Source organism: Halopelagius fulvigenes (assembly GCF_055398025.1).
Genome location: NZ_AP043845.1, coordinates 57,672 through 172,490, shown reverse-complemented (window position 1 = coordinate 172,490; position 114,819 = coordinate 57,672). Strand labels below are relative to the sequence as shown.

Annotated in this window: 103 protein-coding genes and 2 pseudogenes (1 of these 105 cut by a window edge); 56 read left to right on the top strand and 49 right to left on the bottom strand. The window is 66.3% G+C overall.

From position 1 onward, the window contains the following. Positions 1-86: 86 nt before the first annotated feature. Genes ACZ522_RS03855 through ACZ522_RS03840 form a run of 4 tightly spaced genes read right to left on the bottom strand, consistent with a single transcriptional unit; the run spans position 87 to position 6,100 of the window. Positions 87-2,126, bottom strand: coding sequence for an FAD-dependent oxidoreductase (locus ACZ522_RS03855; protein ID WP_379692124.1), 2,040 nt, complete (start codon positions 2,124-2,126; stop codon positions 87-89). Positions 2,127-2,141: 15 nt separating this feature from the next. After that, positions 2,142-2,657 carry an ImmA/IrrE family metallo-endopeptidase gene (locus ACZ522_RS03850; RefSeq protein WP_379692125.1) on the bottom strand — a complete coding sequence of 172 codons (516 nt, stop codon included), beginning with the start codon at positions 2,655-2,657 and terminating at the stop codon, positions 2,142-2,144. Next, positions 2,654-4,798 carry a hydantoinase/oxoprolinase family protein gene (locus ACZ522_RS03845; protein WP_379692126.1) on the bottom strand — a complete coding sequence of 715 codons (2,145 nt, stop codon included), beginning with the start codon at positions 4,796-4,798 and terminating at the stop codon, positions 2,654-2,656. The genes ACZ522_RS03850 and ACZ522_RS03845 overlap by 4 nt, the downstream gene beginning before the upstream one ends. A 6-nt stretch (positions 4,799-4,804) precedes the next feature. Further along, complete coding sequence (locus ACZ522_RS03840; protein ID WP_379692127.1) at positions 4,805-6,100, bottom strand: citrate transporter; 1,296 nt, start codon at positions 6,098-6,100, stop codon at positions 4,805-4,807. 414 nt (positions 6,101-6,514) lie between these two features. On the opposite strand from ACZ522_RS03840, the gene ACZ522_RS03835 reads away from it, so the two are divergent. Further along, positions 6,515-7,282: an IclR family transcriptional regulator gene (locus ACZ522_RS03835; RefSeq protein ID WP_379692128.1), complete on the top strand. Its 768-nt coding sequence runs from the start codon at positions 6,515-6,517 to the stop codon at positions 7,280-7,282. Between the two features lie 63 nt (positions 7,283-7,345). Here ACZ522_RS03835 and ACZ522_RS03830 read toward each other — a convergent pair whose 3' ends face one another. The 4 genes from ACZ522_RS03830 to ACZ522_RS03815 all read right to left on the bottom strand — a co-directional run bounded on the left by ACZ522_RS03830 (position 7,346) and on the right by ACZ522_RS03815 (position 11,485). Next, the gene (locus ACZ522_RS03830) at positions 7,346-8,575 is read right to left on the bottom strand and encodes an MFS transporter (protein WP_379692129.1); all 1,230 of its coding nucleotides are present in this window, start codon (positions 8,573-8,575) and stop codon (positions 7,346-7,348) included. Positions 8,576-8,665: 90 nt separating this feature from the next. Then, complete coding sequence (locus ACZ522_RS03825; protein WP_379692130.1) at positions 8,666-9,001, bottom strand: IclR family transcriptional regulator domain-containing protein; 336 nt, start codon at positions 8,999-9,001, stop codon at positions 8,666-8,668. A gap of 368 nt (positions 9,002-9,369) precedes the next feature. Beyond that, positions 9,370-10,137, bottom strand: a complete 768-nt coding sequence (locus tag ACZ522_RS03820) for an IclR family transcriptional regulator (RefSeq protein ID WP_379692131.1) — start codon at positions 10,135-10,137, stop codon at positions 9,370-9,372. Between the two features lie 316 nt (positions 10,138-10,453). Beyond that, positions 10,454-11,485 carry a zinc-dependent alcohol dehydrogenase family protein gene (locus ACZ522_RS03815; RefSeq protein WP_379692208.1) on the bottom strand — a complete coding sequence of 344 codons (1,032 nt, stop codon included), beginning with the start codon at positions 11,483-11,485 and terminating at the stop codon, positions 10,454-10,456. A gap of 351 nt (positions 11,486-11,836) precedes the next feature. Between ACZ522_RS03815 and ACZ522_RS03810 the strand changes: the two genes are divergently transcribed. From ACZ522_RS03810 to ACZ522_RS03785, 6 genes are all read left to right on the top strand, one after another. Beyond that, positions 11,837-13,240, top strand: coding sequence for an extracellular solute-binding protein (locus ACZ522_RS03810; protein WP_379692132.1), 1,404 nt, complete (start codon positions 11,837-11,839; stop codon positions 13,238-13,240). A 42-nt stretch (positions 13,241-13,282) separates the two neighbouring features. After that, a complete protein-coding gene (locus tag ACZ522_RS03805) occupies positions 13,283-14,221 on the top strand; it encodes a carbohydrate ABC transporter permease (protein ID WP_379692133.1) in 939 nt (312 codons plus the stop codon). After that, the gene (locus tag ACZ522_RS03800) at positions 14,221-15,105 is read left to right on the top strand and encodes a carbohydrate ABC transporter permease (protein ID WP_379692135.1); all 885 of its coding nucleotides are present in this window, start codon (positions 14,221-14,223) and stop codon (positions 15,103-15,105) included. The genes ACZ522_RS03805 and ACZ522_RS03800 overlap by 1 nt, the downstream gene beginning before the upstream one ends. Positions 15,106-15,190: 85 nt before the next feature. After that, entirely contained in the window at positions 15,191-16,363 is a 1,173-nt protein-coding gene (locus ACZ522_RS03795) for an ABC transporter ATP-binding protein (protein WP_379692136.1), read from the top strand. Positions 16,364-16,442: 79 nt separating this feature from the next. Further along, on the top strand, positions 16,443-17,096 hold the full coding sequence (locus tag ACZ522_RS03790; protein ID WP_379692137.1) for a class II aldolase/adducin family protein: 654 nt from the start codon (positions 16,443-16,445) through the stop codon (positions 17,094-17,096). Between the two features lie 7 nt (positions 17,097-17,103). After that, complete coding sequence (locus ACZ522_RS03785) at positions 17,104-18,564, top strand: rhamnulokinase (RefSeq protein WP_379692138.1); 1,461 nt, start codon at positions 17,104-17,106, stop codon at positions 18,562-18,564. Between the two features lie 5 nt (positions 18,565-18,569). Here ACZ522_RS03785 and ACZ522_RS03780 read toward each other — a convergent pair whose 3' ends face one another. Further along, complete coding sequence (locus ACZ522_RS03780) at positions 18,570-19,343, bottom strand: SDR family NAD(P)-dependent oxidoreductase (protein ID WP_379692139.1); 774 nt, start codon at positions 19,341-19,343, stop codon at positions 18,570-18,572. A 145-nt stretch (positions 19,344-19,488) separates the two neighbouring features. Here ACZ522_RS03780 and dgoD point away from each other — a divergent pair, with 145 nt between their 5' ends. The 3 genes from dgoD (at position 19,489) to ACZ522_RS03765 (ending at position 22,604) form a co-directional block, all read left to right on the top strand. Beyond that, positions 19,489-20,640 carry a galactonate dehydratase gene (dgoD, locus tag ACZ522_RS03775; protein ID WP_379692140.1) on the top strand — a complete coding sequence of 384 codons (1,152 nt, stop codon included), beginning with the start codon at positions 19,489-19,491 and terminating at the stop codon, positions 20,638-20,640. A 52-nt stretch (positions 20,641-20,692) separates the two neighbouring features. After that, a complete protein-coding gene (locus tag ACZ522_RS03770) occupies positions 20,693-21,724 on the top strand; it encodes an NAD(P)-dependent alcohol dehydrogenase (protein WP_379692141.1) in 1,032 nt (343 codons plus the stop codon). A gap of 100 nt (positions 21,725-21,824) precedes the next feature. Next, positions 21,825-22,604, top strand: coding sequence for an SDR family NAD(P)-dependent oxidoreductase (locus ACZ522_RS03765; RefSeq protein WP_379692142.1), 780 nt, complete (start codon positions 21,825-21,827; stop codon positions 22,602-22,604). Between the two features lie 541 nt (positions 22,605-23,145). Here the strand turns inward: ACZ522_RS03765 and ACZ522_RS03760 are convergent. Further along, on the bottom strand, positions 23,146-24,015 hold the full coding sequence (locus ACZ522_RS03760) for a fumarylacetoacetate hydrolase family protein (RefSeq protein WP_379692143.1): 870 nt from the start codon (positions 24,013-24,015) through the stop codon (positions 23,146-23,148). A gap of 178 nt (positions 24,016-24,193) precedes the next feature. Between ACZ522_RS03760 and xacF the strand changes: the two genes are divergently transcribed. Continuing rightward, positions 24,194-25,636, top strand: coding sequence for a 2,5-dioxovalerate dehydrogenase (gene xacF / locus ACZ522_RS03755; protein ID WP_379692145.1), 1,443 nt, complete (start codon positions 24,194-24,196; stop codon positions 25,634-25,636). A gap of 244 nt (positions 25,637-25,880) precedes the next feature. Here the strand turns inward: xacF and ACZ522_RS03750 are convergent, their stop codons facing one another. Further along, on the bottom strand, positions 25,881-26,612 hold the full coding sequence (locus ACZ522_RS03750; RefSeq protein ID WP_379692146.1) for a fumarylacetoacetate hydrolase family protein: 732 nt from the start codon (positions 26,610-26,612) through the stop codon (positions 25,881-25,883). Between the two features lie 227 nt (positions 26,613-26,839). Here ACZ522_RS03750 and ACZ522_RS03745 point away from each other — a divergent pair, with 227 nt between their 5' ends. Both ACZ522_RS03745 and ACZ522_RS03740 read left to right on the top strand, forming a co-directional pair. After that, a complete protein-coding gene (locus ACZ522_RS03745; RefSeq protein WP_379692147.1) occupies positions 26,840-27,604 on the top strand; it encodes an IclR family transcriptional regulator in 765 nt (254 codons plus the stop codon). Positions 27,605-27,725: 121 nt separating this feature from the next. Further along, positions 27,726-28,517 (top strand): SDR family NAD(P)-dependent oxidoreductase, encoded by a 792-nt coding sequence (locus tag ACZ522_RS03740; protein ID WP_379692148.1) that lies wholly within the window; start codon positions 27,726-27,728, stop codon positions 28,515-28,517. Positions 28,518-28,547: 30 nt separating this feature from the next. Here the strand turns inward: ACZ522_RS03740 and ACZ522_RS03735 are convergent, their stop codons facing one another. Genes ACZ522_RS03735 through ACZ522_RS03725 form a run of 3 tightly spaced genes read right to left on the bottom strand, consistent with a single transcriptional unit; the run spans position 28,548 to position 31,155 of the window. Next, on the bottom strand, positions 28,548-29,660 hold the full coding sequence (locus tag ACZ522_RS03735) for a UxaA family hydrolase (protein ID WP_379692150.1): 1,113 nt from the start codon (positions 29,658-29,660) through the stop codon (positions 28,548-28,550). After that, positions 29,657-29,971: a UxaA family hydrolase gene (locus tag ACZ522_RS03730; protein ID WP_379692151.1), complete on the bottom strand. Its 315-nt coding sequence runs from the start codon at positions 29,969-29,971 to the stop codon at positions 29,657-29,659. The genes ACZ522_RS03735 and ACZ522_RS03730 overlap by 4 nt, the downstream gene beginning before the upstream one ends. Continuing rightward, entirely contained in the window at positions 29,968-31,155 is a 1,188-nt protein-coding gene (locus tag ACZ522_RS03725; RefSeq protein ID WP_379692152.1) for a UxaA family hydrolase, read from the bottom strand. Before ACZ522_RS03725 ends, ACZ522_RS03730 begins: the two co-directional genes overlap by 4 nt. Before the next feature lie 114 nt (positions 31,156-31,269). Between ACZ522_RS03725 and ACZ522_RS03720 the strand changes: the two genes are divergently transcribed. Further along, positions 31,270-31,935 (top strand): cyclase family protein, encoded by a 666-nt coding sequence (locus ACZ522_RS03720; RefSeq protein WP_379692153.1) that lies wholly within the window; start codon positions 31,270-31,272, stop codon positions 31,933-31,935. A 37-nt stretch (positions 31,936-31,972) separates the two neighbouring features. Here ACZ522_RS03720 and ACZ522_RS03715 read toward each other — a convergent pair whose 3' ends face one another. The 3 genes from ACZ522_RS03715 to ACZ522_RS03705 all read right to left on the bottom strand — a co-directional run bounded on the left by ACZ522_RS03715 (position 31,973) and on the right by ACZ522_RS03705 (position 35,858). Then, positions 31,973-32,869: an ABC transporter permease gene (locus tag ACZ522_RS03715; protein WP_379692209.1), complete on the bottom strand. Its 897-nt coding sequence runs from the start codon at positions 32,867-32,869 to the stop codon at positions 31,973-31,975. Between the two features lie 101 nt (positions 32,870-32,970). Beyond that, positions 32,971-34,569 carry a sugar ABC transporter ATP-binding protein gene (locus tag ACZ522_RS03710; RefSeq protein WP_379692155.1) on the bottom strand — a complete coding sequence of 533 codons (1,599 nt, stop codon included), beginning with the start codon at positions 34,567-34,569 and terminating at the stop codon, positions 32,971-32,973. Positions 34,570-34,604: 35 nt separating this feature from the next. After that, positions 34,605-35,858, bottom strand: coding sequence for a sugar ABC transporter substrate-binding protein (locus tag ACZ522_RS03705; RefSeq protein WP_379692156.1), 1,254 nt, complete (start codon positions 35,856-35,858; stop codon positions 34,605-34,607). Positions 35,859-36,060: 202 nt separating this feature from the next. Between ACZ522_RS03705 and ACZ522_RS03700 the strand changes: the two genes are divergently transcribed. The 8 genes from ACZ522_RS03700 to ACZ522_RS03665 all read left to right on the top strand — a co-directional run bounded on the left by ACZ522_RS03700 (position 36,061) and on the right by ACZ522_RS03665 (position 45,225). Further along, complete coding sequence (locus tag ACZ522_RS03700) at positions 36,061-37,365, top strand: four-carbon acid sugar kinase family protein (protein WP_379692157.1); 1,305 nt, start codon at positions 36,061-36,063, stop codon at positions 37,363-37,365. Further along, entirely contained in the window at positions 37,349-38,368 is a 1,020-nt protein-coding gene (gene pdxA / locus ACZ522_RS03695) for a 4-hydroxythreonine-4-phosphate dehydrogenase PdxA (protein ID WP_379692158.1), read from the top strand. Before ACZ522_RS03700 ends, pdxA begins: the two co-directional genes overlap by 17 nt. 73 nt (positions 38,369-38,441) lie before the next feature. Further along, entirely contained in the window at positions 38,442-38,948 is a 507-nt protein-coding gene (locus ACZ522_RS03690) for an LUD domain-containing protein (RefSeq protein WP_379692159.1), read from the top strand. Then, a complete protein-coding gene (locus ACZ522_RS03685; RefSeq protein ID WP_379692160.1) occupies positions 38,945-41,149 on the top strand; it encodes an LUD domain-containing protein in 2,205 nt (734 codons plus the stop codon). The genes ACZ522_RS03690 and ACZ522_RS03685 overlap by 4 nt, the downstream gene beginning before the upstream one ends. Before the next feature lie 71 nt (positions 41,150-41,220). Further along, the gene (locus ACZ522_RS03680; protein WP_379692161.1) at positions 41,221-42,564 is read left to right on the top strand and encodes a nickel pincer cofactor-dependent isomerase, group 22; all 1,344 of its coding nucleotides are present in this window, start codon (positions 41,221-41,223) and stop codon (positions 42,562-42,564) included. A gap of 65 nt (positions 42,565-42,629) precedes the next feature. Then, complete coding sequence (locus ACZ522_RS03675) at positions 42,630-43,583, top strand: mannonate dehydratase (protein ID WP_379692162.1); 954 nt, start codon at positions 42,630-42,632, stop codon at positions 43,581-43,583. A gap of 86 nt (positions 43,584-43,669) precedes the next feature. Continuing rightward, entirely contained in the window at positions 43,670-44,452 is a 783-nt protein-coding gene (locus ACZ522_RS03670) for an SDR family NAD(P)-dependent oxidoreductase (protein ID WP_379692163.1), read from the top strand. Between the two features lie 74 nt (positions 44,453-44,526). Further along, positions 44,527-45,225, top strand: a complete 699-nt coding sequence (locus tag ACZ522_RS03665) for a cyclase family protein (RefSeq protein WP_379692164.1) — start codon at positions 44,527-44,529, stop codon at positions 45,223-45,225. A gap of 46 nt (positions 45,226-45,271) precedes the next feature. On the opposite strand, the gene ACZ522_RS03660 is transcribed toward ACZ522_RS03665, so the two are convergent. Beyond that, positions 45,272-46,369, bottom strand: a complete 1,098-nt coding sequence (locus ACZ522_RS03660; RefSeq protein WP_379692166.1) for a Gfo/Idh/MocA family protein — start codon at positions 46,367-46,369, stop codon at positions 45,272-45,274. After that, positions 46,369-47,544 (bottom strand): enolase C-terminal domain-like protein, encoded by a 1,176-nt coding sequence (locus tag ACZ522_RS03655; RefSeq protein WP_379692167.1) that lies wholly within the window; start codon positions 47,542-47,544, stop codon positions 46,369-46,371. Before ACZ522_RS03655 ends, ACZ522_RS03660 begins: the two co-directional genes overlap by 1 nt. 716 nt (positions 47,545-48,260) lie before the next feature. On the opposite strand from ACZ522_RS03655, the gene ACZ522_RS03650 reads away from it, so the two are divergent. After that, positions 48,261-49,946 (top strand): TCP-1/cpn60 chaperonin family protein, encoded by a 1,686-nt coding sequence (locus ACZ522_RS03650; RefSeq protein WP_379692168.1) that lies wholly within the window; start codon positions 48,261-48,263, stop codon positions 49,944-49,946. A 57-nt stretch (positions 49,947-50,003) separates the two neighbouring features. On the opposite strand, the gene ACZ522_RS03645 is transcribed toward ACZ522_RS03650, so the two are convergent. Next, complete coding sequence (locus tag ACZ522_RS03645; protein ID WP_379692170.1) at positions 50,004-51,560, bottom strand: TCP-1/cpn60 chaperonin family protein; 1,557 nt, start codon at positions 51,558-51,560, stop codon at positions 50,004-50,006. Positions 51,561-51,698: 138 nt separating this feature from the next. On the opposite strand from ACZ522_RS03645, the gene ACZ522_RS03640 reads away from it, so the two are divergent. The 10 genes from ACZ522_RS03640 (at position 51,699) to ACZ522_RS03595 (ending at position 61,943) form a co-directional block, all read left to right on the top strand. Beyond that, complete coding sequence (locus ACZ522_RS03640) at positions 51,699-53,273, top strand: ABC transporter substrate-binding protein (protein WP_379692171.1); 1,575 nt, start codon at positions 51,699-51,701, stop codon at positions 53,271-53,273. A gap of 128 nt (positions 53,274-53,401) precedes the next feature. After that, positions 53,402-54,343, top strand: coding sequence for a carbohydrate ABC transporter permease (locus ACZ522_RS03635; protein WP_379692172.1), 942 nt, complete (start codon positions 53,402-53,404; stop codon positions 54,341-54,343). A 2-nt stretch (positions 54,344-54,345) separates the two neighbouring features. Next, the gene (locus ACZ522_RS03630) at positions 54,346-55,179 is read left to right on the top strand and encodes a carbohydrate ABC transporter permease (protein WP_379692173.1); all 834 of its coding nucleotides are present in this window, start codon (positions 54,346-54,348) and stop codon (positions 55,177-55,179) included. A 91-nt stretch (positions 55,180-55,270) separates the two neighbouring features. Then, a complete protein-coding gene (locus tag ACZ522_RS03625; RefSeq protein WP_379692174.1) occupies positions 55,271-56,425 on the top strand; it encodes an ABC transporter ATP-binding protein in 1,155 nt (384 codons plus the stop codon). A 150-nt stretch (positions 56,426-56,575) separates the two neighbouring features. Continuing rightward, positions 56,576-57,631 carry a 3-isopropylmalate dehydrogenase gene (locus tag ACZ522_RS03620; protein WP_379692176.1) on the top strand — a complete coding sequence of 352 codons (1,056 nt, stop codon included), beginning with the start codon at positions 56,576-56,578 and terminating at the stop codon, positions 57,629-57,631. A 6-nt stretch (positions 57,632-57,637) separates the two neighbouring features. Continuing rightward, positions 57,638-58,849 (top strand): hypothetical protein, encoded by a 1,212-nt coding sequence (locus ACZ522_RS03615; RefSeq protein ID WP_379692177.1) that lies wholly within the window; start codon positions 57,638-57,640, stop codon positions 58,847-58,849. 34 nt (positions 58,850-58,883) lie between these two features. Continuing rightward, positions 58,884-59,168, top strand: a complete 285-nt coding sequence (locus ACZ522_RS03610) for a hypothetical protein (RefSeq protein WP_379692178.1) — start codon at positions 58,884-58,886, stop codon at positions 59,166-59,168. Positions 59,169-59,172: 4 nt separating this feature from the next. Continuing rightward, entirely contained in the window at positions 59,173-60,240 is a 1,068-nt protein-coding gene (locus ACZ522_RS03605; protein ID WP_379692180.1) for a hypothetical protein, read from the top strand. Positions 60,241-60,341: 101 nt separating this feature from the next. After that, positions 60,342-61,085 (top strand): SDR family oxidoreductase, encoded by a 744-nt coding sequence (locus tag ACZ522_RS03600; RefSeq protein WP_379692181.1) that lies wholly within the window; start codon positions 60,342-60,344, stop codon positions 61,083-61,085. A 72-nt stretch (positions 61,086-61,157) separates the two neighbouring features. Continuing rightward, positions 61,158-61,943: an HpcH/HpaI aldolase family protein gene (locus ACZ522_RS03595; protein WP_379692182.1), complete on the top strand. Its 786-nt coding sequence runs from the start codon at positions 61,158-61,160 to the stop codon at positions 61,941-61,943. Positions 61,944-62,131: 188 nt separating this feature from the next. On the opposite strand, the gene ACZ522_RS03590 is transcribed toward ACZ522_RS03595, so the two are convergent. Further along, positions 62,132-63,037 carry a dihydrodipicolinate synthase family protein gene (locus ACZ522_RS03590; RefSeq protein WP_379692183.1) on the bottom strand — a complete coding sequence of 302 codons (906 nt, stop codon included), beginning with the start codon at positions 63,035-63,037 and terminating at the stop codon, positions 62,132-62,134. A gap of 92 nt (positions 63,038-63,129) precedes the next feature. Between ACZ522_RS03590 and ACZ522_RS03585 the strand changes: the two genes are divergently transcribed. Continuing rightward, a complete protein-coding gene (locus tag ACZ522_RS03585; protein WP_379692185.1) occupies positions 63,130-63,558 on the top strand; it encodes a universal stress protein in 429 nt (142 codons plus the stop codon). A gap of 58 nt (positions 63,559-63,616) precedes the next feature. Further along, positions 63,617-64,942, top strand: coding sequence for a nickel pincer cofactor-dependent isomerase, group 22 (locus ACZ522_RS03580; protein ID WP_379692187.1), 1,326 nt, complete (start codon positions 63,617-63,619; stop codon positions 64,940-64,942). Between the two features lie 5 nt (positions 64,943-64,947). Here ACZ522_RS03580 and ACZ522_RS03575 read toward each other — a convergent pair whose 3' ends face one another. Further along, a complete protein-coding gene (locus tag ACZ522_RS03575; protein ID WP_379692188.1) occupies positions 64,948-66,498 on the bottom strand; it encodes an amidase in 1,551 nt (516 codons plus the stop codon). A gap of 442 nt (positions 66,499-66,940) precedes the next feature. On the opposite strand from ACZ522_RS03575, the gene ACZ522_RS03570 reads away from it, so the two are divergent. Beyond that, entirely contained in the window at positions 66,941-67,909 is a 969-nt protein-coding gene (locus tag ACZ522_RS03570; RefSeq protein WP_379692189.1) for an alpha/beta hydrolase, read from the top strand. Positions 67,910-68,032: 123 nt separating this feature from the next. Here ACZ522_RS03570 and ACZ522_RS03565 read toward each other — a convergent pair whose 3' ends face one another. Continuing rightward, positions 68,033-68,689: a hypothetical protein gene (locus tag ACZ522_RS03565; RefSeq protein ID WP_379692190.1), complete on the bottom strand. Its 657-nt coding sequence runs from the start codon at positions 68,687-68,689 to the stop codon at positions 68,033-68,035. 477 nt (positions 68,690-69,166) lie between these two features. Between ACZ522_RS03565 and ACZ522_RS03560 the strand changes: the two genes are divergently transcribed. The 3 genes from ACZ522_RS03560 to ACZ522_RS03550 all read left to right on the top strand — a co-directional run bounded on the left by ACZ522_RS03560 (position 69,167) and on the right by ACZ522_RS03550 (position 73,082). After that, positions 69,167-70,279 (top strand): S1C family serine protease, encoded by a 1,113-nt coding sequence (locus ACZ522_RS03560; protein ID WP_379692192.1) that lies wholly within the window; start codon positions 69,167-69,169, stop codon positions 70,277-70,279. Between the two features lie 501 nt (positions 70,280-70,780). After that, positions 70,781-70,963 (top strand): hypothetical protein, encoded by a 183-nt coding sequence (locus ACZ522_RS03555; protein ID WP_379692210.1) that lies wholly within the window; start codon positions 70,781-70,783, stop codon positions 70,961-70,963. 775 nt (positions 70,964-71,738) lie between these two features. After that, positions 71,739-73,082 (top strand): class-III pyridoxal-phosphate-dependent aminotransferase, encoded by a 1,344-nt coding sequence (locus tag ACZ522_RS03550; protein ID WP_379692194.1) that lies wholly within the window; start codon positions 71,739-71,741, stop codon positions 73,080-73,082. Positions 73,083-73,103: 21 nt separating this feature from the next. Here the strand turns inward: ACZ522_RS03550 and ilvA are convergent, their stop codons facing one another. Next, positions 73,104-74,360 (bottom strand): threonine ammonia-lyase, encoded by a 1,257-nt coding sequence (gene ilvA, locus ACZ522_RS03545; RefSeq protein WP_379692195.1) that lies wholly within the window; start codon positions 74,358-74,360, stop codon positions 73,104-73,106. Then, positions 74,357-75,634, bottom strand: coding sequence for an amidohydrolase (locus ACZ522_RS03540; protein WP_379692197.1), 1,278 nt, complete (start codon positions 75,632-75,634; stop codon positions 74,357-74,359). The genes ilvA and ACZ522_RS03540 overlap by 4 nt, the downstream gene beginning before the upstream one ends. A gap of 132 nt (positions 75,635-75,766) precedes the next feature. On the opposite strand from ACZ522_RS03540, the gene ACZ522_RS03535 reads away from it, so the two are divergent. Then, positions 75,767-76,738 (top strand): D-2-hydroxyacid dehydrogenase, encoded by a 972-nt coding sequence (locus tag ACZ522_RS03535; RefSeq protein WP_379692199.1) that lies wholly within the window; start codon positions 75,767-75,769, stop codon positions 76,736-76,738. 55 nt (positions 76,739-76,793) lie between these two features. On the opposite strand, the gene gdhB is transcribed toward ACZ522_RS03535, so the two are convergent. The 3 genes from gdhB to ACZ522_RS03520 form a co-directional block, all read right to left on the bottom strand. Then, on the bottom strand, positions 76,794-78,083 hold the full coding sequence (gene gdhB / locus ACZ522_RS03530; protein ID WP_464391772.1) for a glutamate dehydrogenase GdhB: 1,290 nt from the start codon (positions 78,081-78,083) through the stop codon (positions 76,794-76,796). 6 nt (positions 78,084-78,089) lie between these two features. Next, entirely contained in the window at positions 78,090-79,268 is a 1,179-nt protein-coding gene (locus tag ACZ522_RS03525) for a M24 family metallopeptidase (protein ID WP_379691930.1), read from the bottom strand. 104 nt (positions 79,269-79,372) lie between these two features. Next, on the bottom strand, positions 79,373-81,034 hold the full coding sequence (locus ACZ522_RS03520; protein WP_379691931.1) for an aldehyde ferredoxin oxidoreductase family protein: 1,662 nt from the start codon (positions 81,032-81,034) through the stop codon (positions 79,373-79,375). Positions 81,035-81,187: 153 nt separating this feature from the next. On the opposite strand from ACZ522_RS03520, the gene ACZ522_RS03515 reads away from it, so the two are divergent. Further along, the gene (locus ACZ522_RS03515) at positions 81,188-82,567 is read left to right on the top strand and encodes an aspartate aminotransferase family protein (protein WP_379691932.1); all 1,380 of its coding nucleotides are present in this window, start codon (positions 81,188-81,190) and stop codon (positions 82,565-82,567) included. Positions 82,568-82,681: 114 nt separating this feature from the next. On the opposite strand, the gene ACZ522_RS03510 is transcribed toward ACZ522_RS03515, so the two are convergent. Next, positions 82,682-83,068, bottom strand: a complete 387-nt coding sequence (locus ACZ522_RS03510; RefSeq protein WP_379691933.1) for a Rid family detoxifying hydrolase — start codon at positions 83,066-83,068, stop codon at positions 82,682-82,684. Positions 83,069-83,208: 140 nt separating this feature from the next. Continuing rightward, complete coding sequence (locus ACZ522_RS03505; protein ID WP_379691935.1) at positions 83,209-83,868, bottom strand: hypothetical protein; 660 nt, start codon at positions 83,866-83,868, stop codon at positions 83,209-83,211. Positions 83,869-84,290: 422 nt separating this feature from the next. Here ACZ522_RS03505 and ACZ522_RS03500 point away from each other — a divergent pair, with 422 nt between their 5' ends. After that, positions 84,291-85,928, top strand: a complete 1,638-nt coding sequence (locus ACZ522_RS03500) for a BCCT family transporter (RefSeq protein WP_379691936.1) — start codon at positions 84,291-84,293, stop codon at positions 85,926-85,928. 227 nt (positions 85,929-86,155) lie between these two features. Here the strand turns inward: ACZ522_RS03500 and ACZ522_RS03495 are convergent, their stop codons facing one another. Further along, entirely contained in the window at positions 86,156-86,395 is a 240-nt protein-coding gene (locus ACZ522_RS03495) for a hypothetical protein (protein ID WP_379691937.1), read from the bottom strand. A 113-nt stretch (positions 86,396-86,508) separates the two neighbouring features. Here ACZ522_RS03495 and ACZ522_RS03490 point away from each other — a divergent pair, with 113 nt between their 5' ends. Further along, complete coding sequence (locus ACZ522_RS03490) at positions 86,509-87,279, top strand: IclR family transcriptional regulator (RefSeq protein ID WP_379691938.1); 771 nt, start codon at positions 86,509-86,511, stop codon at positions 87,277-87,279. A 130-nt stretch (positions 87,280-87,409) separates the two neighbouring features. Here ACZ522_RS03490 and ACZ522_RS03485 read toward each other — a convergent pair whose 3' ends face one another. Next, positions 87,410-87,802: a DUF2267 domain-containing protein gene (locus ACZ522_RS03485; RefSeq protein ID WP_379691939.1), complete on the bottom strand. Its 393-nt coding sequence runs from the start codon at positions 87,800-87,802 to the stop codon at positions 87,410-87,412. Between the two features lie 149 nt (positions 87,803-87,951). Here ACZ522_RS03485 and ACZ522_RS03480 point away from each other — a divergent pair, with 149 nt between their 5' ends. Next, entirely contained in the window at positions 87,952-88,413 is a 462-nt protein-coding gene (locus tag ACZ522_RS03480) for a phosphopantetheine adenylyltransferase (protein WP_379691940.1), read from the top strand. Positions 88,414-88,813: 400 nt separating this feature from the next. Here the strand turns inward: ACZ522_RS03480 and ACZ522_RS03475 are convergent, their stop codons facing one another. The 3 genes from ACZ522_RS03475 to ACZ522_RS03465 are packed head-to-tail and all read right to left on the bottom strand — an operon-like array spanning position 88,814 to position 90,017. Then, positions 88,814-89,212: a DUF1801 domain-containing protein gene (locus ACZ522_RS03475; RefSeq protein ID WP_379691941.1), complete on the bottom strand. Its 399-nt coding sequence runs from the start codon at positions 89,210-89,212 to the stop codon at positions 88,814-88,816. Between the two features lie 2 nt (positions 89,213-89,214). Further along, positions 89,215-89,691, bottom strand: a complete 477-nt coding sequence (locus ACZ522_RS03470; protein WP_379691942.1) for an SRPBCC family protein — start codon at positions 89,689-89,691, stop codon at positions 89,215-89,217. Beyond that, positions 89,688-90,017: an ArsR/SmtB family transcription factor gene (locus ACZ522_RS03465; protein ID WP_379691944.1), complete on the bottom strand. Its 330-nt coding sequence runs from the start codon at positions 90,015-90,017 to the stop codon at positions 89,688-89,690. The genes ACZ522_RS03470 and ACZ522_RS03465 overlap by 4 nt, the downstream gene beginning before the upstream one ends. 384 nt (positions 90,018-90,401) lie before the next feature. Between ACZ522_RS03465 and ACZ522_RS03460 the strand changes: the two genes are divergently transcribed. Further along, positions 90,402-92,678, top strand: coding sequence for a dienelactone hydrolase family protein (locus tag ACZ522_RS03460; protein WP_379691945.1), 2,277 nt, complete (start codon positions 90,402-90,404; stop codon positions 92,676-92,678). Between the two features lie 114 nt (positions 92,679-92,792). Continuing rightward, a complete protein-coding gene (locus ACZ522_RS03455; protein ID WP_379691946.1) occupies positions 92,793-93,422 on the top strand; it encodes a phosphoribosyltransferase in 630 nt (209 codons plus the stop codon). Between the two features lie 8 nt (positions 93,423-93,430). On the opposite strand, the gene ACZ522_RS03450 is transcribed toward ACZ522_RS03455, so the two are convergent. Both ACZ522_RS03450 and ACZ522_RS03445 read right to left on the bottom strand, forming a co-directional pair. Then, entirely contained in the window at positions 93,431-94,192 is a 762-nt protein-coding gene (locus ACZ522_RS03450; protein WP_379691947.1) for a class I SAM-dependent DNA methyltransferase, read from the bottom strand. Positions 94,193-94,288: 96 nt separating this feature from the next. Further along, positions 94,289-95,323, bottom strand: a complete 1,035-nt coding sequence (locus ACZ522_RS03445) for an AI-2E family transporter (protein ID WP_379691948.1) — start codon at positions 95,321-95,323, stop codon at positions 94,289-94,291. A gap of 538 nt (positions 95,324-95,861) precedes the next feature. On the opposite strand from ACZ522_RS03445, the gene ACZ522_RS03440 reads away from it, so the two are divergent. The 3 genes from ACZ522_RS03440 (at position 95,862) to bioB (ending at position 99,922) form a co-directional block, all read left to right on the top strand. After that, positions 95,862-96,314 carry a VOC family protein gene (locus tag ACZ522_RS03440; protein WP_379691950.1) on the top strand — a complete coding sequence of 151 codons (453 nt, stop codon included), beginning with the start codon at positions 95,862-95,864 and terminating at the stop codon, positions 96,312-96,314. A gap of 857 nt (positions 96,315-97,171) precedes the next feature. Continuing rightward, complete coding sequence (locus tag ACZ522_RS03435) at positions 97,172-98,398, top strand: orc1/cdc6 family replication initiation protein (protein ID WP_379691952.1); 1,227 nt, start codon at positions 97,172-97,174, stop codon at positions 98,396-98,398. Positions 98,399-98,878: 480 nt separating this feature from the next. After that, on the top strand, positions 98,879-99,922 hold the full coding sequence (bioB, locus tag ACZ522_RS03430; RefSeq protein ID WP_379691953.1) for a biotin synthase BioB: 1,044 nt from the start codon (positions 98,879-98,881) through the stop codon (positions 99,920-99,922). A 174-nt stretch (positions 99,923-100,096) separates the two neighbouring features. On the opposite strand, the gene ACZ522_RS03425 is transcribed toward bioB, so the two are convergent. Further along, positions 100,097-100,804 carry a hypothetical protein gene (locus tag ACZ522_RS03425; protein ID WP_379691955.1) on the bottom strand — a complete coding sequence of 236 codons (708 nt, stop codon included), beginning with the start codon at positions 100,802-100,804 and terminating at the stop codon, positions 100,097-100,099. Beyond that, the gene (locus tag ACZ522_RS03420) at positions 100,801-101,595 is read right to left on the bottom strand and encodes a ParA family protein (RefSeq protein WP_379691957.1); all 795 of its coding nucleotides are present in this window, start codon (positions 101,593-101,595) and stop codon (positions 100,801-100,803) included. Before ACZ522_RS03420 ends, ACZ522_RS03425 begins: the two co-directional genes overlap by 4 nt. Positions 101,596-101,632: 37 nt before the next feature. Here ACZ522_RS03420 and ACZ522_RS03415 point away from each other — a divergent pair, with 37 nt between their 5' ends. The 6 genes and pseudogenes from ACZ522_RS03415 (at position 101,633) to ACZ522_RS03390 (ending at position 106,608) form a co-directional block, all read left to right on the top strand. Continuing rightward, entirely contained in the window at positions 101,633-101,824 is a 192-nt protein-coding gene (locus ACZ522_RS03415; RefSeq protein WP_379691959.1) for a hypothetical protein, read from the top strand. A 198-nt stretch (positions 101,825-102,022) separates the two neighbouring features. Next, a pseudogene (locus ACZ522_RS03410) lies at positions 102,023-102,232 on the top strand (universal stress protein); the annotation flags it as partial. A gap of 141 nt (positions 102,233-102,373) precedes the next feature. After that, complete coding sequence (locus ACZ522_RS03405; protein ID WP_379691960.1) at positions 102,374-102,982, top strand: rhomboid family intramembrane serine protease; 609 nt, start codon at positions 102,374-102,376, stop codon at positions 102,980-102,982. A 282-nt stretch (positions 102,983-103,264) separates the two neighbouring features. After that, positions 103,265-103,858 carry a potassium channel family protein gene (locus ACZ522_RS03400; RefSeq protein WP_379691962.1) on the top strand — a complete coding sequence of 198 codons (594 nt, stop codon included), beginning with the start codon at positions 103,265-103,267 and terminating at the stop codon, positions 103,856-103,858. Then, complete coding sequence (locus ACZ522_RS03395) at positions 103,858-106,059, top strand: amino acid permease (protein WP_379691964.1); 2,202 nt, start codon at positions 103,858-103,860, stop codon at positions 106,057-106,059. Before ACZ522_RS03400 ends, ACZ522_RS03395 begins: the two co-directional genes overlap by 1 nt. Positions 106,060-106,128: 69 nt before the next feature. Beyond that, on the top strand, positions 106,129-106,608 hold the full coding sequence (locus ACZ522_RS03390) for an Lrp/AsnC family transcriptional regulator (RefSeq protein WP_379691966.1): 480 nt from the start codon (positions 106,129-106,131) through the stop codon (positions 106,606-106,608). Positions 106,609-106,621: 13 nt separating this feature from the next. Here the strand turns inward: ACZ522_RS03390 and ACZ522_RS03385 are convergent, their stop codons facing one another. The 3 genes from ACZ522_RS03385 to ACZ522_RS03375 all read right to left on the bottom strand — a co-directional run bounded on the left by ACZ522_RS03385 (position 106,622) and on the right by ACZ522_RS03375 (position 109,844). Next, positions 106,622-107,077, bottom strand: coding sequence for a response regulator (locus ACZ522_RS03385; RefSeq protein WP_379691968.1), 456 nt, complete (start codon positions 107,075-107,077; stop codon positions 106,622-106,624). Continuing rightward, positions 107,070-109,139, bottom strand: a complete 2,070-nt coding sequence (locus ACZ522_RS03380) for a PAS domain S-box protein (protein WP_379691969.1) — start codon at positions 109,137-109,139, stop codon at positions 107,070-107,072. Before ACZ522_RS03380 ends, ACZ522_RS03385 begins: the two co-directional genes overlap by 8 nt. A gap of 348 nt (positions 109,140-109,487) precedes the next feature. Continuing rightward, a complete protein-coding gene (locus tag ACZ522_RS03375) occupies positions 109,488-109,844 on the bottom strand; it encodes a DUF7344 domain-containing protein (RefSeq protein ID WP_379691970.1) in 357 nt (118 codons plus the stop codon). Between the two features lie 195 nt (positions 109,845-110,039). On the opposite strand from ACZ522_RS03375, the gene ACZ522_RS03370 reads away from it, so the two are divergent. Continuing rightward, entirely contained in the window at positions 110,040-110,588 is a 549-nt protein-coding gene (locus ACZ522_RS03370) for a halocyanin domain-containing protein (protein ID WP_379691971.1), read from the top strand. On the opposite strand, the gene ACZ522_RS03365 is transcribed toward ACZ522_RS03370, so the two are convergent. The 7 genes and pseudogenes from ACZ522_RS03365 to ACZ522_RS03335 form a co-directional block, all read right to left on the bottom strand. Continuing rightward, on the bottom strand, positions 110,578-110,874 hold the full coding sequence (locus ACZ522_RS03365; protein WP_379691972.1) for a DUF7521 family protein: 297 nt from the start codon (positions 110,872-110,874) through the stop codon (positions 110,578-110,580). The two genes, ACZ522_RS03370 and ACZ522_RS03365, sit on opposite strands and share 11 nt — an antisense overlap. Then, a complete protein-coding gene (locus ACZ522_RS03360) occupies positions 110,871-111,239 on the bottom strand; it encodes a helix-turn-helix domain-containing protein (protein WP_379691973.1) in 369 nt (122 codons plus the stop codon). Before ACZ522_RS03360 ends, ACZ522_RS03365 begins: the two co-directional genes overlap by 4 nt. A gap of 89 nt (positions 111,240-111,328) precedes the next feature. Continuing rightward, positions 111,329-111,667, bottom strand: coding sequence for a CGCGG family putative rSAM-modified RiPP protein (locus ACZ522_RS03355; RefSeq protein WP_379692200.1), 339 nt, complete (start codon positions 111,665-111,667; stop codon positions 111,329-111,331). Positions 111,668-111,720: 53 nt separating this feature from the next. Then, positions 111,721-112,350, bottom strand: a complete 630-nt coding sequence (locus ACZ522_RS03350; RefSeq protein WP_379691974.1) for a helix-turn-helix domain-containing protein — start codon at positions 112,348-112,350, stop codon at positions 111,721-111,723. 12 nt (positions 112,351-112,362) lie between these two features. Then, positions 112,363-112,620, bottom strand: a complete 258-nt coding sequence (locus tag ACZ522_RS03345) for a hypothetical protein (RefSeq protein ID WP_379691975.1) — start codon at positions 112,618-112,620, stop codon at positions 112,363-112,365. Between the two features lie 7 nt (positions 112,621-112,627). Next, a pseudogene (locus ACZ522_RS03340) lies at positions 112,628-113,770 on the bottom strand (TIGR04053 family radical SAM/SPASM domain-containing protein); the annotation flags it as partial. A gap of 144 nt (positions 113,771-113,914) precedes the next feature. Further along, positions 113,915-114,819, bottom strand: the 3' portion of a protein-coding gene (locus ACZ522_RS03335; RefSeq protein ID WP_379691977.1) for a halocyanin domain-containing protein. It continues 118 nt past the right edge of the window; the window shows 905 of its 1,023 coding nt (coding positions 119-1,023); its start codon lies beyond the right edge, outside the window; the stop codon is at positions 113,915-113,917.

Here is a 114,819-nt window from a genome sequence, read left to right as displayed (position 1 = left end):
GACAGGCACGGCAAGGGCGTTCCGGCGAGTCGATCGCTGAACCGAATGTGGACGTACTCGTCAGCCGGAGGCTATCAGAGAGGGGTTCACGTCGGACCTGAAGCCTCCGAGTCAACCAGTCTCGAACGTAGGCGTTCGGCGTCCTCGGGCGAGTCCTGCACCTCGGAAACGAGGGCGTCCCAAAGGAGTTGACACGCCTCGCCGCGAGTCAGTTCGTCGTCGCTCTCGCCACTCTCCAGTCCGCCGACATCGTCGAACGCCGACCGAAGCATCTCGACGAACTCTCCCCGCCGTACTGGAGTGGAAGACGCTTCGCTATCCACCGCGGACGCACGCTCGGTCGCATCGTACGCTCCGCCCTCTGCGAGCGCTGCGGCTGCATCGACCCACGTTCTCGCCACCGACGATTCGAGCACGTCGTCGGGACGAGCGTCGTAGGACTCGAAGAACCCCTTCGTCGAGAAGTACTGGACCGCCGGCGCCCACGGTTCGTCCGTCTCCGCGTCGACATCGTTGAAGAACGACAGCGAGTGGTCCGCGACGGCGAGGCGTCGCTGGAGCGCATCCACGTCGAGCGAGGCGGGAGCGACATCGTGTTCGTGTGCGAGCGATGCGGCGAACCCGGCGGCCTCGCCGATGTGCATCCACGTCGGTTCGAGTCTGATGGTCCCGTATGCGACGTGGGTCGACGAGAGCGGAACGGGAACGAGCAGGTTGTCCACGTCCTTCGGGAGGAGCGCACGGTACGGAATCTGGGACGGCCGGGTCACCTGCGACGCGTAGAAGAACCCTTCGGGCTCACCGCCCGCCCGGCGGACGTCGCGGCACGCGTGGGAATCGAGCGGATACTCGGCGTACGCGATGGCGTCGGCGTGCACGGGCGTCCGACTGAGAGCCGGTGCCAATCGAGCGTCTCCTTCGGAGAACGTGTACCGACCGTCGAGACGGCGCGCCTCGCGGACGTAGAACTGCCACGGGAAGTTGTCGTTATCCTCGAACTCGTCGGCGGCGAGTCCCCACTCTCGGGCGTCCGACCGGATTTCGTCCGGAACCTCCTCGTCGTTCTGGAGGAAGTACAGAAGCCCGAGGGCGTGTTCGCGGTGTCTCTCTGCTATCTCGTCGCGCCTCTCCCACGACCCCTCCGGGTAGTCGTAGTTCTCCCCGGGAAGGTCGGCCGCGTTCATGTCGGCTTTGTCGTTCGGGAGGTACCGGAGCGTCAGGTACGACCGGAGGCCCGACTCGCGGACGTGCGGAAGTTCTTCGATGAACTCCTCGCGATCGTAGCTTTCCGGTCGCTCCGGGAGGCGTCGGTTCTCGGGGTCGCGCGCGAGACAGAGCCGATAGTTGTACGCTTGGATGGCGTTATCGCCGCGTCCGTCGCTTCCGGGGAATATCTCCGTCAGCCCTGCCGGATGCGGAACTAAATCGAGGCTCCCGCGGCGCTTCTCCTCCGGAACGTGGAGCGGCCCTCGCCGGTCCATCGGCGCGCTATCGTCCGCGTGTCCGACCGCCTCCCGGGGATAGTACCGGTCACTGCGGATACCGGTGAATATTCGACCGGCGAACTGTTCGTCGTACGCCGACCGCGGTTCGCGGCCCACTCGGTAGGAGACGCCCACTGCAGCCAAGAGGTCACCTTCGTACGTGGCGTCGACGAACACCGACCCCTCGGTGGTGAACGACCGGTCGCCGTCGAACGACTCGAACGTGACCGCGTTCACCGTGTCGTTCGACCGGTCCGCCGAAACGGGGTGATACCCGCGAACGACGGTCAGGTCGTCTTCGTCGTCGACGAACGTCTCGAACGTCTCCTCCGCGACGCGGGGTTCGAAGATGTACCCGTCTTCGCAGTACTCGTACTGTTGGGAGTCTCTCCCGTAGGTCGTCGCGTAGTGTTCTCGAACGGCCTCGAAGAACTCGTCGAGAATCGGCGAGCGAGGTTTCATCACCAGCGTGTCGGTGTAACTCAAGCCTCCCGCCATCATCCCGCCGAGGTGTTGGTTGTACGTTATCAACAGCGTCGGCGCGCCTTCTCGTGCGGCTCGCACCGCAGTCGCGATTCCTCCCGCCGACCCGCCGACGACGACGGTGGCGTACGTTTCTCCCTCTACTGTGTGAGTGTCCATGTTGTACGTCATGTATTATTCGATGTCTCCGACTCCGCGACGCAGTTTCCGACGGGCCGTATCCGGAAGCCGGTCTCCGAGGAGTTCTACGGCGAACCACTGTGCCGCCCGTTCTTCCAGTTCTCGTTCGTCGGCAGAGCCTCCGAACCACGACGAGAGGGCCTCGCGCAACGGTGACCGTGGAGTCCGCTCCACCGCTGAGACGTCGAGCACGTGGTGGCCTAGTTCGTGCGCCAGCACGAGTTCGGTTGCGAGCGACTCCGAAACGCCGAGGCGTTCCGCGAGAACCGGGATCTGGGCGTCGTAAAGCGTGATGACGCCGTCGGCGTACGTCCCGAAGAGGCGCAGTCGGTCGACGCCGCTCCACTCGCTGCGTCTTATCGTGACGCCTTCGTTCGCGGCCAGTTCCCACACGTTATCCGTGCCGTGCGCCGTGCGGAGTTCGCCGGCCTTCGCCTCGCCGAACCGTCGTGCTTCACGGTCGGTCGATTGCTCCCCCCGACGGGACCGAAGCGTCTCTCCGAAGCTCATGGCTTCTCCGCGAGGATGACTAGCTCCTCGTCCGGTTCGACGTCTTCGAGTTCGATGTCCACTAACGAGAGAACCTGCTCACGCGTCGACATCCCGCTGATATCGACGAGGCGGTTCCCGCGCGCGATGTAGATGTTGGGGAGCTTCGTCGACGAGTTACTGAACACGGACTCTCTGTTCAGCACGCGTTCGACCGTTCGCTCGAGCGATTCCCCGCGTGTTTCGTACACGGCCGCGTCTTCGAGTTTCATCTTGACGACGCCGGCGTTGTCGACTATCGTCGTCTTCGACTTCGTCTTCGAGAGCAGGCCGAAGAGCCGTTTCGTCGTCTCGTCGGCGACGTACACGTGGAGACCGGCGGTGGACGCACCGCCGTCTATCTGGTCGGGGTCTGCGTCTAAGGCGGCGGCGGCCGCTTCCAGACGCTCGTCGGGACTGACCGCCCCTTGCGAGAGGTCACGGGTCTGGAGCTCTGTCGACCCCTCGGCTTCCGCACGAAGGAGGTTCCGAGACGCGTCGTACTCGACTTTCGCCTCGACGGTCTCTTGATTCGCGCCCATTCCGATAACGGAGTCGACCGCTTCGCGCCGGAGGTGTTCGATTTCCTCCTCCGAGGGGTTCATCACGTTCCGCTCGACCACGTCTCGGACCATAGCGAGGGCGACGCCGATAGTGCTGATGGTCTCGTGGTTCACGGCCAAGTGGACGTCGTAGTCCGTCGTCTCCGCGAGGTACGGAAGGAGCGCTGCGCTCCCGCCGCCGCCGCCGACGAGTTCGAGCAGGTTCGGGTTCAGGTCGTACTCGTCGATGATGTTCTCGATGACCGGCTTGATCTTCTGCGCGCTCACCTCGAGGACGCGCTCTGCGGCCGACTCGACGTCCGTTCCGAGTTCGGCCGCGACCGGCTCGAACGCGCGTCTCGCAGCCTCCGGGTTCCCCGACGCGTACATGTCCTCGTCGACCAATCCGAGCAGGTTCGCCGCACCGCTCGGAGTGACGGCGTACCGGTCGCCGTCGGCCGTCTCGACGGCGACGTACTCGGGGTCGCCGTCCTTCGGACGGACGCGGACGAGTTTCGGGTCCGTGATATCTTCGGGGTCCGCGTACACCGCGTACGGGAGGTCCGCGATGTGTGCGCTCCGGGGGCCCGACGCGACGACGTCGCCGTCTTCGATTCGTATCATCGACCCGCCGGCGACCCCTTCCGTACGGATGTCGAGCGTCTCGAGGAACGTCGTGTGGTTACCGATCTCTGCGGGCTTCCACTTCGGCTGTCCCTTCTCGATGACGCTGATGTCGCTCGACGTTCCGCCGACCTCGATGAAGATGCCGTCGGTGACGTTCTCGTACATCAGCGCACCGGCGACCCCGGCGGCCGGACCGGACAGGATGGTCTGTATCGGTCGCCGGCGCATCTCGTCTATCTCCATCACGCCGCCGTCCGAACGCATGATCATCAAGGGGGAGGTGACGCCCATTCCCTCGATGCCCGCCGCGGTGGACCGCGACGTCTCCATCATCCGAGGTAGGATGCTCGCGTTCACGACGGCCGTCCGCGTCCGGACCTTCAGTCCGTACCGCTTCGAGACGACGTTCGCCCCGATAGCTGCGAACCCCTCGTCGCGGGCGAGTTCGCAGACTCGTTCTTCCATGCGGGGGTCGTCGACGCCGAACACTTGGCTCGCGACGACCGCTTCCACATCTTCCTCCTCGAACCGAGCGAGCGTTTCTCTGACCTCTGCTTCCGGGAACCCGTCGCTGAGCGAGACGAAGGCGTGCGTCGTCTCGATGACCTGGTCGTTCTTCAGGTCGATGTCGTCGACGTTCGTCTCCGTCCTTCCGCGGCGTCCCTTCAGTCCTTTCCCCATGCCGATGACGCCGACTTTCGCCACGTCGCCCTCGAGGAGGGCGTTCGTCGCCTGCGTCGTTCCGTGAGCGAGGAACACGACGTCCTCGGGCGTCGCGTTGATGTTTTCGAGGATCTGTGAGGCCGCTTGGACGATCCCTGCGGCGACCCCCTCGTCCGCATCGTGCGTCGTGGGGACTTTGACTTGCTCCAGGAGTTCGAGCGATTCGCTGTCGACGGCGACAGCGTCAGTGAACGTCCCGCCAACGTCGATTCCGACTCGTATCTTGGTCATCGTTCGTTAGGCTCCGAAGAGGTAGACGGAGGCGATAATTCCTGCGGCTGCGGTTATCCACGCGAACGGCAGGACGCTCTTCGTGATGGTGTTGACGTTGACGCCCATCTCGTCGGCGGTCCACGCGTTGTGCGTGTTCGTCGGATCCGCGGGGGCTTGGACGCGAAGCGCACTCACCGCAGTCGTGGTTATCAACGCGGGGTTGACGCCGATAGCGGCGAGAACCCCGATGATACCGCTCCCCAGGCCCCACAGGTTGAGCGGGCCCCGGTAGAGCGCCAGCGGTGCGAGGAGGATGAACATCGCCGCGTACAGGACCATACTATCGGGAATAATCGCCGAGAGGAGGGGTTCCATCGTCGTCGCGACGGATTCGGCGAAGACAGCTTTGAGGAGCCACCCGATGGCGACCATCAGCGCGATGGCCGGCGCAGCGTTGGAGATTCCCTCGTGGAACGCGTGGGTCACCTGATTGAGCGTCTGTCCGGGGTTCTTGAGACCTTCGAGACCCGGTTTGCTCGCGACGGCGGCGAAGAGGATGCCGACGACGAACGCCGGGAGGACCGGGAGACCGACGACGACGAGGCCGACCGGAATCACCGGTGACAGGAGCGCGTACGTCGGAACGTTCGATTTGAACTGAGAGGTGGTCTCCTCCGACTCAACTCCCGCCTCCATCGCCCAGGTGGCTTGGAGGGAGGACGTCCGCGTCTGGAACGTGATGTACCCGAGGCCGGCGAGAAGCGCGGCCCCGCCCGTCGGAAGCGCCCAGACCATCACGCTCTGGAGGTTGATCCCCGTCACGTCGGCGTAGAAAACCCAGTTCGCGGGGTTGAACATCACACCGTTCGCGTACCCGAGTAAGACGATTCCGGCGGCGGCTTTCCGGGGGAAACCGATGCTCACCATGATCGGGAACACGATGGTCGCGATCATGATGAACGCTCCGAGGCCGGAGATGCTCGTAGAGATGACTGCCACCGCGAGGTATAGCAGTATCGCGACCATGAACGGACTGTCGCCGCCGAGTTCGGCAGCCGATTTCACCAGGTCTTCCGCGATGCCGGTTTGCTCGACGATCGCCCCGAGGGCAGCACCGAAGAAGACCGCAACGAAGGCTGCACTCAATCGTGTCGACCCATCCACGATGACGTCGTTCAGTATCTGTTCGTAGCCTAAACCACCGACCGCCGCGATCCCGAGAGCCATTGCAGCGAGTGCGACGAACGTCGGCACTAACTCGGTCATCATGAGGATGCCGAATATCGCAAACACTACTAGGATCCCGATTGCACCTATCATACTCATTGGCGTGTCACACCAGGACAAACTCTAGACTATCACTATAAATAACTATCGAAGATATAGACGAACGCTAGAGTATGTTTTCCGACAGTTCCTGAAGTGTCTTCGGAGTCACCCTGGACGGTTCTGCGGGAAATATCTACGAAGAGACCGTCTAGGCGAATTCTGTCTCATTCGGTCGGCGCTTCCAACGTCCAAAGTGCTGTCAATATAATCACCATACAGAACGGAATAGTTGGCAGAATTCCACATCGTGGAACGTTCGTTCCACCCGTCCCTCGAAAGGGGAGAACGTACTACATCAATTATTATGGTTTCTGTAAGCGGCGAGTCTTTTCCATATCATGGAACGAGAATCCCGAGTCGTAGAACAATCTTTTTGAAGAATGCCTGCAATAGAGCAGACAATCAATGAGCACCGATACCAATGCACCGATGAAGTCGGTCGTTACAGCGCTAGAGATACTGGAGGCGCTACAGGACGAGGGAACGGCGGGTATCTCGGAGATTGCGGAGGCGAGCGGTCACCCGAAGAGTACCGTCCACCGCCACCTCGACACGTTCCGTGAGTGCGGCTACGTCGTAAAGGCGGACCGCTCGTACAGCGTCAGCCTGAAAACGCTCCGCCTCGCGTCGAGCGCTCTCAGCAGGCAACTCGTCTACCCCGTGACGAAGTCCGTGGTGAACGAACTGGCGGAGGAAACCGGAGAGTCCGCGGCGGTCGCCGTCGAAGAGAACGGACAGGCGGTCTACCTCTACTACGACCGTACCGATCAGGCCGTCCGAACGGACGCACGTCTCGGAATCCGCCTGTACCTCCACTGTACGGGCGCAGGAAAGGCGATACTCGCACACCTCCCCGAGGAACGGAGAAAGGCGGTCATCGACGAGTACGGACTCCCGGCGAAGACGGAGCAGACGATTACTGATCCCGACAAACTGGAGCGGGAACTGGCCGAAATACGCGAGACCGGTATCGCGTTCGACGACGAAGAGCGAGTCGACGGCATGAGAGGCGTTGGGACCCCGATCCAGAACCGAGAGACCGGTGAGTTACTCGGCGCGTTGACCGTGGCGGGACCTACTCGTCGGCTCAACGGCGAACGGTTCAGAGAGGAACTTCCGAATTTGCTCCAGCGCGCGTCCAAGATGGTCGAGGTGAACATCACGTACTCGTAGGAAGACGGCATCTGTTACAGTTATAGGCGTGTAATGGAGTTGCCTGCTACGCGCTGATTTTGACTAGTGAGCATCAAGGAGGAGCAGACCGATTGCGACGACCGCTGCGCCGACCAACGACGCCGAGAGGAGGGCGAACGCGGTGCGGAAGCCGAACCCGTCCGCGACGAATCCCACGACGGTCGGCGACGCCGCGCCGGCACCCATCAGAAGCGTCCGGACGATGCCGAACCCGCCGGCGGCGATTCGGTCGGGGAGTATCTCGACGAGGTAGACGCCCCGAACCGGACGAAAGCCGTGACTCCCGAGGGCGAAGGTGACGACGACGGCCCCGAGAACGACCGCGCCCGCGTCCGCGAAGACGATAACTCCGAGAAGCGCGGTCGCCGCCATGGAGATGGTGACGACGACGATGGGAAGCCGACCCGTCCGGTCGCTCACGTCGCCAGTGAGCACTTGGACGATGCTCACCGCGAACAGCGCCGAGTACAGGAGGTTCACCGTCGTCGTCTCCAACTCGGCCACCTCCGAGAGGTACAACGGGAAGAACGCCACCGCGCCGTTGTACGAAAACGAGAAGAGGACCGTCACGAGGATGAACGCGGTGAAGGCGGGGTTGGAGAACTGGCGGACGTACTCAGAGGCGGCGGGCGTCTCCTCGGAGTCCGACTTCACCACGGACGACGCCGACAACTGCCGGGGGACGTACCGCGCGAACGCTCCCGCGAGGGCGACGCCGACGACGCCGGACAGGAGGAAGACCCCGCGCCACGTCGCACCGGGTAACCGCGAGAACAGGACGTCCAGCGTCGGCGGAGCGACCAGAAACAGCGTGACCACCACGGACGCGCCGACGCCGCCGTACGCCCCGAACGTGTCGTACGTGCCCAGCACGCGCCCGGTTCGGTCGGGGTACACCCGAGAGAGAATCCCCACGGCGACGGTCTTGTGCGCGCCGGTCCCCGCGCCGATGAGGACGGCCGCCGCCGCGAGTACCGCGGCGGGCGAGTTGAACGCGAGGACGAACGACCCGAGGGAGGCCAACAGAGCGCCGCCGACGACGACGCGGACGGATCCGAACCGGTCCGAGAGCATCCCCGACGGGAACTGCAACGACGCGTACACGACCATGAGACCGGTGTATATCGTCCCCACCTCCGCGTTCGAGATGCCGTAACTCGCCTGCATCGTCTCGAAGAGGGGCGGAAACGCGTACCGGAGGAACTTACTCAGAAACCAGATTCCCGCGGCTAACACCAGCGTGGCGTACCTAGCCGCGTTCCGAGCGTGCATCGGTTCCCGGTGCACCCTCCGGGGCATAAGCCGTGTGGCAAGGGGCAGAATCTTCGCCTTGTTGCGCGCGGTTCCCCGACTATCGACCGTTCAACCGGGCGGCCGGTCCGCAGACGCCGACTGCGGCCACTCGGTCGCCGCCCGCGTTCGGAACACGCCGCGGCGACTCCGACGATGCCCCTCGAACTGTTCACCTCTGCAGAACGAGAAGCCGTTGTCGCGGATTCGACGGAGTTCCGCTTCGAGTTCGTCCCGGTCGGTGAGAGTCGCCTCCGTCCGGGCGGTCAGGTCGCTTTCGCCGAGTATCTCCGTCAGCCGGTCGTCGGGGAGGGAAGCCAGGAGGGACTTCCCGGGCGCGTTGAGGTGAAGCGGCATCCGTTCGCCCTCTCGGTACGCCGGCGCCCACCCGTCCGCGATGAATCCCACGACGGTCGGCGTCGCTACTGGACGCGGCGGTCGTCGCAGGTGGACTGCTTCTGTCGGGCAGTGAGGTCGCACGAGGGTGACGATTCGACGGGGATCCAATGACGCCAACCGAGCGTTTCTCACCGTGAGAACCCCAACGAGACGGGAGTCGACAGTCCCTCGAGAGGGCCGGTAAGCGTAGCGACGGTGAACGTGGTAAAAGTAAATCGCATTACAGTCATAGAGGTGTAACGGACGATGACGTCACTAACACCGCTGCGCTGTCGGAGTGTCGCTCGAATACCGACGAATCCTTTCTCACCGTCATACGTTACCCCAGTTGCCGAGGACACGGAACACGCGAGAGGCGCCGCGCCGTACTCCCGCCTTCACAGATTCGTGAGCGTTACGCGGACGGACTTCGCGGTGCTGAGTATCTGACCGGTGAGGTCTTCCTCCAGATATCGACCCTGTAAGCGGTCTGCCGGGCCGTACACGCCCAGCGCGGCGTTCGAACGGTCGTTCCTCGTTTCGATCGGTGCGGCCGCGCTCACCACTCCTTCCGCTTGTTCTTCTCTGCAGAACGATATGCCGCTGTCCCGGATCTGTCTGACCCGTTCGCGGAGTTCTTCGGGGTCCGTGAGCGTCGAATCGGTGCGCGCGACGAGTTCCGCGTCGTCGAGGATTTCGTCGATACGTTCGTCGGAGAGGGTGGAGAGAATCGCTCGGCCGGGGGCGTTCTCCGGGAGAGGCAACCGCTCACCCTCTCGGAGATTTGAAATGCTCTCGTCGGACGGCTCGACGACGTAGACGGGGACGCCCCCCTCTTCCTCTCGGACGAATAGGGTCGCCGTCTCGCCCGTCGCCGCCGCGAGGTTGTCGAGGAGCGGTTTCGCGATACGGAAGACGGGGAGTTGTTCGCGGGTCCGGACGCCGAGGTTCAGCGTCCGTAGCGACGGCCGGTATTGAGTCCCGTCTTTGAGGACGTACCCCGACGCCTCTAACGTGGAGAGGTGGTTGTGTACGACGCTTTTCGAACTCCCGACTCGCTCCGCGAGCGCCGTGACGCCCGTCGGTCCGTCCTGGTCCACGAGAGCCTCGAGGATAGTCAACGAGGTCTCGGTCGCCTCGATCGTGTATTTCGTGGGGTCGGCCATTATGATCCGTCGTACACGCCGACGGGACAAAAACCCCGTTCATCAGAGAAGAACAACGGGCCGCTTCGCGGAGCGGTTTCGGGGCGTTTTGGATGAAGAATCATGTCGGATGCGGTTGATTCCACCCGACAACAGCTCGAATTTACCTCGTTCATTTCTGAAGAACGGGAGGGGGTCGCTACGGGGGCGTCACGAACGCGCTTCGGCGGCGTGGACGAACCTGGGACGTGCCGCTCCGAAAAGTCGTCTTCGACCGGACGTCTCCTCGTCGCTTTCAGCGGAAGATGGGGTACGCGTCAGGAGAAAAAGGGGGCGGTCACTCGGAATGGGGAACGACGACGTTCTTCAGCCCTTCCGTGTTCTCCATCCGTTCGAAGGCGGAGGGCAAGTCGTCGAGACCGATTCGGGACGTGACCAGTCGGTCGGCGTCGATTCGGTCATACCGGAGCATCGTCACCGCGCGCTCGAAGTCCTCGGCGGTCAGCGAGAACGACCCTCGGTAGCCGACTTCGTTGAAGAAGATGTCGAAGGGGTTGACCTCCATCGTCGCCTCTTGGTCGGGGACGCCGAAGATGAGCGTCGAACCGCCGTTCGCGGTCACCTCGTTCGCCTGTTCGATGGTCGGGACGAGGCCGATGGCCTCCGCGGCGACGTCGACGGGACCGCCCGCCGCATCGGGGATGGCCGCGAGGGGGTCGGATTCGGCCGGGTCGATGACCGCGTCGGCGCCTAGTTCCGCGGCGAGTTCACGCCGTTCGGGATCGAGTTCGGAGACGACTATCGGACTGGCTCCGGCGTTGCGGAACACCTGCATCAACAGGAGACCGATGGGGCCGGCACCGATTATCGCGACGCTGTCGCCCAGTTCGACGTCGACTTGGTCGACGCCGTGGATGCAACAGGCCAAGGGTTCCGCCAGCGCGGCGTTCTCGAACGAGAGGTCGCCGATGTCCTCGACGCTTATCGCCGGGACTCGGACGTACTCGGCGAACGCGCCGTCGAGAATCGTCTCGCCGGCCCCGCCGATGCTCGTGTTGTTCTCACAGAGGTGGGTCTCCCCGCGCTTGCAGTACGAGCAGTTGGTGCACGGCACGGTGGGGTTGATAGCGACTCGGTCCCCGACGTCGAGGCCGGTGACGTCCTCGCCGACGTCTACGACGGTGCCGGCGCTCTCGTGTCCGAGTACGAGCGGAGTGTCGACGGCGAACGTGCCGTGGTACATGTGGTAGTCGGTCATGCACACCCCGCAAGCGCCGATTTCGACGATTACGTCGCTCTCCGTCGGTTCCGGTCGCTCCCGCTCCTGTACTTCGATTTCACCAACGTCGGTCAGCGTCGCCGTACGCATCATCCGTCGAACTCTCCGTATCGAGCTTCGGCGTTTATCGGCTGCTCCACTGGACGCTGGTCGTGTGAGTCTGTCTCGGTTCGCATCATCTGTTGCCTGTGGTGTTTCGGTGGCTGCGATGGCTCGCAGTCGTCTTCACGCGGGGGTTTCCGTCGGATGTACTCCCGCGTTCAACTACTCGGTTCTTCACGGTCCATAATAAATCCCCTCCACGAACGCCGTTCACGCGGTGACGCATTCCGTTCGGCGGGGACGAGTCGTCGAGCGAGCCGAATCGGAGGGGCCGATAGCGCCAACGAGGAGTAAGCTTATTAATCATGCTCGATTTGTGCTACGGTGAGGTCAATAGGTATGGCAAGCCAACGCAGCCGCAGAAACGTACTGAAAGCGCTAGGCGTCGGAGCGGTCGGCGGTCTCGCGGGTTGTACCCGCGGCGGAAGTTCCGGAACGTCGACGGGAACCGGCGAGAGCGGTAGTTCGGGCGAACTCGCCATCCCGTTGAGCGAGTACCAGGGCGCCGACATCGAATGGAAACAGTTCGAGGGGTCGAAGATAAACATCGGAGCGGTCCAGCACCCGTGGGTCGACGCGATAAAGCCCGCGGTGCCGGTGTTCGAGGAACTGACTGGTATCGACGTGGTGTGGAACGTCCTCCCGGAACAGCAGTTCCGGACGAAGCGGCAGACGGACGTGAGCACCGGGGCCGGTCAGTTCGACGTCTTCTTCATGGACCAGGTCATCAACCAGTTCCGTAGCGAGGGATGGCTCCAGACGCTGGACAAGTACTTCAACGACAGTAGCCTCTACGACGAGAACTGGTGGAAGCCAAACGACCTCTTCGAGTCGTCCCGATGGCAGGCCCACGGTGGCGGATACACGGACAAGTGGACGGGCATCCCGATCACCACCGAGGTCCAGACCCAGTTCTACCGGAAGGACCTCTACGAGAAACACGGTCTCGAAGTGGCCGAGACGCTCGAACAACACCGGCAGAACGCGAAGACCATCCACGAGAACGAGTCCGACGTCGCCGGTACCGCCGGGCGCGGACAGAAGGGATACGGGATGAACATCTACATCCTGAACACGTTCATCCGCGAGAACGGTGCGAAACTCTGGACCAAGTTCCCGAAGGACTCCGGACTCGACACCCAGGGCGTCATCGACGCCGCCACGTGGTACACGAACCTCCTGCGGGACTACGGCCCCGAAGGGGCGTCCACGCAGACGTGGTCCGACGTGCTCACGACGATGCAGGAGGGCCGCGCGGGTCACATCGTCGCCGACGCCAACCTGTTCTGGCCCGGTCTGACGGGTGAGGACTCTCAGGTGGCCGACTCCGTCGGCATCGCGAAGGCGCCGAAACCGGCCGACGGCACGTTCGGACCGAACGCCTACAACTGGCAGATTTCCACCTCGAAGAACGCCAAGAACTCCAAGCAGGGGTTCCTCTTCATGCTGTGGGCCTCCTCGCAACCGACGAACACGTGGATGCATTTGGAGAACGACGCCGCGTTCTCGGTGCGCCAGTCCGTCTGGGAGAACGATGAGTTCCGGTCGCGCGTCGGCGAGAACTTCGCCCAGGTCACGCTCGAATCCCTGAAGGAGGCGCAGCCCGACCCGTTCGACCGGAAGTACCCCCAGTGGGGACAGCGCTACTCCGAGGAACTCCAACGGGCCATCGCCGGGGAGAAATCACCCGAGGCGGCGATGAAGAAGGCGGCGAAGATTGCGGAGGACATCTACAGTGAGTAACGCGGACGGTTCGACCCGCATCCACCCGACCCAACACTGACAATGAGTACACAGACGAAAGCAGAAACGGCCGCAGACGAGAAGGGAGGGTTCCCCAGCCTGCGCGATATCTGGAACGACTACCTCCCGTACTGGTTCGTCGCGCCGATGGTGCTCGTGATGGTGATGATCACCTTCTTCCCCGGTGCGTACGACCTGTACCTCAGTCTCATCGAGGAACCCACGTTCAACGTGCTCGAAGCCGAGTTCGTCGGACTGAGCAACTACGTGACGGCGTTCACCCGCGGCGGTGCGCTCCACTCGTTCGTCGTCACCATCACCGTCGTCGCCAGCGCGTTGGTCTTAGAGAGCGTCCTCGGGTTCTTCCTCGCCGCACTCGTCGCCGGCGTGAAATCCGAGCGGGCGAAGTCGTTCTACCGGGTGCTTTTCATCGTCCCGATGGCGGTGGCCCCGGTTTCGATGGCGACTATCGGTCGCATCATGCTGAACAGCGAGGTCGGAATCATCCCGTACATGATCAACACGTGGACGCCGTTCGCGGCGCCGGCGTTCCTCTCGGAGATTCCGCTGTTGACGGTGATACTCCTCGACACGTGGAACTGGACGCCGTTCATGTTCATCATCTTCTACGCGGGCCTCTCGTCGGTCCCCGACACCCTCGTCGAGGCGTCGCGGGTCGACGGTGCCCCGCTGTGGCGGCGGTACGTCCACGTCATCATCCCGTACATGAAACCCGTCGTGTTCGTCGCCACGCTCATCCGGATGATAGACCTGTTCCGGACGTTCGGCGTGGTGTACGGCCTCACTCAGGGCGGTCCGGGGACGGCGACGCAACTGGTGAGTATCAACATCTACGAGCAGATGTTCATCAACAACCAGCCCGGCGTGGCGGCCGCGATAGCGGTCGTCTACCTCGTCCTCGTCATCGCGGTGTGTAACGTCGTCATCGCAAAGGTCGGCTTCGAGGGGGTGTGGGACTGATGGCGACCCGAGACGGCAACGTCGACCCCACGACCGGCTCGCAGCGGCTCGACAAGGACACGCGCGAGACCGTCGTTCGAGCGGCCAGACACGGCATCCTGCTGCTGTGGTCGCTCGTCGTCCTCTTCCCCCTGTACTGGCTCGCGTCCATGTCGCTGAAACCCCCGGGAGAGGCGAACCAGCTCCCGCCGGACTGGATATTCCTGCCGACAGTCTACAACTACATCCAGCTCGCCCAGAGCGGGGAGTTCCTCACGGCGTTCGCCAACAGCGTCCTCATGGTGTCGGCGTCGGTGATACTCGTCCTGCTCATCGGCGTCCCGGCGGCGTACGTCCTCTCGCGGTACGACATCCCCATGGAACGGGACGTCCTCGTGTGGATTCTCTCCTCGCGGATGCTCCCGCCCATCGCCGTCGTCATCCCGTTCTTCGTCATCTTCCAGTCGTTCAACCTGTTCGACACGCGAATCGGGATGGTGCTCATGTACGTCAGCATCAACCTCTCGCTGGTGGTGTGGGTGATGAAGGCGTTCTTCGACGGCATCCCCGAGACCCTGGAGGAGGCGGCGCGCGTCGACGGCGCGACCCGATTCCAGGGGTTCCGCAAGGTCGTCCTCCCGGCGGCCAAGCCCGGCATCTTCTCGGTCGCGATTATCAGCTTCATCTTCGCGTGGATCGAACTCCTGTTCGGACTCGTGCTGACGAGTTTCAAGGCGGTGCCGGTGACGCTGTTCGTCTACTCGTTCATCGGCTCCCGCTCCATCGAGTGGGGCATGCTCGCGGCCGCCTCGATGGCGATGATCCTCCCCGTCGTTATCTTCCTGATAGCGGTGAACAAGTACCTCGCCGCGGGGCTCAGCTTCGGCGTGGTGATCAAAGAATGAACGCGACCACAACCGAACGACGCGCACAGTTCGCAAAACGCATTCGCGCGGCGGGACTCCCCGCTCGCGCTACGGAGGGCACATAATGGCCAGTATCACGTTAGACGACGTAACGAAACGGTTCGGCGAGAGCGGCGACGCCGTCGTCGCGGTGGACGACGTCTCGTTAGACATCGAAGACGGCGAGTTCGTCGTCTTCGTCGGTCCGTCAGGTAGCGGTAAGTCGACGCTCATGCGAATCGTCGCGGGGCTCGAAACGCAGAGCGAGGGCGACGTCTTCATCGGCGACGCCCTCGTCAACCAACTTGGACCGCGCGCGCGGGACGTCGCGATGGTGTTCCAGAACTACGCGCTGTACCCGAACATGACCGTCGAGGAGAACATGTCGTTCGGGTTGAAGATGTCGACGGACCTCTCGGAGGCGGAGATTGAGGCGCAGGTGACCGAAGCCGCCGAGATGATGGGTATCGGGAATCTGTTGGACAACACGCCGGGGGAACTCTCCGGCGGACAGCAACAGCGCGTCGCCCTTGGACGGGCCATCGTCCGCGACCCGAACGTGTTCCTGATGGACGAACCGCTCTCGAATCTGGACGCGAAGCTCCGGACGACGATGCGGACCGAGATAAACCGGCTCCAGAACGACCTCGGGGTGACGACACTGTACGTCACCCACGACCAGACGGAGGCGATGACGATGGGCGACCGCCTCGTCGTGCTCAACTACGGCGAACTCCAACAGGTCGGGACGCCGCTGGAGTGCTTCTACCGGCCGGCCAACCGGTTCGTCGCCGGCTTCATCGGGTCGCCGTCGATGAACTTCTTCGAGGGCGATGTCGACGGCGACAGGCTCGCCTGCGACGGGTTCGAGTACGAACTCTCCGAGCGCATGCGGTCGAACGTCGGCGACCGCTCGGCGGTGACGCTGGGCGCGCGCCCGGAGGACTTCGACCTCTCGGAAACTCCGGTGAAAGGCAACAGCGTCGAAGTGACCGTCGACGTCGTCGAGCCGATGGGGAGCATCTCCTACGTCTACCTCCGCCCGGTGGACCAGTCGCACGAGGACACGTTCGTCGTCGAGATAGACGGGAAACGCCCCATCTCCGAGGGAGAACAGGTGTACGCGTACGTCGAGCCGACCGACGTCCACCTCTTCGACGCGAACACCGGCGAGACGATTCACCAGCGGAAGCTGGACTTGGACGCGGAGATAACGCCGAAGGAGGAGTCACAGTCCGTCAGTCGCTCCGCCGAGTGAACGCCGACACCCGCGGACGGGAGGCGCTCTCGTTCGCACGCACCATCCGCCGACCATCAACACCTATCCACGACAGTTCATGACATCACGAGACATTCCGCACTACGAGACGCGCACCGCCATCTGCGAATACGGCCGCAGCCTGCTCGACGACGACCTGACGACCGGGACGGGCGGGAACCTCAGCGCTCGTCTCGACGAGGACCGAATCGCCATCAGCCCGTCCGGAATCCCGTACGCGGACATCAAGCCGGCGGACGTGCCCGTCGTCCGCACCGACGGAACCGTCGTCGAGGGGGAGACCGAACCGTCGACGGAACTGCCGATGCACCTCGCCGTCTACGAACGGCGCTCGGACGTCGGCGGCGTCGTCCACACCCACTCGCCGTACGCCACCACGTTCGCCTCGCTCGGCGAGGCGATTCCGGCCTCGCACTACCTCCTCGCGTTCACGGGGTCGGAAGTCCCCGTCACCGGGTACGAGACCCACGCGACGGAGGCTCTCGGCGACGCGGCCGTCGACGCCCTGGGCGAGTCGTACAACGCGACCCTCCTCCGGAACCACGGCGTCTTGACGGCCGACGGGTCGCTCGACGACGCGTACACGGTCGCGCAGATGGTCGAGTACTGCGCGCGCATCCACTACCAGGCCCGCGCAATCGGCGAACCGGAGATCCTCCCCGACGAGGAGATAGACCGTCTCCGCGGGAAACTGGACAGCTACGGGCAGTGACCGGACGATGGAACACGTAGCCATCGACATCGGTGCCAGCGGGGGAACGGTGTACCTCGGAACCGTGACGCCCGAGTCGTTCGAAGTCCGGGAAGTCCACCAGTTCGATAATCGACCGGTCGAGCGAGGCGGTCGCTACGTCTGGGACCTCGACGCCCTCCGAGACCGGATGGTCGCCGGCATCCGCGCCGCGGCCGAGCGAGGGGACGACGTCGACACCGTCGGTATCGACGCGTGGGGGCTCGACTTCGGGCTCCTGTCCGACGGCGAAGTCCTGCGGGACCCCATCTCGTACCGCGATCCGGCCGCGACGGCGACGCGCGAGTCGCTGTTCGAGGCGGTCGACGAACGACGGGTCTTCGAGGCGACGGGCGTCACCAACTGGAACACGCCGAACACGCTGTGGCAACTCCACACGCTCGCGCACGAGGAACCCGAACTCCTCGACCGGGCCGACGGACTCCTCATGATGCCCCAGTTGCTGACGGCGTTGCTGGGGGGGCGACCGTGCGGCGAAGTGACCGTCGCGTCGACGACGCAGATGGTCGACCCGCGGGAGCGTGAATGGGCGACGGACCTGCTGGAGGAGTTGTCGCTTCCGACGGATATCCTCCCGACGCTCGACGAACCCGGGCGACGGTTGGGTTCGCTCGCCGACGACGTGTCCCGGGAACTCCCCTGCGACCCCGAACTCGTCGCGCCCGCGAGCCACGACACGGCGTCCGCCGTCGCCGGTCTGCCGCTCACCGACGACGCCGCGTTCCTGAGTACCGGGTCGTGGTTCATCCTCGGCGTCGAACGGGAGGAACCGGTGCGGACGGACGCCGCCTTCGAGCGCGCCCTCTCGAACGAACTGGGCGCCGACGGAACCGTCCGTCTGCTCACGAACGTCAACGGGTTCTTCCTCCTCGAAGAGTGCCGCGAGGCGTGGCGCGACGCCGGCGTACCCGCCGACTACGAGACGCTCCTCTCGGCGGCGCGAGAGGCCCCGGCGCGGGCGTCGTTCGTCGACCCCGACGCCGACAGCTTCGGCATCGACGAACCGATGCCCGACCAGATACGCGCCTTCTGCGAGCGAACGGACCAACCGGTCCCGGCCGGTCGGGGGGAAGTCGTCCGCTGTCTCTTGGACAGTCTCGTGACGAAGACGGCGCTGGCGCTGGACGAACTTGCGTCGGTCGCGGATGGGCCGATACCACAGATCAACCTCGGCGGCGGCGGCGTGCGGAACGAACTGTTCTGTCAGTTACTCGCCGACGCGACCGGTCGCCCGGTGGTGGCCGGGCCGACGGAGGCGACGGCGGTCGGAAACCTCCTGACCCAGGCCGTCGGAGTCGGTACGCTCCCGGACGTCGAGACTGGACGGCGACTGGTGGCGGAGGAGTTCGAGACGACGACGTACGAACCCGCGACGACCGACGGATGGGACCGAGCGAAGAGTCGGATAACCGAGTTCGAGACGGGGTGACACCGCTACCGGGCGGTGTACCCTCCGTCCATGACGACCGTCGACCCGGTCATGTACGAGGACGCGTCCGAAGCGAGGTAGACGACCAGTTCGCGGAGCTCTTCGGGCCGACCGAGTCGTCCGATGGGCGTGTTCTCCAACCACGTCTCCTCCATCTCGGGGTTCGCTTCCAGCACTTCGTCGACGAGGTCGGTTCGCATGTAGCCCGGCGCGATGGCGTTCACTCTGACGCCGCGGTCCGCCCACTCGACGGCCAGCGACTTGGTCAGCATGGAGACGCCGGCCTTCGTGGTGTTGTAGCTGGCCTGTTTCTGCGGGACGTTGACGTCGAAGCCCGACATCGACGCGATGTTGACGATCCGCCCTCCGCCGCGTTCTAACATCCGCTGACCGACGTGCTTGGCGCAGAGGAACACCCCGTCGAGGTTGACGGCGAGGACGCGCCGCCACGAGTCGAGCGACGTCTCTTCGGCGGGCGAGTTCTCCACGATGCCGGCGTTGTTGACCAGCACGTCTACGGGCCCGAGGCGGTCGGTGACGTCCTCGACCATCGCTTCGACCGACGCCTCGTCGGTGACGTCGACTTCCGTCGCGACGACGTCCGTCTCGCCGTCCAACTCCGCGGCCGTCCGCTCGGCCTTCTCGACGTCCACGTCGGCGATGGCGACGTCGGCTCCCATCTCCGCGAGACCGGTCGCCATCTGCTTACCGAGTCCTTGCGCCGCGCCCGTAACGATAGCTGTCTCTCCCTCTAGGGAGAAGCTTTCGAGTACGCTCATGCGAACGAGTCGATAGTCGGTTTCTATCATGTTAAATGTACGTGTCCGTTCACTATCGCGCCGTCGATGGATGCGGACGGGTGAAATCCGTTCCGTGTACGTCCGGACCTGCTAACTAAAGTAGTCGGCAGGACACAGCCCACGCATGGAAATCGTCGACTACGAACTGTTCGCCGTTCCCCCGCGGTGGTTACTCCTCAAACTGGAGACCGACGAGGGGATAACCGGCTGGGGTGAACCGATAGTGCAGGGGCGATTGGAGACGGTCCGGACCGCCGTCTCCGAACTCGTCGAAGAGCACCTCCTGACGAGCGATCCGCTTCGGACGGAGTACCACTGGCGGAAGCTCTACCAGAGCGCCTACTTCCGCGGCGGCCCCGTGCTGATGAGTGCGCTGGCCGGCATCGACCACGCGCTGTGGGACATCAAGGGGCGCCACTACGACGCGCCGATTCACCAACTCCTCGGCGGACACGTCCGCGACCGCATGCTCGTCCACGAGTGGTTGGGCGGCAACAGCGCCGAAGAACTCGCGGACGCGGCGAGTCGAGCACGGGAGAACGGGTACCGGGCGTTCAAGCTCAACTCCCCGCACGAGTTCCGCCCGCTGGAAACGCCCGCGGCCGTCGACCGCCTCGTGGAACAGGTCGCGGCGGTCCGAGACGCCGTCGGCGACGACGCCTTCCTCGGTCTCGACTTCCACGGCCGCGTCTCGAAGCCGATGGCTCGGGAACTCCTCGGGCGGGTGGAACCGTACGACATGATGTTCGTCGACCAGCCGGTGCTCTCGGAGTACGGAGACGCCTTCCGGTCGCTCGCACAGCAGACGACCGTCCCCATCTCAACGGGGGAGCGTCTGTACTCCAGACACGAGTTCAAACCGCTGTTCGTCGACAACTCGGTGTCGGTCGTCCAGCCGGACGTCACCCACGTCGGCGGTATCACCGAGATGCGAAAACTCGCCTCGATGGCGGAGGTGTTCGACGTGGCCGTCGTCCCCCACTGCCCGCTGGGTCCCGTCGCGTTGGCCGCCAGCCTTCAAGTCGGCTTCGCCTCCCAGAACGTCGTCATGCAGGAACAGGACCTCGAACTGCACGACGCCGATTCGAGCCACGGACTCGAACTGCTCGAAGACCCGCGCGCGTTCGAGTTCGAGGACGGCTACATCAACCGACTCACCGGCCCGGGACTCGGTATCGAAGTCGACGAGGACGCGGTTCGCGAGAAGGCCCAGACGCAGGTCAACTGGCACAGCCCCATCTGGCACCACGAGGACGGGAGCATCGCGGAGTGGTGATTCGATAGGCCGACCCGCACCTATTTGTGTCCACCTCGCCAATTGATCGGGTATGAAAACCGCGGTGTTGACCGAACCTCACGAGTTCGAAATCGAGGACCGTCCCAGGCCGTCTCCGGGTCCGGACGACGTCCTCGTGGCCGTCAGGGACGTCGGTATCTGCGGGTCGGACGTCCACTACTACGAGCACGGCCGCATCGGAGACTACGTCGTCGAAAATCCGCTCGTCCTCGGACACGAGAGCGCCGGCGAGGTGGTCGACGTCGGCGAGAACGTGAGCAGGCTCGAACCCGGCGACCGCGTCGCCCTGGAACCGGGCGTCCCCTGTCGGCGGTGCGCACACTGCAAGCGCGGCGACTACCACCTCTGCGAGGATGTCGAGTTCATGGCGACGCCGCCGCACGACGGCGCCTTCACCGAGTACGTCTCGTGGCCGGCGGACTACGTGTACGAGTTGCCCGAGAACGTCTCGACGACGGAAGGGGCGCTCTGTGAACCGCTCTCCGTCGGCATCCACGCCTGTCGTCGCGGTGACGTCGGGACGGGCGATACGGTGCTCGTGACCGGCGCCGGCCCCATCGGTCTGATGGTGATGGAGGCCGCTCGGGCGGCCGGTGCGACGGACGTCATCGTCACCGACGTCGTCGAGGAGAAACTCTCGTTCGCGGGAGAACGCGGGGCGGACCGGGTAGTCAACGTCGCGGAGGAGTCTCTCGAAGCGGCCGTCGACGAGTACACCGACGGTGTCGGGGCCGACGTAGTCGTCGAAGCGTCGGGCGCGGAGCCGTCCATCCGATCGACCATCGACGCGGTTCGGCGAGGCGGAACCGTCGTCCTCGTCGGACTCGCCGACGAGGCGAACGTCCCCTTCGACGTCCTCGACATCATCGACAACGAACTCGACGTCCACGGCTCGTTCCGCTACAAGAACACGTACGACGCGGCTATCGGCCTCCTCGAAGACGACGCCGTGGACGTGGAAGGCATCGTGGACTTCGAGTCGTCGCTCGACGATATCGACGGGGCGTTCCGGCGCGCGATGGACCCCTCCGTCGTCAAGGGGATGATATCGTTCGGCGAGTGATCCGTCGGCGGTCGTACCACCCCCCGGTGGTACCGTCTCAGTCGCGCCAACGGGGAAGCGGGGACGAAGGTTTTTGTGAGACTCGGTCGGTAGTACGTCCGTGACTGTACTCGACGCGTTCGACCTTGACGGAGAGACGGCAATCGTGACCGGCGGGAATCGCGGCATCGGCCGCGCTATCGCGAACGCCCTCGCGGAGGCGGGCGCGAGCGTCGTCGTCGCCAACCGCGACGCGGCGTCGGGAGAGGAGGCGGCGGAGGAGATTAGCGACTCCACCGGAGCCGACGCGTTCGCGGTTGAGTGCGACGTGACCGACGAGGACGCCGTGGAGGCGATGGTCGAGGCGACCGTCGAACGATTCGGCGGAGTGGACGTGCTCGTGAACAACGCCGGCATCGTCGTCCACGAGGCCATCGAGACGATGTCGCTCGAAGAGTGGTCCGCGGTCCTCACGACGAATCTCACGGGCGCGTTCCTCTGTTCGCGCGCCGCCGGGCGCGAGATGATGGAGAACGGGGGCGGCGTCGTCCTGAACGTCTCCTCGATGTCCGCGTTCATCGCGAACTACCCCCAGAGACAGGTCGCCTACAACGCCTCGAAGGCCGGGTTAGAGGGGTTCAAGAACCAACTCGCCTCGGAGTGGGCCGAGCACGGAATCCGCGTGAACAACCTCGCGCCGGGGTACGTCGCGACCGACAACGCGGACCAGGGCGCGCAGGTCGCAGAGAACGCCGTCGAGACGTGGGAGGGCGAGATGTTGATGGACGAGATGGCGTCGCCCGAGATGCTCGGCCCGACGGCGGTGTACCTCGCGAGCGACGCCTCTGCGTACATGACTGGGGAGACGATCGTTCTCGACGGTGGGTACACCGTCCGCTAGCCGAATCGGCGACTCGACTACCCGATTGCGTCCGCCCCGAGGAGACGACTCGCTCCGCCGGGCAGACGGTTCTGTCGGGGGAAACGCGCCGCGCGGGCGAGACGACGATACGAAACGGCGGAGGCCCCCGTCCGACGAGAGCGACCCCCGGAACGGATCCGAACGAGGGGGCGGACGGAGCGTCTCTCCCGGCCCGACGGCGAACTCGACTGCCACGCGGGGCGGAAAACCGGACGACGGCGACGCCCCTTCGATACGGGTAGCCGGCCGGCCCGACGAACCGGTCGTCGAACGGACCGTTCCCTCGGCCGACGTTACAGTCTTACTGTTGTCACAGCCTCCGACGGGGGCGGACGGCTGTGCGATTTGGTCGCACGGATGGAGATTCGACCGGCGCGGACGTTCTCGTCCGTTCACCGCGGATACGGTCGCCGTCAGGGGTGATATCCGCAGTTCGAGGCGTTCCGTTTCCGTGTCGCCATAGTATCGCCCCGTGCGACGATAGGAAACGGAGGTGCCGCCTCCGAATCGAAAGAGGGAGTCAGACGACCGTGACGGTGTTTTCGAGAATGCCGATGTCGTCTATCTCGATGCGGACGCTGTCGCCTTCCCGGAGGGTGAAGTCGTCGCTCGGGACGAGTCCCGTTCCCGTCAGGAGAACCGCCGTCTCGGGGACGGTGTTGTGGCGGGCGTAGTAGGAGACGAGTTCCTCGCACGATTTGATCATCTCGGAGGTGGAGGTGGACTCCTCGTACAGAATCTCGCCGTCGCGTTCGATGGTCATCGTCATGCCGAGGTTCTGCGCGTCGTCGACGGCGTCGGCGGAGGTGATGCAAGGACCGATGGAACAGCAGCGGTCGTACACTTTCGCCTGCGGGAGGTAGAGGGGGTTCTCCCCCTCGATGGACCGACTACTCATGTCGTTGCCGACGGTGTAGCCGACGATGTCGCCGCGGTAGAGGACGACGCCCAGTTCCGGTTCCGGAACGTCCCACGAGGAGTCCTCGCGGATTCCGACCGCATCGTTCGGGCCGACGGTTCGACTCTCCGTCGCCTTGAAGAATATCTCGGGTCGTTCCCCCTCGTAAACGTCCAGATAGACGTCGGGCATCCCGCTTTCGGCCTCTCGGGCCTGTTCACTGATGTGGTACGTCACGCCCGCCGCCCACACCTCGTCCGGAACGGCGGGGCGACGGGCCCGGTCGGACAACTCGTCCGCCGGGACCGAGTCGGCGTCGTCGAGTAGTCCCCGCGCGACGTCGTCGACGCCCTGATTCGTGATGTTCGCGGCCCGCGCGAGGTCGGAGAACGTCTCCACCTTCGGATTCGCGCTCGTCAGGTCGAAGGCGTCGTCCCCGTCTCGTGCGACGAGTGCTGATCGCTCCGCACCCGATAATGCGTAGTATTGCATGCGTTCAGGTACCGGGCACTGCCACATAATTGTTAGCGCCGACGGGGAATCGGTCGGGCGAATCGGGCTGTCCCGGTGAGAGAGGGTGGTTCGGGACGGTCGTTCGTGAGGGACACCGCTCGGAGCGCCGCACTCACCGAAAAACCCCTAAGGCACGCGGGCGTACGCTTCGGTGCCCATGGCAGCCACGAACTACGTAGACGGAGAGTGGACGGAGGCAGAGTCGGGAGAGACGTTCGAGGTGACCAATCCGGCGAACGCGGAGGAGGTAGTCGCGGAGTACGCGATGGGGTCCACCGAGGACGCCGAACGGGCCATCGAGGCCGCCGCCGCGGCGTCCGAGGAGTGGGCGGCCACGCCCGGTCCGGAACGCGGCGCGATTCTCACGCAGACCGCGCGGTTGCTCGAAGACCGCAAGGAGGAACTGACGGAGACGCTCACCCGCGAGGAGGGGAAGACGCCCGCGGAGGCCGAACCGGAGGTCCAACGCGCCGTCGACATCTTCTACTACTACGCGCAGAAGGCCGGAGACCACGGCGGCACCGTGAAGGCCGCCAGCGGACGGGGGAAGAACCTCTACACGAAGAACGAACCGTTGGGGGTGGCCGGCCTCATCACGCCGTGGAACTACCCCATCGCCATCCCCGCGTGGAAGCTCGCACCCGCCCTCGCGACCGGTAACACGGTCGTCATCAAACCGGCGCGACTCGCGCCCGGCGTCGCGAAGGGTATCATCGAGTGTCTCGACGAGGCGGGGATCCCCGACGGCGTCGTGAACCTCGTAATCGGGTCCGGGAGCGACGTCGGCGGCGCCATCACGGACCACGACGCCGTGGACGCCGTCTCCTTCACCGGGAGTTCCGCGGTCGGACACCACGTGTACGACGCCGCGACGGACGACCAAAAGCGCGTCCAGTGCGAGATGGGCGGGAAGAACCCGACTATCGTCTCCGACACGGCGGACGTGGAGGAGGCCGTCGATATCGTCGCCTCGGGGGCGTTCGGCGTCACCGGACAGGCGTGTACCGCCACCTCCCGCGCCATCGTCTACGACGACGTGTACGACGAGTTCGTGGACGGGGTCGTCGCCGCCGCCGAGGACATCGACGTCGGCCCGGGCCTCGACGGCCACGACATGGGGCCGCAGGTGAGCGAGAGCGAACTCGAATCGACGCTGGAGTACGTCGGAGTCGGGCAGGACGAGGGCGCGACCCTCGAAACGGGCGGCGAGGAGGTCGACGTCGACGGCGCGGACGGCTACTTCGTCTCGCCCGCCGTCTTCTCCGACGTGGACGAGAACATGCGGATAGCGCAGGACGAGATATTCGGCCCCGTGCTCTCGGTCATCCGCGTCGAGAACTACGAGGAGGCGGTCGAAGTGGCCAACGGCGTCGATTACGGCCTCGCCGCCAGCATCGTCACCGACGACCACACCGAGGCGAATCGCTTCGTCGAAGATATCGAAGCGGGCGTCGTGAAGATAAACGAGAAGACGACGGGCCTCGAACTCCACGTCCCCTTCGGCGGGATGAAAGACTCCTCCAGTAACACCTACCGCGAACAGGGCGAGGCCGCCCTCGAGTTCTTCACCACGACGAAGACGGTCTACGACAACTACTGAGCCCGCCCCTCGGCTCCGAATTATTTTTACGCCGAACGCGAACGGTCGCTCCGCCGGCAGAACGCACGCGGACGGAGGGGGGCGACGGCAGTGGGCTGGTTGAACTGATAGTGGCACGCGGCTGTTGGACTACGCGCAACGTTCCCCTCCGACCGCAGCGTGTATTGTGTCACCTATGGACATGAATCTTCGGGCCCCGTCCGCTCCGGTCGTCAGGGCCGCCGGGGCGGGGCGTCCCGCCGTCTTACGGGACGCGCACGTCGTGTTCGAGGACGCCGACGCCCTCGACTTCGACTTCGACAGTGTCGCCGTCCGAGAGTGGACCGACGCCCTCGGGCGTCCCCGTCGAGATGACGTCGCCCGGTTCCAGCGTCATGTACGTCGTAATCTCCGCGACGAGTTCGGGTATCGAGAAGATGAAGTCCGCCCGCGAGGAGTCCTGTTTCGTCTCGCCGTTCATCCGGAGTTCAATGCTCGCGTCGTCGGGCACCTCGTCGGGCGTGGCGAGAACCGGGCCGAGGGGTGCGCTGTTGTCGAACGCCTTCCCGCGAATCCAGTTCTGTTCTTTATCTTGGTCGTCGCGGTTCGAGATGTCGTTCATGCAGGTGAAGCCCGCCACGTACTCCATCGCCTCCTCCTCGGAGACGTTGCGACACTGCTCGCCGACGACGACGGCCAACTCCGCCTCGTAATCCACCCGTTCCTTTCCCGCGGGGAGGGTCACGGTGTCGCCGTGGGACGAAAGCGCGTTCGGCGGCTTGAGGAACAACAGCGGTCGGTCCGGAATCTCCATCCCGGATTCCTCGGCGTGTTTCTCGTAGTTGAGGCCGATGCAGACTATCTTCGTCGGGTCGCAGGGCGGCAGGACGTCCACGTCCTCGGGGTCGTACGTCTCGTCGCCGAAGACGAGTCCGTCGTCCGTTCGCCGTCCGGTTCTGACGCTCCCCGCGGGGTCGCGGAATCGTACGCGGTGCATGCCCGCAGCGTCTCTCCCCCGCGACAAAACAGTTCGGAAAGCCGCAGTCCGGCGGCGGGGAAACGTTGAAGCGGACGCGCACCGACGCACCGCGGGGCGGGAACGCGTCGCCGAACCGTCACGTCCGGCGCGCACGACGATGTCGGGTCGTCCACCACCATGGCCGGAAACACGTTCTGCGAACGTGAACAAACGTTATGTATACCGGACGGCAACCGGTGTGTGCCATGGGAACGAACACCGCGAACACGATCGGGGCGCTGGGAACCTCGCTTCGAATCCTCGAAGCGTTGAAGGAGAAGGGTAACGCCGGTGTGACGGAGTTAGCGAACGAACTCGACCTTCCCAAGAGCACCGTCTACAGCCACCTGCGGACGCTCCGGGAACACGAGTACGTCGATTGGCACGACGAGACGTACTGCATCGGCCTGAAGTTCCTCGACTTCGGCGAACACACGCGCGACCGGATGCGCATCTACGACGTCGCCAAACCGGAGGTGGAGGCGCTGGCCGAGGAGACCGGGGAGTTGGCGAACCTGCTGGTCGAGGAGCACGGAGAGGGCGTCTACCTCCTCCGCTCGAAGGGGGACCAAGCGGTCAACCTCGACACGCACGCCGGGATGCGCGTCGGCCTCCACTGCACCTCGCTGGGGAAGGCGATTCTCGCGCACCTCCCCGAGGAACGCGTCGACGAGATAGTCGACCGCTGGGGCCTCCCGGCGCAGACGGCCAACACCGTCTCCACGCGGGAGGAACTCGACGAGGAACTCGCGGCCATCCGCGAACGCGGGTACGCCACCGACAACGGGGAACGGCTCTCCGGTCTCCGGTGCGTCGCAGCGCCCGTCACGGACCCCGACGGGCGCGCCATCGGCGCGGTGAGCGTCTCGGGGCCGACGAGTCGGATGAAGGACGAGGCGTTCGAATCGGAGATACCCGAACGCGTCCGGAGCGCGGCGAACGTCATCGAACTCAACCTCACGTACTCGTGACTGACCGCGCGCCCGCCGGGCGGGCGTTCTCAGTTTCTGCGACTCCAAGTTCGTCCGTCTGACAGTTCCGAACCTGTGTGCGACACGAACGTATATCACGGTCGGCGACGCATCGAGACCCATGTCCGACGAGAGTAGCGAACCCGCGTCGTTCACGTACGAACCGGTCACGGTCGACGGGAAGACGGCCGTCGTCGTCGGCGGAACGAGCGGTATCGGTCGCGCGGTGGCCCTCGCGTTCGCCGAAGAGGGGGCGAACGTCGTCCCGACGAGTCGAACCGAATCGCGCGTCGCCGCGACCGCAGACGAGGTGCGCGAACGGGGGAGCGAGGCGTTGGAGGCCACCTGCGACGTGACCGACCGCGACTCGCTGGAATCGCTCGCCGACGCCGCGACCGACCGCTTCGGCGGCGTCGACATCCTCGTCAACTCCTCCAGCGCCATCGCCCGGTCGTCCGTCTCGGAGGTGACCGACGAGGAGTGGGACCACGTCCTCGACGTGCAACTGACGGGCGTCCACCGCACGGTGCAGACGTTCGCCAACCGTACCGGGGTAGAGAGCGTCGTCAACGTCGCGTCGCTGTCCTCCGTCCTCGGAATCGAGAACCTGGCGGCGTACTCCTCCGCGAAGGGCGGTATCGACGGCTACACCCGCGCGGCGGCGAAGGACCTCGGGCCGGACGTGCGCGTCAACGCCGTCCGCCCCGGGTTCATCGCCACGGCGCAGACGGCCGACGCCTACGAGGAGGGGAGCCACCGGTACGAACGCGTCACGTCCCGCGCGCCCGCCGGGCGAATCGGTCGCCCCGAGGACGTGGCCGGCGCGGCGGTCTACCTCGCCAGCGACGCCGCGTCGTACGTCACCGGCGAGACGATAACGATAGACGGCGGGTTCACCCCGAGCGCGTTCTGAGACCGAGAAAAGGCGGATGACGCGGCGGACTCACATCGAGGGTCCGACGCGCGTGATGGCGAACTCCGTGAGGCCGTGTCGCTCCGCGCAGCAGGGGTCGCCGTTCGCCACGGCGACCAGTGTCTCCAGTAGGTCGTCGGCGTCGGCGTTCGTCGCCTCCACGTCGATGTCGTCCGGAAGCGCCGCCGCCGTGCCCGGGTCGCCGGTCACCTTCACCACCGGGACGAGGGGGTGGCCGGCGAGGATGCCGTCGCCGGTGACGTGGACGACGACGTTCGCGCCGGCGGCGGCGAGGGCCGTCGTCGCCTCCGCGAACCGCGACGGCGCGTCCACGAGGGCGAGACCCTCCGAGATGCTCGCGCGTTCGCCGTACGAGAGCACCTCCGAGACGTCGCGTTCTCCCCACGAGCGAGTCACCTCGTCGAACGACCGCTTGCGGGCGAACCGACCGACTCGCGTCGCGCGCGGCGGAATGCCCTCGTGTCGGGCGAGGAGTTCGTCCACCGAGTCGCGGGCCGACTCCTCGGTCATCTCGCGCGCGTCGTCCGGGTGGGCGAGGACGCGTTCGTTGCCGGCGACGACGACTCGACCCCCGGCGGCGACGACGGCGCGGGCCACGTCGCCCACGAGGGGGTCCGCCACGTCCACCGTCGAGGTGTCGAGGTCGGTGGAGACGACGCCGAGCGTCAGGTCCCCGATGGTGGCGTCGGAGCGGTCCACGGAGCGCGATTCGACGAGTTCGGACGCCGCCTCGACGCCCCGTTCGACGCACTCGTCGGTGCCGCCGACGCCCTGTATCGACAGTTCTCGCACCGGGACGTCCCGCGACCGGAGCGCACCCGCCACGTCGTCGCTCTGGACCTCCTCGCACCCGAGTCCGACGACGAGGGTGCCCGCAACGTTCGGGTTCTGCGCCAGAGAGAGGAACGTCCGCCGCGTCTGTTCGTTGTCGGCCCCGAGTTGGGCGCAGCCGTGATCGTGCGGCGTCGAGACGGCGTGGTCAACGCGCGCGGCGATGCGGTCGGCGACGATGTGCGAGCAGATGACCGACGGGAGGACGAGGACGTTGTCGCGGACGCCGACGCCGCCGTCCCGCCGAGGGACGCCCTCGAACGTCCGCCCGGTGACGGAGGGGACGCTCACGCCGCCTCACCCCCGGCGGCCGCGCGGTCGCCGCGGCCGCGGGTGCTCTCGCAGTTGTGCGTGTGGACCCACTCGCCCGGCCCGACGGCGCGCGTCGCCGCGCCGATGACTTCGCCGTACTTCCGCACCTCGTCGCCGACGGCGAACGACTCCAACGCCACCTTGTGACCGAAGGGAACGTCCTCCGGGAGGGTGACGGTCCGACCGTCGCACTCGATTTCGGTTCCAGCCGAGAGGTCGTCCACCGCCGTTCCGACGTTGTCGGCGTCGCTTAGAAGGAGGAGGGCGTCGTCGAGAACGCGGCCCTTCATGCGCCCGCCTCCGCGTCGAGTTCCTGCGGTTGAATCTCGTTGATGGCGAACTCCTCTAAGCGCCGGTGCTCGGACTCGGTGCGCCGGCCGTCCGCGACGTCCACGAGCGTCTCGAAGACGCGTTCGCCGACCGACTCGACGGACTCGCCGTCGAACACCGTCCCGGCGTTGACGTCGACGTTGTTCGACATCTTCTCCCACGTCTTCGGGTTGCCGGTCACCTTGATGACCGGCGCGATGGGGTTGCCGGTGGTGCTGCCGCGCCCGGTGGTGAACGCTATCACCTGCGCGCCGCCGGCCACCTTGCCGACGACGCTCTCCACGTCGTATCCGGGCGTGTCCATGAGGACGAGTCCGCCGCCGACGGGCAGGTCCTCGGCGTAGTCCACGATGCCGCGGACGGGCGTCGTCCCGCCCTTCGAGATGGCGCCGAGGCTCTTCTCTTCGATGGTGGTGAGGCCGCCCTCCTGGTTGCCGGGCGTCGGTTGCGCGCCGCGGAGGTCCACGCCCATCAGTTCGGCCATCCCCTCGCGGGCCTCGACCCGTTCGAGGAGACGTTCCCGCGTCTCCTCGTCTACGCACCGGTCCGCGAGGATGTGTTCCGCGCCGATGAACTCCGGCGTCTCGCTGAAGCAGGCGGTGCCGCCCGCCTCGACGAGGCGGTCGCAGGCCGCGCCGACAGCCGGGTTGGCCGCGATTCCGCTGGTCGCGTCGCTCCCGCCGCACTCGACGCCGAAGACGAGTTCGGAGACGTCGGCCTCCTCGCGCCTGGCCCGTTGCGCCTCTCCGTTGAGGCGTTCGAGGCGGTCCGCGCCCTCCGAGAGGGCGGCCTCGGTGCCACCGGCCTCGCGTATCGTGAGCGTCTCGACGGCCCTCCCGCCGGCGGCGATTCCGTCGGCGATATCGTCGGCGTCGATGTCCTCGGTGCCGAGTTCGACGACGAGGGCCGCACCCACGTTCGGGTTCCGCCCGACGCCGGTCAACACTCGCTCGGTCTGTCGCCTCGCCGGGTCCGGTTGGCTGGTTCCGAGTTGGTGGGGCGTCGCCCGCGCCCACGCGCCGGCCTCCTCGGCGACCGCCGACGCGACGGCGGAGGCGGCGACCGATGTGGGGACGACGGCGACGTGGTTGCGGACGCCCACCTGGCCGTCCGGCCTGCGGTAGCCGCTAAACGTATGACCCATGGGAACGAGTGTCGATGACGAGCGTGTTAGTCTTTTCGCCGGTGCGACACGCACTACCGCACGGCTTCGGTGGCGAGCGCCAACCTATTAGTTCGCGACGCGAAAACGGGAGACATGGCCGATTGGGTAGACTTGACACAGTCGCTCGGTCCGGACTGTCCGACCCGCCCGCCGAACCGTCCGGCGCCGGAGTTCGAATCGTACGCCGACGTCGAGGCGGACGGGTACAACGGGACGAGACTCCACCTCGACGCGCACTGCGGGACGCACATGGACGCGCCGACGCACTTCCTCCCGGCCGACGAGGCACGGACCATCGACGAGGTGACGCCCGAGGAGATGGTGACCGAGGGCATCGTGTTGGACTTCACCGACCTGCCGCCCGGCGCCGAACTCGGGCGGGAAGCGCTGGAATCCGAGGCCGACCGGCGCGGCGTGCGGGCGGGCGACTTCGTAATCCTCGACTTCGGCAACCCGCCGCGGCCGACGGACGAGTACGTCCGCGAGTACCCGTATCCGTCGCGCGACGCCGCCGAGTTCCTCGTCGAACGCGAGGTGGCCTGCGTGGCGACGGACGCCCTCGGCGTGGACGCGCCCGGCGCGACGATAGCGGAACACGTCGTCCACCGGACCCTCTTACCGGCGGGCGTCCGCATCGTCGAGGGCGTGGCGAACCTCGAAGCGGTCGAACCCGGGCAGTACGACGTCATCTGCACGCCGATACCGTACGCGGGCCGAGACGGGTCGCAGGTTCGCCTCCTCGTTCGACCGAAAGCGTAGTTCGTCGTGGCGAGGAGAGGGAGCGTAGCGCCGTCCGTCACTTCACCACGTCTATCTTGTCGCGGTCAAGCGACATCCACACCGCGCCGATGACGACGAAGCCGAGGATTATCTCCTGGACGAACGACCCGATTCCGTTGAGGTCGAGTCCGTTCTGGAGGACCTGGATGACCATCACGCCGATGATGGTGCGGTGGGGGCCGCCGACGCCGCCGGTCAACGCGGTGCCGCCCATCACGATGGCGGCGATGCTGGGGAGGAGGAAGCCGTCGCCCATCGTCGCCTGCCCGGAGGAGATGCGGGCGGCGAGCAACGCCCCGGCGATGCCGCAGAGCAGTCCCGAGAGGACGAACACGCCGATCTTGTAGCGGTCCACCTTCACCCCCGAGAGGTCTGCGACTTTCTCGGATTCCCCCAGCGCGTATGTGTAGCGGCCGAACGACGTCTTCCACGCGATGAAGGAGGTCACCGCGTAGATGAGCAGTCCCCAGAGGACGAGGTTCGGAACCGTCGGGATCAGTTCGCCGGTCGCTATCCACTGGGCCTGTTCGTTCCGGAACGGGATGGACGACCCGTCGGTCAGAAGCAGCGCCGACCCCTGCGCGATGGAGAGCGTTCCGAGCGTCACGAGGAACGAGGGCAGTTTCAGTTTGGCGAAGATGACGCCGTTGGCCGTCCCCGCCGCCACGCCGACGAGGATGCCGACCGGAATCGCCAGGATGCCGATCTGATTGACCAGCATGGCGGTGACGACGCCGGTGAGACCGACCAACGCGGCCACCGAGAGGTCGATGCTCTGTTGGAGAATCGGGAACGTCCCCGCGAGGGCGACGAGCAGCAGGATCATGCTGTTCTTCAGGATGCCCATGAAGTTGCCGTACGTCGCGAACACGTCGCTGGTGAACGAGAACAACGCGACGAGGATGAACAACATCGCGAAGGGGCCGAGGTCCACCAACCAATCGCGGAGGTCCCGTCTCTCGCGTAACTGTTCGAACTTCTCCCGTGCGCCGTCGCCGATGGATGTTGACATCGTTAGATCATCTCCTGTATGACTTCCTCTTCGGTCGGTTTGTCGCCGGGCGGAGCCTCGACGACGTCAGCGATGCGTCCGTCTTTCATCACGAGGATGCGGTTGGCCATCCCGATGACCTCCGGCAGTTCGTCGCCGATGAACAGCATGGAGACGCCCTCGTCGGCCAACTCCCGGCAGAGGCGGTACACCTCCTCCTTCGCGCCGACGTCGATGCCGCGGGTCACGTTGTCGAGGACGAGGACCGACGCGTCGCGCATCAACCACTTCGCGAGGACGACCTTCTGCTGGTTGCCGCCGCTCAGCCGTTCGACCAACTCGCCGGTGCCGGGCGTCTTGATGTTCAGCCTCTCGACCGCCCGGTCGGCCAGTTCCTCCTCGCGTTCGAAGTCGACGAGGGGGAGCGACCGGCCGACCACCGGGACGTCGTCGCGCATCGACGGCAGGCCGATGCTCGGGAGCGACACGTTGAACCGGAGCGGTTGGTACAGGAGCAACCCCTCCGATTTCCGCTCCTTCGGGACGTAGCCGACGCCCGACTCGACCATCTCCGAGACGGTGGGGTTCTCGATTCGGTCGCCGTCGACGGCGACGGACCCCGAGTCGGGGGTGCTCGCGCCGCCGAGAATCCGGCCGAGTCGGGCCTTCCCCGACCCGTCCACGCCGACCACGCCGAGGATTTCCCCCCGCCGCAACTCGAAGGAGACGCCGTCGAGACCGTCGTCCGTCGCGAGTTCGTCAGCCGAGAGGGTCACGTCCTCCCCCGCGACCGTCCGTTGGGCGGAGACGTGGTAGTACTCCTCGGAGACGTCGCGGCCGACCATCGCTCGCTGGAGTTCGTCCTCGGTGGTCCCCTCCGCGGGGAGTTCGTCCACGACGACGCCGTCTTTGAGGACGTACACGCGGTCGCAGACGTCGAGCACTTCGTCGAGTTCGTGGGAGACGAACACGAACGAGGCCGTCTCGCGGAGGCGCGCTATCTGGTCGAACAGCAGGTCGCGACCCTCCTCTTCGAGTCCGGCGGTCGGTTCGTCGAGGAGGATTATCGGTCGCTCGACGTCGCCGAGGTAACTGAACGCCTTGGCTATCTCCAGCATCTGACGCTCGTTGAAGTCGTAGTGGGCGACGGTGTCGGTCAGGTCGAGGTCGATGCCGAGATCGTCGATGACGCCTCGGCCGGCCTCGCGCATCGCCCGCCTGTCGAGGACGCCGCCGGTGGTGAACCGGTCGAACATCCCGAGGTACATGTTCTCGTAGCCGGTGAGGTTCTCGATGACGTCCTGTTCCTGATGGACGAGCGAGATGCCCTTGCCGGCGGCGTCGCTCGGGTCCGAAACCGTCGTCTCCTCGCCGTCGAGGTAGAGTCGCCCCTCGTCGGGGCGGTGGATGCCGGTGAGAATCTTCAACAGCGTGCTCTTTCCCGCGCCGTTCTCGCCGACGAGGCCGACCACCTCGCCGGTGCCGACGGTCAGGGAGACGTCGTCTAGCGCGTCCACGTGACGGAACGACTTGGAGACGCCGTCGATGCGGAACAACTCCTCGCCGCGCGCGTCCGTCGCGGCGGTCGAGGGGGGTTCGTTTCGTTGTTTGTTGGAGGACATCTATGGTGTGATAGTGGGAGTTCCCGCGGGGAGTCTCACGCGTACGGGTCCGACCACCGGTCGGCGTACGTCTGCTCTACCTCGTCGAAGGGCTTCGACTGGTTGTACTCCTCGGGCAGGGAGTACCCGCTCGGTTTGTTGTCCTCCGTCCAGAGCAACTGGTAGAAGTCGCTCTTGCGGATGGGGACGAGCTTGTTCTGTGGGTCGAACGCGTCCTCGCCGGACTCGACGACGGACATCTTCTTCCAGTCGTAGGGCGGGTCCTCGGACCCGAACACGGCGTCGAGGTACGGTTGCGGTTTCAGGAAGCGGTCGTGGTCTATCTTGTCTTTCCACTTTGAGGGCTCTTTGACGACGAGCGATCCGCCGGAGAACATCATCCGTTCGGGCGTCTTCGGCCGCCACCCGTTGTGCCAGTCGTACGTCTTCGCCAGCGCCCACCCCGCCTGCCACGGCGGGTGCGAGGTGAACGTGGCGACGATGCGGGGACCGTTCTCCGGCGGGTTCTGAATCGCCTCCACCGTCTCTTGGATGCCGTCGTACCCCACGATGGGGACGTTCAGGTTGTTCTCCTGGCAGACGGTCAACACCCCCTGCGCTTCGGTGTCGTTCTGCGCGTAGACGCCGTCTATCTTGTCGCCGAACCGGGAGACGAAGCTCTGCATCGACTCACGCGACTTCTGGCGGTTCCAGTCGCCGGGGAGGGGGTCGCCGAGGCGCTTGATGTTCGGGTAGTCCTTCATCGCCTCCTCGACGCCCATGTTGCGGCCGTTCGCGCCGACGGTGCCCTTCAGGCCCGTCACGTGGACGAAGTTGCCCTTCCCCCCCATGGCCTCGAAGAGGATGCGGGCGGTCAACGCTCCCGTCCGCACGGGTTCGGGGATGTTGTACTGGACGAAGTGTTCGCCCGCGTCGAGGGGCGTGTACCACTTCCCCATCGCCCACATCTCCACGAACGGAACGCCCGCCTGGCCGGCGGCGTCGGCCAACGACGGGACGCCGGAGTCCTTGCTCGCGGTGCCGACGACGGCGTCCGCGCCGCCCGTCACCGCCGAGTCGAACTGCGAGAGCATGTCCGACGTACTCGCGCCGTTGGCCTGGATGTCGTGGTTGAGGCTCCACGCGTTCGCCGCCGTCTTGTACCCCTCGGCGAACGCCCCCCAGTAGTCGTTCTCCAGCGTCGGGGCCGTCGCGAACACTTGGTCGTACGAGGAACCGTCGCCGCCCCCGGTGCCGGTACCGTCGCCCCCGGAACTCCCGTCACCGCCGCCGCCGGCGCACCCGGCCAACCCTCCGAGTGCGGCTACCGACGCCCCTTTTATATACGCTCTTCTCCCCATAGTTGATATATTACTGTCATGGTCTACCATGCCAAACCACTGGAAACGCGGATTTGTAAATCTACCGGAGAAATGGACCGGCTTTCGGCCGAACACCGCTCCGTTTCGTTTCCGGGGTAGGTTTTTACGACTGCTCTCGGAACGCCGTCGCATGCAGCCTTCGGGACTCGTCGTCGCGGACGACCTGACCGGGGCGACCGACACCGGCCACGAGTTCGCCGCCCGCGGCCGCCGAACGCTCGTCTCCGCGCGAGGGGCATCGACCGACGCGGGCGCCCGGCCGGACGTTCGCGTCGTGGACACGGACTCCCGGTACGCCGACCCGTCGGACGCCGCCGCGAGGGTCGAACGCGCGGTGGGCGACGGCGGACACGCGTTCGTCTACAAGAAGGTCGATTCGACGCTCAGGGGGAACCTCGTCGCCGAGGTGGACGCCGCCCTCGGAGCGACCGGCGCGGACGTCGCCCTCGTCGCCCCGGCGTCGCCGCGGAACGGTCGCACGACCGTCGAGGGGTACCACCTCGTCGACGGCGTCCCCGTCGCGGAGACGGACGCGGGGAACGACCCGGAGAAACCCGTCGAGACGTCGCACCTCCCCGCGCGGTTCGCGTCGTCCACCTTCCCCGTCGTCCGACTGCCGGTGAACCGCGTCGCCGCGGGGGCGGCGGCCGTTGCCGACGAACTCGACGCGGCGGCGCGGGAGGGCCGAACGGTCGTCGTCGCCGACGCGTCGCACGAACGCCACCTCGAAGCGATAGCGGCGGGGGCGGCGCGGGCGGACTGCGCCGTCCTCTACGTCGGAAGTGCGGGCCTCGCCCGGTACGTCGAGACGCCGCCGCCCGCCGGCGACGGCCCGCCGCCGGTTCCGAGGCGGGAGCGGAGCGTCCTCTGCGTCGTCGGAAGCACGAACCCGGCGACGCTGGAACAGGTCCGCGCGCTGCCCGACTCGGCGGTCGTCCCCCTCGATTTGGAGGCGGCGGTGGAGTCCCCCGAAGCTGCGAGCGAGAACGCCGCGGCGGCGTGTGCCGACCGCCTGTCGCGTTCGGGCCTCGCCGCACTCGTCTCCGCCCCGGACGCCGACGCACCGGCCCGCGCCGTCGAGGCGGGGCGACGACTCGGCACCGACGAAGCCGCGGTGCGCGCCCGCGTCAGCGAGTCGTTGGCCGGGGCGGTGGCGCGACTGTGGGACGGTCGGGGTGAGAGCGGCCGCGGCGGCGACCCGCCGGAGTCGCTGTTCGTCACGGGCGGCGCAGTCGCCGCCGACGCGTTCGACGCGTTGGACGCGGCGGGCGTCCTCCTCGCCGGGGAGTCCGTCGAGGAAGGGATACCGCTCGGCCGCGTCGCCGGCGGGGGAGCCGACGGGACGCCCGTAGTGACGAAGGCGGGCGCGTTCGGCACGCCCGGGGCAATACGTAAGTGCGCCGCCCGTCTCGGGGGACGTGATGACTTCGAGTAAACCGCTCGTCGCCGTGACGATGGGCGACCCGGCGGGCGTCGGCGCGGAAGTCGCCGCGAAGGCGTACCCCGCCGCGACGGAGTTCGCGCGTCTCGTCGTCGTCGGCGACGCGGACGCGGTGCGGGCGGCCGTCGAGGCGTGCGGCGGCTCGCTCGACGTGCGCACGGTCGATTCCGCGGCAGAGGCGAGCGACGACCCCTCGACGCTGTCCGTCTTGGACGTGGACAACGTGGACGAACTCGCCTACGGCGAGTTGCGCGCGGAGTACGGCGAGGCGAGTCTGGCGTACGTCGAACGCGCCATCGAACTCGCCGTCGCTGGCGAGGTGGACGCCATCGCCACCGCCCCCATCAACAAGCAGGCGACGCGGATGGCCGGGAGCGACCACGCGGGACACACGGGCCTCCTCGCGGAGCGAACCGACACGGAGAACTACTCGATGATGCTCATCGAGGAGGACCTGCGCGTGACGCACGTGAGCACGCACGTCCCCCTCAGGGAGGCCTGCGACCTCGTGACGACGGAGAACGTCCTCGACACGATACGGGTGACCGACGACGCCCTCCGCGAACTCGGCGTCGAGTCGCCGCGGGTCGCCGTCGCGGGGTTGAACCCCCACGCCGGAGACGGCGGACTCCTCGGCGACGAGGACGACGCGGAGATAGCCCCGGCGGTCGAACGCGCCCGCGAGGAGGGCATCGACGCCGACGGCCCCCTCTCGCCCGATACGGTCTACGTCCGCGCGGCGCGGGGCGACTTCGACTGCGTCGTCTCGATGTACCACGACCAAGGGCACATCCCGCTGAAGATGCTCGGCTTCGACGGGTCCGGCGGCGTCAGCGGCGTCAACATGACCGTCGGACTCCCCATCGTCCGCACGAGCGTGGACCACGGAACCGCGTTCGACATCGCGGGCGAGGGCGTCGCGAGCGAAGAGAGCATGGTGGACGCCGTCCGCGTGGCGGCGACGGCGGTGGAGAACCGCCGGGCGAACGGCCGGTGAGGGCGCGCGACGTCGCAGTTGGCTCACACGTACCGTAGTAAGTGTTAACACGGTAGTGGCGGAAGAGCGTACTATGTCTATCGACGCGGTATCGACGTTCGAGTCGTCGCTCGCGGAGTTGGATGTGACGCTCACCCGCACCGACCCTGACGGGGTCGCGGACGCTCTCGCTGACGCGGTGGACGAACCCGCCGTCGGGACGCCCCTCGGGTTCGACGGCGTCTCCTTGGCCGAGACGCCGGTCGAGACGGACCTCACGCCCCGGCGAATCCGGGAGGCGGAGACGGGCGTCACGCCCGTCGGGCGCGCCGTCGCGGAGTACGGAACGCTGGTCGTGGAGTCGAACGCCGCCGGGAACGAACTCGTGTCGCTCTACCCGCCGACGCACGTCGGCGTCGTCCGCGAGAGTGACGTGGAGGCGGACGTCGAATCGACCGTCCCCTACCTCGCCGACCGGTTCGACGGCGGAGGGTCGGCGGTGTTCGCCACGGGCGTCAGTTCCACCGGCGACATGGGCGCGTTGGTCGAGGGCGTCCACGGGCCGCGCACCGTCCGCGTGATTCTCGTGGAGGGGCTATGAGCGCGCGGCGAGAGCGTCGGCGGAAGGCCGAGCAGATTCGCCACTTGCTGGAGACGGAGGGCGACGCCATCCAGGCGAACACCACCGTGTTCAACGAGGACCGCTACGCGGTGACCGCCGAGTTCGACGAGTACGAGGACCTGCGGACGGAGGCGCGAGAAATCAAGGAGGACGCCATCGAACGCCTGCCGGAACTGGTCGAGCAAGTCCGCGAGAGCGTCGAGGCGAACGGCGGGACGGTGTACGTCGCCGAGGACGCCGCGGACGCGAACGAGTACATCGCGAACGTCGTCGAGGAGGAGGGCGCCGAGACGGTGGTCAAGAGCAAGTCGATGACCACCGAGGAGTTGGACGTGAACGAACACCTCCGGGCGCGCGGGACGGACGTCTGGGAGACCGACCTCGGCGAGTTCGTCCTGCAGGTGGCCGAGGAAGCGCCCTCTCACCTGGTCGGCCCCTCGCTCCACAAGTCGAAGGCGGACGTGGCCCGCCTGTTCAACGAGGCGTTCGACCCCGAGGAACCGTTCGAGACGGCCCAGGAACTCACCGAGTTCGCCCGCGACTACCTCGGGGAGCGAATCCGCGACGCCGACGTGGGGATGACCGGCGCGAACTTCGTCCTCGCCGAGTCCGGCACCATCGCTCTCGTGACGAACGAGGGCAACGCCCGCAAGTCGGCTGTCACCCCCGACACCCACGTCGCCGTCGCGGGCGTCGAGAAACTGATTCCGGGCGCAGAGGAGTTACAGCCCTTTATCGAACTCATCGCGAAGGCGGCGACGGGCCAGCCCATCGCGCAGTACGTCACGATGCTGACGCCGCCCGTGGCGTCGCCGACGATCGACTTCGACGCCCCGGACGAACCCCTCGGAAGCGCCGACGAACGCGACTTCCACCTCGTCCTCGTGGACAACGGGCGCACGGAGATGCGCGAGGACGAACACCTCAGGGAGACGCTCTACTGCATCCGGTGCGGTGCCTGCGCGAACTCCTGCGCGAACTTCCAGCACGTCGGCGGCCACGCCTTCGGCGGGGAGACGTACACCGGCGGCATCGCCACCGGGTGGGAGACGGGCGTCCACGGCATCGACAGCGCCGACGACTTCAACGACCTCTGCACCGGATGCACCCGGTGCGTGGACGCCTGCCCGGTGAAGATAGACGTGCCGTGGATAAACACCGTCGTCCGCGACAGGCGAAATCAGGGGGCCGACCCCTCCCAGTTCGACTTTCTCGTCGAGGGCCTCACGCCCGACGAGGAACCCGGCGGGATGAGCCTCCAGAAGCGCTTCTTCGGCAACTTCGGGACGCTGGCGAAACTCGGATCCGCGACGGCACCGCTCTCGAACGCGGTTGCGAGCCTCAGCCCGGTCCGCACTGCGATGGACCGCTTCATCGGCGTGGACGCCCGACGCGACTTGCCGGAGTTCCAACGGGAGACGCTGGTCGATTGGTTTAATTCGCGGACGCCGCGCGCGCCGAACGCCACCGCCGACCGGAAGGTCGTCCTCTACGCCGACACGTACACGAACCACGTCCGCGTCGAGAGGGGGAAGGCCGCCGTCCGAACGCTGGAGGCCCTCGGCGCACACGTCGAACTCTCGGCGTCGATGGAGAGCGGGCGCGCCCCCCTCTCGCAGGGGATGATAGCGACGGCAACGGAGAACGCCCGCGCCGTCGCCGACGAGTTGGACCCGTACCTCGACGCCGGGTTCGACGTGGTCGTAATCGAACCGTCCGACCTCGCCGCGTTCCGCCGCGAGTACGAGAAACTGCTGGACGAGGCCGCTCACGAACGACTCGCCGAGAACGCATACGACGTGATGGAGTACGTCTACGGACTCCTCCGAAACGGCGCGGACGAAGACGTCCTCTCGGGGCCGACGAATCCCGTCGCCTACCACAGCCACTGCCAACAGCGAACGCTCGGCGTCGAGGCGTACACCGAGGCGATCCTCACCGAACTGGGTTACGACGTACTCACCTCCGACGCGGAGTGCTGCGGCATGGCGGGAAGTTTCGGCTACAAGAGCGAGTACTACGAACTGGCGATGGACGTGGGCGAGGACTTGCGCGAAGAGTTCGCCGACACCGACGACAGAACGCTCGTCGCCAGCGGAACCTCCTGCGCCGAACAGATGAGCGACCTGTTCGCCCGCGACGCCGTCCACCCCGTGGAACTCGTCGCGCCGGACGAGTAGAACCGCGTCGGCGTCGGTGTGACGCCGGAGTCGGCGTCAATTTTTTGCTCGCCGGAGCGGTTTGGTATGGCATGCCACAAAGTGACGGCTCTCGGGTGGGGCCGACGCCCGTTCCGGAGGAACCCGTTCTCGCCGCCTGCGGCGACACGTCGATTCCGGAGATGGGCGTCGTCGAACAGGTGTGGGAGACGGACCCGATACCGACCGACGAGATTCGGGGGCGCGCCGCCGACGCCGCGGGCGCGTTGGCGTTCGAGGGGGTGCCCGACGGCGGCGAGGTGGCCGTCGGCGCGGGCAGTCGCGGCGTCGCCAACATCCCCGACGTCGTCGGCGGCGTCGTGGACGGCCTGCGCGAACGGGGGTACGACCCGTTCGTCTTCCCGGCGATGGGGAGTCACGGCGGGGCCACCGCCGAGGGGCAACGGGGGATGCTCGAAGCCCTCGGGATGACCGAAGACGCCCTCGGGTGCGAGATACGCGCGACGATGGACACCGTCGTCGTCGGGGAGACGGCGGACCGGGGGGTGGAGGTGCACGCCGACGCGAACGCCGCCGCCGCCGACGCCATCGTCCCCGTCAACCGCGTGAAGCCCCACACGGACTTCGAGGGCGCGGTGGAATCCGGCCTCGCGAAGATGCTCGTCATCGGCATGGGGAAACAACGCGGCGCGAAGACGGCCCACCAGTGGGCCGCCGACTGGAGTTTCCGCCACATGCTCCCCGAAATCGCCTCGCTGTTGGTCGAGGAGTTACCCGTCGCGGGCGGCGTCGCCGTCGTGGAGGACGAACACGACGACACCGCCGTAATCGAGGGCGTCCCGCCCTCGGAACTCCTCGACAGGGAGGCGGAACTCCTCGAACTCGCGTACGACTACCTGCCGACGATACCGTTCGACGAGGTGGACGTCCTCGTGGTGGACCGGATGGGGAAGGACATCTCCGGGGCGGGGTTGGACACGAACGTCATCGGCCGGCGGGTGTACGGGAACGAACCCGAACCGGAGCGTCCGGACGTAAAGCACATCTACGTCCGCGGCCTCACCCCGGCCTCCCACGGCAACGCCACCGGCGCGGGGTCCGCCGACCTGATACACGCCGACCTGTTCGAGGAAGCCGACCTCCACGACATGCTGATGAACACGGTCACCGCGGGTACGTTGCGGAGTGCGCACCTCCCGCCGGCCGTCGAGACGGACCGCGCCGGACTCCTCGCTTGCCTCTCGACCATCGGCGTCGAGAGCCTCGAGGACCCGCGCGTCGTCCGCATCCGCGACACGATGCGGCTCGAACGCGTCGAGGCGTCGCCCGCCCTCCTCGCGGAGGCGCGCGAACGCGACGACCTGCGGGTGGTCTCGGACGCCGAACCCGTTGAGTTCGAGGACGGCCAGTTCGCGGAGGACGTTCTCGACGCCTGAGGCGCGTCTTCTCCGCCCGTTCGCCGGGGATGTAGTTTTTTGGCGGCTCGGCGGGAGAGAGGGGTATGGAACCGGCACTCATCCTGCCCGCAGAGCGTGACGAGCGATGGGACCTGGCGAAGCAGACGGGCGTCGAAACCGCGGTGTATCACTCCTTGGAGATAGGCGACGGGTCGCGCCCGTGGCGGTACGACGAACTCCTCGAACTCGTGCAGGAGTTCCGCGACTACGGCCTCGAACTCGGCGTCATCGAGGGGTGCGTCCCCATCTCCGACGACACCCGCCTCGGACGCGAGGGCCGCGACGAGGAGATAGCGCGGTTCAAACGGTACCTCCGGAACCTCGGCGAACTCGGCGTGCCCGTCGTCGCCTACGACTGGATGGCGGGCAAGCGGTGGGCGCGCACCTCCACCGCCCTCCCCATCCGCGGCGACTCTCTCACCACCGGGTACGACGACGAACTGATGGCGGGCGCGCCCGACCAAGAAATCGCGCCCGTGGACGCCGACCGGTTGTGGGACGCCCTCGAACACTTCCTGAACGAGGTGGTCCCCGTCGCCGAGGAGGCGGGCGTGAAACTCGCGCTTCACCCCGACGACCCACCCATCGACAGCATCCGCGGCGTGGACCGCATCGTCACCTCGCCGGAGAACTACGACCGGGTGATGGAGACGTACGACAGCGAGTACAACGGCATCACGTTCTGTCAGGGCAACTTCGCGGCGATGGGCGTCGACGTCCCCGAGACCGTCCGGCACTTCGGCGACCGAATCAACTTCGTCCACTTCCGCGACGTGGAGGGCGACGCCCGGAAGTTCGTCGAGACGTGGCACGACGACGGCCCGACGGACATGCGCGCCTGCATCGAAGCGTACCGCGACATCGGCTTCGAGGGGCCGGTCCGTCCGGACCACGTGCCGACGATGGCGGGCGAGGAGAACTCCAACCCCGGCTACATGACGCTCGGCCGCCTCTACGCGATCGGCTACCTGAAGGGACTGTTGGAGGCGACGGAGTAACGGCGAGAGCGAACGTTCGGACGCGCGAACGTCGGAGCGACCGGGCAAACGTATAACCGTCAACTCCGTGAATACCGGCGTGAACCATGGGACGGATTCGACCCGACTTCGCAGACGAGACGGTAATCGTGACCGGCGGCGCGTCCGGCATCGGCCGCGAGGTGTCCCTGCGCTTCGGCGACGCGGGCGCGACCGTGATCGTCGCCGACTTGGACGACGAACCGAAGGACGCCGACGTGCCGACGCACGAGGCCATCGAAGAGAACGGCGGCACCGCGGCGTTCGTCGAGACGGACGTGACCGACCGCGAGCAACTCCGTTCGCTGGTCGAGGCGGCCCGTGAGTTCGGCGGCGTGGACGTGATGGTGAACAACGCCGGCCTCATCGTGAACGGATCCATTCTCGAACTCGACCCCGAGGACTTCGACGCGATACACGCCGTCAACGCGAAGGGCGTCTACTTCGGGACGCAAGTCGCCGCCAACGACATGCTCGACAGAGAGGACCCCGGCGTCATCGTCAACACGGCGTCTATCAGTTCCAACACCGCGCAGTTCGAACAAGTGCAGTACGACTCCTCGAAGGGCGCGGTGCGGATGATAACCCGCGGGGCGGCCTTGGAGTTGGCCGAACACGGCATCCGCGTCAACGCCGTCGCGCCCGGCCAGATCGCCACCGAGTTCACCGAGGGGTGGTCCGAGGAGGCCCACGAGAGGGCCCAGAGCGGCGACCTGATCAAGCCGGTTCCGCTTGGGCGCGCCGGGACGCCCGAGGACGTGGCGAGCGCGTACCTCTACCTCGCGAGCGACGACGCCGACTACGTGACGGGCGAACTCCTCCACGTGGACGGCGGGTGGCAGATATTCTGAGCCGTCCGGTCGGGGATGGTTCTTTCCCGCCTCGTGCTAACAATTAACTCTTCGGAGGGAGACGTACCTCGCGTATGTTCCCGCCGGAGGAGATTATCGACCTGAGCAACCCGATAGCGGACGGGATGCCCGTCTGGCCGACGTTCCCGCCGTTCGACCTCGAACGGACCGACTGGGCGGCCCGCGACGGGTTCACGATGGAACGGACGGAGATGCGGACCCACACCGGAACGCACGTCGATTCGCCGCTTCACTTCATCCCCGAAGGGCGGTCGCTCGACGACTTCCCCCTCTCGAAGTTCATGGGCGAGGGCGTCGCTATCGACCTGACGCCGAAGGAACCGGAGGAGGCCATCACGGTGGACGACATCGAGGCGTTCGAGGACGAAATCGAGGCGGACGACGTGCTGATGCTGCACACGGGGTGGGACGAGTACCACGGACTCACCGAGGAGTACCTGTTCGAGTTCCCCTACCTGACGGCCGAGGCGGCGCAGTACTGCGCCGAGTTGGACCTGAAGGCGGTCGGAACCGAGGGCGCGAGCGTCGGCGGGTGGGTGGACGAGGTTCCCGCCCACGGCCCGAGCACCGACGTGGGCGCGGACGAGTCTCACCTGCCCCTCTTGGAGAACGGTGTGATACCGATCGAGGAGGTGCGTAACCTCGACCGGGTGCTGAAGGGCGCGGAGAGTCGCCGCGCGTACTTCTTCTTCCCGCCGTTGAACTTCCGCGGGACGAGCGGGTCGCCCGTCCGGGCGTTCGCCTTCCTCTGACCGCGTCGGGCCTCGAAAAACCGCGCGCTGCGCCGCGGTCAGACCCTCACCACGACGTGATCTCCACGTCCCGCAACGGTCGGTCGAGGGGGATATCCACCTGTCCGCCGGTGTAGTGAGAGACGTAGAAGGCGACGATTATCTCCAAGGACCGGGTCGCCTCCTCGCCCGTCGAGGGGTTCTCCGCCTCGCCGCGGAGCATCGCCTCGATATGTTGCGCGGCGTTCGGGAAGGCGTTCCGGTAGTCCTCGTCCCACGTCCACGCGCCGTCGATGCCCGGAAGCGGACGCTCGACGTGGTCGCCGTCCTCCAACGCCCAGTAGCGCCACTCGCCGTCGTCGTTGTTCAGGTAGAGTTTCCCCTCGGTCCCGACGAACGAGAGACTCATCGAGGAGATGTCGCGGGGGACGGTGCAGTCGACGGTGACGAACGTGCCGTCGTCCGTGACGACGTGGCCGCCGCCGCCGGAGTCGTCCACCTCCGCCGCCGCGCCCAGCGAATCGACCGCCTCGTTCTCGCCGGTGACGTACCCCGACACGCGGTCCGCGCGGGCGTCCAGCAGATAAACGAGAGTGTCCAACACGTGCGTCGAGTTGCGCATCAACTCCATCCGGTACTGCGTGCTGACGGAGCGAACGTCGCCGAGGATGTCCTCCTCGACGACCAACTCGCGGAGTCGCCGGAGTTTGTCGGTGAAGCGGAACGAGTGGTTGACGACGAGTTCCGTGTCCGTCTCCGCGCAGGCCGACACCATCTCCTCCGCGTCCGAGACGGAGGAGGCGATGGGCTTCTCGCACCAGATCACGTCGGGGTTCGCGTCCGAGCGGGCCGCGTCCACGACGTGGTCGCGGTGGAGGAACGACGGCGTGCAGACGGACACAACGTCGAGGTCCTCGGCTTCGAGTATCGCCTCGTGGCCGACGTACCGCCGTTCGTCGGGGATGTCCCACGCGTCGCCGAACTGCGCGAGTTTCCCCTCGTCCACGTCGGCGACGGCGACGAGTTCTATCTCCTCCGCCTCGCCGTACCCGCCGGCGTGACTCGCCCGGACTTTCTCTCGGCCTATCTGTTCCTCGTCGTGCATGCCGAGGATACCCATCCCCGCGATTCCGCCCGTGCCGATGATTCCCGCCTCGAAGGTCATCACTCGTAGACGTGGACGCTTCCGGTCTTGTTCTCCTCGACGTAGTCCCAGTCGTACTCGACGCCGAGTCCGGGGCCGTCCGGCACCGGCACCGTCCCGTCGTCGTCGATGGTGTCGAACATGTCGGAGTAGTCGCCCTCGTACACCGGCGGTTGGGTGTTCTGCGCCTCCGGGTGGACGAGAGCGAGTTCGTAGTAGTTCGCGTTGCGCGTCGCCGCGATGCAGTGCCTCTGCGCCGGGCCGGGCGCGTGGTACTCCACGTCGAGGCCGAACCCCTCCGCGACGCGGGAAATTTTCATCGCGCCCGTGATGCCGCCGTCGTACTCGGGGTCCGCGCGGACGAAGTCCGTCGCGCCGTTGGCGATGAAGTCCGTGTGCGGTTCGAGTCCGCGGACGTGTTCGGTCTGCAGGATGGGCGTCTCTATCATCTCGCCGAGTTTCTTGTGGGAGTGCTGGGAGATGCCGCCGTCGCGGTAGGGGTCCTCGTACCAGAGGTAGTCGTACTCGTCGCAGGCCCGTCCCACCTTCAACGCGTCCGCGAACGTCTCCAGTTCGCAGGCGGGGTCGCACATCAGGTCCATCTCGTCGCCGACGCGTTCGCCGACGGCGCGCACCGTCTCCACCTCCCGGTTCACGTCGCGGGCCTCGTCGCTTCCGCCCCACCCGTGAATCTTGAATCCGGGATAGCCCGCCTCCAGACACTCCTCGGCGAAGTCGGCGTACGCCTCCGGCGAGTCTAACCCGCCGTTGTCGTCGGCGTGGTAGGTGGAGGCGTAGGCCGGGAGTCGCGTGCGGTAGGTGCCGAGGAGTTCGTGGATGGGCGCGTCGTAGTACTTCCCGGCGAAGTCCCACAGGGCGATGTCGATGGGGCCGATGCCCATGCGGTCGTACTTCCGCAACGCTCGCTTCACTTCGCTCCAGTGGCGTTCGCGTTTGAGGGGGTTCTTCCCGACGAGGTAGTCCGCGAACGTGTGTATCTGCGCCGCACCCGGGGAGTTCCCCCCGACGTACTCGCCCGTGATGCCCTCGTCGGTGTGGACCTGTATCGCGAACAGTTTCCGCTCCGTCGTCGTTCCCGGTTCGTACGAGAGGTTGAACCCGTTCCCGTCGGTGCCCACGTCCTCCAGTGGGTACCGGAACTCCGTGCTTTCTATTCGCGTGATGGTCGGCGCCATAAGTCGCCCGACACGGGGGACCGTAATAAATGCTGGTTCGCGCCGCGGGATCGAAGGCGGCCGCGTCGGACGGTCGGACCCGAACGACGCCGAGTCCGGGAGTTCGTTCACCATCGTCGCACGCGTCTCGCAGACCGCCGGACCACGCGGTGTTCGCCGCCGACAGTCTCGAAATCCGACGCGCCGTTACACGACTACACCTGTAATACGGATGCAAGTTAGCAAGAACTAAACCGCTCGTTCGGCGGCCGACGAGGGACGGCGCGAACCGACACGAAGGTGATGAATCGCCTTCTCGAAGCGTATCGAATACCGCATCGGCGACGAACGAGCGACGAAAATCAGTGTCCGGAAAGTGTCCACGCCTCGAAACTATCGCGTGTCGAGTACGTTTACCGATGATGAACGACAGCATCGAGAACCAGACAGTCTCTCGACGGAGAGCGTCGAACCGGAACGCAGAAACGCCGCTACGCCGTTCCTCGGGGAGTATCGGTGCGAACGGACCGTCCGAAACCCCCACGGAGCGGCGACCGGTCGTGGTAGCTATTCGCACACATGTGCGATATCGTCGCACGTCCGGGCGGTCCTCGGGCGCGGCGGGCGTCGTCGGGCGGTGCCCTCGGGTGAGCGACGACCACCCGTCCGTCGTCTTCGGCTCGCACGTCCGCTCACCGTCACGTAAATTTATATCCCGTGATGTGCTTCGCCAAGGCATGGCACGCGACGACGGGGAACGGACGGGCGCATGGCTCACCCGCGACGAGGCGGCGCGGGAGTACGTCGTCGAAGCGGCGCGGGCGGTCGAATCGCTCGTCGCCTCGACGTACGGCCCCGCCGGGGGGACGACCCTCGTCGAGACGGTGGACCCGCAGGACGTCCCCGAAACCGTCGTGACGAGAGACGCCGGGCACCTCCTCGAAGCCATCGAACGCGGGGGCGGGTTCGGCCACCCCGTGGCCGCCCTGTTCGTGGACGGACTCGACTCGGTGCGGCGGAGCCTCCGCGACGGGACGACGGCGGCGGCGCTTCTCGCGGCGAGACTCCTCGATTCGGGCGCGGAGTTGGCCGGAGACGGCCTCCATCCCGGCAGCATCGCCGTCGGGTACGCGATGGCGGCCAACCGCGCCGGGGCCGTCTTGGACGACTTGGCGCGTCCGGTCGAGGCGACGGACCGGGAACTGCTCTCGCGGGTGGCCGCGACGGCGATGACCGCGGACCTCTCGGACCGGCGGCGGCGCGAGTACGCCGACGCCGTCTCCGCGGCCGTCTCCGGCCTCGCCCGCGAGAGCGACGACGGGTGGTTCGACACGGACGACATCACGGTGCGGACGCGGGTAGACGCCGAGTGTACCCTCTCTCGGGGCCACGTCGTGCGTCGCCGTCCCGGCGCGCACGAGACGAGCGAGCGGAGTCGCCTCTCGTTCGACTGGTCGCCGTCCGTCGAGGGCGTCCTCGCGGACGCTCGGGTCGCCGTCCTCGAACGCGACATCGACGTGGAGGAGTCGGCGACGAGTTTCGGACGGGAGGGTCGGTCCGGCGTGACGCTCGACTCCGCGGGGTCCGTCGCGGCGTACGTCGAGGGCCGCGACGCCGCCGTCGAGTCCGTCGCCGCGGGGGTGGCCGACACGGGCGCGGACGTGCTGGTCGTCCGGGCGGAACTCGACGACGAGGTGAAGGCCGCCCTCGAAGCGCACGGCGTCGCGGTCATCGACCGGGCGCAGTACCCGAAATCCGATATCCACCGCGTCGCCCGCGCGACGGGGGCCACCGTCGTCGGCCACGTCTCCGACCTCGACGAGTCGAAACTGGGTCGGGCGGGGCGGGTGTCCGAACGGCGCGTCGGCGACGAGAAGTGGGCGCACTTCGACGAGTGCGACGGCCCGGTGTTCACCCTCCTCGTCGGCGCGCCGACGGAGAAGGGCCGGACGACGCACGAACGGCTCGTCTCCGACGCAGTGGAGACGACGGCTATCGCCGCGATGGATGGACAGGTGCTCCCGGGGGCCGGCGCCGCGCCGGTCGCAGTCGCGCGCGACCTGCGGGAGTTCGCCCGCGGCGTCGAGGGGAGAGAGCAGTTGGCCGTGGAGGCGTTCGCGGACGCCTGCGAGTCGCTGATGACGACGCTCGCCCGGAACGCCGGGTACGACCCCCTCGACGTGCGGGCGAACCTCCGGAACGCGCACGCCGAGGCGGCCGAACGCCCCGCGCCCCTCGGCCTCGACATCGCCACCGGCGAAGCGGCCGACGCGTGGGAGATGGGCGTCGTCGAACCGCGGCGCGTCTTCTCGCAGGCCGTGGATACGGCCGTCGCGACGGCCGAGCAGTTGGGAACGGTCGACGCCGTCGTCGCACCGGGCGTCAAACCCGGGCCGTTCACGCCGCAGACGGAGCACGACTGACGGCGGGCGAAGGAGGGAGAAGCCGAGCGAAGGCGAAAGGAGGAGCGGAGAGCCGACTCATCTGGCCGCCGCGGTCGAATCCCCGTCAGAGAGGTCGTTCGCCGGAATCTGTCTGTCGATGCGGAGCAGTTGCGTCGCCAGTTCCGTCGCCGAAGCCACGGCGTCGCGCTTGAGGCCGAGCGGGTCTGCGACGGGTTCGCCGTCCAGAACGTCTCGAATCTCGCCCGCGAGGGCGTCCACGCCGACCGAGGACCGACCCTCGTCGTGCGCGACGCGGAGGCGGATGACGCCGGACCACCCGTCGATGCCCGCGCTCTCGGCGAGTCGCCGCGGCACCGTCGCGAGCGCTCTGCCGAACGCCTCCACGGCGAGTTGCTCCCGTCCGGCCGTCCCCCGCGCCGCCGCCCTGACCGCGCGTTCGAGGCCGATTTCGGTCGCGCCGCCGCCGGGCACGACGCGTTCGTCTTCGAGTGCCCGGAGCGTCGCGGCGACGGCACTCTCGGCGCTTCTTTCGAACGCGGCGACTGACCGCGGGTCGGGGGCGCGACAGACCAGCGTGAACGTCGGCGCGTCGTCGCCCTCGACGTAGACGAACTCCCGACCGGCGAGGCGTTCGACGCGCACGTCCGCCCGCCCCATCGTCTCGGGCGTCGCCTCCGCCAGGGAGGGGACCACCCGCCCGCCGGTGTGCCGGACGAGACGCGCCATCGTCTCGTCGTCCACGCGGTCGATTGCGGCCACGCCCGCGTCGGCGAGCCGCGTCTTCACGCGGTCGTTGACGCCCCCCTTCGTCGCGACGAACCGACACCCGGACGCGACGGCCGACGAGAGAACGCGGCGGAACTCCTCGCGTTCATACTCGCCGATGGCGGCCCGGTCCTCGAAGGAGTCCGCGTCGAGCGAGAGGTCGTAGTCGACCGACTCGGTCGCGCCGCCGAGTTTCGGAACGTCCACCGTCGAGGAGAGGAGGGCGACGCCCGCGTCCGGCAGGCGGCGCGGCATGGCGTCGGAGACGAGTGGCGTCTCAACGACGACGCCCGAGACGAGACCGGTGTCGCCGACGCCGCCGAGGCGCGCGAGGACGGCCACGTCTCCGCGTCCGCCGGTCGGCGAGTCCGACGCCGTCACCGTCTCGGCGGCGTCGGCCACCGCTTCGCTCACGCGCCGCCTCGTCATCGGGTTCCGCGTCCCGGTGAGCGCCGTCCGCGCGACGGCCTCCGGGCCGACGGCCGAGAGGGGGCGCGCGCGGGATTCGAGGTGGTCCTCGGCGACCGAGAGCGCCTCTCCGTACCCGCGGGCGACCGTCGTCGGATGGAGGCCCCGGTCGAGTAACTCGTCGGCCTCACGGAGCAACGCGCCCGTCAGAAGCGTGAGCGTCGTCGCGCCGTCGCCGTGTCTCTCGCGGAACTCCTCGGCCGCCCGTTCGAGGAGCGTCGTCGCCGGGTCGTCCAGTTCGAGGCGGTCCAAGAGCAGCGACCCTGAGGAGGTGGCCGTCACCCGTCCGCCCGACTCCACAACGAGTTTGTTCGTCCCGAACGGACCGAGCGTCGTCCCGACGAGTTCGCAGACGCGGTTCGCGTCATCGAGTAGCGCGTGCCGTGCGTCGGAGTCCATGGTCGCGCAGTCTTCCTCCCCGCTCATAAGTCTGCGGGACGAAACGGTCGGATTCGTCCGGTATCGGCGGACAAACGGCGAGAAATTGGTGCCCGCGTGAGAAACATTTATTATCACCGTCTATCATGTGAATACACGATGTCAAAGAGTAGCACGAGTAGCAGGGAGAGCGCGGACCGCGCCGAGGGGCGGGCCGGCACCGAACCGTCGCGGCGGGACTTCGTACGGGCGACTGCCGCCACGGCGACGGTCGGCGCACTCGGTGCACTCGCGGGGTGTAGCGGCGAACAGGGCGGAGGCACGCCGGAACCGAAAGGAGGGGGCGGTGGAAGCGGATCGGGCGGCGACACGGGTTCGGACTCGGGCGGGTCCGAGAGCGTCACCGTCGACTACCTGAGCGCGCAGGCCGTCGAGAACGCCGCGATGAAGTCGCACTTCCAGGAGTCGATGAAGACGTTCGAGGAGAAGAACGGGAACGTCAATGTGAGCCTCCAGACGGCATCCTACGGGGACATCCGGTCGAAGCTCTCCTCGACGGTGTCGTCGGGTAACCCGCCGACGTTCGCCGAGGCCGGCGGCGGCGGCTTACAGTTCTACCTCAACGACAAGGTTCCGGACCACAAGCCGTTCATCGAGTCCACCGACTCGCTTCCGGACGACTTCACGGCGGCGAACAAGGAGTCCGCACAGTACCGCGGCGAGTACTGGTCGGGCGGCGGAATGCGCAATACGAACAGCAACCTCGGGATCAGCCCGAAACTGTTCAGTCAGGCGGGCGTCAGCAACCCGGAGAAGGAACTCTCGACGTGGAGCGGGTTCCTCGACGCGGTCAAGCGCGTGGACAAACAGACCGACGCCATCGCCTACGAGGAGACCGGCGTGCCCGGCGACCTCGAATCCTACTGGGGGTACGCCCGGACGGCGTACACCGAGGGGACCGACCCGTGGATGCGCCCGGGCGACAATCCGGACAACCCAACCATCGTCGTCGCCAACCAAGACCACGAGGACCGCGGGAAGACGGACGGGATGATAAAGACCTGCGTCAAGATGGCGAACCAGTTCAGTAGCCAGGAGGCGGCCCAACGCGGCGACGAGGACATTCCGTCGCTCATGCTGACCGGGAAGGTCGCCTCGTTCAACTACGCGGTACCGACCGCCAGTCGGTGGACCGCCACCAAAGACGACGTCAAGTTCGGCTGGCAGGGCGGCAACGGCGACTTCATGCTCCTCCCACACCCGAAGGTCGATCCCCAGTTCGGGCAGAACTTCGGAATCAGCGACCTCGAAGGCGTCGAGGGGCAACACGGCGGCCACATGTGGGCGCTCGAACAACAGCAGTGCATCTTCCAGGCCAGCGACGCGAAGCAGCAGGCCGCGTGGGACCTCAACATGTTCCTCTTGAGCGACAACGAGTTCGTCCTGCCCGCCTGGGGCGAACACTACGAGGCGATTCCGGGTCTCAAGACGAAACTGCAAGCCGTCCTCGACGAGTACGACCTCGCACAGAGCACGGAGCAGGCGTACAAGAACGCCGACAAGTACGGCGTCCAGTACTCCACGACGGGCGCGTCGTGGGACGTGCGCGACGTGGACCCGATTCGGTGGACTGACATCAACGAGACGATCAGTCAGGCCATCGCGGGGCAGCACTCCGCCGAGAAGACGCCGAAACTCATCCGACAGCGCATGAAGAAACGACTCGGGCAGTAAGCGCGTCTCGGAACCCCGCGACCGCCTCGCCTCGGCGCAAATAGCGGCGATTAGCCGGTCGTACGCCGTCGTATCGCCGCAATTCACCCCCAACGTTTTTACCGGTCGCAGGGCATCGGAGAAGTACCTTGGCACAAGAAACCACACAACACATCAGGCAGAAGTACGGCATGGAAGAGACCACGCTGAGGGACCGTGCTCGGGAGAACTGGATAGGCTACCTGTTCATTCTCCCCACGTTCCTGATGTTCACGCTCCTGTTTTACTTCCCCATCGTGCGGGGCGTCTACATGACGTTCACCAACACGCGGTTGGGGGGAGTGGGGACGTTCGTCGGTCTCGACAACTACGTGTGGCTGTTGACGAACGACCTGTTCCACTTCGCGTTCGGGTGGACGCTCGTGTTCGTGTTCGGAACGACGTTCCTGCAGTTGTTCATCGGGCTCATCGCGGCGCTCCTGTTGGCCGAACTCCGAAGCGGGTTGCGCGAGTGGACCAGCGCCATCGTCATGTCCCCCTACTTCTCCGCACCGCTCGCAGGGGGTGTCATCTGGCTGTGGTTCCTCAACAGCGACTTCGGGATGGTTCCGAGACTCATCACGGACGTCTTCGGCGTGACGACGCCGGCGTTCCTCGCGGAGGACCTGTGGCCGTACGTGTCGCTCATCGTCGCGCAGTCGTGGCACGACTACGGGTACGCCGGCATCATCTACGCGGCGGCCATCGTCGGCATCCCGCGCGAACAGTACGAGGCGGCGGCGTTGGCCGGGGCGGGTCGCCTCCGGCGGTTCCGCGACGTGACCCTCCCGCACCTTGTGACGCCCACCATCGTCATCCTCGCGCTTCGGACGGCGTGGAACGTCGCGGAGTTCGCGCAACCGTTCGAGCTGACCGGCGGCGGTCCCGGGACGCGGACGATGCTGATGAGCATCCTCACGTACGAGACGGCCTACGTGAACCTCCAGTTCTCGCGGGCATACACGCTCGGGATGGCCATGATCGTCATATCGATGACGGCGGCCATCTTCTACGTGACCGTCATCCAAGACGAGGAGGAGATGTACGTCTGACCATGATAAACGAAACTCGCCGCTCCCGACTGATACTGTACGTCGTGCTCGGACTGTTCGCGCTGTTCGCCTTAGCGCCGTACTACTGGGTGATTCGGACGTCGTTCCTGACGGACTTCGCCGCCATCAACCCGGAGACGAACTACCTCCCGGCGCTGAAGAACCTGACCATCACGGCGTACGAGCAGATATGGGAACGGTACAACTTCGTCACGTTCTTCAGCAACAGCATCATCGTCTCCGTCACGGCGACTGTCATCTCGCTTTTCTTCTCCATCCCCGGCGCGTACGCGTTCGCGCGACTGGACTTCCCGGGGCGGAAGGCGCTGTTCTACACCGCCGTCTTCACCATCATGTTCCCGTGGATAGTCATCACCATCCCCGTCTACGAGGTGTTCTTCATCCTCGGCCTCATCAACACCCTCACGGGCGTCATCATCGCCCTGTCCATCTTCGTCCTCCCGCAGACCATCTGGCTGCTGCAGGGCTTCTTCAGGCAGGGCATCCCCGAGAACATCGAGGAGGCGGCGCTCATCGACGGGCACAGCGAACTCGGGGCGTTCCTGCGGATCGTCCTGCCCCTCTCCGCGCCCGCCGTGGGCGCGGCGGCCCTGTTCGCGTTCCTGACCGCGTGGAACAACTTCCTGTGGGTGTTCGTCCTCACGAGCGACGAGGAAGTGCGCACGGCCACGGTGGCCCTGCACTACATCCTCGGGAGCGACGTGCTCCGGCAGTGGAACATCCTCATGGCCTCCGTGGTGCTTCTCGTCGCGCCGCCGGTGGTCTTCTACGGTCTCTCGCAACGCTACGTCGGCGAGGGACTGGGAGGGATGTGAGGCGCATCGGCGTCCCGAGGAGGGTTTCGACCCTCCTATCGGGGATACTACTAAATAACTGAGATGCAAACCCAAACTGGAGTAAGTTAACATGGCACGTGTACAATTCGACGACGTAACGAAAGTGTTCGAGGACACGTCCGGTCCGATAGTCGCCGTCGAGGAGTTGTCGCTCGAAATCCCGGACGGCGAGTTCGTGGTGTTCGTCGGTCCGTCGGGGTGCGGGAAGTCCACGACGCTGCGAATGTTGGCAGGGTTGGAGACGATCACGGACGGCGAGATTCGGTTGGACGGACAGCCCGTCAACGATATGTCGCCGAAGGAACGCGACATCGCGATGGTGTTCCAGTCGTACGCGCTGTACCCTCACAAGACCGTCCGTGAGAACATGGCCTACGGGCTGAAGTTGAGCACCGACCTCAGCGACGAGGAGGTGAACCGCCGCGTCGTCGAGGCGGCCGAGATGATGGGCATCGAGGACTTGCTCGACAAGAAACCCGGAAGCCTCTCCGGAGGGCAACAGCAACGCGTGGCGACCGGTCGCGCCATCGTCCGCGAACCGGCGGTGTTCCTGTTCGACGAACCCCTCTCGAATCTGGACGCGAAGCTCCGCAAGCACATGCGGACGGAGTTGTCGCGCATCCACTCGGAACTCGGCATCACGACCATCTACGTGACGCACGACCAGGAGGAGGCGATGACGATGGCCGACCGCATCGTCATCCTCGACAACGGCCAACTCCAACAGGTCGGCTCGCCGAAGGAGGTGTACTACCGACCGGCCAACGCGTTCGTCGCCGACTTCATCGGCTCTCCGAGCATGAACTTCTTCGACGTGGACCTCCACGTCGAGAGCGACGGAACCGGAACCTTGGTCGGCGAGGGCATCTCGTACGGCGTCTCCGAGGAGATAGTCGACGCCGTCGGCGGCGAGGGCGAGTACACGCTCAGCATCCGCCCGGAGAACCTCCGCGTGGACGACACCGTGCCGCCCGCGAAGAGGTTCGAGGCGGAGGTGGACGTCGTGGAGATCGTCGGATCGGACAACTTCCTCTACCTGCGGGTCGGCGGCAAGGAGTGCCGCCTCCGCGCGCCCGTCGAAGTCGAACCGGCGGAGGGCGAGATAGTGGACGTGACGTTCGACGAGTCGGACCTCCACCTGTTCGACCGCAACACCGAGGAGGCACTCGTTCACGGGCACGAACGGGCCGAGACGGCGCGTCGGACGGTGGAACAGGAGGCCTGATGCGGCGAGTGGCGACCGTTCGGTGATCGAGTCGGATCGAAGTCGAAACGGACGAGGCCGGACCGAGGACCCGGCGACGAGTCGGACACGTGCCGCGATGACCGTCGCCGCCGGGGGAACGCTTTTGACCGCTCTCGGCGACTCTCGGGTGTGACGTACGATATCGCGCTACTGCCGGGAGACGGTATCGGAGTCGAAGTCGTCGACGCGACGCTCCCGATACTCGAAGACGCCGCGGAGCGAGGCGGATTCACCGTCGAGACGACGCGGTACGACTGGGGGAGCGAACGCTACTTAGAGGAGGGGTCGATGATGCCCGACGACGCCATCGAGACCCTCGACGGCCACGACGCCATCCTGTTGGGCGCGGTGGGGCACCCGGACATCCCCGACCACGTGACGCTCCGGGGGATGATGCTCCCCATCAGGAAGGCGTTCGACCAGCAGGTGTGCAAGCGCCCGTCCGTGCTGTTCGACGGCGTGGAGAGTCCCCTCCGGGGGTACGAGGGCGGCGATATCGACTTCGTCGTCTTCCGGGAGAACACCGAGGGCGAGTACTCCGACGCCGGCGGCCGCGAACACCGGGGGCACCCGCACGAGGTGGCGGTCCAGACGGCCATCTACACGCGGCGGGGGACCGAGACCATCGTCCGCGAGGCGTTCGAGGCGGCCGCCGAACGCGACGGTCACCTGACGAACGTCACGAAGTCGAACGCGCAGGCCCACGGGATGGTGTTCTGGGACGAGGTGGTCGAGGAGGTGGCCGAGGAGTACCCCGAGGTGGAGGTCGAACGCCTCCTCGTGGACGCGGCGTCGATGGACCTCGTGCGCCGCCCCGACGAGTTCGACGTCCTCGTCGCCTCCAACCTGTTCGGCGACATCCTCACCGACCTCGGAGCCATCGTCAGCGGAAGCGTGGGACTCGCCCCCTCGGCGAACATCAACGTCGAGGGCCACTCCCCGTCGATGTTCGAACCGGTCCACGGAAGCGCGCCCGACATCGCGGGCGAAGGCGTCGCGAACCCCCTCGCCACCGTCCTCTCCGTCTCGATGCTCTACGACCACCTCGGCGAGGAGTCCGCCGCCGCGGACCTGTGGGACGCCGTCGCGGCCCAGTTGGCCGACGCCGACGCGCCGCGGACGCCGGACCTCGGGGGCGAGTCGGGGACCGAAGCGGTCGTCTCCGACCTCCGGACGCGCCTCTGAACGGCCGTGCGACTTCGCTCCCGCGGAACCGACCCGGAGGTCGCGCGGTTCTCGGCGACACTCCGTCGCCTCGACGAGGAGGCGTTCGCCGCCTTCGTCGCGGCCGTCTGGGAGGCGCGCGGGCGGTCAGCGACGCGAGACGGGACGACGCTCTCCGTCGAACACCGCGGTGAGAGGAGTCGCCTCCGAGTCACGCACGGCGAACCGACGCCGGGACGCGGCGGACGGGCGACGCGAGTCGTCACCTCCCGTATCGTCCCCGAATCGACCGCCGACGCGCCGGAACCGGCCGTCGTGGACGCCGCGGAACTGCTCCGTATCGTCCGGTACGCGGTCGAACGCGGCCGAGCGTCGTCGCTCCTCGACCGGCACCTGGGTCGCGGTGCCGGGAAGTTCGCCGCCCCCGGTGCCGTCCGCGCGGAGCGCGAACGGACCCGGAGTCGGCGCAGACGCCTCGGGCGACGAGTCGCCGCCGCCGTGGTTCTCGCGGCGTGTCTCGGCGTCGTCGCCCTCGGCGGACCGAGCCTCGTCTCGTCGTTCGACGCGTCGTTCGGGTCCGCTGAGGACGCCGCACCGCCGACCGACCGGCCGACCGAACTGGCGAGCGAACCGGCACGCGAATCGGCGCGCGAATCGGCGACGGCGGGGAGCGAAGCGACCCGTCTCGGTGAGCGTCCCGACTACGCCGCACTCGGGTGTCCGCCGCCGCCGGACGACGCCGACCCGGGAGAACTCACCCCGGCCGTCGTCCCCGGAGCGAGTGCGTCGGGGTTGGACGGGTGGCGACTCCTCGACTCCGAGCGCATCGCGTCGTTCGACGGCCGAATCGACCTCGGCGACCGCCCCGAACCGGCGGTGCGGTACACCGCGAGGTACGTCCCGCCGTCGGGCGAGACGCTCAGACTCACCGTGGACCGGTGGCGGTCGGTCGCCGCCGCTGACACCGTGGCGCGGTCGCTGGCGGAGACGAACCAGACCGTCCTTCGGTGGGGTCGGTACACCGTCGTCGTCCGCGCGTTCACCGCGGACGGGGGTCGCCTCTCCCGCGCACAGACGCTCGACCGGTCGCGGGTGCTTCTCGCGGCGGTGCGGGACCCCTCCGGCAGTCGCCTCGGCTTTCGGTGCGTCTCGTCGCTCCTCGACGAGGCGAACGCGTCGGACGAGGGCGGCGTATCCGGAGACGGCGACGCCGCGCCCGCACCCGTTGACGGCGCGTGAAAGTTTTATATTCGATGAAGCGCCACGGGTGAACATGGCACACGGCCCGGACGCGGTCCACGAACTTGTCTCGGAGTCGGGGTGGTCCTACCCCGTCTCCGTGCGCCGGTTAGAGCGTGAACACGCGTTGGCGAACGTCCAGTTGGACGAGGACGGCAACTCCATCATGCTGGCGGAACTGCTCTCGGAGACGAACGTCGACCGCTTCGAGAGCCGAGATGACCTCGAAGCGAAACTCGGCCCGGTGTTCGAATCGGAGAGCCGACGCCGGAAGGTGGGCTTCTTCGGACGCATCAAGCGGACGTTCCTCGGGGGGTGACCGAATGAACAAACTCAGAGCGTTCGTCGTCGGCGGATCGGTCGCACTCGCGGTCGTCACCCTGTGGGCCGCGTTCCGCTACGGCGTCGCGCCGACGTCACGGCCGGGCTATCTCAGGGCGGCGGCCGCCGTCGTCCTCCTGCCGGCGATTCCGGTCGCCTTGACCCGCGGGAAACTGTGGGTCCGCCGCCTCGCGGAGTACCGGCGCAACGGGTCAAGCCTCAGTTTCGAGCGGAAGTCGATATTCGTCTCCGGCGACGGGGTCGGCGACGCCGACGAGACGCTGGCCGACATCGAGGCGGCCGTCGCCGCCGCCGACGAGTACGACGAGTGCCGCCGCGACCGGTTCGGCGAGGGCCGCGGCCTCACGGTTCGCCACACCGGCTTCCACAACTCCTTCGTCCGCATCGCGGGCGACGGGCGAGTCATCGTCACCGGCGCCTCGGAGAACACCCACTTGCTCGCCTCCCTCGTGGAGCGAGCAGTCTCGCTCCCGATGGAACGGACGCGGATCCACCCGCTTCTCGAGCCGAAACCCGTCCGCGGCGCGCCGCGGGCGTTCCTCGGACTGTTCCTCGTCGCCCTCTTCCTGTTCGGCGTCGGCGGCGTGGGGGCCGCGGCGTACCCCGCGGACGCCTATAGCGCGCCCGAGCGGACCGTCTTCGTCGGGTACGACGCGCGGGCCGACGCCCTCCCCGGGTACGACGAGACGGACGCGACGGTGGACAAAGCCGCCCTCCTCGTGAAGGCACTCGACGAGGAGGCCGTCGAACTGCAGTGGGACCGCGACGACGCAACCAGACTCTCCGAACACACCCGGCAGTCGGTCTTCCTGTCGGCGCGGGGCGCGGAGATGCTTGACGACGCGCGCGGCGAGAGCCTCGACGCCGCGGAGCGAAAGCGGGTGTCGGCGCTCGAATCCGACCTGCACGCGGCGGAGTGTCGCGTCGCCTCGGCCATCATCACCCGCATCGAGAAGGGACGCGTCGAGGGCGACGCGGAGACGTTGCGGGACGCGCGGCGGACCCTCCGCGAACGGGCGGCGGCGGCCGGCCACGCCTGTACCGCCTGAGGCGGGGAGAGAGCGGAACCGGAACCGAACAGTCGTCCGAACGCTCGTGACAACGGTTCGAAACCTCACCTTTACCGTGTCCGAGCGAGAGTACCTCGCGTATGGACGAAGACGCACTCGAAGGGAACGTCGCGTTCGTCACGGGAGCCACCTCCGGGATCGGCCGCGCGGCGGCCCTCGAACTCGCCGCCGAGGGGGCGCACGTCGCCCTCGCCTCGCGCCGGGAGGAACGACTCGAAGCCGTCGCCGACGAGGTGCGGAGCGAACACGACCGGGAGGCGCTCGTCGTCCCGACGGACGTGACCGACCCGGAGCAGGTTCGGTCCGCGGTGGAAGAGACGGCCGAGACGTTCGGCAGGATAGACGTCGTCGTCGCCAACGCGGGCCTCGGCGTCAACGAACCCGTCGAGGACCTCTCCGTCGAGGATTTCGAGCTGATGATAGACGTGAACGTCAACGGGATGTTCTACACGGCGCAGGCGTCGCTCCCGCACCTCCGGGAGTCCTCCGGTAATCTGGTGTTCCTCGGCAGTTTCGCTGGGCAGTACCCGCGGCCGAACGACGCCGTGTACGCCGCCACGAAGTGGTGGACGCGGGGGTTCGCGCTGAGTCTCGAAGGGACCGTCGGCGACGACGACGTGGCCGTCACCGTCGTCAACCCGACGGAGGTGCGGACGGAGTTCGGGTCCGAGACGGACACGGAGATGAAAGACCGCTTCGAACCCGGCGAGGTGACCGAACCCGCGGAGGTGGCCGAAGCCATCGCGTTCGCGGCGAAGCAACGCCCGCCGAACACCGTCAGCGAGATAGACCTCTACCGCCGCGACAAGTTCTCGCACTTCTGACCGCCGCCCCGGGCGGCGGCAACGCCGGCCCGGAGTCGAAGGTATAGGTGGCCGGCCGACGAGGGAGAGAACATGACCGAAGACGGCGGACTGGCGCGCATCGCCGAGGCGACGGACCCGTTGATAGGGACGTGGGTCACCATCCCCGCGCCCGCGACGGCGGAGTTGCTGGCCGGACTCGGCTACGACTTCGTCTCGTTCGACCAAGAGCACACGCCGGTGTCGTACGAGACGATGGAGGACATGCTCCGGGCGGCGGACGCCGCCCCCGGGACGACGGATTCGCTCGTCCGCGTCGCCGACGACGACCCGACGACGCTGAAGCGGACGCTCGATTTGGGCCCGACGGCGATTCTCGTCCCGATGGTCGAGACGCCCGAACAGGCCGAGGAGATAGTCGATGCGAGTCGTTACCCGCCGGAGGGACGGCGGGGACTCGGCCTCACCCGCGCGTCGGAGTACGGTCGCTCGCTCTCCGACCACGTCGAGACGGTCGAAGACGGCCTCGCCAGGTTCGTCCAACTGGAGTCCGAACGCGCCGTCGAGAACGCCGGAGACATCGCAGAGGTGGACGGCATCGACGGCCTGTTCGTCGGGCCGGTGGACCTCTCGCTTTCGATGGGTCGCTTCGGGGAGTGGGACGACGAGGCGTTCCTCGAACACGTCGAGAGCGCCGTCGGGGCGGCCCGCGACGCCGGCGTGGCCATCGGAACGCTCGCCACCAGCGCGGAGCAACGCGAGGAGCGTCTCGACTGGGGCGTGGACTTCCTCGTCGCGGGCGTGGACGCGATGCACCTCGCGGAGGGAGCGTCGGCCGCCCTCGACCACTCGGAGGGCCTCGTCCGACGGGAGGAGTGAGTCGGCCCGGGTCCGGTCGGCGTCGAACCGAGGAGGCGTCGCGGGGGCGGGGGAGTCCACGCTTACGAGTGAACGTCCGGGGGACTCCACGGTTACAAGTGAACGCCCGGTGACTCCACGGTTACGAGTGAACGCCGGGACGAGAGCGACCGTGGGCGGCGGAAACGGGGAGAACGAGGAACGTCCCGCTACTCGTAGGCGGCGACGACGCCCTCGACGAGCGACGCGATGTCGTCGCGCGCGTCGGCGTCGAGTTCGACCAACGGCGGCCGAACCTCGTCGGTTTCGAGGACGCCGCGGGCGCGGAGGCCGGCCTTCGTCGCCGGGGCGAACCCGTGTTTGACGCACTGCTGGAACAGGGGGGCGATGTACTCCTCGTGGACGCTTCGGGCCGTCTCCGCGTCGCCGTTCGCCGCCGCCTCCGTCGCCGCCGCGAACGCCTCGGGAATCACGTTCGAGAGGGCGTTGACGCCGCCGTCGGACCCGAACAGCAGTCCGGGGACGAGGTGGCTGTCGAACCCCTCGAACAGTTGGAACGACTCGGGCGTCCGCCGCAGGAGTTCTGAGAAGTAGTTGAAGTCGCCGCTGGAGTCCTTCACGCCGAGGATTCGGTCGTGGTCGGCGAGTTCGACCGCGGAGTCGGCGGCGATGGGCCGGCCGACGCAGGCGGGGATGTTGTAGAGGTATATCGGAAGCGCGGCGTCGTCGGCGACGCGTCGCACGAACGCCTCGTCGCCCGCCGGGTCGTTCGACCCGTGGAAGTACGGGAGGGTGATGAGGGCGGCGTCGGCGCCGACGTCCGCCGCCGTCTCGATGCGTTCCAGCGTCTCCGCGACGCTGGTTCCCGCGGTGCCCGCCATCACGGGCGCGGCGTCGGCGTACTCGACGGTCGTCTCCAGAACCGCCCGGTACTCGGCGGCGTCGAGGCTGGCGAACTCTCCCGTCGTCCCGCAGGGGACGAGGCCCGTCACGTCGCCGTCGAGGACGTGTTCGACCAGTTCGCCGAGAGCCTCGTGGTCCACGTCGCCGTCCGCGAAGGGGGTGACGAGCGGGCAGTGCGCGCCTTCGAACCGTCGTGCGACGTCTTCCGTCATCGTGGGTCACTCCCCCGCGGCGGCAGTTATACCTTGGCACGCCGGCAGCCCGCCGCCAAATTTTATGTGCGCATGCGAAGAGGTATCATGGTATGGCGATACTGGCAGCAGTCGACGGCGACGAGGAACCCGACCGCGCGGTCACCGTCGGAGAGGACCTCGCGGCGGCGTACGACGACGAACTCGTCGTCGTCCACGTCCTCTCACAGGAGGAGTTCGAGAGGCGAGACGAGGTCCGGCGGGGCGAACGCTACACCGTCGAGGACGGACAGCACGACGCGGAGGCGACGGCGCGTACGGTCGTGAAAGCCTCGACGGACAGGCCGGGACCGGTGGTGACGCGCGGGCGCGTCGGCGACGTGGTGGAAGAACTGCTGAGCGAGGCCGAACGGGTGGACGCGAAGTACCTCGTCGTCGGCGGGCGCAAGCGGACGCCCGTCGGGAAGGCCCTGTTCGGGAGCACCACGCAGTCGGTGCTCCTGAGTTCGGACGTGCCCGTCGTCGCCGTGATGGACGAGTGAGGGCGAGTCGGACGAACCGGCGCGGGATTCATTAGCACGGAGGCGAAAGCGGAGAGAGATGGTCGAACTGGAGTTTCCGGGCCGGGAACGACTGGAGGCGGTGAACGACGCGTCGTTAGCGGACCTCCCGGCGTTCGCGACGGTGCGGACGGTGACCGACCCGCCCGAGGTGGACGACGTCCCCGCGGCCACCGCCGCGGCGATAGCCGAGATACCGGCGCTGAGCGACCTTCCGCGCGGGGCCGAGGTGGCGATAACCGCCGGCAGTCGGGGGATACACGACATGCCGACCGTCCTCTCGACGGCCGTCGAGGAACTTCGGGACCGGGGACTGGAACCGTTCGTCATGCCCGCGATGGGGAGTCACGGGGGCGCGACGGCGGAGGGGCAGGTGGAGACGCTCGCGTCCCTCGGCGTCACGGAGGCGTCGATGGACTGCGAGATTCGGTCGTCGATGGCCGTCGAGCGAGTGGCCGAGGACCCGAACGGCGAACCGGTGTACGCCGCGCGCGACGCACTCGACGCCGACGCCGTCCTCCTTGCGAATCGCGTGAAACTCCACACCGACTACCGCGGGCCGATAGAGTCCGGCCTCTGTAAGATGGCCGTCATCGGCCTCGGGAAGCACCGCGGTGCGGAGAACATGCACAACGCCGCCATCGCCCGCGGGTTCGACGAGGTGGTCCCCGAACGGGCGGAACTGCTGTTCGAGGCGGACGACGTGCCCATCGTCGGCGGCATCGCCGTCGTGGAGAACGACAGGGAACGCGCCGCGCGCGTCGAGGGCGTCCCCGTCGAGAACCTGCCCGAACGCGAGGAGGAACTCCTCGAACGGTCCGCGGACCTGTTCCCCTCCCTGCCCGTCGAGCAACTGGACTTCCTGATGGTGGACGAACTCGGCAAGAACGTCAGCGGAACCGGGATGGACACGAACGTCGTCGGGCGGGTTCGGTTCCACAACCAACCGGCGGTCCACGCCCCGGAGATAACCCGCATCTACGTCCGGTCGGTCACCGAGGAGTCCCACGGCAACGCCATCGGCATCGGCCTCGCGGACTTCGTGAGCCGCAAACTCCTCGAATCGGTGGACTTCGAGGACATGTACGTCAACATCACGACCAGCGGAGAACCCGAGCGCTCGAAGGTGCCGTTCGTCGTTCCCTGCGACGCGACGGCGTTCGTCCTCGCCGCGTCGATGACCGGCGTGCCCGACCTCTCGGAGATGCGAATCGGCCGCATCAGGAACACGCTCGAACCCGGGACGATGCTGGCGTCCGAACCCGTTCTCGACGAGTTGGAGGGGCGAGACGACGTGGAAATCGGTCCGCGCCGGCGATTGACGTTCGACGACGACGGGCGGTTGACGACCGAAATAGAGGGGTGACCGCCCTACGCGTCCCCGTCCCGCACCCGTTCGAACGTGCGCGCGATTCGGAGGAGGCGCGCGTCCTCGTACGGTCCGGCGACGAACTGGACGCCGACCGGGAGTGCGTCGCCGCCGTCGTCACCGTCGGGCACGGTCACGGCGGGGACGCCGGCGAGGTCCATCGGACGCGTGTTGTACGCGAGCGGCACGTCGAGGCCCTCGTCCGCGTCCGCGTCGTACTCGTGCGGCCGCCACGCGCCCACCTCCGGCGCGACGACGGGCATCGTCGGCGAGACGAGAGCGTCGCGGCCGTCTAAGGCGGCGTCGAACTCCGATTTCAACGTCGCACAGACGTTCCGCGCTCGGGTGTAGTGGCGGCCGTCGTAGCGGTCGAGGAGTGTCGCGCCGACGAGAGCGCGTTCCTTCACCACGTCGCCGAACCCGACGCCCGCGGCGGACTGACGGGCGCTAGCGGCGTCGTACCGAGCGGTGTCGAACGGCCCCGGGCGTTCGAGGGGGAGTCCGTTCCGGCGGAGTGCGGCGGCGAACTCCACGTTCGTTACCGCGTTCCAGACGTAGACGGCGTCTTCGACGGTCGGCAGGCGAACTGACTCGACGGTCGCCCCCGCGGATTCGAGCGTCGCCACCGCGCCTCGGAAGCGTTCGCGCACCTCCTCGGAGACGTGGTCCGAGAGGAGTTCCTCGGGGACGCCCAAAGAGAGGTCCGAAACATCGGGCGCGTCGGCCAGTCCCGCCGCGCACTCGCCGACCGGAATCTCCGTCGCCAGCGCCGAAGACGGGTCGCGGGCGTCGTAGCCGCCGACCACGTCGAATCCGAGCGCCGCCGTCTCCACGTCCGGCGCGAGCGTTCCGACGTGGTCGAGCGTGTACGCCAAGTCCACGAACCCGTCGCGCGGCACCGCGCCCCACGAGGGTTTGAAGCCGACGACGCCGCAGAACGACGCCGGAATGCGGACCGACCCGCCGGTGTCGCTCCCGAGTGCGAGGTCCGCCGACCCCTCGGCGACGGCGGCGGCGCTTCCGGAGGAGGATCCGCCCGCGACCCGACTCTCGTCTCTCGGGTTGGTCACGGGGCCGAACGCGCTGGTTTCGCTCGTCGGCCCGTAGGCGAGTTCGTCCATGTTCGTCTTCCCGACGAGTCGCGCGCCCGCCGAGAGCAGTCGGTCCACGACGCTCGCGTTCCGCCGGGGGACGACGCCCTCGAAGACGCGCGACCCGCACGTCATCGGGACGCCCGCGACGGCGATGTTGTCCTTCACGGCGACGGCCACGCCCGAGAGGGAACCGTCATCGTCGCCGTCACCGCTGGACTCCGCCTCGAACGCCGTGATGTAGGCGTTGTGCGGGTCGTCGTCCCCGTCGGGCGCGCGAACGTCGCGCACGGATACCGACTCCGAGGCGTCCGCCGGCGCGAGTTCGTCCAGCGCGGCGTATCCGTCGAGTTCGTCGTTCACGCCGCGGGCGAACCGTTCGGCGTCCGCCGCCGAGAGGTCGAACCCCATCGACTCGCCCGCCTCCGCGACCCACGCCGCCGAGACGGGGGAGAGGGGCATCGGCACTACGGCCACCCCCGCCACCGGACGGGCGGCCTGTCGTCGAATCTCGTCATGCGTTCCCGACTCACGGGGGAGGCCCGCATAACCGTTCGGGATGGCGAAAGCGCCCGACGGGCCGACCGACGTCGGCGACTGCGAGAGGGCGGAGACACCCTTCGCAACGAGAAACGAGACGACAAAACTAGCAAAGGCAGAAAAGAAGTTTGGGTAGCAAAACTAGCAAAGATAGGAAAACTTCGATAGAGACTTCGAAGGAAAGGTCCGAAGGTGCGTTCGAGGGAAGGAAGTCGCCGCTCCCTAGTTCTTTGGTACCGAATCGCGTGGAGGTTCGTATGCGAGTGACTGCAACCGACGCGTTCGAGGAAAGTTCCCGCACGGGGCTTCGCACCGGATCGAACGAGGAACCCCCCTCTCGCGCCGACGAAGGGAGGAAGCGGCGATGACGGGGGAGTCGATGGACGGCGTGAACGAGGACGCCGGACGGGGCGAGTTGCACCCCGACGCGCGGGCGTTCCTCGACGGCCTGGCGGCGAAGGGTCTCCCCTCGACGGCGACCCTCTCCGTCGAGTCCGCGCGGGAACAGTCGGGGATGCTCGTCGAACGGACGGAGGGGCCCGAGGTGGAGGACGTGTTCGACGTCTCGATTCCCGGTCCGGACGGCCCGGTTCCGCTTCGCGTCTACCGACCGGCGGGCGACGACGGGCGGGGCGTTCTCGTCTACTTCCACGGCGGCGGGTGGGTGCTCGGCGGACTCGACAAGATGGACGCCGCCTGCCGCCACATGGCCGTCGAGTCCGGTCGGTTGGTCGTCTCGGTGAACTACCGGCACGCGCCGGAGCATCCGTTCCCCGCCGGACTGCGCGACTGCCGCGCCGCGACGCGGTGGGTGACGGAGAACGCCGACGCTATCGGCGGCGACGCGGGGAGGGTGACCGTCGGCGGCGATAGCTCGGGCGGCAACCTCGCGGCGGCGGTCGCGCTTTCGTTTCGGGACTTCGACGGCCCCACCCTAGAACGGCAGTTGCTGATATACCCCGCGACGGAACACGCCTTCGACACGGAGTCCCACGAGGAGAACGCGTCGGGGTACTACCTCGAACGCGCCGACTCCCGGTGGTTCTGGGACCACTACCTCGACGACGAACTCGACGGCAAACACCCGTACGCCTCGCCGTTGCGGGCGCGGGACCTCTCGGGACTCCCGCCCGCGTCGATTCTCACCTGCGGGTTCGACCCCATCCGCGACGAGGGTATCGCCTACGCGAGACGTCTCTCCGAGGCGGGCGTCCCGGTTCGACACCACCACTACCCCGACCAGATACACGCGTTCGTCGGGATGTTCGTCGAACCGATGCGCTCACACGCTGAGGAGGCCCTTGCGACCATGCTGAACGACCTCTCGGAGTGAGGTGGCGGACGAGGGAGGCGCGGAAGCGTCCGCGCGTCGTCGTGGCGGCCTCTCCCGGCGATTCAGTCGTCGAGAGGCCGTCCGACCGTCGTGCGAGGTGATCGAACGCCGCGCCGACTCGTCTCACCGCATCCGAGAGACGAACGCGTACGACGCACCCAGCAGAAATCCGGTCGCGTGGAGCGCAGTCGCCAGTCCCCCGGTCGCGATGTCCCCGACGAACACCACCGTCGCGTAGCACAGGAAGGCGGACGCGAGCGTCGCGTTCCGTTCCGAGACGCCTCCGGCGGCGAGTTCGCCCGCCACGTACCCGGTCACGGCGAATCCGACCGTCGACGCGCCGTACCCGAACTTCGTCTGTCCGGTGACGAGAAACACCGCCGCCGACACCGGGGGTGTGACGACCACGAGACGGGCGTAGGCGGCGCGAATCGCGTCCGCCGACTCGTTCGAGATACGGAAACCGACGGCGGCGACGGCGAACAGACCGAGGTTCTTCAGCAGGTGAAGCGGGGGTCGCTGCGTCGGGTCGTGAAAGAGGACGTGCGCGAAGACGCCCACCGCCCGGACGGGGAGCTCTTCGAGCGACGAGGGGGGCGTCGATCGGAGCGTGAACAGTCGAAACCGGGAGACGGAGGGTTGGACGAGGAAGAACCAGACGGTGACGACGGCGGGGAACCACCCGACCGACGCGGCGTACTCCAGCGACGACCGGAGCGAACTCCGACCGAATCGCTCCCCGAAGAGTGCGGAGTCCGGCGGCGAACGACCGACGCCCATGTAGTCGTACCCCGTACGTCCGGGTGGTAGGTTGTAACAAACACCATATTCCGCCGCGGCAGAAAGGCGGTACGACTAACGAGGGAATAATCGCTCGGCGCGCCGGAGGCCGCCTCTCTAGAGCGAGAAGCGGTGTACGCCGGCCGTACGTCCGACGGAGGCGGATAACGTCGCGCTAACTCACCCCACAGAGGTGAACAGGAACGTTCCTCGCCGAGAGCGTCGATCCGGCGAGAGCGGTGGCGGCCGACGTTCAATCGAGTCCCGTTACGGCCGTACGACTGTAACGACGAACAGCCAGTCAGGTATTCCTGAGCGAGTGCGCGGTTCGGCGCTGCGTAACGCGATTCTGCGAGAGTTCGACTTCGAGTAACGCGTCTGAATCGCCCGCGTCCATTGTCGTCCGTCTATCACCGTTTCGATATCTCGCGTTCGTCCGCCACGTCGCTTATGGAAGAGAGATAAAGACAATCGTGTGTGGTGCTTGTCAACTATCGTGTCGTCGGCGTCGTCCTTCTGCTTCTCACCGCGGGGACGGGTGTGGCGGGGGCGTCGTCCGTCGGCACCGACGGTTCGACCGAGGAGAACAGACTCCGACAGACGGGAGTGCAGACGCAAGCGCAGGCGCAGTGTGACTACACGAAGGTGTACAACCAGACCATCGACTCGGTGGTCGCGGTGCGGACGGAGTCGGGGCTCGGTTCCGGGTTCGCCTACGCTGTGTCGGAGAACAACTCGACGAGTCACGTCGTGACCAACGCCCACGTCGTCGGCGAATCGAACTCCGTCGTCGTCCAGTTCGCTCGCGGCGAGTCGAAGCTCGGAACCGTCGTCGGGCGGGACAAACGCTCCGACCTGGCCGTCGTCCGGGTGAACGAGACGCCGGCGTACGTCGAGTCGCTCCCGGTGGCCGAGTCGCCCCCCGACCGCGGGGCGAGAGTCGCCGCCCTCGGGAGCCCGTTCGGGTTCGAGGAGACGATAACGCACGGCATCGTCAGCGGGACGAACCGCTCGATGCCGACCACGCGCGGGTTCGCCGTCCCGAACGTCGTCCAGACGGACGCGCCCATCAACCCCGGTAACAGCGGCGGACCGCTGGTGACGTGCGGCGGCGACGTCGTCGGCGTCAACACCGCGGGCATCTCCGCCTCCCGCGGCGAGAACATCGGGTTCGCGATTTCCGCGTCGCTCATCGAGCGTGTCGTCCCGTCGCTCGTTCGGACCGGCGAGTACAAGTACTCCTACCTCGGCGTGGCGGTCACCGAGACCACTCCTCCGCTCGCGTCGGCGAACGGACTCAACTCGACGGAGGGCGTGTACGTCACCTCGACGGTGCCAGGGACGCCCGCGGCGGACACCCTCCGCGAGACGAGGGAGTACCGACGGGTCGGTGGATTCACCGTTCCGGTCGGCGGTGACGTCATCGTCGCCGTGGATGGACGGCAGATACAGTCGCCTGAGGACCTCTCGTCGTACCTCGTCACCGAGACGCAACCCGGAGAGACGGTGACGCTGACAGTCGTGCGCGACGGTGAACGGCGGCAGGTGAACGTGACGCTGGCCGAACGACCCGAACCGCGGAGCGGATAGACGCGAATCGGCGCGGGGTACCGCCGCACTCCGACCGGTGCCTCTTCGCGGCGAACGGCGCTACGTCCTTCCGACCGGCGGGCCGGACGGCGCGCGGTGTACGTGCCGTCCTCCCGGCGGATGCCGAGGATGTTGATTCCTTCTTCGGACCGCAGATCTAGGTCCGCGAGTCGTTCGTTCGCCAGCCACGACCCCGTCCGAACGGTGAGGTCCGCGACGGTGAACTCGCGGTTGAGGTTCATCAGGCCGACGTAGTCGCGGAGTTCGAAAGTCGCGGTGCAACTGAGAGCGCGCTTGATGAGCGGAGTGAGGAGACTGTGGAACGCCTCGCTACGCGAGAGAGCGACGAGAACGGCCGCCACGCCGAGCAGGATGAGCAGTCGAGGGAGGCGCGTCGCCGGGCGGGTAAACGAGAGGACGAGCGTCGCGATAGACGTCGCGAGACCGACGTTCCCCAATCGCACCAGCGTCTTCACGACTCGGCGTCGCGCCGGGTACGCGGTGATTTCTTCCGCCTCCTGCGTGGTGAATCCGGCACCGGAGAACGCCGAGAGCGACCGGAACGACGCCACCTCCCTGGAGACGCCGGTCATCGTGAGCGCAACCGTCCCCATTCGAACGATGAGTAACGAGAGCGACACGACGATAATCAACGAAATCAGTGCGTACATCGGGTCGTTCTAGCCGCCGAAGACTGAAAGGTTTGATCTGGTATGCGAAGAGGTGGCAGAGACGCGTCCGCCGTCTCTCCCGCCGAAGCCTTCGAGAGGAGAACCTGAGTATTCGAACATGAGAGAGACGATAGTTCGTCTTCGCGTCGATGAGGCGACGGACGGTAGTCGTCTGCTCACCGTTTCGATGGAAATTATTGGAATTCTGTTCACGGTCGATATCTCCGTTACTGGCGGGCGGGACCGTTTTCGACAGACAGAGAGAGCGCCGATAAAGAGGCCAATTGATATTGGTTATATTTCATTCTTCGAGACCTACCCTGAGTTAGGGATATTTTCGCCCATATATCCGAAGTAGTTGAACGTATTATCCGCACTTCCCCGATATCGTTGTACTTCTCACTGATACAAGTATATTTATTCGATCTAGCGGACATCCGCCGGAAGGTATCGGGAGAACGAGTTCACTCGGTTACCATGCAGACGGTTCGTCGGCGTCCGCCTCGAACCGGACGTCGGCGCGGAAACTCGCGAACGACGGCGCGAGTGCGAAAACGCCGTCTTAGGAATTTTCGCGGTTAACGACGGAGTAGAACTCGTTTGTACGACAATAATCGGGAGCGGTCTCCGAATATCTCGCAATGTTCGCTATTAGTTTACTCCTGTCGGAGTGAAAACGGTCGGGGGAACGGGCCAACGGCGAATATTTGGGACTGTTTTGGGTTTGTTTTCTACTTTCTGGTTCGAAAATAATTAGTTTTAATGTACGGAGTACACACACACTGTGTATGGATAGGCATACCGCGGAACCGACAGCGGAGGGTCTGCCCGGACCGAACGCGGCGGCGTGGATAAACTTTCACTCCGAACACGCGGCGCCCAGCGAGTACTCCCACGAGTTCGTCTGGGACGTGACGGCGGAGGCCGACGGGCCGTTCGTGACCGACGTGGACGGCAACGTCCTCTTGGATTTCACCTGCCACATCGGCGCGGCCCCCCTCGGCTACAACAACGAGAAGGTGATCGGCAAACTCCGGGAGTTCGACCTCGTGGACCCGATGAAGATAGCCGGACAGGACATGTACTTCGGCGCCGGCGGCGACCCCGAATCGACGGAGTTCCCCGGGTCGAGTCACCTGATGAAGAAGCTCTGCGAGGTGTCGAGTCAGTACGGGATGGATACGGTGTTCCTCTCGAACTCGGGGGCGGAGGCCGTCGAGAACGCGATGAAGATATCGTACGACCACAACCCAGAGGCGAAGTACGGGTACGCCTTCGAGGGGAGTTTCCACGGCCGGACGTTCGGCACCCTCTCGGTCACTTGGTCGAACGAGGTGTACACCCGCCGCTACCCCGAACTGTCGGGGATGCGGACGGTGCCGTTCTGCGGCGACAGACACCACACGGCGGAGACGTGCGACTGCGGCTTCTTCACCGGCGACGGGTCGCAGTTGCGACGGAGTCTCTCCCCCGAGGGCGGGCACATCAACCCCGACGAAATCGCGTTCCTCGTGATGGAACCGATTCAGGGCGTCGGCGGGTACCGCTTCCCGAGCGACGATTTCATGCGGGAGGTGCAGGACGTGACCGACGAGTACGACATCCCCCTCGTCGTGGACGAGATTCAGTCGGGCGTCGGGCGGACGGGCGAGATGTGGGCCTCCGACCACTACCCCATCGAACCCGACGTCATCGCGAGTGCGAAGGGACTCCGCGTCGGCGCGACCATCTCGAGGAAGGACATCTTCCCCGAGGAGAAGAACCGCTTGGGCTCGACGTTCGGCGGCGGCGACATCCTCTCGTCGATGCAGGGCGTGTTCACCCTCGAAGCCATCGAGGAGCACGACCTGTTGGACAACGCGACGGCGCGCGGCCGACAGGCCAAGGAACTGCTCCGCGACGGCGCGCCGGACCACGTGGTGGACGTCCGCGGGAAGGGCCTCATGCTCGCCGTCGAGTTCGACACCGCGGACCGTCGCAATACGGTCGTCCGAGAGTCGCTGAAGCGCGGCCTCCTGACGCTCGGGTGCGGGAAGAAGACGATTCGACTGCTCCCGCCCCTCGACTCGACCGAACGCGAGATAGAACTCGGCATCGCCATCTTCGCCGAGGCCATCGAGGCGGCGCACTGACCGCCGCGACGCCTCTTTTTATCAATCGAGCGTGTGCGAGACGACGCTGACGCCGTCGAGTCCGGCGAGTCCGGCGACGACGTCCCGGAGGTGGTCCGGACCGCTTCCCTCCAAGCCGACGGCGACTGGCGTCCGGTTCGGGTGGTCCGCGTCCGTCCGCCGCGCCCGTTCCACCGCGTCGAGTCCCGCACCGCGGTCCGACACCGCGTCGGCGACGGTTCCGAGACTCCCCGGCCAGTCGGCGACGTGCAGTCGCGCCTCGGCGTACCGACCGAGGGACATCAGGCCGGTCCGGGCGAGTTCGCCGTGTTCCGTCAGGTCCACGTTGCCGCCGGAGACGACGGCGGCGACGCGTTCGTCGGTCACGTCCACCGCGTCCGAGAGGAGGGCGGCGACGGGCGCGGCACCGGCGGTCTCAGCCACCGTCTTCGCGCGTTCCGCGAGCAAGGTCACCGCGACGGTGATCTCCTCGTCGCTGACGGCCACCACGTCGTCCACGCGTTCCTCGACGACGGCGAACGTCTTTTCGAGCATGCGGGTGTCGGCGATGCCATCCGCCACGGTGTCCACGTCCGGGAGTTGGTGAATCTCGCCGCGTTCGAGCGACGGTTTCGCGTGGGCGGCACCCTCGGGTTGGACGCCGACGACGCGCACCTCAGGGTCGTGCTCCTTCAGAACCGTGGCGACGCCGGAGATGAGTCCGCCGCCGCCGATGGAGACGAGGACGGTATCGACGTCGGGGAACTGCTCGACTAGCTCCGCGCCGACGGTGCCCTGCCCGGCGATGACGCTCTCGTCGTCGAACGGGTGGACGAACTCGTAGCCCTCCGAGTCCGCGAGTTCGAGGGCGTACTCGTAGGAGCGTTCGTAGATGTCGCCCTCGACGACCACCTCCGCGCCGTAGCCTCGGGTGGCCGCTATCTTGGCGGCCGGCGTCACCTCCGGCACGACGATGGTCGTGTCGATGCCGAGGAGTCGGCCGGCGAGTGCGACGCCCTGCGCGTGGTTTCCGGCGCTCGCGGCGACGACGCCTCGCTCTTTCACGCCCTCGGGCAACGTCGCCATCGCGTTGTACGCGCCGCGAATCTTGAACGACCCCGTGCGCTGCATGTTCTCCAGTTTGAGGCCGACGGACGCCGCGCCCGACATCTCCGCGAACGTCGTGGACACGTCGAGTGGCGTCTCGTGGGCGATTCCCTCGATCCGGTCCCGCGCCGCCGCCACGTCCGCGACGGTGACGACGGCGTCCGCGCTCTCGGGTGCCGAACCCTCCGTCACGGCGACTCACCCACGGAGAGAATCGCGTCCGTCAACACCTCGACGCCGTGTTCTAAACTGCGCTCGTCCACGTCGAACGTCGGCGTGTGGTGACTCGTCGGGTGGTCGGTGCCGACGACGAGGTACGTCGCCCGCCCACCCTCCTCCTTGGCGCGCCGCATGAGGAACGTGGCGTCCTCGCTCGCGCCGAAGTCGGCGCTTTCGAGCACGGAGTCGACGCCGGAGGCGTCGCGGGCGGCGTCGGCGACGACGGCCGCGAGTTCCGGGTCGCTATCGACGCGGGGGGACTCGCTGACGACGTTCACCTCCGCCTCGCACCCGTGCATCTCGCCCGCCGTCGTGAGCGTGTCTCGGAGTTTCTCCTTCATGTACTCCATCAGTTCGGTCGTCTCGCCGCGCGCCTCGCCGTGGATGGTCGCCTCCTCTGCGATGACGTTGCTCGCCGTCCCCGCCTCCGCGACGCCGACGTTGACGCGGGTCATTCCCTCGGAGTGCCGGGGGATGGCGTAGGCGTTCTGGATGGCCGTCCCGAGGGCCTGCATCGCGTTGTCGCCCTCGTTGGGGGCTTTGCCCGCGTGCGCCGACGTGCCCTTGAACGTCGCGTCCACGTGGCACATCGCGAGGATGCGTTCGATGCCGGCGACGACTTCGCCCGTCGGGTGGTCGAGGCCGACGTGGACCGCGAAGAGGTAATCGAGGCCCACGGCGTACTCGCTCTCGGCCATCGGACGGCCGCCGCCGGACACCTCCTCCGCGGGTTGGAAGAAGACGGTGAACCGGCCCGAGAAGTCGCTCTGCTTGACGGCGTCGAGAACCGCCAGCCCCCACGTCATGTGGGCGTCGTGCCCGCAGGCGTGCATCGTCCCCTCGTTCTCCGACCGGAACCCCTCGCGGGCGGGGAGGTGGTCCTCCCCGTCGGACTCCTCGATGTACAGGGCGTCGATATCGACGCGGAGGCCGACGTGCGGTCCGTCGCCCCGGTCGAGGACGGCCACGAGTCCCGTGTTGCCGCCGGCCATCCTCTCGACTACCTCCTCGTCCGCGCCGCGTTCGACCGCCCGCCGCATCCACGGCCGCACCTCCTCGGGGTCCGGCGCGGCCATCCTGTCTTCGGGGTCGTACGCCTCGGGTCCGACGGCGAGTTCGTCGACGCCGATTTCTTCGATTCGCTCTGCGAGCGTCGCGGTGGTGTAGAACTCCCGCCACGCCGGTTCCGGGTACCGGTGGAACTCTCGACGCAGTCGGCTCAGGTCGAGCGTGGTCGTCGCTGCCATACGACCCACTAACACGCTCCACCCCCTTAGTTGTACACAAAATTCGTGCATGGCGAATACACGAAGGACTAAGTGCGGGTGAGACGATCGTTCACTACCGATTCGCGTCGGAAGGCGCGGAGTGAGCAACAGATGACCGACACACCGGATATCGTCGTCCTCCGCGAGGGGACGGAAGGGCTCTCGATGGAATCGTACGCAGAAGCGCTCCGCGAACGCCTCCCCGAGAGGACCGTCGCGCACGCCCGAACCCCGAAGCAGGAACGGGAACTCGTCGCGGAGGCGCGCGTCGCGACGGGCATCACGCTCGACCCCGAACTCGTGGAGGACGCCTCGAACCTCGAACTGTTCGCCTGCACGTTCGCCGGGACGGACCACGTCCCGATGGACGAACTCGCCGCCCGCGGCGTCGGCGTCACGAACGCCGGGGGCATCCACGCGCCGGGCATCGCCGAACAGGCCATCGGCAACATGCTCGTGTTCGCGCGCCGCCTGCACGAGGGGTGGCGGCGCAAGCGGAACGCCGAGTGGCGGCACTTCCAATCGGGCGAGTTCACCGACAGCACCGTCACCGTAATCGGCCTGGGGTCAATCGGGCAGGCCGTCGTCCAACGCCTGCGGGGCTTCGAGGTGGACACCATCGGCGTCCGCTACACCCCCGAGAAGGGCGGCCCCACCGACGAGGTGGTCGGCTTCGACGAGGACGCGATTCACGACGCCCTCTCCCGGAGCGAGTACGTCGTCGTCGCCTGCCCCCTGAACGACCTGACGCGCGGACTGATAGGGGAAGCGGAGTTCGCCACGATGCCGACGGATGCCGTCCTCGTCAACACCGCCCGCGGCGGTATCGTGGACACCGACGCCCTCGTCTCGGCCCTGCAGTCGAACAAGATTCGCGGCGCGGCCCTCGACGTCACCGACCCCGAACCCCTCCCCGCCGACCACCCCCTGTGGGACCTCGAAAACTGCCTCGTCACGCCCCACACCGGCGGCCACACACCGAAGCACTGGGACCGCCTCGCCGACATCGTCGCCGAGAACGTCGCCCGACTCGACGAGGGGGGCGAACTCGTCAACGAGGTTCTCGCGCGAGGGGACGACTGAGACGGGGGCGGCCGCCGAGGGCGTCGAAACGGAATTCGAGCGTTCTCCGACCGCGCTACGGCCAGAGGCCGCGCGTGGACTTCGCCTCCGCGACGCGGCGGAGTGCGACCACGTACGCGGCGTCGCGCCACGTCACGTCGCGCGCCTCGAACTCCTCGCGCACGTCGGCCCACGCGGAGAGCATCTGCGATTCGAGTTCGTCGTGGACGCGTTCGAGCGACCACTGCCGCCGGTTGATGTCCTGCAACCACTCGAAGTACGAGACGGTGACGCCGCCGGCGTTCGCGAGGATGTCCGGAACCACCGGAATCCCGCGCTCTTCGAGTATCGCGTCGGCGGCGAACGTCGTCGGGCCGTTCGCTCCCTCCACGACCAGGTCGGCCCGCACGTCGTCCACGTTGTCGGCGGTGAGGGCGTTGCCGACGGCCGCTGGGATCAGCACGTCCACGTCGAGTTCGAGGATCTCCTCATTGGAGAGTTTCTGCGGCGCGTCGTGGGACATGACGGCCTCCGGTTCCTCCTCGTGCGTCGGGACGGCGCGCGTGTCGAGTCCGTCGGGGTCGTATATCGCGCCGTTGACGTCGGAGACGGCGACGACGTTCGCGCCCCAGTCGTCGAGTGCGCAGGCGGCGTTCGCGCCGACGCTTCCGAACCCCTGCACCGCAACCGTCGTCTCCGAGAGGTCCCAGTCGTAGTAGTCCACGGCCTCGCGGGTGACGATGGCGACGCTCCGGCCGGGCGACTCCTCGCGGCCGTAACTGCCGCCGACGACCGGCGGTTTGCCCGTGACGACGCCGGGCACCGTCTCGCCCTCCTGCATCGAGTAGGCGTCCATGAACCACGCCATCGTCTGCGCGTCGGTCCCCATGTCCGGCGCGGGAACGTCCTGTTTCGGGCCGACGACGTCTCGAATCTCCTCGGCGAACCGCCGGGTGAGACGCTCCTTCTCCGTCTCGGAGAGGCCCTTCGGGTCCACGGCGACGCCGCCCTTCCCGCCGCCGAACGGGATGTCCATCACCGCGCACTTCCACGTCATCCACATCGAGAGGCCGATGCACTCGTCTTCGGTCACCTCCGGATGGTATCGGAGTCCGCCCTTGTACGGGCCGCGCACGTCGTCGTGTTGGGCGCGGTAGCCCGTGAATACGTCGAGCGACCCGTCGTCTCGCTTCAAGGGGACGGAGACGCGTTCGACCCGCGTCGGGTGTCTGAGTCGTTCGATGACGTTCTCGTCCACCTCGACGTGCGCCGCCGCGCGTTCGAGTTGCCGCCGCGCGGTGACCAGTGCCGAGTCCGCGTCCGATTCCTCCTCCGCCGTCGCGTCCGTCGTCGTAGTGGTAGCCATGGTGTGTTATGTCGAGAACAGCTTCCGCGGGAACTCCGCCAGCGTCTCCGCGCCGTTGGAGGTGACGCGGAACGTCTCTGAGAGTTCGATGCCGAAGTCGTCGAACCACAGGCCCGGAATCGCGTGGAACGTCATGTTCTCCTCCAGTACCGTCTCGTCGCCGGGTCGGAGACTCGCCGTGTGTTCGCCCCAGTCCGGCGGGTAGCCCAGCCCCATCGAGTAGCCGATTCGCTCCTCCTTCTCGATGTCGTACTTCGAGATGACGTCGCGCCACGCCTTCTCCACCCGTTCGCAGGTGACGCCCGGTTCGGCGGCGTCGAGGGCGGCGTTCAGGCCCTCGACGACGATCTCCGCCCGGTCTTTCATCTCCGCCGGCGGGTCGCCGACGAACGTCGTCCGCGCGAGGGGGGAGTGATAGCGGTGCCGACAGCCAGACAGTTCGATGATGACCGGGTCACCGTCCTCGAACTCGCGGTCCGTCCACGTGAGATGCGGCGTCCCCGTGTGGTCGCCGGAGGGCATGAGGGGGACGATGGAGGGGTAGTCGCCGCCATAGTCGTCGGTGCCCCGGATGAGGGCGTCGTAGATGGCGCGCGCCGCCTCCGACTCGGGGACGCCCTCCTCGATGGCGTCCATACCGGCCTGCATCGCGTTCTCAGAGATGCGGGCGGCCTCCCGCATGTAGTCGAGTTCCCGGTCGGACTTCTTCACCCGGACCCAGTTGACGAGAAGGGTCGCGTCCTCGAACGTCGCCTCGGGGAGGTTCTCCTGCAGGCGCGTGTAGGACTTGGCGGTGAAGTAGTACGCGTCCATCTCCAACCCGACGCGGCCGCCGTCGGCGTCCAGTTCTTCGAGGACGCCCGCGACGTAGTCCATCGGGTGGAGGTCGTGCGGCGAGTGGACGTGGTCGTCGCTGTAGGCGCGGATGCTCTCTTCTTCGAGCCACGTCGTCGCGCGCGCGCCGTTGGCGTCCATCCCCCGTCCGACCCAGACGGGTTCCTCGCGGTCCGGCGTCAGGACGACGGCCTGCGGGACGTAGAACGACCACCCATCGTACCCCGAGAGGTAGTTCATGTTCGCGGGGTCCGAGACGACGAGGGCGTCCAACTCTGCCTCCCGCATCCGTTCTTTCGTCTTGTCGATGCGTCTTTCGTACTCGCTCTCTCCGAAGATTGACTGGGGCATACTACCGGTGCTCGAACCGTGATTCGGCTGACAGCGATTTAACGTTTGTGTACGATGATTACGGATACTGTGTAGCGCCGGGGCGAGAAGGGAGGGACGGTCGGTCAGGCGGGGACGCGCCCGTCGGGAACCACGCCGTCGTCCGTCCACCCGCGCACCTCGTAGTACTCGTCTAAGGCCGCCTCGAACTCCGGCAGGTCGTACGGGAGTCTGTCGTCGTCCCTGTCGAACCCGCGTTGGTTGTTGAAGTGGCGTTCGAGCGTGACGGTGCGCGCGCCCACGTCGAGGAGGTCCTCGAAGTCCGCGCCGAACAGCATCTCGTAGCGTTCGGGGGTCATGTAGTCGCGGGAGAACTTGCAGACGACGCCGCTGTCGTTCAGGGCCATCAGGTCCTCGCGTTCCGCGAGGACGTCCGCCTTCCCGACGGTGCCCTTCGGGTCCACCGCCTGCTCCTGCGGGACGAGGGGGTACTCGACGGAGTAGAACGTCGCGTACATGTGGTCCGCGCCGCGGTTGGCGACGGCGTACGAGAGGCCCTGCCCGTTGAGGACGCGCCCCTCGTGGCCGGCGAAGTCCATCCCCTTCACCGTCCAGTTCTCGACGCCGAGTTCGTCGTGGACGCGGTCGATCCCCTCCGCGAGGGTGTCGCCGACGCCCTCGCGGTGGGCTATCTTCTCGACGAGGTCCCAGATGAGTTCGCGGTTGCCGAACTCGTCCTCGGCGGCGAGGTAGGCGGCGACGGTGTTGCCCGCCGAGATGGCGTCGAGTCCGTAGTCGTCGCAGAGTTGGTTCGACTTCATCACGTCCACGATGTCGTCCACGCCCGAGTTCGAACCGAACGCCATCGCCACCTCGTACTCCGGGCCCTCCGTCTCGATGCCGCGTTCCTCGTCCTTCGTCGGGAGTTTACACGCGAACGCGCAGGCCGAACAGGTGCCTTTCTTGTACTTCTTCTCGGCGACGGCGTCGCCGTTGATGCCCTCGACGCCCTCGAACGTCTGCTCTGAGAAGTAGTACGAGGGGAGGCCGTCCACCTCGTTCGCGAGGTCCATCACCGCGACGGTGCCCTGTTCCTTCATGACGTGGTCGTCCGTCGCCGCCTCGCGGTGAATCTCCATCTGCCCGGCCGGAACGTCGATGTCGGGCGCGGAGTCGCCCTCGAAGGTGACGGCCTTGACGTTCTTCGACCCGAGGACGGCCCCGAGTCCGCCGCGCCCGAAGGCGCGTTCCTCCGAGGTCATGATGGAGGCGAAGCGCACCTCGTTCTCGCCCGCGGGGCCGACGACGGCCGTCTGGTCGGCCCCGATGCCGTGCGCCTCGTCCAGGTACGCCACCGTCTCCGGCACCGTCCCACCTTCGAGGTTCGGCACCTCCTCGAACCGAACGCCGTCGTCTCTCACGTGGACGACGACGAGTTCGTCGCTCCGACCGGTGAACTCCACGGCGGCGTTCCCGGTGTCGGCGAAGTGCCGCGACATGAACCCGCCCGCGTTCGAAGAGAGGAGGCCGTCTGTGAGGGGCGAGACGCCGGTGACGTTCATCCGACCGGTGAAGCTCATGGTCGACGCCTGCATCGGCCCCGTCGTGAACACGAGTCGGTTCTCCGGGCCGAGAGGATCCGCGTCGAACGGGACGCGGTCGTGCGCGAGTCTGGTGGCGACTCCCCGCCCGCCGATGTACGACTCCAGTACCTCGGTGACGTCGATACGCTCCGTCTCCCGCGTTCCCACGTCGACGGAGACCAGCGGACCTTTCGAGTGTAGCATTGCCCGGCGGTTGCCCGCGGAGGGGCTTAATGATTTGTGGTGACGAACCTCGCAGCAGCCGAACGGACTCGGGGAACTGATGTCAGAAACTGTGTACAGTCTATATGGTAACTGTGGACAACTTATTTATGATAGTTACGCGTTGGCACGGACATGGCAAGAGGACCACCGATAGCGGAACTGCACTACGACGAGGCGCCGTCGGTCGACTCCGTTCCGGGTCCGAAGTCGCGCGCTCTCATCGAGAAACAGCAGGCAATCGACAGTAGCGCCGTCGCGTACCCGGAGGATATCCCCATCGCGTTCGAGGAGGGGAAGGGCGCGACCGTCCGCGACGTGGACGGCAACACGTTCATCGACATGTTCGCGGGGATCGGCGTCCTCAACGTCGGCCACTCGAACCCCTACGTCCTCGAGGCGGTCCACGAACAGGCGGACAAGTTCGTCCACACGGTCGACTTCCCCACGGAGGCGCGCCTCGAACTCATCGAGAAACTCGACGAGATAGCGCCCTCGGGCCTCCAGGGGAACATGCGAACCGTCTTCGGCGGCCCGACGGGGAGCGACGCGATCGAGGCGGCCATCAAACTCTCGAAGTACAACACCGGCGGCGACGGCCTCGTGGCCTTCCGCGGCGCGTACCACGGCGCGACGAGCGGCGCGATGAGCGTCACCTCGAACAAGAAGTTCAAGGAGGCGTACACGCCGCTTCTCCCCGACGTGGTCCACGCGCCGTACCCGTACCCGTTCCGGATGGAGAAGACGCCCGAGGAGGCGGTGGACCACGCGTTGGAGGAGGTTCAGGAGATCCTCGAAGACCCCTACGGCGGCCTCGCGAACCCCGCGGGCATCATCGTCGAACCCATCCAAGGCGAGGGCGGCGTCGTCGCCCCGCCCGAAGGCTTCCTGAAGGGACTGCGCGACATCGCGACGGACAACGACGTCCCCCTCGTCTTCGACGAGATTCAGAGCGGACTCGGGCGCACCGGCGAGTGGTGGGCCAGCGAGTGGTACGACGTGTCGCCGGACGTGATGACCTCCGCGAAGGCACTCGGCGGAACCGGGTTCCCGCTCTCGGCGACGATGTACCACGAGGACCTCGACACGTGGGGGTCGGGCGACCACGCGGGCACCTACCGCGGCCACGTCGTCGGCATGCGCGCCGGAACGCGAGCCATCGAGTACATCCAAGAACACGACCTGTTGGCGCACGCCCGCGAACTCGGCGAGCACATCCGGACGCGCTTGCGCGAGGTGGGCGAGTCCAACCCGCAACTCGCCGACGTTCGCGGGAAGGGCCTGTTCATCGGCGCGGAGTTCGTGGACGAAGACGGGAACCCGGACGGCGACATCGGCGACGCGATTCAGGACTACTGCTTCGAGCACGGCGTCCTCGTCTGGAAGGCCGGCCGCCACGGCAACATCCTGCGCCTGCTTCCGCCCCTCGTCCTCACTCGCGAACTCGCGGACACCGCACTCGATGTCATCGAAGACGCAATCGAGCAGGCCACGACGGCTACATCGACGGTCTGAGCGTCGGGCCACTCTCGTACTGCCTCTCGAACGTCGAACCGCCGCCCGCCCGAACTCTCTTCGACGCGTCGGATCGAGGAGGGGCGCTCTTCGGGAGACCGGTCGCCCGGCGCGTTATTCGACCTTCGCGACGGCGTCTATCTCGACGCGCACGTCGTCGGGGAGGCGAGACGCCTCGATGCAGACGCGGGCGGGCGGCGTCTCGCCGACGTGTTCGGCGTACGCCTCGTTGACCGCCCCGTAGTCGTCCATGTCGGTGACGTACACCGTCGCCTTCACGACGTCGTCGAGGGACCCGCCGGCCTCCTCCACGACGGCGGCGAGGTTCTCCATCACGCGGTGCGTCTGTTCCCGCACGTCGCCCTCGACTTCCTCGCCCGTCTCGGGGTCCACCGGGCCGAACCCGGAGACGAACAGGAGTCCGTCCGCGAGGACGCCCTGCGAGTAGGGGTTGTCGTTCTGCGGCGCGCCGGACGCGGAGACGGCAGTCTTCTCTGGCATAGGTTGCGGGCGGAGCGTCTCGCCGAGATGCAATAAACGTTATTCGGTGGCCGTACGCGAAGACCGGTTTCTCGGGGGTGGAGGCGGAGACGAGAAATCGGGAAACGACGGAGAACGAAAACGAGGGGCCGCGACGACGGTCAGTCGTCCAAGTCTTCGACGCGGCGGTCGCGCGCCTCCGTGGCTTTCGCCACCGCGTCCACGAACTCGGGCATCTGTTCTTTCATGCCGGACCGCATCTCTGACGGCGAGAACGTCTCGGACTCCGTCATGAGGCGGACGAACGCGCGGAGTTCCTCGTCAGTCACCTCGTCGAAGTGCCCGGCCTCCAGTTTGTCTACGACCTCGTCCACGTCGATTTGGCCGACCGGGTCGACGTTGAAGTCGACGGTCACCATGCGGTAGTCCGACCCGGCGAGTTTCTGTTCGGCCCGGTTGACGCCCTGTCCGAGCATGTCCTTGAACGGGACGTAGTAGCCCATCGTCCCGAGGTGGAGGAACCCGAGCATGTCCACGATACCCCGCGTGTACGCCTCGCGGGCCTCGTCGTCGGGGTCGAACACCGTCTCCCTGTCGCGGTCTTCGAGGTGGTCGAAGAGGATGGTGAAATCGAGGATGGCGTTCCGCAGGCGACGGCGGATTCGGTTTCGCTTCTGCTTCTTCGAGTGCTCCGTGTAGTCCGTCTTCCGTCCGAGGAGGAACTCGCGGTCGCTCGGGGTGAGGATGCCGCGTTCTCTGTCCGCCGAGTAGGCGAGAGCGTCGTCCGCGTCCGCGCCGTTCGTCCGTGGGTCGTCTTCCATACACACTTCTCGTGTACGTCCTCAATTAAGGGTTACGGAGGCCTCAAACGTCGTCTCGACCGAACGACTCGAATCGAACGGTATAAAACGCCGTACTTGGTGGGGAGGGGCGACGACTGAGAATCGGAGCCGAACACAGATATCGTTTAAAACTCGCGGTAGAGAGGGAACTTCGGTCGGACGCGACGCCGTTTCGGGGGCGTTTCGTCAGTCGACCCCAAATTTTATCCCGGAGTTCTGAGATGTGTTTGATGCTACCACTCACGAGACCATGTTAGCACACAGCAGCGGCGAGGCGTACGACCGGGTTCGAAGCGGGTGCAGCCGACGAGAGCGGACGGCAGCCGCCGTCGTCGACGCCCGGCCGAGTAGTATCGCGACGAAACGGACGAACGCCGACGGCACTGCCGAGAGGAGAGACGATGAGTGAGAGCGACGGCGCACTCGGCGAGTTCTTCGAGGAGATAGAGCCGTCCATCTTCGGCTTCGGCGCGGGTATCACCCTGCTCTTCGTCGGCCTGTTCGCGGTTCGTCCGGACGCGGCCGCCGAAGTCGTCTCGGGCGTCAACCAGTTCGTCCTCGCGCACTTCAACTGGGCGTTCCTCATCGTCATGCTCGTTCTCGTCGGCTTCCTCGTCTTCCTCATCCTCGGGCCGTGGGGGTCGATCAAGTTAGGCGACGAGTCGCCCGAGTTCAGTTACGTCTCGTACTTCGCGATGATATACTCCGCGGGACTGGCCGCGGGCATCGTCTTCTGGGGACCGACGGAGGCGCTGATGCACTACTCGTCGGTGCCCCCGTTGTACGACGTGGCCGCGAAGTCGCAGGCGGCCATCCCCATCGCCGTCCAGTACAGCCTGTTCCACTGGAGCATCACGCAGTGGTCCTGCTTCACGGTCATGGGCCTCGGGATCGGCTACTTCGCGCACGCACACGGTGCGCCCCTCCGCGTGTCGGCGGTGCTGACGCCGTTCGTCGGCGCGGACAACGTGGACAACGCCCTCGGGAAACTCGTGGACATCCTCGCGGTGTTCGCCACCCTCGGCGGCGTCGCCACGTCGCTCGGCTTCATCGGCAGTCAGTTCCTCACCGGCATCGAGTTCCAGTGGGGGTACCAGCTCGGCGACGTCGGGACGATAGCGGTCATCACCGGGATGACCGTCCTCTTCACTGCGTCTCTCGTCCTCGGGGTCGACCGCGGCATCCGTCGCCTCTCGAACTTCAACATGGGGCTATTCGCGGTGCTCATGGTCGCGACGCTGATTCTCGGTCCGACGGTTCGCGTCCTCGAACTCAGCACGCAGGCGACCGGCGGCCTCATCGGCGACTGGTTCAAGATGAGCCTGTTCACCCACTTCGCTGGCGGCGGCGAGTGGTCGAACGCGTGGACGGTGTTCTACTGGGCGTGGCCCCTCGCGTGGTCGCCGTTCGCCGGCCTGTTCATCGCCCGCATCTCCCGCGGACGCTCCGTCCGCGAGGTGGCGTTCACCGGCATCGTCGCGACGTCGCTGGCCACTATCCCGTGGTTCGCCATCGTCGGCGGCACCGCGACGGTGTTCCAACACCGCGGTGCGGTGGACATCCTCGGACCGGTCGGGCAGTACGGCGAGGCGGTGTCGGGCTACATCCTGTTTCAGGCGCTTCAGGTGTCGTGGCTCCCGATACCCGTCGGGACCCTCCTGCTCTTCGGCTTCCTCGTGTTGGTGACGACGTTCTTCGTCACCTCGGCGGACTCCTCGACGCTGGCCGTCTCGATGATGACGACCGGGGGGAAGGAGGAACCCTCCGCCGTCAACCGAATCTTCTGGGGCCTCCTGCAGGGCGTCGTCGCGTCGATACTGATGGTCATCGGCGGCGTGGAGGCGCTTCAGTCCGCCGCCATCGTCACCGGCGGGCCGTTCGCCATCGTCTGCCTCGTCGCCGTCGCCGGTCTGGTGAAGACGTTCACCGACCGCCACGGGAGCGTCATCCTCCAGGACGAGACGGTTCTGTTCGGACGTAGTGGAACGTCGAACGAATCGACCGTCGCCCGGGCGAACGTCGAGTCCGACGACGACTGAAGCCGCCCCGTACCCCCGCCCCGCACGACCCGGTGACCGTTCGTCGCCGACCGAACTCGGTTCCCCGTTCTCCTGCAAAGAAATCATCCGAATAGGAGTACGTTCGCACGGTTTCGACGCGGCGGTCCGGCGTAGTTTCGAACCTCGCGTTCGCGGCCGTTCCTGAGAGCCGAATGAATCGGCCCCCGTTTCGTGCGCTCTCTCCGCCTCCTCTCCGTGCAGACGTTTCACGACCCGCATCCCCTTACAGACCTAATCCTGTAACGGTAGTCAGGAAATCCGTCAGAATAATCGTTGAGGAAGTGAGTAGCACAAACGATATTTGTGTATAGGTTTATCCATTTATTTCTTATATACCCCTTAATTCCCCTATTTTCGATTTTCTTCATCATCTGTTCTAAATTTAAGTTATATTTTTCGTGTATAAATAGAGATGGTTTGTTTGTAAACAGTATCTGATCGGGCATGGGGATCACACGGAGGCGTGGAATTCCGTATAAAAACTCGTTCCGCTCTCCGGAATGGCTTCCGGAGGGGGGGTCTACATAGCGATAAGTAGTTCGGCCGCGACGGTTGCCACATGAAGCCGCGCCGTACCGAGGACACGCTCCAGACGACCGACATCTCGCTTCGACTCGTCGAACTCATCACGGAGCTCGACGGCGCCACGCTCGCGGAGTTAGCGGACGAGGCGGAACTCGCGAAGAGCACCGTCCACAACCACCTCAAGACCCTCGCGAAGTACGGGTACGTCAGCCGAGAGGGGGACACCTACCACGTCGGGCTGAAGCTCTATCACCTCGGGAACTACGCCCGCAAGCGCAACGAAGTGTACGGGGTGGCGAAGGCCATCGTCCCGGAACTCGCCGACGAGACGCAGTTGGAGGTGGACTTCACCGTCGAGGAGAACGGCCGCGTCGTCTCGCTGTACGACGAATCGACGTACTCCGATACGCCCTCTTACCTCGTAGATGGCCGACTGTTCCACGTCCACAGTACGGCATCCGGGAAGGCGATTCTCGCCGAGTACCCTGAGCACCGCGTCCGCGACATCCTCGACCGGTGGGGCCTCTCCGCGCAGACGGACCACACCATCACCTCGACGGAGGAGTTCCTCGACGAACTCGAACGAGTGCGCGAACGCGGCTACGCGACCAACTTCGAGGAGGCGATAGAAGGGATGTGGGCGGTCAGCATGCCCGTGAAGACGCCTCTCGGCGAAGTGTGCGGCTCCATCAACGTCTGCGGGCCGACGTACGTGTACGACGAATCGCGAGAACGCACCGTCGTGGACGCCATGACCGAGAAGGTAGACGAGTTCGAGCGACATCTCACCGCGGACTCGGAGTGAGGAATCGACTGCCGACGGAACCGACGAACACGGCGCGGTACGGCCGAAAGCGCACGACGGTGCGAACGCGGCCGACGAGCGACCGACGGTCGGAAGGACGGTCCAGAGAGAACCCGGAAGGCGGTTACTGTCAGCCGTCGGTCGCTCGCTCGGCGACTTCGAACAGGTCCTCGTACTCCGGCGGGAGTTGCGCTTTGACCTCCTCCAGTTCACCCTCCGGAGCCGTCTCGCTCACCACGCCGAGGACGGCCTGCGCCTGGTACGCCGCCTCCGACCGGTCCTCGCCCCCTCGTTCGACGACCCGGTCTACGAACTCGTCGTAGTCGAATCGCTGCCCGGACTCGGCTTCCAGGAGGAATCGGTCTATCTCCATCGGTAACGGTGCGGCGAGGTCGCTCGCCTCGCCCTCTTCGAGGCGTTCGCCGAGCGTCGTCAGGACCGCACGCGTCGCTCGGGCCGCCTCGCCCGTAGAGCTCAGTTCGAGTTCGTTCTGCACCTGACCGAGGAAGCTGTCGTAGTCCATGGTGTGTGCCTCCCGGCTGAACTAGCGCCCGAGAGTCAATAAACGCTGAGGAGAAAGCCCGATATTCGGGGTAGACGGGTCGTCCGCGGTGATCTTCACCCGTGCGAACGACCGGAGGATACACGGCCGCCCGGACCCAACGTTCGGTCATGCGAGTCGCAGTTGCGGGGACGTTCGGACCCCTTCACGACGGCCATCGAACGCTCCTCCGTGCAGCGCTCGAACTCGGAGACGAGGGCGTCGTGGTCGCACTCACGAGCGACGAACTCGCGGGGGCGGAGCGGACGCGCCCCGTGCCGCCGTACGACCGACGGGCCGACGTCGTGCGGGCGGAGATAGCCGACGTAGACGAGTGGGGGCGCGACGTGAGCGTGGAACGACTCGCGGACGAACACGGGATAGCCACCGAGGACCCCTCGCTGGACGCCCTCATCGTCTCCCCCGAGACGGTGCCCGAAGTCGAAGCCATCAACGACGTTCGGCGGGAACGCGGGATGGACCCGATTCTGGCTATCGTCGTCCCGTACGTCTACGCGGACGACGGCGAGCGCATCTCCTCGACGCGCATCGTCCGCGGCGAGATAGACGAACACGGGAACGTCCTCGACTGAGAACGCCGGTCGGCGAACCTATTTCCCGGAGAACGTGGATAACGGAGATATGAGCGACGACCGGAGGCGACGCCTCGGACTCGCGGCCGGGATACTCGGTATCGTCGTGTCGCTCCTGATAATCGTCCTCGTACTCGGGGGAGTGGTCTGATTCGATACACCGTCGTTCGATCGAAGGTCGCCACGAGCCGTTCGCCGAGCCTGGCCTCGACCGGGTCGTTTCACTGTTACTACGCTCGTGGCGTTCAGTTCGCCCGGAGCCGACGGATCCAAGGCCTCACAAGGAGGTCGCCGCCCGTGAGAACGAGACCGAAGAGGGGCGGGGGGAGGTAGACCACGGGAGAGACCTCGCTGCCCGTGGCGGAGAGGGCGAAGTAGCCTGCCGGTACCAGCCGCCGGCTCACGACTCGTTCTTGGTCACTGCGTCGCGAACGAGGGACTTGAAGGCCTCCTCGTCGATCTCGTCTCCCTCGTGGATATCGATGGCGCGCCTCGTGTCGCTATCGAGGCTGGCGTTGAAGAGTCCAGCCGGATCCTCGAGCGAGGGACCTTGCGGGAAGGTGAGTTTCACTTTCTCCTTGTAGGTCTCGCCGGTGCAGATGGTCCCGCCGTGGGACCACACGGGGATCCCCAGCGGGTTCGACGGTTTCCGCCATTTGATCTCCTCGACCACGTCGGGGTCCGCCTCCTTGATGAGGCGGCGGATCCGGGAGAGCGTCTTGCCCCGCCAATCGGACAGCTCCTCGATTTTCGCGTCGATCACCTCGGAGGGTGACTTGGGTTCGTCTTCGCTAGCCATGCTCAGGCCTCCGCCCCCAGCGCGTCTTCCAGGCGCTTCCAGGCGGCCTTCGCGCCCTGGGCGGCGCCGGACGAGAGCATGTCCTCACGCTGCTCCTCCGAGGCACAGCGGAACGTCAGCGTGATATCGGTCCCGGCCTCGACGGCCTCGAGATCGACGATGGCGAGGATCTCCTCGTCGGTACCCTCACCCACGTTGTACGTGTAGCTGAGTCGCGTCACTGGATCGACCTCCCGGTACTCACCGTGCATCACCATCTCTTCGCCATCGTCGAGGATGTGAACGAAGCGCCACTCACCACCGGGCCGGACGTTCATTTCGTCGACGTGCATGGACTGGCCTGGGTGCGCCCACCATTGGGCGATGAACTCTGGCTCGGTGTACGCCTCGAAAATCCGTTCCGGGGTACTCCGGATAGTACGTTCGACGACGAATTCGCGTTCGGAGACTTCTCGTACGTTGGGTGTTTCCTCGGTCATCGGGGTTCCTCCTGATCGTGGCTATCCTCGACGAAGGCGGCCAACCGCTCGACGCGATCGACCTCCTCGTGCGCGTAGCGGCGCATCCACTCGGCCAGCTCCTCGAAGGGTTCCGGCCGTAGCGAGTACATGCGACGCCGTCCATCGGCCCGGACGTTCACGAACCCCGCATCCTTGAGGATCCGGAGATGACGAGACACGCCGGGCTGTTCGATGTCAACGTGTTCGGCGAGTTCGGTGACGGAGCTTTCGCCGTCGTGCATAACCTCGACGAGGCGACGCCGCGTCGGGTCGGCCAGCGCCACGAAAACATCGGTTTCAGCCACGAATAATATATTGCATGTGATGTATATATGCGTGTCGTAACGGGTCGATGTCTGTAATGGATTGATCGACAATCTCTTTCAGCGCCGGCCATCTGCCGACGAACTCCTTCAAGCGAGTTGATATTTTAGATCCCGCTATCGCCTACACTCTGTTGTTCGTTTACACCGGTCGGTTAACCGCACCGGTGGTAGCGTACGGGATTTACAACGACTGATACCGTTCTGACATCTTATTTCTCCGTCGTCTGATTTGCACGCAGTCAGAGTGCCGAATCGGGCGGTCCACGTTCAGATACCGTGAGGGTGCGGCAGAGATTGACAACCGTTCCGTCGACGAGAGACCGCGCAGTAACTCCTTGTGCGCGGTCGGACAGACTGTTCTTCGTGATAGATAATAACGACCGAGAGAGCGAGCGAGACGAGGGACAGAGACACTCCCGTCGAACGGTCCTGCGGAACGTCGGTCTCCTCGGCGCACTCGCGGGAACGGGCGCTCTCGCCTCGACGCCGGCGCGGGCGGCGAAGGACGACAGCGGCTTTCGGTCCGCGGACGGCGGGTCGCCGAACCCCGGTCCGTCCCTCCTGTACGACGAACCGGTGACGGCGCCGCAGTTCGAGAACGAACCCCCGTGGAAGGCCGATCCGCTCCGCGTCGCCGGCACCGAGGCGTACGTCAGAGGGGAGTACCTCTATCAGGACTACGTCTACGACGACTACGGCGCCAACACGACGAACACGTCCGAACCGCCGCAACCAGCGCCGAACAGCGAGGACGCCTACGGGGAGAACGGGACGATGACGGGCGACGTCGTCTACCCGACCGACGAGGCGACCTACCGACACAACGCGGCCGACTTGGTGGAGTTCCGCGCGACGCGCCACGAGGGGAAACTCCGGTATCGGTTCACCCTCAACACGATGGTCGAACCGGACGCCGCGGCCGTCGCTGTCGGTATCGACACCGGGGAGTCCGGCGGAACCGACGACTGGGGGTACGGGATCGGAACCCTCGGCGAACTCGGCCTGGATCACACGCTCGTGACGTGGGGGTCGGGCGCGGAACTCGACGGCGAGTCCGTCGAGTCGTCGGTGGACCTCGAACGGAACCAGATAGACGTGACCGTCCCCCTCTCTCCGCCGAAGGACGCCACGTGGCGGCACTACCTCGTCGTGGGTCTCTGGGACGGGGAGAACGAGCGGTTCACCCCCGTCCGAGAACTGCCGGACTCGACGCACCCGGGCGGTGCCCACGGCCAGAACCCCCCACCGGTGTTCAACGTCGGCTTCCGGTTCGACGAACCGGTCGGCGCGCCGAACGTGAATCGGGAGACCGGCGAGGTAGCGGAGACGACCGAGACGGGTTCGCGCGGCATCGGCTACGGCCACTGGCGCGACCACGCGCAGGCGAAAGCCCTCGCGGAGCGAGACATCTCGGAGTTGCACGCGGACGTCGACTTCGGAAAGCTAGACAGTCGCGTCACCGACCGCCGAATCCCCGACTCCGGCTTCCTCACGTGCCTGTACTCGTCGCGGTACGACCTCGGGTCGGGGGTGGACGCCGAGGACGACGTGTTGCTCGGCCGCATCCAACCGTACGGGCTGTACGTACCGGAGAGTTACGACGGCGACCCGACGGCGTTGCACCTCCACCTCCACTCCCTCGGGTCGACGTACAGCGAGTACGCGGTCCTCAGTCCGAACCTCCTCCGCCAACTCGGCGAACGGCGCGATTCGTTGGTCCTGACGCCGGAGGGGCGCGGTCCGGCCGGGTGGTACCACGACGAGGCCGAACTCGACGTGTTCGAGGCGTGGAACGACGCGGCCCGCCGGTTCGCGGTCGACGAAGACCGCGTGACCGTCGGCGGATACTCGATGGGCGCGTTCGGGACGTTCCGCCTCGGCGGCCTCTACCCGGACCTGTTCGCCCGCGCGTTCGCCGTCGCCGGGGGCGCTTTCGAATCGGAGACGTACGAGGCGAGCACCCCGAAGTACCTCGACGGATTCCGCAACCTCCCGGTGCGGATGTGGAACGGTTCGAACGACAAACTCGTCCCGGCTCCGGTCTACACGAGTACCGAACAGCGACTGCGCGAGTTGGAGTACCGGCACGAACTGGACGTCTTCCCTGGGTACGACCACTTCACGTTCGCGTTCCGCGACCAGTGGGGCCCGGCCCGCGACTTCCTCGGGACGTCGACGGTCCCGGAGTCTCCGGTTCGAGTCGTCTACCGCCCGATCCCCGCGCAGGACGCCGAGCAGTTCGGCCTGGTTCACGACGGCGCGTACTGGGTCTCAGGCGTCCGGGTGGCGGACGGCGCGGCCGACGGACGCGTCGACGTTCGCTCGCACGCGTTCGGCGAGACGCCGCCGGTCGCGGTGAACTACGAACGCGAGGGGACGGAACCGGCGCCCCACACGAAGCACGGGACGGAGTGGACGGAGCCGACGTCGGACCCGCCGAAGCGAAACGCGCTCTCGGCCGACCTCGACCGGGTGAGCGAAGCCACCATCTGGGTCAAAGAGGCGGGACTCGACCCGGCCGAACCGATAACGCTGACCGTCGATTCGACCGACGCCGCGACAGTCACGCTCGCGACGGAGCAGAAAGAGGAGACGGTCGAAGTCCCCTCCGGGCACACCGAGACGACGGTGACGTTGTAGCGCCCAGGCGGGAGCTACGACCGCCCGTCGGTGCAGCAAGTCACCAAGTCGGCTGTGAGAACCGACGGGGACGCCGCTTATGTCGCCGCCGCGCCTACGTCACTCGATAGACAGATGTTCCGAGACAGAGCGGATGCCGGGCGGCGACTGGCCGAGGAACTCGCGGAACGCGGGGTCGAAGCGGACGTCGTTCTCGCGGTTCCGCGGGGCGGACTGCCGATAGGGCGGCCCATCGCCGACGAACTCGGCGTCCCACTCGACATCATCGTCGCGAAGAAGATCGGCGCGCCGAACAACCCCGAGTACGCCGTCGGGGCCGTCTCCAGTCAGGGTCACTTCTGGGTGAACGACACTGCCGTCGAGTCGGGCGGCGTGGACAGGGAGTACGTCGAATCAGAGCGCGACGCCGTCGAACGCGCCTCGCGAGAGAAAGCAGACCGGTACCGCGGCGACCGGCCGAGTCCTGAGTTGGAGGGGAAGACGGTGGTGATAGCCGACGACGGCATCGCGACCGGCGGTACCGCGACGGCCTGCGTCAGAACCGTCCGCGAGGCGGGCGCGCGGCGCGTCGTCCTCGCCGTCCCCGTCGGGTCGCCGCGGACCATCGGCGAACTCGAATCGGAGGCCGACGAGGTGGTCTGTCTGGCGACGCCCTCGAACTTCCGCGCCGTCGGGCAGTTCTACGACCGGTTCGGGCAGGTGTCCGACGAGGAGGCGATGACGTACCTCGAACGCGACGCCTGACCCGTCCGTCACTTCACCGCGCGGAAGACGGTCGGTCCCTCCCCGTCGATGGCCTCGACGCGTTCGAAACCGGCGGCCGAGAACGCGCGTTCGAGCGATTCCGGGTCGTGGAACCGCCCCCGGAACACCGTCCCCATGCGCGCCTCCGTCCCCCGTTTCTCGTCGGCGATGACGAACAGGTGCGTGGTCGTGTAGTGGCCCTCTCCGGAGGTGAGTGCGCTGACGGAGCGCCGTTCCACGGTGTATCGGTCGGATTCGACGGTTCGAACGTTCCAGCTTCCGTTCTCGACGTCGTCCGAGAGCGGTTCGAAGAAGGTGACGAACGTGCCCCCGTCCCGAAGACTCTCATGAGCGTTCTCGGCGAATGATTCAAGGTCCCGGTCGTCGGTGAGGTGGAGGAGTCCACCCATCAGAACTGCGACGTCGAAGACGCGGCCCTCGTCGGCGGCGGACCACTCCGTGAAGTCCGCCCGTCGAAGCGTCGCCTTCTCGACCTTCTCCTCTGCCAGTTCGAGCATCGACCCGTTCGAATCGACGCCGAACACCTCGTCGTAGTCGTCTTCGATGCGCGCGAGGAGGGGACCGGTTCCGCACCCGAATTCGAGAACTCGAGTGACCTCCTCGGGACTGAATCGCTCCAGTAGGCCGACCTGCGCCTCTCGGTCGAGAACCTGCGAGTGGTAGAATTCGTACAGTTCCGGGTACTCGTAGAACGTTCGCCGGCGGTGCGGGTTCTCGTTCACGTCGTCGATGACCGCGGACAGATTCATCCGTACGGTCGAACGACCCCGAGCGACGGCGTAAGCGTTCTGCGGGTGTGCGAATCGTTCTGTCGTTCCGACACTGCTCCGTCGGGGGACGGCGACTCACTCCGCCCGCGTTCGCGTCTCGGCCGTCTCGACGTAGTTCTCGTTGAACAGTTGGACGAGTCGCTTGAACAGGCCGATGACTATCGGGCCGTAGAACAGGCCCATCACGCCGAAGGCGTACACGCCGCCGAAGACGCCCACGAGGATGACCGCGGAGTGGAGCGACGACTCCCTGTCGACGACGTACGCCCGGAGGTAATCATCGACGAGGGCGACGGCGGTGAGTCCGTAGGCGACCAAGAACGCCGTCGCGAAGAGGCGGCCGTCGAGGAACAGATAGAGGGCGGCGGGGCCGAGAACCGCGGCGACGCCGACGATAGGGAGGAGAGCGAGGAACATCATCACCGCGGTCCAAAAGAGGACGTTCGAGATGCCGACGACGAACAGGCCCACGCCCGCCACGATGCCCTGCACGACGGCGACGAGGACGTGCCCCTTCAGCACGGCCCACGTGGTGACGTACGCCTCGTCGGCGAGTTCCTCCGTTATCTCCACCTTCAGCGGGAGCATCCGCTTTATCCACGTCACGAGTCGGTCGCCGTCCTTGAGCAGGTAGTACAGCGAGAAGACGAGGAGGAGGACGCCGATGAACACGTCCGTCGTCGCGCTGACGATGTTCGAGATGTCGCCGACGAGGAGTTGCGCGACGCGGCGCGGCGCGTTCGCCAGGAACGATTGAAGCGGTAACTCGACGCCGAGAGCGCTCTCCAACTGCCGCTGAAACCGCCCGCGCGCGAGTTCGTTCTCTATCGTCTGCGTGACTCTCGACGGATCGGTCGGTACCGCCATCACCATCACGGCCACCGAGAGGGCCGTCGCACCTATCGTCCCGGCGACGAGAGCGAAGGCGGATAGCTGCTCGCCGAGGCGGGGTTCGAGTCGCCGTTGAAGCGGGGAGAGGAGAAACGCCAAGAGGACCACCGCGAGGAGATACGAGAGGAACGGCTTGATTATCGCGGCGACGAGCAGTGAGAAGAAGGCGAGCAGAACGGCGAAGAAGACGCTCCGCGCGTCGATGTCGGAGCGAATCACGACAACAGCCTCCGTGTTCGTTTCCGTCCGAATCCCGAACGCGCGGCGGGACGCGGACTGTCGGACCGTTCGTCCGGAACGAGCGTTCTCGGGCGGACGAGAGTCGACGGCGTCGGCGGCGGACCTCTTCGCCCCCGTCGTCGGACGCAGACGCGACGTTCAGCGGTCAGGTGCACGAGTGGTCAATCGACCCCCTCTGCAAAATCTCTTGAGCCTTCGCGGGGGGGCACTCGTCGGGAGAGAAGGCGAACGGAGGCCCTCGCGATTCCGACTCCGCCCGCACGGCTCTATTAAATCTCAAGACAGCGTCGAGTTGACGGTCATCGCTCGATGGCCCGATCGACGTTGTGAACGGAGGCGACGAGGACGAGTTCGCGGAATTGGCAAAAATGCGTTCGAACAAGCGTTGCCACCTGCTCGACGAAGCGGAGGAGTCCTTTCTCATTACACCGTTTTCCCACTTCGCTAGTCTCGTCTCGTCGGATTACTGAAACGCCCGCTAAAGGTTCAATAGAGCGAACGTCTAAGGAAGTACGAGATGCAGTTTCCGCGCCTCGATCATGTGGGTGTTGTCGTCGACGACCTTGACGCTGCGGCTACTTTCTTCCTCGATCTGGGATTCGAGCTCGAAGGCGGCGGGCTGGTCGAGGGCGAGTGGGTGGACGAGGTCGTCGGACTCGACGGCATCCGGGCGGAGATCGTGATGGTGCGGACGCCGGACGGCGGCGGCAAGCTAGAACTCATCAAGTTCCATGCGCCGGCTGACAACGAGAGTGCGCACCCCTTACCGGCGAACCGGCTGGGCTTCCGCCACATCGCTCTCGCGGTCGGTGACCTCGACGCGACCGTCGACGGACTGCGAGACAGAGACTTCGACACGGTCGGCGAGATCCGTGAGTACGAGGACACCTATCGGCTCTGCTATATCCGCGGTCCTGAAGGGTTGATCGTCGAGCTCACCGAACAGATCACCTCCGAGGGAACGAGCTAGGCGGCCGTACGGCTCTCCGACGTCCATATCTGGCCACGGCCGGCGGCGATATCGCGGATGTGGATCCCGCTCAGCGCCATCGGCGGCTCCTGCCTCGGCTACATCCGGCTGTACGCCGCCGATCACGCGCACGACGCTAAGCCTGGACGCCGATCACGACAATCAGCGAGCCCTCGTCGAGTCGGTCAACGCAGCGATCAAGCGCCCGATCCGCGAAACCATCACCGTCCACGCCGGTTCGTCAGTTCCACGAACTCGCCCTCGTCGCCTCCGTCTATAGCAACAACCGGACGATTCAACGTTGAATCCTGTCGCTGTCTCGGGATTCAAGAGAGCCCTCCCCCACACCACTACTGCACGTGAAGCGCGTTCGTCCGCCTGCGGAACGTCGGACACCACTGATTCAAGTGAAGCGCGCGGCGACACACACACACCACCGCTGCAAGTGATCGGCCCCGAAGCGGTGGGGTGGGGGTTCTCGGTCGCCCTCTATGAGGAAATTCACCACGGATTCACCCGACGAATCGGCACACAGACACACCACTTCTGCAAGTGAAAGCCCGAGAGGGTGCCCAACGGGATTCGAGACCGAAGCCGAGAACCGTCACCTCGCCACCGAACAGACACCACCGTTGCAAGTGAAATAGCGCGATCCGGGGCCTCGTTCGGGGGATCAACCCACGTACCCGCCCAATTACAGTCAGCGCTTTAGATGAAACGGTGGTGTGTTCTTCTTCTAGAGTACCTTCTCACACTAGCTTCACTTGCAACAGTGGAGTGTGTGGGTGTTCACTTGCATCAGATGAATCAGTTGTAACCGTGGTTTTAAGTGGGTACACCGTAAGATGCGAAGCACGATGCGCCGCTTCGAGCGGAAACAGAACATCTTCCACAACAAGGACGCCTTGGGGGAGTCCTACCGACCGGAGCGGATTCAGGAACGGGACGAGGAGATAGACGAGTACATGGACGCGCTCCAACCCGTGGTCGACGGGTGGGAACCGAACAACGTCTTCCTCTACGGGAACACCGGCGTCGGGAAGACGGCGGTGACCGAGTATCTGCTCAAGGTACTGCGAGAGGACGTCGAACAGTACGACGACGTGAACCTCCACGTCCTCTCTCTGAACTGCAAGACGCTCAACTCCTCCTATCAGGTGGCCATCGAGTTGGTCAACGAGCTCCGTCCGCCGGGCGGCGAGATCAGTTCGACCGGATACCCCCAACAGACCGTCTTCAAGAAGCTCTACAAGGAACTCGACGAGTTGGGCGGCACGATACTCGTCGTCCTCGACGAGATAGACTCCATCGGAGAGCGAGACGAACTGCTGTACGAACTCCCCCGCGCCCGGTCGAACGGGAAACTGGAGCACGCGAAAGTCGGAATCGTCGGCATCTCGAACGACTTCAAGTTCAGAGATAGGCTCGACCCGCGGGCGCAGGACACGCTCTGCGAACGCGAGCTTCACTTCCCGCCGTACGACGCGCCGGAACTGCAGAACATCCTCAAGTCCCGCGCCGGCGTGGCACTCTCCGAGGGTGCCTACGAGGAGGGCGCGTTGAACCTGTGTGCGGCGCTGGCGGCGAGAGACAGCGGAAGCGCGAGACAGGCGCTCGACTTGCTTCGGTTGGCCGGCGAGTACGCGGAGAACCGCGACGACGAGTGTATCACCCGCGACCACGTCGAAACCGCCCGGGAGAAACTGGAGCAAGAACGCGTCGTCGAGGGAATGCGCGAACTCACCGTGAACGGCCACTACGCGCTGTTGGCCGTCGTCTCGAAGGCCGCCCAGCGAGAGACGCCCTGCCGGATGCGCGACGTGTACGACGAGTACGTGAACCTCTGTGAGAAAGCCGACATCGAACCCCTCGCACAGCGGTCGATTCACAACCACCTCTCGGACCTGCGGATGCTCGGCATCCTCTCCGCCGAGGAGAACCGAACCGGCTCTCGGGGGAACTACTACAGTTACGCGCTCGACGTTCCGTTCTCCAGCGCGATGACCGCGCTCACCGACGTCCTCTCGCTCGAATCGGTGCTCGAAGACATCCGAACGACCGCTCGACGGTACGACGTCGTCTGACCCTCATCTCCGCTATATCGCCGCTTCAACGCTTCTCCGTCGGGTCCCCACTCCACTATTTCAAGTGAACCGGTTCCCGGTCGAATCACTTGTAGGAGTGGTGTGTCTCCGAGAGATAGAGTCGGATGACGATACAGTGCGGTTCGTTAATGCCTTAATCAGTATATGGTATATCGATACACCGATCCATTGCCGAGTAACGGCCCAGCTACTAGCGACTACTATTTTTCTAGTACAGTACTAGAACTACACATATCATCTGAACTTCGATTGAAACTTTAGAGTGGTTTGATACGTTCGCCGTTCGCCGTCTCCCTATGGCATCCGGTGAGGATTCGAATACTACTCCGGCCCCGACTCACGGTAGTCACTCTCGACTGCGTCCTTCTCTGATGCGTCGTCCGTAGATGACGCAGGTACTCTCTGCCGACCACTTGTCAATACACAACCATTATAAGGTCGTAAACTACGGTTCGAACCGTGGTTTACGAGACTGGAAATCGGACGGTCGATGGCGCGGTAGAACGGATACTCGAGGGCGAGGCTCTCGACCGGACGGACGCGCTCGCACTCGTCGCGCAACCGGTCGAAGATTTAGCGCCGGCGGCGGACTACGTTCGCGCTCACTACGGTGACGACACGGTCGACGCCTGCAGCATCGTCAACGCGAAGGCGGGCGACTGCACGGAAGACTGCGGGTTCTGCGCGCAGTCGGTCCACTTCGACACCGGAATCGACTCCTACGGCTTCCTCGATCCCGACGAAATTCTCGCGGCCGCGAAACGCGCCGAACACGACGGCGCTCAGCGCTTCGGCATCGTCGTCGCGGAGGAGGGCGTGAGCAAGGACCGCCGCCCCGAGGAGTGGGCGGACGTGCTCCGGGCGATTCGTCTCGTCCGCGACGAGACGGACGTCGAGGTGGACGCGAGTCTCGGCCTGCTGACCGCGGAGGAAGCCGAGATTCTCGCTGAGGAGGAGGTCAACCATTACAACCACAACATCGAGACGTCCCCCGACTACTTCCCAGAGGTCGTCTCCACCCACTCCTTCGAGGACCGCGTGAAGACGCTCGAACGCGCCAAGAGCGCGGGAATGAACCTCTGCGCCGGCGTCATCCTCGGGATGGGCGAAGCGCCGACCGACCGTATCGACGCCGCCCTCGCGCTCCGCGATATCGGCGTCGCTTCCCTCCCGGTGAACGTCCTCAACCCCGTCGAGGGGACGCCACTCGGCGATGCGGACGAGGCGGACATCACTACAGAGGAGATTGTTCGGACCGTCGCCGTCTACCGACTCCTTCATCCAGAGGCGCGCATCCGCCTCACCGGCGGTCGGGAGGTGAACCTCGGCGCGGACGAACAGCACCGCCCGTTCGAGGCCGGCGCGGACGGCATCCTCACGGGGGACTATCTCACCACCGAGGGACAGTCGCCGGCCGACGACATCAGAGTCATCGAGGAGGCCGGACTCCGTCCGAATACCGACGTCAACGAGTTCGACCTAGAGGCTGTCAAGCGGCGCTGAAGGAGTGACGCCTCGGCCGTCGAGACGGCGGCGGAGACGACAGCGGAGACGGTGGCGGGGACGGCGAACGGCAGCACAACCCACGACGAAACGAGGAACTAATTACGAACGACGCCCGGATGCGGTACTCCGGCGCCGGCGGTATCGAACGTCCCCGACGGGCGTCCGAGCCGGTCACTCGACGTCTTCCAACTTCTCCCGAACGCTCTCGGCGTCGAGTTCGTCTATCTCGTCGAGGCCGAGCGAGACGACGAGGGGGTAGAAGTGGCGGTTCTTCTCGAAGCTCTCGTCGAACTCGTACTCGTAGTCGGCTTTGAGCATCGCGTATGCCCTGTCGAGGTTCCGACGCACGTCGTGCGGGAGGTACATGTACGTCGGCTTCTGCTCGTCCTTGACGGACGTCGGCGGCGACTCCCGATCCGCCGCCGCGTCCTCGGGTTCGGCTCCGTTCTCTCCGCCCGACGCGGCCGTCTCTGCATCCGACGAACCGGCCGCCGTTCCCGTCTCGTCTCCCTCGTCCGTTTCGTCGGAGTGGTCGGTTCGACCGGTCTCGTTTCTCCCTTCGCTCTCGGCCGTCTCTGCGGTCCCGCCGCTCTCGTCTACGCTGTCCGTCTTTTCCGTCTCTTCCGTCTCGCTCGTCTTTTCCGTCTCGTCTTTCCCGCTCGTCTCGTTCGTCTTTGACGGTTTTGCTGTCTCTGCTGAAGCCGCCGTCTCCGTCGTCTCAGCCTCCGTCCGAGACTCGGTTTCGGACTCCTCGGCGTCGGACGCCTCCTCGGCGTGAGTTTCCCCTTCGTCGTCTTCGTCCGCCGACGAACCGTGCGCGCGATCGCGGGCGCGTTGGCGACGGCGTCGGAGTCGGTCGGCGCGGTCGCCGTCGCTCATGCGTTCGCCTCCGCGAGACCGAACTGTTCGTCGAGGTCGGCCGCCACGTCGAGGAACGTCTCGCACATGTCGCAGTCGGGGTTGAACTCGAGGAGCGACACGCCGGCGTCGAGGGCCTTCTGCACGTCGGCGCGTTCGCGAATCTCCCAGATCGGAACGTCCTCGAACGCGGCGTTTATCCAATCGACCATCTCGCGGGCCTGCTTCTTCCGCACGTCGATGCGGTTGACGACGACGCCTCGGTCCCGGATGTCTATCTCGTAGTCGTACTCCAAGGCGTCGATGTGGTCGAAGAGCAGCTCAAAGGCGCGCTTCGATGTCGATTCCGCGAGCGCCGGGATGAGCACGTTCTGCGTCGCGAACAGCGCGTTGTCCATCAGGTTCCCGAGGTTCGGCGGGCAGTCGACGATGACGTAGTCGTAGTCGTCTTCGACCTCCCGGAGGACGAGGTCGAGTTGCTCGCCGCTTCGGCGCGCGAGGGTGAGTTCGGGTTCCGCGGCCGTCATGTCGATGTTCGACGGGACGACGTCCATCTCGGGGTGTCCTCGGACGATGTTCTCTATCTCCCCTCGCTTCTCGGCGTCCGTGAGACAGTCGAACAGCGTCGGCGGTTCGTCGTCGTAGGCCTCCATCAGCCCGAGGTTCTCCGTCGCGTTCCCTTGGGGGTCCAAATCGACGAAGAGCACGTCGTGCCCACGGGCGTTGAGTGCGCCCGCGACGTTGATGGCGATAGTGGTCTTCCCGACGCCCCCCTTCTGGTTCGACACGCAGAGTTTTACTGGTCCGGCCATACGGACTGTCTTTGCCGTCTAAACTTATAGTTTGAGTATGGATGGCAAAACCATCTTTGCCCTCTTTGTTTCCATTGTCGACTACGCCAACCAGCGTAACGCCCCGCAGTCACGCGATTACAATGACGAGCGAGAGCTTCTCTCTAACGTCAAAACTATCAAAGACTGCTTTGATGGTTCACTCGTCTTTTCACTCTTTTCAATTTTTGCTATCAAATCTTCTCTCTGAATTTCGTCAGGCGAAGTACGCGTTCGTCGGCGCTGGCGACGGCGTTTGGACGTTTCGTTCGATTTTGCTCTCTTTCACGTCCGGGGCTTCTTTGCTAGCGTTCCCGATTTGCACCGTTTTGATAGAAAAATAGTCCGAGCCGTCAAAACTAGAAAAACTATCTTTGATATCTCTGCTCCTGTGGCCGTCAAAATCCGCGCCGAGGAGGTTGCGTCCGAGTACGACACCGAGATAACTACCGAGGTACAGGCCGGGCATCCGGTACGGGCGATTCTCCGCCGGGTCGACGACTTCGACGCGGTGGTCCTCGGGACGCACGGGGGGACGGTGGCCGAACGACTGTTCGTCGGAAACGTCGCAGAGAAGGTCTTCCGTCGCTCTCCGGTCCCGGTCACCGTCGTTCGGTGAGTCTCCCGCGGTTTCGTACCGGCTCTCGCCGCGACGACGAGAGCGCGGAACTCGACGACCCTACGGCGACTGTCGAACGGCGGAAACCTCCCGAGGGAACTCGTCCGTAACGTTTCATACGCGCCGGTCCTACGAACCGGCATGAAGCCGGACCGCGAGGCGTCTCTCTTCGAACGGGCCGCTCGGAACCCGGCGGTCCAGACGCTCGTCGCGATGGTCGTCGTCTCCCTGCTGACGTGGTGGAGCTTTCTGGTCGGTTCGGCCCGACTGTTCGTCCTCGCGCCGCCCGTCTTCGACCCGCCGTGGGGGCTCGTCACGAGCGTGTACGCCCACGCCAACCCCGCGCACCTCGTCTCGAACGCGATGCTCATCGCCGTCGCCGGCGGCATCGTCTCGCTCTCGACGACCCGGCTGAAGTTCCACGCGTTCTTCCTCTCGACGGGCGCACTCGCCGCCGTCGCCCAAGTGTGGTCGGGGATGGCTCTCGGGAACCCGACGGCGGTTCTCGGGTCGTCCGGGGCGGCGTTCGCGTTGGTCGGCTACGTCCTCGCCTCGAACCCCGTCTCGGCGTCGCTCCTCGACCGGTTCCGCCTCCCCGCGCGGGCCGTCGTGATTCTCGTCGCCCTCGTCGCGTTCGCCCTCACGCTCACCTACAGCGCACCCGGGAGCGCACTCGTTGCCCACTTCACGGGCACCGTGGCGGGACTGACCGCCGGGCGCTTCCGCGTTCTCCGAGACGACGGGCGGTGACTGCGTCACTCCGGTGACTCGTTCTTCCCGTCCTCTCGTGCCCTCTCCGCAGTCTGTTCCCGCACGTCCGACTCCACCCGGCTACCCCGCGGTTTATTACCCGAACGGATACGTCACGGAGCGAACACGGTCCCGTTTCTCCCACTGTCCTAGGACGGATAAACAAAATATGGGATTTATTTTGTCGAATCGATATTCGAACCGGCTAGTTTATGCCGTTCCGTCCTGTATGTGCTAGTGCCGAAGCCGGGCACCACTCCGGCGACGTACGCACCTACAACCATGTCTACACAAACACTCATCGTCGGCGGTGGTCACGTCGGCCGCTTGCTCGCTGGACAGATGGACGAACGTCGCGGGACCGTCCGCTTCGTCGACGACAGCGAGACTGCGGTCCGACGCGCACGCGAGAACGGAGTACCGGCACGGGAGGCGACGCTCACCAGCCTGCGGTCGTTGGACGAGGTGGGGGTCGGCGACGCCGAGACGGCTATCGCCGTCTCGTTGGAGGACAGCGTCAACATGCTGGTCGTCCAGTTGCTGCGCTGTCAGTTCGGCGTCCCGCGAGTCATTGTCCTCGTCAACGACCCGCGGAATCGAGACGCCTTCGACGAACTGGGCGTGGAATCGATCTGCGCGTCCACGGCCATCACTGGGGCCGTGCTTCGAACGACGCTCGACCCCGACACCGAAACGTCGGACGGTTCGCCCGTCGAACCGATGTTCGACACCAATGACGGATCTGAGCCGGACCGGAGCGTCGCGCGGTCGTTCGACCTCGGGAGTCGCCTCCGTTCGGAAACGCTCGGCACCGACCGGTTCGCCAAGTCGGCCCGGAACCGAATCGCCCGCCTCGGCGGGAGGAGGTCGAACTGATGCAGAAGGCGTTAGAGCGTGACCTCGGCCTCTACTCCGTCCTCGCCATCAGTATCGGCGCGATGGTCGGGAGCGGTATCTTCATCCTCCCGGCACTCGCCGTCAAAATCGCCGGCCCGGCGGTCATCCTCGCGTACGTGATCGCCGGCCTCCTCGTGTTGCCCGCGGCGTTGTCGAAGTCCGAGATGGCGACGGCGATGCCCGAAGCGGGCGGGACGTACCTGTACATCGAACGCGGGATGGGCCCGCTTCTCGGAACGGTCGCCGGTCTCGGGACGTGGTTCTCCCTCTCTTTCAAGGGCGCACTCGCCCTCGTGGGCGGCGTCCCGTACCTCCTGTTGCTGTTCGACGTGCCGTCGGACATCGTCACGCCCGTCGCCCTCGCGTTGGCGGCGGTTCTCGTCCTCGTCAACCTCTTCGGCGCGAAGCAGACGGGCCGCCTCCAAGTCGGCATCGTCGCGGTGATGCTCGCCGCACTCGTGTGGTTCGCCGTCGGCGGGACGCCCAGCGTCCAGCAGACCAACTACCGACCGTTCCTCACCGGCGGCGTCGGCGGCCTGTTGGCGGCGACCGGTCTGGTGTTCGTCTCCTACGCGGGCGTGACGAAGATAGCGAGCGTCGCCGAGGAAGTCGAGGACCCCGACCGGAACATCCCTCTCGGCATCGTCGGTTCGCTGGCGTTCACGACGCTTCTGTACACGCTCATCGTGGCGGTGATGGTCGGCGTCACCGACCCCGGAAGCATCGCCGAGAGCGCCACGCCGATGGCCGTCGCGGCCGAGGCGACCCTCGGCACCGCGGGCGTCGTCGCCATCGTCGTCGCCGCCGTCTTGGCCCTCGTCAGCACCGCGAACGCGGGCATCCTCTCGTCGTCGCGGTACCCCTTCGCAATGAGTCGGGACAACCTCGTCCCGTCCTCGCTGTCGGTCGTCAGCGACCGGTTTGGCACGCCGAGCACCTCCATCACGCTCACCGGCGTCGTCCTGTTACTCCTCATCGCGTTCGTCCCCATCCTCGACATCGCCAAACTGGCGAGCGCCTTCCAGATCCTCGTGTTCGTCCTCATCAACTTCGCCATCGTGGCCTTCCGCGAGGGCAACGTCGAGTACGAACCGTCGTTCGAGTCGCCGCTCTACCCGTGGACGCAGGCGTTCGGCATCGTCGGCGGCGTGGTCCTCCTCACGCAGATGGGGACCGTCCCGTTCGTCGGTGCCGCCGTGATGACCGCCGCAGGCATCGGCTGGTACTTCGCGTACGCGCGCCCGAGAGTGGACCGCGAGGGCGCGGCGAGAGACGCCGTCCGCCGGCAGATAGGGCAGAGCGCAGTCGAACGGACGCGGGACGCCATCGAGGAGTGGACCAGCGGCTACCGCGTTCTCGTCGCCCTCTCGAACGACGTCACCAAGGACGAAGAACGGGCGTTCGTCCGCGTGGCGGCCGACCTCGCGCGTCCGAACCACGGTCGGGTGACGGTCGTCCGCTTCGAGGAAGTCCCCGACCAGGTTCCGTTGACGCACGCCTCCGAGACGGAGTCGCCCGCGGACCTCCAGTTCGAGCGACAGACTGACGAACTCGACGAGGAGTTCGACGTGCCCGTCGACAGCGGTACCATCGTCAGCCACGACACGAGACACGCCGTCGTCAACTACGCCGACCACGAGGAGGTGGACATGCTCCTGATGGAGCACGACCCCGGCGCGTCGGGCCTCCGCGGCCGCCTGTTCGGCGACGACGCCGACTGGGTCGTGCGACACGCCCCCTGCGACGTGACGCTCCTCGACGACCGCGGACTCGGCGAGATAGAGACGGTCGGCGTCCTCACGGACGAGGGCCCCTACGACCCCACCAAGGTCGCCGTCGCGGACGCCCTCGCCACCGAGGCTGGTGCCACCGTCGCACTCAACCACGCGGTGGACGTGGAGTCCCGCCCGACGCGGGCGCGGACGATACGCGAGTATCACGAGGAAATCGGGCAACTGTGCTCGGCCCCAGTCCGGACGGGACTGCCGTTCACCGACGGCGGTCGCTCCGACGGACCGCCGTACGACGACGACGTGTTGGTCGTCGGCGTCGAGGCGGGGTCCGACCGGGCGCAGTCGCGCATCGTCGACGAGTGGGGCTGTTCGGTGCTGATGGTCCACGGGCAGGACGCGCGGCGGCGCGGCCGCCTCGCCCGTCTCGCCGACCGCTGGCTCTTCTGAGCCGTCCCGCTCGGCTCACCCCCCCGACGGAGCAAAACACATATCGGCCTCTCGCTCGCTCATCGTAGCATGGCGTCGCCATCGCTTGACGACCTCGACCGCTACATCATCTACGCGCTCCAACAGGACGCGCGACACACGTCGGGGGGAGACATCGCCGAAGAACGCGGCGTCTCCGCCAGCACCGTCCGCAACCGAATCAGCAAGCTAGAGTCCAACGGCATCATCCGCGGGAGCCACCTCGACGTCGATTACGAGGCGATGGGTTACCAGTTGTACACTATCATCTTCTGCACCGCGCCCATCCCCGACCGGGAGAAACTGGCGAAGCAGGCGCTCGACGTGGACGGCGTCGTCTCCGTCCGAGAGATAATGACCGGCGACGAGAACGTTCACATCACCGCCGTGGGACGCGACGGCGACGACCTGAGCCGAATCGGGCGGGAACTCAGCGCGCTCGGATTCGAGATAGCCGAAGAGGAGATCATCCGCAACGAGTACACCTGCGCGTACAGTCCCTTCGGACGCGACGTCGAGAACTCGGAGTGACGGCCCCGGACGCTCACGCCGTGCGGGTCGGCAGTTCGGCGAAGCGGAACCAGAACTCCTCTAAGGCGCGCGCGAGCTCGACGAACTCGTCGGGTTCGACGGGTTTCACCAGGTAGGCGTTCGCCTGCAGCTCGTAGAACTTCGTGATGTCCTCCGTCGTCTTCGAGCTCGTCAGGACGATAACCGGAATCCGCGAGAGGTCCGTATCGTTCTGTATCTCCTCGAGGACTTCCTCGCCGTCCTTTCGCGGAAGGTTGAGGTCGAGGAGGATGATGTCCGGCCGCGGCGCGTCGGCGTACTCCTCGCGTCGGTAGAGGAAGTCGAGCGCTTCGACGCCATCGGCCGCGACGTGGAGCGTGGTACCGACCTGCCCCTCTTTGAACGCTTCTTTCGTCAACCGGACGTCGCCGGGGTTGTCCTCGATGAGGAGGACTTCTATCGGTTCTCCGTCGTTGGTTTCGTTACTCATCGTTGGAAGAGATCGTGAACGAGAACGTCGACCCCTCGCCGGGTTCGGAGTCGAGCGACATCTCGCCGCCGTGGCGTTCGACGATGCGTTCGCAGAGCGCCAGTCCGATGCCGGTGCCCTCGTACTCCTCGCGGGTGTGGAGTCGCTGGAACACCTCGAAGACGCGGTCGGCGTCCTTGGAGTCGATGCCGATGCCCTCGTCCGTGACCGAGATGGTCCAGCTGCCGCCGTCGCGTTCGGCACCGACGTGGACCCGTGGCGGTTCGTCGCCCGAGTACTCGATGGCGTTCTCGAGTAGGTTCTGGAACACCTGCCTGAGTTGGCTGGCGTCGCCCTCGACGGTGGGGAGCGTCTCCGCCGTGATCGCGGCGTCGCTCTCCGCTATCGCCCGCCTGAGGTCGTTGCGGGCTTCGTCGAGTACGTCGTTGAGGTCGACCGGCTCGAACGGATCGCCGCGCGTCTCCACGCGGGAGTACTTGAGCAGGCTGTTGATCATGTCCCGCATGCGGTCGGCACCGTCGACGGCGAACTCGAGGAACTCCTGCCCCTCCTCGTCGAGGACGCCGTCGTACCGGCTCTCGATGAGCCGAAGGTAGCTCGACACCATCCGGAGCGGTTCTTGGAGGTCGTGGGAGGCGGCGTAGGCGAACTGCTCTAAGCGCTCGTTGGACTCCTCCAGTTTCCGCTGGTACTCCCGTCGGTCGGTGATATCGTGGATGTAGATGGACAGCCCCGACTCGGAGGGGTAGACGTTGTATTCGAGCCACGCTTCGAGTCGCTCGTCGTACAGCTCGAAGTCGACCGGTTCCTGCGTTCCCATCGCCCTGTGGAACTCCTCCCAGAGCCGTCCGTCGGACCGTTCGGGGAACACCTCCCAGAAGGACCGTCCGGCGAACCCAGTCTGGGGCTGCTGGAACAGCTCCGCGGCGCGTTCGTTGAGGTGGGTGAACTGCCACTTGTCGTCGAGCGCGAAGAACGCGTCGGAGATGCGGCCGAGAATCTCGCTCAGCTCGCTCTCGAGCTCCGACTTCCGCTCTTCGAGCTGCCGTTCGCGCTCTTTCTGTGCGGTGATGTCCTCGATCGCGACGACGACTCCGCTGTCGTCGGAGAGGCCGCCTTCGAGGGGGACCACGTTGATCGAGAGCCAGCGCCGGTCGCCCTCCGTCCAGTCGGACCGACACTGGTAATCGTACACGGATTTCCCGGTGTCGATGACCTGCGTCCACGGTCGCTCGTCGCTCGGAACGAAGTCCCCCGCGCCGTCGTAGAGGTTCTTCGACTCGATGGAGTCTCCCTCCACGGAGGCTTCGTCGGCGCCGAGGAGGTCGAGCGCCTGCTGGTTCGCCCTCACGAACTCCCTGTTGGAGTCGAGCACGCAGATGCTGACCGGCGCGGTTTCGAGTATCTGCTCGGTCAGGTCGCGCTCTCTGCGGAGTTGCAGCTCGTACTCCCGTTGTTCGGTCATGTCGCGGGTCACCTTCGTGAACCCTTGGAGCGTGCCGTCGACGTCGCGGATGGCGGTGATGATGACGTTCGCCCAGAACCGCGTGCCGTCCTGCCGAACCCGCCAGCCTTCGTCCTCGGTGTGGCCCTCCGTCGCGGCGGCTTGGAGGTTCGTCTCCGGGACCTCGTTTTTGTTGTCTTCCTCGGTGTAGAACGTAGAGAAGTGGCGACCGACTATCTCGTCCTCCGAGTACCCCTTGATACGTCTGGCCCCCTCGTTCCAGCTGGCGACGGTGCCGTCGGGGTTGAGCATGAAAATCGCGTAGTCTTTGACCGCCCTCACGAACGCGCCGAACTCCCGCAGTTCGGACTGTTGATCGGTCGAGTTCGCCTCGCCCGGCGGCCGCCACCAGACGCGGGTTCCGTCGGCGACCTCTCTCGTCCGTACCTCGTCCCGGTCGGCGAGCGCTTCCAGCTCCCGTTCGACGGTCCGTTCCGGACACTCTAATCGCTCTGCGACTTCCGACGCGGTGAACGGCGTGCACGGCTCGTCGGACGTCGAGAACAGACGCTCTATATCGTCTCGAGTGACGTCCGACGTTGAGCCTGATGAGTTCATCGTGTACCTGTTATCGTGGCTGGGGTGATCGTTCGCAGTCAAATTTGACGTCCGTACCGCTGTTCTTCGACTTCCGTTCGTGATCTCGGCGGACTGTGCATCGGTTCACTCACGCTCGTCTGCGACACTCCGTTCGGAGGCGGTCCGCCGGCCCTCGTTTCGACTACGGTTCTCCGAGGGGTTCGAATTCGGCGTGTCCGCACTCGCACGACCCTCCGGTTCCGACGACTCGAAAATCTCCGCCCGGCGTCCGTTGCACGGGGTAGACCGCCCCGCACTCGGCGCACCGGCCGAGCGTCTCTGGGTCGCCGCCCGATGTGGGCCTCTCCGTCATCCGCCTGCACCGGCTCAGTTTCTTCGAGCCGACCGTAACGACTCGACTAGACGCCGTGCCGTCGCCATCTCCGCCCCCGGCGCGACCCGGTTCTCCTCGGCGTCGTACTCGACGATTCCTGCCTCGTCCAGTTTCGGCAGGTGGACGTGGTGGAGTTTGACCTCCATCCGTTCGACGGCCTCTTCGGGTAACGCGTCCAACGGGACGCCTCGCTCCTCGGCCGCGGTCCAGCCCGCGAGGAGTCGGACCTGGTGCGAGCGGTTCTCTTCGGCGAGTATCTCGACGATGGCTCGTCGCTGGTCGTTCGCCAAGAGGGCGAGGTGTTCGTCGAGGACTTCGGACGGGAGGGTTCTGTTTTCTGTGACTGCCATCGGACTCTCTGTTTCGAGACGAGTTCTCCTATCTGCAAAAGTCGTATACCTAAAGCCGTAGGTGCCGGCGGAGGGACGGCGTTCGAGGGGGTATCGAAAACGGGCGAGCGGAGACGCCGGTTATCGGTCCGAGAGAGCGCACCCGAACAGGTTCGGCGCAAGCGACTGTGGCGTACCGCCGGAACGACCGACTGTATGATGGACTCACACTCGACTCGACGCGCGTTCGCCGCGGCCCTCGGTACGCTCGCCGTCGGCGCATTCGCGGGATGCACCGGAAGCGGCGCGGAAGCGAATCAAGCCGGCGGCGGGGGCGGCGAATCGACGCCCGCGTCCACGGAGACGCCGGCGCGGACGGCGACGGACGCCGCGGGTTCAGAGTCCGGCGGCGACGAACCGTCGTTCGGTGGGTGGTTCGACGACATGAGCAACTACGACGGCGTCGTCGATACGACGGGCAACTCCGAGGTGACCGTCGCCGTCGGCGCGAGCGGAAACAACGGTAACTACGCGTTCGACCCCGCGGCCGTCCGGGTGGACGCCGGAACCACCGTCGTCTGGGAGTGGACGGGGGAGGGCGCTAGCCACAACGTCTCCGCGAAGGACGGGTCGTTCGAGAGCGAGATGACCGGCGAGAAGGGCCACACGTTCTCGCAGACGTTCGAGGAGGCGGGCACGTACAAGTACGTCTGTACCCCCCACCAGGCGATGGGGATGAGGGGCGCAGTCGTCGTCACCGAATAACATTCGGTGAGCAGCCGAGTTTCACTCGGCGACGTCGAGCGACGGCGGTCAGCACGCTCTCGACGACGAGGGCGTAGTCGGCGTCCACGGCGAGCAGTTGGTCGACGACGCCCGCCGTCAGCGACCCGAGGGTGACGACGGCGAAGCCGACGAAGAGCGCCTTCAGCGCCCGCCTTCCGGTCCGTCGGAACGCCTTCCACGTCACAAACGTCACCAGACCGCCGAGCACGAGCGTCACCGTCTTCGCGACGACCACCGCCGAGGCGAGGGTCGGTTCCGTCGTCATCGCTCGCGCTCCGCTTTGACCTCGGACCACAGGTCAGCGGCCGTCTCCGCTCCCTCCTCGACTCGAACGCTCAGCGCCACTCCGTCCGTCTCCTCCTCGACTGCGAGCACCACCCGGTCGAAGGTGAGTCGGTACGTCGCCGCCTCGCCGGCGTGGAGTCGCTTCTCCGCGAGGTTCGCCTCCACGAGTCGTTCGAGCTTCCGGTACACCGTCGAACGGGGGAGTTCGCACTCGTCGCCGATCTCGTCGGCGGTCATCGGCCGGTCCATCTGTTCGACCATCCGCTGGCAGTCGTCGTCGTTCAGCACGCCGAACACCGACCCGGCGTCCGGCGCGAGTGCGTCAGCGAGTGGGTTCGAACTCATCTGTGTCTCCGTCGTCCGTCGCTCGGTAACGCCGCGTTCCGTCGCTCGCCACGCCGCGTCGGTTCCGCGTCAGTGTTGGATTTCGTCGCTCACTCCGCCCCTCCGTCCGAGCGGACGTGCACGCGAGTCACGTGGCCGCCGCACCCGCAGCGTTCGACGTACTCCCACTCGACGTCGTGGTCGCTCGCTTCGAGTTCCTCGTAGAGGTACGTCTCCGGGTGGCCGTGGTCGCCGTGGGTGACGAGGTTGACGTGGTTCCCCGCCGTCGTGTGGGCCACGGCGTCGAGGGCCTGCCGGACGACGAGTTCCCTGTCGTCGGCGTGGACGGGGTGTTCGAGGTTCGCCGACCACGAGTTGTCGTGGACGCGGTCGGTGATCGGTTCGACAGATTCGACGGGTTCGCTCAGGTCGTGTTGCGCGTCGCTCATACTCGGCCGTCGGCGTCGAGAGACCCTGAACGCTCCCCCGAACACGTTCGGGTTCATCGGTCGGAGTCGAGGTACTCCTTGATGACGCGCCCCTCCGCGCGGTGGAGCTTCTCGCTCGTCGTGGACTTGGCGAGTCCCACCGTCTCCGCGAGTTCCGTCAGCGTACAGCGTCGGGGGGAGTCGTAGTACCCCTCCTCGGCGGCGGTTTCGAGGAGTCCGCGCTGGTCGTCCGTCAGGAGCGACTCCATCTCGACGGTCTGTTTCACCGACCGGAGGTCGAAGGGGATGCCGAACACCTCGAACTGCGCGCCGAGCTCCGAGAGTCTGTCGCGCGACGCCGTCACCTCCAGTTCGGCCTCGCCGTCGCGGATGGCGATGGGGAGTTCGAGGGGGACGCCCGCTTCGCGGATAGAGAGGAGCAACAGCGGTTCGGTCGTCTCGAACTGCACGAGTGCGGCGTCCTCCCGCACTTCGAGCAGGTTCGTCGAGACGATGCGCTCGTCCTCGTCCATCTGCGCTATCACCGTATCGAGGTTCGACCCCGACAGTTCGACGAGGCCGACGCCCGTCTCGTCGGACGGCATCGCGGCGAGCACCTCGAACGTCACGTCGGGGTTCGCCGTCGAGAGCTCCGACACCCACGTCCACTCCGGCAACGTTATCGCTAACGTGGCTCGCGGCATGGCTGACTCTTCTCACTCCGTCTGAAAGTAGTTGCGGACGGTCGCTCGGTCGTCCGCCGCGACGACGTGCGCCGGATCTCGAAGCGCGCCGACGAGGCAGTTCGACAGTCGCTCGACCGTCCGTCGCTGTTCGTCCGTCATTTCTCCCTGCGCCTCTAACCGGCGGAGCGCGCGCCGGACCTGTTCGCGGCGCATCCGCTCTACGGGTCCGAGAGCGTCCGTCTCTGCGCCCCCGTCGGCATCGACGGCCGCCTCGGTGCGCGCGGTCACGACTCCGTCCTCTCCCGTCGGCCGCCGGCACCGGGCCGTCGTATCCGGGCGGGACGTACGGACAGAGGGGGTCGCTCTCTAAGGGGTCGCCCGTGTGGGCGTAGGCGCGAGATCGACTCCCGCCGCAGAGGCGGTTGAACGGACACGCGCCGCACTTCCCCCGGAGTCGGCCCCTGTCGCGGAGCGACTCGAACAGGTCCGACTCCCGGTATCGCTCGACCAAATCCTCCTCCCGGACGTTTCCGACCGATTCGGGGAGGAAACCCGAGGGGAAAATCTCGCCCGTGTGACTCACGAACGCGAAGCCGTCGCCGGCGACGATTCCGCGCCGCCGCGAGACGCCCGCCGGGGGACCGCCGCCCGACTCCCCGTCGTCGGCTTCGGCCCGTCGCCGTCGGACTCGGACGCGACGGTACTGGGGTGCCTCCGTCGTCTTGAGTCCGAACGGTTCCTCGTCGCCGACGGACGCCAGCCACTCCATCACCTCGTCGGCGCGTTCCGGCGACACCGGGTCGAGGAGGCGGCCCCGGCCCACGGGGACGAGGAAGAACACCGACCACATCGCCGCGCCCAGTTCCGAGACGATATCGCGGACGCCCGACAGTTCCCCGACGGTTCGGCGACAGACGGTCGTGTTTATCTGGAGGGGGAGGTCGACGCTCCGGGCGAACTCGGCGGCAGAAAGCGTCTCCTCGAAACTGCCGTCCTCGCCGCGGAAGTCGTCGTGCGTCGCCGGCGTCGCGCCGTCGATGCTCAGGGCCATCCGCTTGAGGCCCGCGTCGGCGAGTTCTTCGACGCGTTCGCGCGTCAGCGACGATGTTCCCGACGGCGTGAGCGTCACTCGCAGACCGAGGTCGGTCCCGTAGGAGACGAGTTCGGCGATGTCGTCGCGGGCGAGGGGGTCGCCGCCCGAGAGGACGACGAGTTGCCCGTCGCCGAACGCCCGCGCCCGTTCGAGGAGGCGCTTTCCCTCCTCGGTGGTCAGTTCGTCCGGGTGGCGGTTCGGTCGCGCGTCGGCGCGACAGTGGTCGCAGGCGAGTTCGCACGCCTGCGTCACCTCCCAGACGAGGACGAACGGTCGCTCGTCCGCGTCGACGCCGGCGTGCGGCGGCTTCGGTCGTTCTCCCGAGGGTGCGTCGTCTCGTGGCATGGTGAAACTGACGCCGCGCGGGCGTCGTTCGGACGGTGGTTCGGACGCCCCCTCGCTCCTGCGCCGAACGTGTTCGGACGCGATGTCGGACGCGACGGCGGACGGGTGACCGCACCGAAGCGTCCGGTCCGGGGACCGCACCGATTAGCGACTCGGCGGCGGTGAGGCCGACGACGGCGGCGACGCGTCCGGACGCTCCTTGGCGGAGAGGTACGGTATCCCGAGGACGGCGGCCACGATGGACGCGCCGAACCCGACCGTCAGGTAGTCTCCGAGGCGGTCGGCGGGAGGCGTCTCAGCGGCGCCGCCCCCGCCGACGACCACCGCGCCCTTCATGCCGAGGACTTCGTGGGGCGGGCAGGCGTACTTGTGGATTCTGTCGGACGCGAACGTCTGCGAGAACGTGTGTCCCGCCTCGGCGGTCATCTCGCTCTCGAACGATCCGTCGAGGGCGGTCACGGAGTGCATCCCGGACCCCGTCCACTCCCAGACCACCGTCGTGCCTGGAGTGATCCGTATCGCCGGGGGGTCGAACGAGAACGCGCCGCCGTTGCCCGGCGCGCCGACGGAGACGGTCACGGTTCTCTGCCCCCGGAGGTCGGTCGTCGATTCGTAGTTGTCCGCGCCGTCAAACCAGCCGTCGTACGCCGGTTCGCCGGACTCGCCGGCCGTTCCCGCGTCCGCGGACGCGCCGCCGACGGCCGCGTCGCCGACGAGCACCGCCCCTTTCATCCCCATCGCTTCGTGCGGCATGCAGTAGTACGTCGTCGCGCCGTCGTCCTCGAACGCGTGTTCGAACGTCGCGCCCGCGTTGCCGAGGAGTTCGCTCTTAAAGGACCCGTCGGACGCTTCGACGTTGTGGACGCCGCCCTCGCCGGTCCACTCCCACACCACCGTCGTTCCGGGGTCGATGCGAACCGCGGCGGGCGCGAACCCGTACGCGCCGCCGTTTCCGGGTGACCCCACCTCCACGGTCACCGTCTCCTGTCCGGTCAGGTCCGTGACGCCGTCGAAGTTGTCCACGCCGTCGAACCACGAGTCGATGTCGA

Coding starts and splice junctions, on each gene's coding strand:
- ACZ522_RS03855 (WP_379692124.1), bottom strand. CDS start 2,126: ATGGACACTCACACAGTAGAGGGAGAAACGTACGCCACCGTCGTCGTC.
- ACZ522_RS03850 (WP_379692125.1), bottom strand. CDS start 2,657: ATGAGCTTCGGAGAGACGCTTCGGTCCCGTCGGGGGGAGCAATCGACC.
- ACZ522_RS03845 (WP_379692126.1), bottom strand. CDS start 4,798: ATGACCAAGATACGAGTCGGAATCGACGTTGGCGGGACGTTCACTGAC.
- ACZ522_RS03840 (WP_379692127.1), bottom strand. CDS start 6,100: ATGATAGGTGCAATCGGGATCCTAGTAGTGTTTGCGATATTCGGCATC.
- ACZ522_RS03835 (WP_379692128.1), top strand. CDS start 6,515: ATGAGCACCGATACCAATGCACCGATGAAGTCGGTCGTTACAGCGCTA.
- ACZ522_RS03830 (WP_379692129.1), bottom strand. CDS start 8,575: ATGCACGCTCGGAACGCGGCTAGGTACGCCACGCTGGTGTTAGCCGCG.
- ACZ522_RS03820 (WP_379692131.1), bottom strand. CDS start 10,137: ATGGCCGACCCCACGAAATACACGATCGAGGCGACCGAGACCTCGTTG.
- ACZ522_RS03815 (WP_379692208.1), bottom strand. CDS start 11,485: ATGCGTACGGCGACGCTGACCGACGTTGGTGAAATCGAAGTACAGGAG.
- ACZ522_RS03810 (WP_379692132.1), top strand. CDS start 11,837: ATGGCAAGCCAACGCAGCCGCAGAAACGTACTGAAAGCGCTAGGCGTC.
- ACZ522_RS03805 (WP_379692133.1), top strand. CDS start 13,283: ATGAGTACACAGACGAAAGCAGAAACGGCCGCAGACGAGAAGGGAGGG.
- ACZ522_RS03800 (WP_379692135.1), top strand. CDS start 14,221: ATGGCGACCCGAGACGGCAACGTCGACCCCACGACCGGCTCGCAGCGG.
- ACZ522_RS03795 (WP_379692136.1), top strand. CDS start 15,191: ATGGCCAGTATCACGTTAGACGACGTAACGAAACGGTTCGGCGAGAGC.
- ACZ522_RS03790 (WP_379692137.1), top strand. CDS start 16,443: ATGACATCACGAGACATTCCGCACTACGAGACGCGCACCGCCATCTGC.
- ACZ522_RS03785 (WP_379692138.1), top strand. CDS start 17,104: ATGGAACACGTAGCCATCGACATCGGTGCCAGCGGGGGAACGGTGTAC.
- ACZ522_RS03780 (WP_379692139.1), bottom strand. CDS start 19,343: ATGAGCGTACTCGAAAGCTTCTCCCTAGAGGGAGAGACAGCTATCGTT.
- dgoD (WP_379692140.1), top strand. CDS start 19,489: ATGGAAATCGTCGACTACGAACTGTTCGCCGTTCCCCCGCGGTGGTTA.
- ACZ522_RS03770 (WP_379692141.1), top strand. CDS start 20,693: ATGAAAACCGCGGTGTTGACCGAACCTCACGAGTTCGAAATCGAGGAC.
- ACZ522_RS03760 (WP_379692143.1), bottom strand. CDS start 24,015: ATGCAATACTACGCATTATCGGGTGCGGAGCGATCAGCACTCGTCGCA.
- xacF (WP_379692145.1), top strand. CDS start 24,194: ATGGCAGCCACGAACTACGTAGACGGAGAGTGGACGGAGGCAGAGTCG.
- ACZ522_RS03750 (WP_379692146.1), bottom strand. CDS start 26,612: ATGCACCGCGTACGATTCCGCGACCCCGCGGGGAGCGTCAGAACCGGA.
- ACZ522_RS03745 (WP_379692147.1), top strand. CDS start 26,840: ATGGGAACGAACACCGCGAACACGATCGGGGCGCTGGGAACCTCGCTT.
- ACZ522_RS03740 (WP_379692148.1), top strand. CDS start 27,726: ATGTCCGACGAGAGTAGCGAACCCGCGTCGTTCACGTACGAACCGGTC.
- ACZ522_RS03730 (WP_379692151.1), bottom strand. CDS start 29,971: ATGAAGGGCCGCGTTCTCGACGACGCCCTCCTCCTTCTAAGCGACGCC.
- ACZ522_RS03725 (WP_379692152.1), bottom strand. CDS start 31,155: ATGGGTCATACGTTTAGCGGCTACCGCAGGCCGGACGGCCAGGTGGGC.
- ACZ522_RS03720 (WP_379692153.1), top strand. CDS start 31,270: ATGGCCGATTGGGTAGACTTGACACAGTCGCTCGGTCCGGACTGTCCG.
- ACZ522_RS03715 (WP_379692209.1), bottom strand. CDS start 32,869: ATGTTGTTCATCCTCGTCGCGTTGTTCTCGTTCACCAGCGACGTGTTC.
- ACZ522_RS03710 (WP_379692155.1), bottom strand. CDS start 34,569: ATGTCCTCCAACAAACAACGAAACGAACCCCCCTCGACCGCCGCGACG.
- ACZ522_RS03700 (WP_379692157.1), top strand. CDS start 36,061: ATGCAGCCTTCGGGACTCGTCGTCGCGGACGACCTGACCGGGGCGACC.
- ACZ522_RS03690 (WP_379692159.1), top strand. CDS start 38,442: ATGTCTATCGACGCGGTATCGACGTTCGAGTCGTCGCTCGCGGAGTTG.
- ACZ522_RS03685 (WP_379692160.1), top strand. CDS start 38,945: ATGAGCGCGCGGCGAGAGCGTCGGCGGAAGGCCGAGCAGATTCGCCAC.
- ACZ522_RS03680 (WP_379692161.1), top strand. CDS start 41,221: ATGCCACAAAGTGACGGCTCTCGGGTGGGGCCGACGCCCGTTCCGGAG.
- ACZ522_RS03675 (WP_379692162.1), top strand. CDS start 42,630: ATGGAACCGGCACTCATCCTGCCCGCAGAGCGTGACGAGCGATGGGAC.
- ACZ522_RS03670 (WP_379692163.1), top strand. CDS start 43,670: ATGGGACGGATTCGACCCGACTTCGCAGACGAGACGGTAATCGTGACC.
- ACZ522_RS03665 (WP_379692164.1), top strand. CDS start 44,527: ATGTTCCCGCCGGAGGAGATTATCGACCTGAGCAACCCGATAGCGGAC.
- ACZ522_RS03660 (WP_379692166.1), bottom strand. CDS start 46,369: ATGACCTTCGAGGCGGGAATCATCGGCACGGGCGGAATCGCGGGGATG.
- ACZ522_RS03655 (WP_379692167.1), bottom strand. CDS start 47,544: ATGGCGCCGACCATCACGCGAATAGAAAGCACGGAGTTCCGGTACCCA.
- ACZ522_RS03650 (WP_379692168.1), top strand. CDS start 48,261: ATGGCACGCGACGACGGGGAACGGACGGGCGCATGGCTCACCCGCGAC.
- ACZ522_RS03645 (WP_379692170.1), bottom strand. CDS start 51,560: ATGGACTCCGACGCACGGCACGCGCTACTCGATGACGCGAACCGCGTC.
- ACZ522_RS03640 (WP_379692171.1), top strand. CDS start 51,699: ATGTCAAAGAGTAGCACGAGTAGCAGGGAGAGCGCGGACCGCGCCGAG.
- ACZ522_RS03630 (WP_379692173.1), top strand. CDS start 54,346: ATGATAAACGAAACTCGCCGCTCCCGACTGATACTGTACGTCGTGCTC.
- ACZ522_RS03625 (WP_379692174.1), top strand. CDS start 55,271: ATGGCACGTGTACAATTCGACGACGTAACGAAAGTGTTCGAGGACACG.
- ACZ522_RS03610 (WP_379692178.1), top strand. CDS start 58,884: ATGGCACACGGCCCGGACGCGGTCCACGAACTTGTCTCGGAGTCGGGG.
- ACZ522_RS03605 (WP_379692180.1), top strand. CDS start 59,173: ATGAACAAACTCAGAGCGTTCGTCGTCGGCGGATCGGTCGCACTCGCG.
- ACZ522_RS03600 (WP_379692181.1), top strand. CDS start 60,342: ATGGACGAAGACGCACTCGAAGGGAACGTCGCGTTCGTCACGGGAGCC.
- ACZ522_RS03595 (WP_379692182.1), top strand. CDS start 61,158: ATGACCGAAGACGGCGGACTGGCGCGCATCGCCGAGGCGACGGACCCG.
- ACZ522_RS03590 (WP_379692183.1), bottom strand. CDS start 63,037: ATGACGGAAGACGTCGCACGACGGTTCGAAGGCGCGCACTGCCCGCTC.
- ACZ522_RS03585 (WP_379692185.1), top strand. CDS start 63,130: ATGGCGATACTGGCAGCAGTCGACGGCGACGAGGAACCCGACCGCGCG.
- ACZ522_RS03580 (WP_379692187.1), top strand. CDS start 63,617: ATGGTCGAACTGGAGTTTCCGGGCCGGGAACGACTGGAGGCGGTGAAC.
- ACZ522_RS03575 (WP_379692188.1), bottom strand. CDS start 66,498: ATGCCCCTCTCCCCCGTCTCGGCGGCGTGGGTCGCGGAGGCGGGCGAG.
- ACZ522_RS03570 (WP_379692189.1), top strand. CDS start 66,941: ATGACGGGGGAGTCGATGGACGGCGTGAACGAGGACGCCGGACGGGGC.
- ACZ522_RS03565 (WP_379692190.1), bottom strand. CDS start 68,689: ATGGGCGTCGGTCGTTCGCCGCCGGACTCCGCACTCTTCGGGGAGCGA.
- ACZ522_RS03550 (WP_379692194.1), top strand. CDS start 71,739: ATGGATAGGCATACCGCGGAACCGACAGCGGAGGGTCTGCCCGGACCG.
- ACZ522_RS03540 (WP_379692197.1), bottom strand. CDS start 75,634: ATGGCAGCGACGACCACGCTCGACCTGAGCCGACTGCGTCGAGAGTTC.
- ACZ522_RS03535 (WP_379692199.1), top strand. CDS start 75,767: ATGACCGACACACCGGATATCGTCGTCCTCCGCGAGGGGACGGAAGGG.
- gdhB (WP_464391772.1), bottom strand. CDS start 78,083: ATGGCTACCACTACGACGACGGACGCGACGGCGGAGGAGGAATCGGAC.
- ACZ522_RS03525 (WP_379691930.1), bottom strand. CDS start 79,268: ATGCCCCAGTCAATCTTCGGAGAGAGCGAGTACGAAAGACGCATCGAC.
- ACZ522_RS03520 (WP_379691931.1), bottom strand. CDS start 81,034: ATGCTACACTCGAAAGGTCCGCTGGTCTCCGTCGACGTGGGAACGCGG.
- ACZ522_RS03515 (WP_379691932.1), top strand. CDS start 81,188: ATGGCAAGAGGACCACCGATAGCGGAACTGCACTACGACGAGGCGCCG.
- ACZ522_RS03510 (WP_379691933.1), bottom strand. CDS start 83,068: ATGCCAGAGAAGACTGCCGTCTCCGCGTCCGGCGCGCCGCAGAACGAC.
- ACZ522_RS03505 (WP_379691935.1), bottom strand. CDS start 83,868: ATGGAAGACGACCCACGGACGAACGGCGCGGACGCGGACGACGCTCTC.
- ACZ522_RS03500 (WP_379691936.1), top strand. CDS start 84,291: ATGAGTGAGAGCGACGGCGCACTCGGCGAGTTCTTCGAGGAGATAGAG.
- ACZ522_RS03495 (WP_379691937.1), bottom strand. CDS start 86,395: ATGCCCGATCAGATACTGTTTACAAACAAACCATCTCTATTTATACAC.
- ACZ522_RS03490 (WP_379691938.1), top strand. CDS start 86,509: ATGAAGCCGCGCCGTACCGAGGACACGCTCCAGACGACCGACATCTCG.
- ACZ522_RS03485 (WP_379691939.1), bottom strand. CDS start 87,802: ATGGACTACGACAGCTTCCTCGGTCAGGTGCAGAACGAACTCGAACTG.
- ACZ522_RS03480 (WP_379691940.1), top strand. CDS start 87,952: ATGCGAGTCGCAGTTGCGGGGACGTTCGGACCCCTTCACGACGGCCAT.
- ACZ522_RS03475 (WP_379691941.1), bottom strand. CDS start 89,212: ATGGCTAGCGAAGACGAACCCAAGTCACCCTCCGAGGTGATCGACGCG.
- ACZ522_RS03470 (WP_379691942.1), bottom strand. CDS start 89,691: ATGACCGAGGAAACACCCAACGTACGAGAAGTCTCCGAACGCGAATTC.
- ACZ522_RS03455 (WP_379691946.1), top strand. CDS start 92,793: ATGTTCCGAGACAGAGCGGATGCCGGGCGGCGACTGGCCGAGGAACTC.
- ACZ522_RS03450 (WP_379691947.1), bottom strand. CDS start 94,192: ATGAATCTGTCCGCGGTCATCGACGACGTGAACGAGAACCCGCACCGC.
- ACZ522_RS03440 (WP_379691950.1), top strand. CDS start 95,862: ATGCAGTTTCCGCGCCTCGATCATGTGGGTGTTGTCGTCGACGACCTT.
- ACZ522_RS03435 (WP_379691952.1), top strand. CDS start 97,172: ATGCGCCGCTTCGAGCGGAAACAGAACATCTTCCACAACAAGGACGCC.
- ACZ522_RS03425 (WP_379691955.1), bottom strand. CDS start 100,804: ATGAGCGACGGCGACCGCGCCGACCGACTCCGACGCCGTCGCCAACGC.
- ACZ522_RS03420 (WP_379691957.1), bottom strand. CDS start 101,595: ATGGCCGGACCAGTAAAACTCTGCGTGTCGAACCAGAAGGGGGGCGTC.
- ACZ522_RS03415 (WP_379691959.1), top strand. CDS start 101,633: ATGGATGGCAAAACCATCTTTGCCCTCTTTGTTTCCATTGTCGACTAC.
- ACZ522_RS03405 (WP_379691960.1), top strand. CDS start 102,374: ATGAAGCCGGACCGCGAGGCGTCTCTCTTCGAACGGGCCGCTCGGAAC.
- ACZ522_RS03400 (WP_379691962.1), top strand. CDS start 103,265: ATGTCTACACAAACACTCATCGTCGGCGGTGGTCACGTCGGCCGCTTG.
- ACZ522_RS03395 (WP_379691964.1), top strand. CDS start 103,858: ATGCAGAAGGCGTTAGAGCGTGACCTCGGCCTCTACTCCGTCCTCGCC.
- ACZ522_RS03390 (WP_379691966.1), top strand. CDS start 106,129: ATGGCGTCGCCATCGCTTGACGACCTCGACCGCTACATCATCTACGCG.
- ACZ522_RS03385 (WP_379691968.1), bottom strand. CDS start 107,077: ATGAGTAACGAAACCAACGACGGAGAACCGATAGAAGTCCTCCTCATC.
- ACZ522_RS03380 (WP_379691969.1), bottom strand. CDS start 109,139: ATGAACTCATCAGGCTCAACGTCGGACGTCACTCGAGACGATATAGAG.
- ACZ522_RS03375 (WP_379691970.1), bottom strand. CDS start 109,844: ATGGCAGTCACAGAAAACAGAACCCTCCCGTCCGAAGTCCTCGACGAA.
- ACZ522_RS03370 (WP_379691971.1), top strand. CDS start 110,040: ATGATGGACTCACACTCGACTCGACGCGCGTTCGCCGCGGCCCTCGGT.
- ACZ522_RS03365 (WP_379691972.1), bottom strand. CDS start 110,874: ATGACGACGGAACCGACCCTCGCCTCGGCGGTGGTCGTCGCGAAGACG.
- ACZ522_RS03360 (WP_379691973.1), bottom strand. CDS start 111,239: ATGAGTTCGAACCCACTCGCTGACGCACTCGCGCCGGACGCCGGGTCG.
- ACZ522_RS03355 (WP_379692200.1), bottom strand. CDS start 111,667: ATGAGCGACGCGCAACACGACCTGAGCGAACCCGTCGAATCTGTCGAA.
- ACZ522_RS03350 (WP_379691974.1), bottom strand. CDS start 112,350: ATGCCGCGAGCCACGTTAGCGATAACGTTGCCGGAGTGGACGTGGGTG.